A 109,703-nucleotide genomic window follows, 5' to 3' on the forward strand; every position below is an offset into this window, starting at 1 on the left:
GACCTTGTTCATGTAGACGACCATGTGCGGGATGCCGACCTGGCGACCCAGCAGGATGTGCTCGCGCGTCTGCGGCATCGGGCCGTCGGCGGCGTTCACGACCAGGATCGCGCCGTCCATCTGCGCCGCCCCGGTGATCATGTTCTTGACGTAGTCCGCGTGGCCCGGGCAGTCGACGTGCGCATAGTGACGCGACTCGGTCTCGTACTCCACATGCGCCGTCGAGATCGTGATCCCGCGCGCCTTCTCCTCGGGTGCGCCGTCGATCTGGTCATACGCCTTGAAGTCGCCAAAATACTTCGTGATCGCCGCCGTCAGCGTCGTCTTCCCGTGGTCAACATGGCCAATCGTGCCAATGTTAACATGCGGCTTGTTACGCTCAAACTTTGCCTTCGCCATGATGGATCCCTGACTTGAAAAGTGGGACCCGGAAAGGCCCCTGTATTGCATCGCGGGCCGTCTAACGGGATGGGGGCCGCTTGGCAAGACCGCAAGGCCGCCATGATCCCGATGTCATCGGGGCGTCAGGTCGGCAGGCCGAAAACCTCGGGGGTGCGCAGCATCCACGCCTGAACCTTGCGCGCCATGTTGCGCGCCAGGGTGACCATCTGCTCGTCCGCCGTCTTCATCAGGCCGGACCCCAGAAACAGGGTGTCCGCGCCCTCGAATGTGGTGATCTGCTCGGGGCCCGAGATCTTTTCCTGCGGCTCGGCTGTCCAGAGGTTCGCCGACACCACGAGAATCGACTTGGGCGTCAGAACCACGGGAATACCCGGCGGCGCCAGGGCATATCCATCGATGTTCAGCGCGATGATGTAATCCTTGCCGCCCGAGTACCGCCCGAAGCGGCGTTCGATCTCGGCGTTCATCACGCGCTTCCAGTCTTCGGTCGATGCATCGCGCGTCGGCGGGATCTTCTTGGCGTTCTCGGCGACCGTGATGGCGAGGGCGAGCTGGAAATCCCCCATCTCCCGCTGCTCTTCCCCAAGCGGGTCGGGCACGGCGCAGCCCGCCAGACCGGCCATGCCGCCAAGCGAAAGACCTGCAAAAGCCCTGCGGCTGAACGTTTCGTGCATCGTCATTCCCCTGCCCTTGTCCCTTGATCGGTGCTAGCCGCCCCCTTTGCGAAGGGCAAGTCTAGCCGCAGATATCCCGCAGCGCCTGCCAATCCTTGGGCGTCAGGGCGGGCTGGCCGATATCCGGATCGCCCACGCCCGCCGACGCCTCGATCCGGGCGGCAAGCTGCGGATGGCTCGAGAAATGGGCCACCAGCCCTTCGGCCTCGCCCCAGACGTCGCGGGCCCTCTCGAAAAACGAGCCCAAAGCCGATGGCGGCAGGCCCGTCGCGGTCAGTTGCCCATGGGCGAAATCGTCCGCCCGCGTCTCTGCCCCGCGTGAATAGTTCGAGGTAAGCGCCTGACCCGCCACGCCCGTCAGGATCCCACCGCCCGTCAGATCCCCGATCAGCACGGCGAGAACCGCCTGACTGCTGGCCGATTGCAGGGTATGCCGGACCGGATCGTCGTGGACCACATGGCCGAGTTCATGGGCCAGCACGGCGGCGACCTCTTCGGGGGATTCGGCAAGCTGAATCAGCGAATTGAAGAACGTGATCCGTCCGCCAGCGACCGCGAAGGCGTTGAGGACGGGGTTCGCCCGGTCATCCAGAACGACGACCTGCAAGGGATAGGGCAGATCGACATCCGCGCTGACCCGGTCGACCATGCGGTCGAGCGCGGCCTGCCCCTCGGGGTTTGTGCATTCTTCAAGGGTGCCGAACGGGCCACCGAATGCCTCTCGCAGAAGCTGGTAGTGCTCTTCTCCCATGGCCACTTCGGCCGTGGGGTTCATGAAGCGCGCCAGCACGGCTGCCATCGCGGGCAACACCGCGAAGATCAGCGCCGACAGCATCGCCGCCCCCGCAAGGGATACCAGGATCGCACGTGGCCAGAGACGTGGGGCGTTGAGCGGTCGGTTCAGGCCCCGACCCAGACTCTCCATGAGGTCCAGTCCGGCATCGTCCGACACAACCACCCGCGATCCGCTGGCAAGCGAGATGCCATAGGACTGTGCCCGCCCCGGCGCCTGATCGGGAAGCTGGCGGATGGCATCGACAGGCCAGGCAAACGCCGTGCCGTCGGGCAGATCGATCCGAAGACTGTGCCCCTTGTAGTCGCTTTCGAACGTCAGGCGGACCCGTTGCTTCAGGGCCCGGTCGCCATCAAAGAAATCGCCGTAGACCGGGACTGCATCGGACCCAAAATCGCTCATATTCCCGACCCCATGTCGAACAGGTTCGCAAAGCCATCCGCATCCGCCATATGGGCCGCCTCGCCGCGCTGGATCATGTGGATGTCCCCGGCCCCAAAGACGTCGAGCGTTCCGGCAACGTGGCGGAAGAGCGGAAACGTCACCATCGCGATGCCAAGGGCACCCCGAAGGACAAAGAACGTCAGGTAGAACAGCGCGAGGGCCAGCGCGATGAGATAGGGCGACGCATCCTCGAGTCGGCTCCAGTCGATCTGCGATGCCGTGCCCGCCGCGAAGGCCCCGGTTGCGATGGCCAGACCGATCACCGTCGCCACAAGCAGGACGCCTGTCAGCAGCCAGCCAAGAAGGTGGATCAGGATGACGACGCTGGTCCGGGGATTCACGCGAAGCGCGATCCCGTCGCCGCAGCGCAAGCCGGACGCAAGGATACGGAACGAGACGACGCGCCAGTTGATCCACGCCCAGACAAGGAAAAGCGCTGTGCAGAAAATTCCGATTGAGGCCGCATCATACCCGGCTTCGGCCAGAGCGATGAACAGGATGGTGCCGTAGAGCCCGGCGAGGACGAGGCCGAAGGGCGCGTATAGGTCTCGAACCTGCGCGACGAAGCCGAAACGCTGATCGCCGAAGAACGTCCGCTCGGCCCGGTACCGCCAGAGCCGATGCGCCCGCAGGGGCACGAGAATGCCCAACGTCAGGACCGAGGCCAGGGACCAGCCGACCGCCCGCACCGCATATCCCGCCGCCCCCGGCTCCATCGAGAATGCAATGCCGCGCCAGCGGGTGTGATTGAGCAGGTACCTCTGGCCGCGGTACTTGGCGAACCAATAGACCGGCAAGAGCAGGGCAAAAGCGGCAAATGTCCCCGGACCGGGCGAGCCCGCGAGGTTCAGTGATGCAAAGATCAGAACCATCACCACAAGGCCCAGATAGATCGCGACGATCACGGCGGCGATCACGAAGCCCATCAGCTTTTCGAGGGGCCGTCCGGCATATTCGAACGGAGCGCCGCCCACCCGGAGCGAAGACCAGATCCAGCGGCGGATCCGTGTGCGCCCCCAGAAGCTGTAGAGACCCAACGTGAGCACGGTCAGCGCGGTCGTCTTGAACACCAGCGCCAGGAGGTGCCCCCGCCCGCCGTCCATCTGCGCCGTCAGTGTGTCATTGGTCGCCATCCGTCAGGCAAAGCGGTTGTCACGCGGGAAACCGCGTGGGGCCATGCGACCCGCCTGTGCGCGTTGTCCCAACCATTCGGTCAGGTCCGTCTCATGGCGCGTCCGCCCGCCGCCATCGGGCCACTTCAAGCCGTCGGCAAAGGTCAGAACGGTCACATCGCTCAAGCCGCCGTCCTTGAACTTCTGCAGGCGCACACCCTTGCCGCGTGGCATTTCAGGCAGGTCGGCCAGCGGGAAGACCAGCATCTTTCGATTGTCTCCGACGCAAGCCACGTGGTCGCCCTCGGCCACCACGGGCCGCAGGGCGGACACGCCCGGCTTGACGTTCAGCACCTGTTTTCCGGCCCGTTTGGAGGCGATCAGCTCGTCCTCGGGCACGACGAACCCGTCGCCCGCAGAGGATGCGAGCAGGAGCTTGCGCCCCGGCGTATGGATCAGGATGTCGACGATATCGGTCTCGTTCGGCAGGTCGATCATCAGGCGCAGAGGCTCGCCCATGCCACGTCCGCCAGGCAGGTTCGAGGCCTGCACCGTGAAGGCGCGTCCATCGCTGCCCCAGACGACCAGCTTGTCCGTCGTCTCGGCGTGGAACAGGAATGCGGGGCCGTCGCCGTCCTTGAACTTAAGCTCCTTGTCGAGCGGCTGATGCCCCGACAAGGCCCGGACCCACCCCATTTTGGAGCAGACGACGGTGATCGGCTCCCGCTCGATCATCGCTTCCAGCGGGACTTCGGCGATTTCGACCGCTTCCGCAAAGGACGTGCGACGGCGCCCCAGATCGGTGGCCTTGCCGAACTGCTTGCGCACTTCGCGCAATTCATCCGCGATGGTCTTCCACTGCAGCTCATCGGTCTGCAGCAGATCGTCGAGGCCCGCACGCTCCTCCATCAGCGCGTCCCGCTCTTTCAGAAGCGCCATCTCTTCCAAACGCCGCAAGGCCCGCAGGCGCATGTTCAGGATCGCCTCGGCCTGAACTTCGGTCAGGCTGTGCTCGCGCTTGGACGGCAGGGGCGAGCGATAGTCGCTCTCGTCCTTGGCCCGCGCCGCGGGTTCGCCCCAGGGTTCGAACATCAGCGCCTCTTTGGGGGCATCGTCATAGCGGATGATGTCGATGACCCGGTCGAGGTTCAGATAGGCGATGATGAAGCCTTCGAGCACCTCGAGCCGCCGGTCGATCTGCTCCACCCGGTGTTTCGAGCGGCGCAGCAGCACGTCACGACGATGGTCGAGGAATGCCTGCAGAACTTCGCGCAGGCTGCAGACCTTGGGCGTGACCCCGTCGATCAGCACATTCATGTTGAGCGAGAAGCGCACCTCCAGTTCGGACACGCGGTAAAGCGTCGCCATCAAGGTCTCGGGGTCGACGTTGCGCGATTTCGGCTCCAGCACGATGCGGATGTCGTCGGCACTTTCGTCGCGCACATCGGCCAGGATCGGCACACGCTTGGTCTGGATCAGCTCGGCCAGCTTCTCGATCAGCTTGCCCTTCTGCACCTGGTACGGAATCTCGGTGACGATGATCTGCCATTGCCCCTTGCCCAGATCCTCCTGCTCCCACCTTGCCCGCAAACGGAAGGCGCCCCGCCCGGTTCGATAGGTTTCGAGGATCGACTCGCGCGGCTCGACGATGATGCCGCCCGTCGGAAAGTCGGGACCGGGCACATGATCCAGAAGCGTCTCGTCGCGCGCATTCGGGGATTTGATCAGATGCAGGCAGGCCGCGATCAGTTCGTCCATATTGTGCGGCGGGATGTTCGTCGCCATGCCGACGGCGATACCGGCCGCGCCATTGGCCAGCAGGTTCGGATAGGCGGCGGGCAACACAACAGGCTCCTGCAAGCGCCCGTCATAGTTGTCCCGGAAATCGACTGCGTTCTCGTCCAGGCCAACCAGCAACGCTTCGGCCGCGGCGGTCATGCGTGCTTCGGTATAACGGCTGGCGGCGGGGTTATCGCCGTCGATGTTGCCGAAGTTGCCTTGCCCGTCGACCAGCGGATAACGCACCGCGAAATCCTGGGCGAGGCGCGCCATCGCGTCATAGATCGCCGTATCGCCGTGGGGATGGAAATCGCCCATCGTGTCGCCGGAGATCTTCGCGGACTTCAGGAACCCGCCCGTCGATGACAGCCGAAGCCGCCGCATGGCATAGAGAATCCGCCGATGAACCGGCTTCAGACCGTCCCGCGCATCGGGCAAGGCCCGATGCATGATCGTGGACAATGCGTAGGTAAGATAGCGATCGCCGATGGCGACGCGCAGCGGCTCCGACGCGATTCCCGGCGTGTTCTTGTCCACATCTTCGGTGTCGTCATGGTCATTCATGCCAGATGATGTATCCAGCAGGTCCCCGCGACACAAGCAGCACAGTCGCCGCAGAAAGCGATTGCCGCCTTTGGAATCTGTTGAAAATGTGTTAACCCACTGACATTGAATGCCCGCTGCCATGGGCTCTTTTACCGTTCGTAATTGTGTCTCTTCTTGGGGAGGGAAGATCTGCCGCCATGATTAAATTGACTTTCACGCTCGCGGCCGCGCTGTACGCCGGCTTCGTGATCTGGGGCCAACCCGAAACATCGACGTCCATTGCCGCCGTTGACTCCGCCCCTGCGGGCAGCAACGCAGATTTTCTTGCGCCCGTGGTTCTGAACCGCAACGCGCAACCCGCACAGGTTACGCGTTCTGCCGTCGGCGATGGCGGTGTCCCCGACGCCTCCGTGATCGCCGCGTCCGCCCCCGAGCCGACGTCGGGAAGTGGCCCGCGCCTCATCGGTGAACCCGTTGTCGTCAATCTGATCGAGCCCGCCGCGCCGGTCGTCGTCACCGCCCCGCAGGATGTCGACCCGGACCGGCTGTTCCGGGTCACGGGATCGCGGGTGAACATGCGTTCGGGGCCGTCGACATCGAACCGCGTCGTCGACAGCCTGCCCGGCGGAACCCTGGCGGAAGCCATCAGCGAAGAGACCGACGGCTGGATCGAAATCCGGGACACGGCCACCGGCAAGACCGGGTTCATGTCGGTCCGCTTCCTGGAACCGGCCTAAACGGCAACAGCGTTTTCCAGTCGAACGGGTGTCGTCATCGCGGCACCCGTTTTCTTTTGTCGGGGCGCCTGCTAACGCCTGAGGCATGACACGATCCATCCTCATCACCGGATGCTCGACCGGCATCGGCCACCACGCTGCCCACGCCCTCAGGGCGCGCGGCTGGACCGTGTTTGCCGCCTGCCGCAGGGCCGAGGATTGCGCGCGGCTGACCGACGAAGGGTTGATGTCGCCCCTCATCGACTACGAGGAGCCCGAGACGATCATCACCGGTCTGACGGATGTGCTCGAGGCCACCGGCGGCTCTCTCGATGCGCTTTTCAACAACGGGGCATATGCCATCCCGGGGTTGGTTGAAGACCTGCCCACGGCCGCCCTGCGCCAGACGTTCGAGGCCAATTTCTTTGGCTGGCACGAACTCACGCGTCAGGTCATCCCCGTGATGCGGGCGGCGGGTCATGGCCGGATCGTCCAGAATTCCAGTGTCCTGGGCTTTGCCGCCGCCCCCTGGCGCGGGGCCTACAACGCGACCAAATTCGCGCTCGAAGGCCTTACGGACACTTTGCGGATCGAGATGCGTGGCACCGGAATCGACATCATCCTGATCGAGCCGGGCCCGATCACATCACGGTTCCGGGCCAACGCCCGGCGCCAGTTCGAACATTGGATCGATTGGACATCCTCGGCCCGGCGCGCCGACTACGAGAAGGTGATCGACCGCCTCAATCAGGACAGCACCGCCCGGTTCGAACTGCCGCCGGACGCCGTGACCAAGGCGTTGATCCACGCGCTCGATGCCCCGCGACCCAAGGCCCGCTACCGCGTGACGGTCCCGACCACCCTGGCGATGGTGACGAAACGTCTGCTGCCGACGTGGCTGATGGACAAAATCGTGTCGAATTCCTGAACCGACGCCTTATGTGGCCCGTCAAAGACTTGTACTGAAAGGCATCCGATGCGTGACGATCCCCTCTTTTATGTCGTGGCAGGTGCCTGTCTTGTCGTTCTGGTCATCTTGCTGTTCGGCATCGGCGGTTTCGCCAAAGGCGGCGAATTCAACAAGAAGCACGCCAACAAGATCATGCGCATGCGCCTGATCGCGCAGCTTGTCGCGGTGATCCTGCTGGTCGGGTTCGTCTGGATCAGATCGAAAGGATAGAGCCATGGTCGTATTATCGAAAATCTACACGCGGACCGGCGATGCCGGCACGACGGCCCTCGGGGACGGCACGCGGGTGCCCAAGACCTCGGCCCGGGTCGAGGCCTATGGCACCGTGGACGAGGCCAATTGCACGATCGGCATGGCGCGCCTGCATGCCGAAGGCGACATGGACAAGCAGCTGGCGATGATCCAGAACGACCTCTTCGACCTCGGCGCGGACCTGTGCCGCCCCGGCATGGACCGCGACGGCGAGGCGGAGTACCCCCCGCTGCGTCTTGCGGCGGCCCAGGTGGATCGGCTTGAGGCAGAGATCGACGCCATGAACGCCGCGCTGGAACCGCTTCGCAGTTTCGTCTTGCCAGGCGGGTCGGCCCTGGCCGCGCATCTGCATCTGTGTCGGACCGTGACCCGCCGCGCCGAACGCCTGTCGGTGGAGCTTGCCGGTCAGGAAGACGTGAACCCCGCCGCGGTGAAATACCTCAATCGGTTGTCGGACTGGTTCTTCGTCGCGTCGCGCATCGCCAATGATGACGGACGCGCCGATGTCCTGTGGGTTCCGGGGGCCAATCGCTGACCCAGAAACGGTGCGTCACAACGCGTCAACCGGTCGTTTTCGGTCTGTGCCCGACACTATCCTTACGGTAACACCAGCCAAAGGCTGCTGCAGGAGGAGACCGCCATGAAGGTGCTCGTACCCGTCAAACGGGTCATCGATTACAACGTCAAGGTTCGCGTCAAGGCGGACGGGACCGGCGTTGATCTGGCCAACGTCAAGATGTCCATGAATCCCTTCGACGAGATCGCCGTCGAAGAGGCCATTCGCCTGAAAGAGGCGGGAACGGCAACCGAAGTTGTCGCCGTGTCGATAGGCGTCAAGCAGTCGCAGGAAACGCTGCGCACCGCGCTGGCCATGGGTGCCGACCGCGCCATCCTGATCGTCGCCGCCGATGACGTTCACAATGATATCGAGCCGCTGGCCGTGGCCAAGTTGCTCAAGGCGGTGATCGACGAAGAGCAGCCGGGCCTCGTGCTTGCGGGCAAGCAGGCCATCGACAACGACATGAACGCGACGGGTCAGATGCTTTCTGCCCTTCTCGGCTGGTCGCAGGCAACCTTCGCCTCGGAAATCAAGGTCGAGGGCGACAGCGCGGTCGTGACGCGTGAAGTGGACGGGGGTCTGCAGACGATCAAGGTCAAGATGCCCGCCATCGTGACGGTCGACCTGCGCCTGAACGAGCCGCGCTATGCCTCGCTGCCGAACATCATGAAGGCCAAGAAAAAGCCTCTCGATGAAAAAACCGCCGCCGACTACGACGTCGATGTCACGCCCCGTCTGGCCATCGTTAAGACGACCGAGCCTGCGACGCGCAAGGCAGGCGAGATGGTCGGATCGGTCGATGAACTGGTATCGAAACTCAAAGAAGCGGGGGCTGTGTGATGACTGTTCTTCTGTTGGCCGAAGTGTCCGAAGGCGCGCTGGCGATCGATGCCGTCGCCAAGACCGTGTCGGCGGTGAAATCCCTGGGCGACGTGCATGTCCTGGTGGCCGGCAAGGGCGGCGATGAGGCCGCTGCCACCGCCGCGACACTGGACGGCGTGACCAAGGTGCTCTTTGCACCCGACCATGCGCTGTGTCATGGCATGGCGGAACCGACTGCGGCGCTGATCGTGTCGCTGGCGGGCGACTATTCCCACATCGCCGCACCCTCGACCGCCTTCGCCAAATCGGTGATGCCCCGTGCGGCCGCGATGCTGGACGTGATGGTCATTTCCGAAGTCATCGGCGTCGTCGACGCGGACACCTTCGAGCGCCCGATCTATGCGGGCAACGCCATCCAGACGGTGAAATCTTCGGATGCCACCAAGGTGATGACCGTCCGCACGGCGACGTTCGACGCGGTCGGGACCGGTGGCAGCGCTCCGGTCGAAGAGGTCGCGCTGAGCGACACCGCAGGTCTGAGCGAATGGGTCGAAGACAAGGTCGCGGCCTCGGATCGTCCCGACCTGACCTCTGCCGGCGTTGTGGTTTCGGGCGGTCGCGGCGTCGGGTCCGAAGAGGACTTCGCCTTGATCGAAAAGCTGGCCGACAAGCTCGGCGCCGCCGTCGGCGCATCGCGGGCGGCCGTCGACTCGGGCTATGCGCCCAACGACTGGCAGGTGGGCCAGACCGGCAAGGTCGTGGCGCCGGATCTTTATGTCGCGGTCGGCATTTCGGGTGCGATCCAGCATCTGGCCGGCATGAAGGACTCCAAGATCATCGTCGCAATCAACAAGGACGAGGAAGCGCCGATCTTCCAGGTCGCCGACTATGGCCTGGTCGCGGACCTGTTCACCGCTGTTCCGGAACTGATCGAAAAAATCTGATCGCGGGACATTCGGCAACGAACCAGGCGTCCGGATTTTGGGCGCCTTTTTCGTTGCGCGGTCAGGCCGCCAATCCGTTCGACCGGCGCACAGCCTTGGCGAGCGCCTCGGCGACACGCGCATGGCCTTCGGGTGTCAGCATCTGACCCGCGGCATCGCGTTCCTTCTCGGGGAAGGTCATCTCATCCAGGCTGGCGTCGGACATCGTATCGCTGACATCGCATTGGACGACACGGTCAATAGAGCCCTCAAGCTCCTGCAACATGTCGATGGTCACAAACAGCGGCTCCGGCCCCAGGCCCCGGTCGTTGTTGTTCTCGATCATCAGCAGGACGCGTTTGCCCGGTATCCGCGAAAACAACAGGCGCATGCGCGCGACCCAGGCCTTCTGCAACTCGGCCTCGACCTTGGCGAAGCGTCCGGGAGACCGGGCCTTGAGACTGGAGAGCATATGTCTCGTGAAAGAGAAATCGCTGAAATCCACGTCGCGGAACAGCTGCGTCATCTGGCTCGATTGCTTGAGGAACCGGTCGTTGCGACGCGGATGAACGGTGTAGTAGCGGTTCGACATGTTGTGCGCGCCCATGGCCTGCACCACGACCGTTTCCGCGTTTGCAAGAACGCGCAGCACACCGTCATCGAGAACGAAGGCATCGAGGCCACCGTTCAGAATGCCCAGATTGACCACGCGGCGCCCGGTTCGTTCCGCAAGCTGGTCCGTGAACGGATCATCCACATATTTGCCATAGACTTCGGAGCCGCCAACGACGGCGGTGTAGGGCCCGTCCAGCGACACGCGCGGCCCCCGAAACTGAATACGGGACGTGTCATACCGGCAAGGGTAATACTTTAATCCTTCCGCGGGGTCCGGCTGGGTCATTTTGAGAGAGTCCGTGCGATTCGGTCGTCGCCACAAAATTCGCAGGTGCCCCTTACCGAATGGTTGACCCCCCCATTCGTTGAAAATTGTCCGGGGCACGCGGCCGCTTGCCCCGCCCCCTCCCCCTGCTATGGTCCGGCCGACACACGGAGAGATCGGCATGGACATCAAACGCATTGGCATCGTCGGCGCAGGGCAGATGGGCAACGGGATCGCCCATGTCTGCGCCCTTGCGGGCTATGACGTCCTTCTGAGCGACGTGCGGGACGAGGCGCTCTCCGAAGCGCTGACCCAGATCGGTCGGAACATGGACCGCCAGGTCAGCCGCGAGAAAATCAGCCAATCGGACCGCGACGAGGCGATGGAGCGGATTGGTACGACGCTGAAACTGACGGATCTCGGCCCGACCGACCTGATCATCGAAGCCGCGACCGAACGCGAAGACATCAAGAACGCCATCTTCGCCGAACTGGTGCCCGTCTTGAAACCCGAGACGATCCTGACGTCGAACACCTCGTCGATCTCGATCACGCGCCTTGCCAGTCGCACGGACAGGCCGGAACGCTTCATGGGCTTCCATTTCATGAACCCGGTTCCGATCATGCAACTGGTCGAACTCATCCGCGGGATTGCCACGAACGAAGACACCTATAACGCCTGCCAGAGCGTTGTGACCCGCCTCGACAAGACCTCCGCCACGGCCGAGGACTTCCCGGCCTTCATCGTCAACCGGATCCTGATGCCGATGATCAACGAGGCGGTCTATACGCTCTATGAAGGGGTCGGAACCGTCACATCGATCGACACGTCCATGAAATTGGGCGCGAACCATCCCATGGGCCCGCTGGAGCTGGCGGACTTCATCGGTCTCGATACCTGCCTTGCGATCATGAACGTCCTGCATGACGGGCTCGCCGATACCAAATATCGCCCCTGCCCCCTGCTGACGAAATACGTCGAAGCGGGATGGTTGGGTCGCAAGACGAACCGCGGCTTTTATGACTACCGGGGCGATACCCCGACGCCGACCCGCTGATCCAGGCCCAGGGTCAAAGCCCGCAGCCATTCCATGAATTGCGTCGGCGTTTCGGCGCGCCGAGCCAGATCTCGCGGGGATAGAGGCGTTCGCACCGTCGGAGATTGCGGCCGGTTGAGCGCATGAACCACCTCATGCAGCAAAAGCCCCTGTCGAAGCGTCGCGGACAGCCGGTTCGCGATCTGGTAGGCGCGCGAATTCTCACCCTGGAAATGCACCGGCAGAACCGACGCGCCGCTGCGCCGGATCATCTTGGCCGTGAACGAATGCCAGGGCTTCTCGACCGCCGGACCGAACGCGGTATCAGAGGCGGCGACGGACCCCGCCGGGAAAACGACGATGGCCCCGCCCCCCGACAGGTAATCCATCGCGGCCTGCCGCATTTCCAGGTTCTTCTCGCGTGCGTCCGCTTCGTGAGGAAAGGGCACGGGGATCATGAAATCGGCAATCTCCGGCACGCCCGTCAGCAAACTGCGCGTGAGGATCTTGTAGTCGGTACGAACCTGCCCAATCAGGGCCGCAAGGACCATGCCATCGACAAGTCCGTGGGGATGATTTGCCACCACGACCAGCGGCCCCTTGGCCGGAATACGGGCGATCTGTTCGGACGGCGTCTGTACCGTGATGCCCATCACGCGCAAGGCATGGGTGAAGAACGCCTGTCCGGTCTCGACCCCCTCCTTCTCGAACCTTCGGATCAACTGCAACAAACGCGGCTTGCCCGTCAGCCATTCGACAAGACGGATGGTGTTCGCCTGAACCGGGTTGGTGAAGGTTCCGGCATAACTCAACTTGCCACGGTCATAGGGTGTATAAGCCGACGCCGGATCGGTCCGCGCCATCTTCCCGAAGGAGATGTCGCTCACATGCCTTCCCCGAAGAAGTCCGCGACCAGCGCCTCCAGCGCCTCCATCAGGGGTTCGGCGTCGGCGCCCGATGTCTCGACCTCGATCTGGCTGCCGCGCGCTGCGGCCAGCATCAGCAACCCCATGATCGAATCTCCGGCGGCTTCCATGCCGTCCTTGCGGACCTTGGCAGAAGCGTCGAATGTCTCGACGGTTTCGACGAACTTGGCCGAGGCACGCGCGTGCAGGCCCTTTTCGTTGACGATCTGCATTTTCCGTGTCGGCATCCGTATCCCCCTGCCCCGCCCCCTTCGTCAGGCGGCCGGACCCTGTGCGACATCCATGTAGCGGGTTCCGGCGTCCTTGGCCAAGGTCAAGGCGTCGCGCAGTGGTTTGCGTCGGGATCGTGCCAATTTGATCAAGGCGGGCAGATTCGCACCATAGAAGATGACGCGATCATCGGGCCGACAGGCGCACAGCGACAGGTTAGATGGCGAGCCGCCGAAAATATCGGTGACGATCACCACGCCATCGCCCGCATCCACGGCATCGGCCGCGGCGCAGATCTCGGCTTCCTTTCCGGGTCGATCACAGGCGGCGGCCACGGAAACCGCAAGCAGCCCCTCTTGCGGGCCGATCACGTGTTCGACCGCGCGCCGGTACTCTTCGGCAAGCCCACCATGGGCGACGATTACAATGCCGATCATGCGGCGCCTTCCCCTGTGGCCGTGTCCCCCGGCCCCTTGGCGATCGTTTCCGCACTGCGGCGATCGAGTTCCCGATGACGTTTAGACACCTGCCACCCTTCCTCAGCAAGGGTTTCCGCCAGCATTTCCGTGACGGCAACAGAGCGGTGTCGTCCACCCGTGCACCCAAGCCCGATAGCCAGATGCGCGCGCCCCTCCTCGCGGTAGGCGGGCAAAAGCGAAACGATCAGGCCGCTGACCCGGTCGTAGAAGTCCCCGAACCGGGGGTCGCCGACGATGTACGCACGGACCGCCGCGTCCATCCCTGTTCCGGCCCGCAGGTCCGGTACCCAATGGGGGTTGGCTAGGAAGCGGACATCGAACACCATGTCAAGACCACGCGGCACGCCCCTCTTGAAGCTGAACGACTGGATCGACACCGCCAACTGGCGCGCATCGCGTCCGAACCAGCGGAGCACCTCGTCTTTGAGATCGTGAACCGTCATCGCAGTTGTATCAATAACGACATCGGCGTGGTCGGCCACCGAGCCGATAATCGAGAGTTCACGCGTGACACCCGTTTCCGCGTCTTCAGAAGGCGCCAGGGGGTGCCGACGCCGAGTTTCCGAAAACCGCGCCACAAGGGCGTCCCGGGCGCAGTCGAGATAGAGCAATCTGGCCAGCATCGCTGGATCGGAGCGCAGTTTCGCCGCAAGCGAGATCAGCGCATCGACGCTGAAATCCCGGTTCCGGATGTCGATCCCCAAAGCCAGAGGACGATCCGTTCCCGCCTCAAGCAAACGGGCCACCATTGAGAGCGGGAGGTTGTCGATCACCTCGTAGCCGGCATCTTCGAGCACGTGAATCGCAGTTGTCCGCCCGGCCCCGGAGGGACCGGTCACAAGGATCAGGTCGGTGGCGTCGACCGAGGACGTCATGAAACCTCCGGTTGCGGTAGCGCGTAGATAATAGCTGACCGCGGCAGGAGTAGGGCCGCCGGTACGATTGTCGCGGGGTCGTGAACGCGGGTCATTCTGCCCGCATCCAAATCAGGATCTTTGCCGCAAGATCCGCAGTTGTCGGATGTCGGACAAAAGGCACTTTGCCGCCCTCTGGCCCCCATGTCTCACCTTCGGGAAGTCGCGGACCTGATGCCCCGAGCAATACCGCCAGAGCGAGTGGGGCGCTCCCGACAACCGGCGTCGCAGCGATGCCAAAGCCCCGTAATTCCATCGCTTCCGGTGCGCCTTCGGGGCGCAAACAAGTGGTCCCTCGGGCCGTCGGCTCCAACACCACAAGGTCGTCCGAGATCAGTCTACCCCCATGGGCGATCAGCTGTGCCGCAAGACCGCTTTTTCCTGCACCCGTCGGCCCGAGTAGAAGAACCGCGCGTTGCCCAAGGACAACCGCGGTGCCGTGCACACAAAATCGACCATCGGGCAACGGAGACATCTGGGGAATATCCGTCGCAGTTGGCATCGGCCCGGATCAGACCGGAAGGCCGACGACGAACCGCGCGCCCAGGGGCTCCGATGTGATATCCATGTCGGTCGGGCGGATGTTCTCGGCCCAGATGACGCCGCCATGCGCCTCGACGATCTGCTTGGAGATCGCCAGACCAAGGCCCGAATGGTTGCCGAACTGCTTTTCGGGACGTTCCGAATAGAAGCGGTTGAAGACCTTCGTCAGCGCAGCCTCGGGGATACCGGGCCCGGTATCCTCCACCACGACGAGGACGCGATTGTCGCGGCGCCGCAGCCAGACGCGGACGGCGTCGCCTTCTTCGCAAAAGGACATGGCGTTCGTGATCAGGTTCACGAAAACCTGCGCCAGACGCGCCTCGAGCCCCATGATGACGATGGGCTCCTTGGGAAGATCGGTGATGAATTCGATATCCTGAAGCTCCGCCTCCTGGCCATGATAGACCGCCAGGTTGGAGATCATCTTGACCAAATCGAACGGCTCCTCCTCCTCCTTGACGAGCTCGCTGTCGAGTCGGGAGGCGTTCGAGATATCGGAAACGAGGCGATCAAGCCGACGAACGTCATGTTCAATAACTTCGAGAAGGCGCGTGCGCTGATCGTCATTCTTTGCCAGGCGCATGGTCCCCACGGCCGAGCGCAGCGACGCCAGAGGATTCTTGATTTCATGCGCCACGTCGGCCGCGAACTGTTCGTTCGAGTCGATGCGATCATAGAGCGCCGCAACCATTCCACGCAGCGCGCCCGAAAGGCGGCCAATCTCGTCCGGGCGAGCCGTCAGGTCAGGGATACGGACGCGTTGCGGCGACATCTTGCGGGCATGCTTGTCCCGCCCCAGTTCGGCGGCGGCCGACAGGTCGGACAGCGGATTGGCGATCGTCGATGCCAGAACAAGGCTCAGCCCGATCGACACCAGAAGGGCGATGACGAACATCTGCAAAAGTTGTTCCCGCTCGACCCGGACAAGCGCGTCGATCTCGCCCGCGCGGGTCGTCACGGCAATCGTCCCCATGGCAAGCCCGTCCAAGGTGATGGGCGTCGCCACGGTGAAAAGTTTGCCATCTCCGCCATTGTAGCCGCGGATCGACGTGCCGTTCGCTCCCGTCTCGGCAACCAATGCGGTCGCCACTTCGACGGGCGTCGGCATCTCGGCGCTGGAGCGGGTGAAGATCGACGAAGCCACTTCCCAGACGGAATTGAGGGCAGACGTGATGATCGTGGTCTTCTGATTGGCTTCGCTCAGGCCCGCGACCTGGGCCGAAGCCAAATCTCCGGTCGCATTCGCGATCAGAGAGCCTGCGACATCGAAGACATGCACCTCGACGCCGCGCGGCAATTCTATGCTGTTGAGCAACGCGGGCACGTTCACGCCGTCGCCTGCCGCAAGGCTGACCGGGGCGCCGGAGGGCAGCGACGCCTCGAAGACGTCCGCGATCAACAGGGCCTCGGTGACCAGACCCTGTTCGCGCTGAACCAACAAACTGTCGCGCGACGGGTTCAGGAAGAGAACGCCGACGACGAGCAGCAGAATCGCCAGCAAATTGAACAGGATGATCTTCCGCGCCAACGGCGACCGATCCAGCGAAAAGAAACCCCGCCGAGCGCGTGCCGCGGCCAGCTCGGTCTCGCCACTGGATACCGGACGCTCCCAATCCTCGCCAAGAACGACTTCGCCCTCGCGCGCAGGCTTGCTGCGGCGAAAGCGACTGCGCTTGGGCGCATCGGAGACAACATCCATATCGGTCACGGAAGCCATACTAGCCCCGCTTATTCTTCGTTGTAACGGTAGCCGATGCCATAAAGCGTCTCGATCGCCGAAAACTCAGGGTCGGCGGAGCGCATTTTCTTGCGCAGACGCTTGATGTGGGAGTCAATGGTCCGGTCGTCGACATAGACCTGGTCGTCATAGGCGACGTCCATCAACTGATCGCGGGATTTCACGAAACCGGGACGCTGTGCCAGCGCCTGAAGCAGCAGGAACTCGGTCACGGTCAGGGTGACGTCACGCCCATTCCACTTCACCGCATGGCGCAGCGGATCCATCGACAGATTGCCGCGAACCATGACCTGCGTGTCTTCGGGTGTTTCCGTCTCGTCGGAGGCAATGGCCTCCTGCCGACGCAGGATCGCGCGAATACGCTCGACCAGCAGACGCTGACTGAACGGTTTGCGAACATAGTCGTCCGCGCCCATGCGAAGGCCCAGAACCTCGTCGATCTCGTCATCCTTGGATGTCAGGAAGATCACCGGAACGGACGATTTCTGCCGGACACGCTGCAACAGGTCCATGCCATCCATGCGTGGCATCTTGATATCGAACACCCCGAGGTCGGGCATCTGCCGACTGAACGCGTCGAGGGCGGACTGCCCGTCATTGTAGGTTTCAACCTCGAAGCCTTCTGCCTCAAGAGTCATAGATACTGACGTCAGGATGTTCCTGTCGTCATCGACCAGCGCGATACGCGACATGCCAATGTCCTCTGATTGCCTGCTTTACTGCCGTATTTTTTCTTACCGTCCACGAAAAACCCCACAAAGATCAACCGAAATCGCCCATCGGGTGATTCGCTGACCAGACTGTGGCCCCCTTGCCATTAAGGCCAAGTTAAATCCGGTGGCACTTCGGCCACATGATTGCGCTATCGGCTGAGGCTGGTGGCGCTAACGCCCTCTGCCCCCGCCGGGTCTGGAGTGCTACGGAGGACCTACGGGAGGCCCAAGCTGTTTGTCATTTTCGGCAAATGGCTCGACACATGAGGTTTTCCGATAGTCAGGAGCAAGACAATGACCCACCGCGTAAACCCCGCGCAGACGCTGGAGACCCAAGGCATCACGGGACTCGGGCGGGTCTATTACAACTTGCTCGAACCCGCGATCATCCAGGAGGCGCTGGCCCGCAACGAAGGCACCCTGGGTCAGGGCGGATCGTTCCTCGTGACCACCGGAAAATTCACTGGCCGGTCCCCCAAGGACAAGCACATCGTGCGCAGCGCCACGACCGAAGGCACGATCTGGTGGGACAACAACGCGCCCATGTCGCCCGAAGGATATGACCGTCTGAAGGCCGATATGCTGTCCCATATGAAGGGCCGCGACTATTTCGTGCAGGATCTTTTCGGCGGCGCGGACCCGGCCCACAGGCTGGACGTGCGCGTGATCACCGAGCTGGCCTGGCACAATCTCTTCATCCGCCATCTGCTGCGCAGGCCGGACGCATCGGAGCTCGAAAGCTTCGTGCCCGAATTCACCATCATCAACTGCCCCGCGTTCAAGGCAGACCCTTCCCGGCACGATTGCCGGTCAGAAGTGGTGATCGCGTTGAACCTCGACACCAAGGAAATCCTGATCGGGGGCACCGAATATGCAGGCGAGAACAAGAAGTCCGTGTTCACGCTTCTGAACTACCTGCTGCCCGAAAAGGGCGTGATGCCGATGCATTGCTCGGCCAACCACGCGCTTGACGACCCGGCGGATGCCGCCGTGTTTTTCGGCCTGTCGGGCACCGGAAAGACCACGCTTTCGGCCGCGCCCGACCGCACATTGATCGGGGACGATGAGCACGGCTGGTCCGAAAAGGGCATCTTCAACTTCGAAGGCGGCTGCTATGCTAAGACCATCAACCTGAGCGCGGCGGCAGAGCCCGAAATCTTTGCCACCACCAAGAAATTCGCCACCGTAATCGAGAATATGGTCTTTGATCCCGACACGCTGGAGCTGGACTTCGAGAACGACAGCCTGACGGCGAACATGCGCTGCGCATATCCGCTCGAATACATCTCCAATGCGTCGGCAACTGCGCTAGGCGGGCATCCGAAGAACGTCGTGATGCTGACCTGCGATGCCTTCGGCGTTCTGCCGCCGATCGCACGGCTGACGCCGGCGCAGGCGATGTATCACTTCCTGTCAGGCTTCACCTCCAAGGTGGCCGGCACCGAGCGCGGCGTGACCGAGCCGGAGCCGACGTTCTCCACCTGCTTCGGCGCGCCCTTCATGCCGCGCAGGCCCGAGGTCTATGGCAACCTGCTGCGCCAGAAGATCGCGCAGTTCGGGTCCGACTGCTGGCTGGTCAACACCGGGTGGACGGGGGGCGCCTATGGAACCGGCTCCCGCATGCCGATCCGTGCGACGCGTGCGCTGTTGACGGCGGCGCTCAACGGGTCGCTCGCCAAGGGTGAATTCCGCCGCGATCCGAATTTCGGCTTCGACGTCCCGGTGTCGTGTGAAGGGGTGGCGGACATCCTGCTCGACCCGCGCCGCACCTGGGCGGAACCCTCCGCCTATGATGCGCAGGCCAAGAAGCTGGTGGACATGTTCGTCGCGAACTTCGACAAATACGCCGATCACATCGACGAGGACGTGAAAGCGTGCGCAATCGGCTGACAGCCCTGACGTTCTGCCTCGCCCTTCTGGGCGGGGCCTTTCCGGTTTTCGCGCAAGTTCAGTTGGTCGAAACAGGGATCATCTGCCCCGATACCCGCGAAGGGCGCCTGATCGATGCCCCCGGAACCGAAGCCGGTTTCGTGCGCGTTCTCGACGGTCTGGACTTCGACATGCCGGGCCGGATTGTACCGCTGGTGCCCGATCTGGCGTTCGGGATCCGTGTGCGGCTCAAGGACGACGTGCCCCGAGACGTGACCATGATCACGCGGCATCCGCCGATGGGCGCGAATGGCGTGACCGAGCAGGTTCACATCTCGACGCTTCCGGCAGATGACACCTATATTCGCGTCTACTCCTTCGATTTCGATTACGAGATGTTGCCGGGCGTGTGGACGCTTGCCGTGGCCGACGGAGATGATCTGCTGCTCTCGGTCGATTTTGAAGTGGTCGAAGCCTATGATCCGCGGATCGACAACATCTGCGGATTCTTGCTGCAAAGCTGAGCCGTGCTTCGCTATCCGGCACGTCCGTGTTGCGGCAGAGAGCCGCGGAAGCCTGAACATTGCGTTCAGCGTTCTTGACCCCTCTGCCGCGAGAGTGCAGGACATCGCATCGGGAATTCCGGTCTGTTGAAGGATGTCATGCTGCGTTCTGTTGTTTTTGCCGCTGTTGTTGGCCTCGCCGCTGCAACGTCCGCTCAGGCCAAGGTCCGACTGGTCGAAGCCGGGATCATTTGCCCGCGCGAAAGCACCGGCGCGCTGATCGACGCCCCCGGAACCGAGGCGGGGTTCATCCGCCGCATCGACGAAGGCCTGACCTTCGACCTGCCCGACCGGACCGTGCCGACGCTCGACAACCTCAGCTTCGGATTTCGCACGGCGCTGAAGCCCGGTGTGGGATCGCAGGCCGTCACCGTCGTCGTGACGCATCCCCCCATGGGCGAGCGCGGCGTCATTCGCGAGGAATGGGACGACGTGATCGAGGCCGGAAGCCAGAGCCTGAACCTCTTCACCTTCGAATTGCCCTACGAGAAAGTGCCCGGTGCCTGGGTCTTCTCGATCGAGATCGATGGCGAACCCGTGGTCAGCGTTCCGTTCGAAGTGACCGAGGTGAACAATCGCGGCCGGATCGAACAGGCCTGCTTCCAGTTCCTGTCCTGAACGTCAGCCAAGCAGGCCTTTTCGGATCAGGTTGACCCCGGCGACGATCAGCACCAGCAAGGTCACTTTCTTGAACAGGTCCTGATCCATCCGGTCCTGCAAACGAAATCCGATGGCCATGCCGATCAAGGCCGGTGGCAGCAGAGCCGCCGAGAACCAGAACGTCTCGGAATTCAGGATGCCCGACCGCAGGTGCGCCAGCACCAGAATGATGGACCCTGCGCCATAGATCACCCCCTGAACCACCATCTGCCGCGCCTTCGGCGTCTCGATGGCCAGCAGATAGAGCACCGTCGTCGGCCCCCAGGTGCCCGCCAGACCGCCCAGGATGCCCGATACAAGACCGATCCCCCATTCCGCGACGACCCGGCGCGACGGCGGAATCGTCAGGCGCAGGCCCATGAGCTGGACCAGCGACAGACCGACCACGGGAATGCCGAGGATGAAATAGAACCACTGTCGCGGAATCTGCATGACGAGCTGCGCGGCAAGAAAGATGGCAACCATCACGATCAGCAAATAGCGCCAATGCAGCCGCGCCGCATCGCGCGCAGGCCCCCACCCTTGCCGCGTGACTTGCCATCCGTTCGTGGCCAGCACCGAGACGAGGATGCCCGCCAGTGACAATCGCGGGTCCAGAAAGCTCGACAGTCCGGAAATCATGATGAGCGGCAGGGCAAAACCGACCGACCCCTTCACCACACCGGCGAACAGGGCAATCGTCAGGGCCAGGCCCCAGTCGAAGGCAGATAAGACTTCCATGCTCCTCCCTACGATGCCGCGTGATGCGACACCAGCGACCCGGTTGGGTCAGATTATTCACTTGATACCCCCTGTTTGTGGAATTAAGTTACGCTGCAACTGCACAAAAAATGTCGCCGCTCTGGAGAGTTCCCATGCCCCATGATGGTCAACCCATGTCCGACGCGACATCCCGCGCAGATGCAATCCTGCCGGACCTGCTTTCGCTGACGAATGACGCTGCAACTGCAGTCGAAGCCCTTTTCGAAAAGGCCCGTGGCAGTGTTTCGGTCCGCGTGAAGATCGACGGCAAGATCGATGCCGACCTTCTGGAACAGGAACAGACTGCAACCCATGGCCTCGCCTGGCTCGCGACCTATTCACAGGCCCTTCGGCAGATGCAGCAATGGGCCGACCGTATGGACGCCGAAGGACGGTTCGGAGAACTCGAGACCCTGCTGCACCAGATCGCCTTCGGGGAATACCTCTGGCAGATCTACGGCGGCTTGCCGATGTCCCAGGGCGAGATCCTGCGCCCACAGGACATGGGGCTGAGCCAGGACGATCAGCGTGACATGATGATCCCGGCGGTCATGACGCTGTGCAATGGCGGCAACACGCAGGCCGCCCGGACCCGGCTTGTCGCCCTGATGCGGGATGGCACGGCCAACGCCACCTTCGGCGCCACCGGACTGAACGAAGAACTGGAAATGATCCGCGATCAGTTTCGCCGCTGGTCCACCGACAAGGTGGTGCCCTTCGCCCATGAATGGCACCTCAAGGACGAGTTGATCCCGATGGCGATCATCGACGAGATGGCCGAGATGGGTGTCTTTGGCCTGACCATTCCCGAAGAATTCGGCGGCCTGGGGATGCCCAAGGCCGCGATGTGCGTCGTGTCCGAGGAATTGTCGCGCGGCTATATCGGCGTGGGCTCCCTCGGGACCCGGTCGGAAATCGCGGCGGAGCTGATCCTCTGCGGAGGCACCGACGCGCAGAAGGAAAAGTGGCTGCCCCGCCTCGCCTCGGGCGAGACGCTGCCGACCGCCGTCTTCACCGAACCCAACACCGGGTCCGACCTCGGCTCCTTGCGGACCAAGGGGGTCAAGGGCGATGACGGCAACTGGACGCTCAACGGCAACAAGACCTGGATCACCCATGCGGCCCGCACCCACATGATGACCGTTCTGGCGCGCACGATCCCGGGCACCGACGACTATCGCGGACTATCCATGTTCCTGGCCGAAAAGACCCCCGGCACCGACGAAGCCCCCTGGCAGGATCCGGGCATCTCGGGCGGCGAGATCGAGGTTCTCGGCTATCGCGGCATGAAGGAATACACCGTCAATTTCGACGACTTCAAAGTCGATGGCGACAATCTTCTGGGGCACGCCGAAGGTCAGGGCTTCAAGCAGCTGATGCAGACCTTCGAGAGTGCCCGCATCCAGACCGCCGCCCGGGCCATCGGTGTGGCGCAGGCGGCGCTCGACGCCGCACTGGCCTATGCCGAGACGCGCAACCAGTTTGGCAAACCGCTGATCGCCTTTCCGCGCGTTGCCAACAAACTGGCGATGATGGCCGTCGACATCATGGTCACCCGGCAGCTCACATATTTTTCCGCCGCCGAGAAGGACGCCGACCGGCGTTGCGACCTGGAGGCGGGGATGGCCAAGCTGCTCGGCGCGCGCACGGCCTGGGCTGCTGCCGACAACGGGTTGCAGATCCACGGTGGCAACGGCTTTGCTCTCGAATATCCGATCAGCCGCCTTCTCTGCGACGCGCGGATCCTCAACATCTTCGAGGGTGCCGCCGAGATCCAAGCGCAGGTCATCGCGCGACGCCTGCTTTCCTGACCAGGATTGCCCCCCTTTCCTCGCTGCCGCAAACAGGCGAAGACGGGGGATGAACCTGCGCGCGCTTCCCCTGATCCTGCTGTTGCTCGCCGCGTGCCGCGCGGACGAGACGATCTCCGGCTATGCCGACCCCCAAACGCTCTGGGCCCTGCAGGAGCTGGACGGCCAGCCTTTCACGGCCCGCGCCACGCTTCAGTTTCCGTCCGAGGGCAAGGTCGCCGGGCGTGCCCCCTGCAACAGCTTCGGGGCCGTCCAGTCGGTCCCGCTTCCCTGGATCGAGATCACGGCGATCCGCGCCACCCGTTCCATATGCCCCGAGATCGAGGCGGAACAGCGCTATCTGGCCGCGCTTCAGGCGATGACCTTGGCCGAAGTCGCGGGCGACGTTCTGATCCTGCACAATAATGCGGGGCGCGAAATGGTATTCCGGGCCGACTAGCGCTCGCGCCGCAGGGCGTCCAGAAGACGGGTCCGGGCTGCGGGCAAGGGCCGCTCCCCCAAGGCAGGGGCGACCTTCTCGGTCAGGAAATGGCCCGTGATTTCCAGCGCCGCGATGACACCGTCCAACGTGGGCATCCCTCCCAGAAGCAGGTCCGGCATCGGCAGAAGCCGCGAAGCCCACTCCCCCGCCGCCGTTCGACTAACCGCACGCCCGGTGCGCGGCGACACATAGGCCAGGTCGTTCGCCCCCCCGCCTGCCGCGCATTCCGTCAGGTCCAGCCCGAAACCGGCCACGTCCAGCAGAGACAATTCCCAGAAAACATAATCGTGCAACCACCCTTCCCCGTCAGCCAGGGCATCGAACAAGCCTTCTGTCCGGGGCTGGAAATCGGGCAAGGACTCGCGCTGTGGCAGGATGAAGGAACAGAGCGCCGCCGCCGAGGTCAGGGCCGACAGGCGGAGCGGATCCGACAGCAGAAGCGCCGACCGCGCGCGCTGCAATTCCGCCGTCCAGGTGCCCATATGGCTGTCGAGCCGCGCGCGCCACGTCACGTCCAGCTGGTTCCCCGGTTGCAGCATCGGCGCCTTCTTGCGGGACACACCGCCATGCACGACGCCCAGATGCCGCCCGTGTTCGCGGGTGAAGACCTCCAGGATGACCGATGTCTCGCCATGGGCGCGCGCGGCGAGGACAATCCCTTCGTCGCGCCATTCGATCACGCCAGCCCCTCCTGATCCAGAAGGTGCCGCCCGGCGCGGTCCTCGACCTCCAGAACCCAAAGGTCCGGGTCAAAGCCGGATTGCCGGGCGATGGCCGCATCGCAATCAGACTCGGCCCCTTCGGTCAGAACGATCCAGGCGCGATCCCCGGTCATCAGGTCAAAGCTGCGCTGAAACACCTGCGCGCGCCCGTCGAGGGTATTGAGCTTGATCAGGACGGCCCCGCCCGTGTCGTCGCCGTGCCGCACCACGAAGCAGGGGATATCGAACAGTTCCAGCCGCTTGCGGTACGCGGCGACCCAAAAGGAGGCCGTCAGCCTGCTCAAGAATTGCCGTCCTTGAAGTCCAGCCCCATGGCGTCGAACCGCTCGGCATCGTCAAGCCAGCCGGGCCGGACCTTCACCTGCAGGAACAGATGGACGCGACGTTCCAGGAAGGTTTCCAGATCCTTGCGCGCAGCCTGACCGACCGCCTTGGTCGTCTCGCCCTTCTTGCCCAAAACGATGCCCTTGTGACCGTCGCGGAGCACATAGATGATCTGATCGATCCGGACGGACCCGTCCTCGCGTTCCTCCCAACCTTCGGTTTCCACGGTCAGCTGGTAGGGCAGTTCCTGATGCAGGCGCAGGGTCAGCTTTTCGCGCGTCACTTCGGCGGCAATCATGCGCAGGGGCAGGTCGGCGATCTGATCCTCGGGGTAAAGCCAGGGCCCCTCGGGCAGGCGTCCCGCCAGATCGGCCTTCAGGTCCGCGACGCCGTGACCCTTTTCGGCGGAAATCAGGAACGTGCCGTTAAATGCGAACCGCTTGTTGAGCTTTTCGGTTAGCGCCAGCAGCACTTCGGCCTGAACCCGGTCGATCTTGTTGATGGCCAGCAGCACCGGCTGACCGGGCCGGCGCCGTTCCTCCAGCGCGGTCAGGATCGTCTCGACCCCTTCGGTCAGACCGCGCGTCGCCTCGATCAGCAGGACGACGATATCGGCATCGGCGGCTCCGCCCCAGGCGGCGGCGACCATGGCGCGGTCAAGGCGGCGCTTGGGTTGAAACAGGCCTGGCGTGTCCACGAAGACCAGCTGTGCCGCGCCCTCCATCGCCACGCCCCGGATGCGCGCCCGGGTCGTCTGGACCTTGTGCGTCACGATCGACACCTTGGCCCCGACCATGCGGTTCAGGAGCGTGGATTTCCCGGCATTCGGCTCACCGATCAGGGCGACGAAGCCCGCGCGCGTCGTTTCGTCAGTCATTACTAACCTTTCTCAGCAGGGCCTCGGCTGCTGCCTGTTCGGCCGCCCGTTTGGACGGTGCCTGGCCCTCGCCGGACCTGCCATCCTCCAGGCGTGCCACAATCCGGAAGACCGGCGCATGATCCGGGCCGCTGCGGTCCATGACCTCATAGCTCGGCGGCTGCATCCGGCGGGCCTGCGCCCATTCCTGAAGCGTCGTCTTGGGGTCGCGGGCGTCTTCCTCGACTTCCTCGATCCGCGCACCCCAAAGCCGCAGGATCATCGCCCTGGCTGCCTCCAGCCCCGCGTCACGGTAGACGGCGGCGATCAGCGCCTCCATCGCATCCCCGAGCAACGCCTGTTTGCGCCGCCCGCCGGTGACCTGTTCCGACTTGCCAAGCTTTAGCACCGCGCCGATGTCGATCTCCCGGGCAACGTCGGCACAGGTTTCCTTGCGCACGAGGGCGTTGAAGCGGGGGGCCAGCTTGCCTTCGACGGCGGTCTTGTCGCTCGCCATCAACGCTTCGGCCACCACGAGGCCCAGGATCCGGTCGCCCAGAAACTCCAGCCGCTGATTGTCGGGCCGCGTATCGGACGCGATGGAGCTGTGCGTCATCGCCCGGACCAGAAGATCAGGCCGCGCGAAGCTGTGCCCGATCCGCGCCTGGAACGCGACCAGTTCGCGCGACAGCTTCATCGCGGTATCGTCCGGATCGTCGCCGTCAAATGATCTTCTCGAAGAAGCGATCCGACCGCCACGTCCAGAAGTAGAGCATCCGCGACCCCGCAGAGGAAAAGATGACCCGGTCGGCGCGACCGATCAAGTTCTCGTAGGGGACGAACCCGACACCGCCGACCGACCGGGGGAAGCGGCTGTCGCGCGAATTGTCGCGGTTGTCGCCGACAAAGAAATACTGGCCTTCGGGCACTGTGAATACGGGCGTCGTGTCCACCGGCGACGCGCCGATGTTCAGGATGGAATGGGGCCGCTCGCCGCCGGGGAAGGTCTCGATGAACCGCTGCTTGATGCAGTCGCCGCCTTCGCCCACGACGCCTTCGTTGTTGCCGCAGGCGGGGGTGATCTGTTGCGGACCCTGGGGCTCGCGGACTTCGACGAAATCGGTGACGGCCACCTGTTCCGACGGCTCGCCGTTCAGATAGAGCACCCCGTCGCGCATCTGCACGGTGTCACCGGGCAGACCGACAAGGCGCTTGATGAAATCGGTGCCGTTGACCGGGTGGCGGAAGACGATGACGTCGCCGCGCTCCGGCTCCGACCCGAGAATGCGCCCCGAGAACGGGCACATCGAGAAGGGGCACGAATGGCGCGAATAGCCATAGGCCATCTTGTTGACGAACAGGAAATCCCCGATCAGCAACGTGTCTTTCATCGACCCCGAGGGGATCCAGAACGGTTGAAAGAACAGGGTGCGGAAAATCCCCGCGATCACGAGGGCCCAGAAGACGGTCTTGACCGTTTCCATGAACCCTTCCTTCTTTTCGCTTCTCGCGGCCATGTCGTCTCGTCCTCAAACTGGTTGCGCTTCCCTGCCCCTTGCCCCCGAACGTGTCAACAGCGGCCGCCAGGTCAGGCAGGGGTCAGGCTGGTCTCAGTCGCGGGGCCGCGCCTCGATCACGACGAAGGCCTGCGCCCAGGGGTGATCGTCGGTCAGCGAGACATGGATCGTGGCCTCGTGCCCCTCGGGGGTCATCTGTGCCAGCCGCTCCGCGGCCCAGCCCGTCACGGCCATCACCGGCTGGCCGGTGTGAAGGTTCGTCACAGCCATGTCCTTCCACGAGATCCCCATGCGCAACCCGGTGCCAAGCGCCTTGGAGCAAGCTTCCTTGGCGGCCCAGCGCTTGGCATAGGTCGACGCTTCGCCGCCTTCGACCTTGTCGCGATGCGCGGCCTTGCGCTGTTCCCGCTCGGTAAACACGCGGTCGCGGAAGCGGTCGCCGAACTTGTCGATCACACCCTGGATCCGCTCGATATTGGCGAGGTCGGTGCCGATCCCCAGGATCATCGCAGCAATCCCTGACGGATCAGACCCAGACCTGCCGCGGCAAAGAGCGCCGCCACAACGCCGTCGATCCAGACCGCCGCGCGGGCATAGGCCCTGCGCACCGGGCCCCGCGACAGAAGGAGCGCCCATCCCAGGTAGTTGCAAAGCCCGATCACGGCGCAAAATGCCGTGGCGAGGGTCACGAACCCGGGCCCCGCCTCGGGTCCAAGTCCCATGGACAGCGCCGCAAGCCAGGCGAAAACCGCCTTCGGGTTCGACAGGTTGAGCAGAAGGCCCGTCCGGAACGGCCGGACCGGCGACGGCGCAGCGGCCACCGCGCGGGGCCCAAGGGCCGCGCGAGCGCTGCGCGAGGCCAACCAGCAGAGATAGGCCCCGCCCAAAAGCCGAAGCGCGGTCAGCGCCACCTCCGAGCCGGCCAGCAGCGCGCCGAACCCCAGACACGCAATCACGCCCCAGACCGCAAGGCCCAGGGCCAAACCTGCCGCCATGCGCAATGCTGGCCCAATCCCGTGCGACATCGCCACGACGCTTACCGCCAGATTGGCGGGCCCCGGCGCGACCGCGACCAACGAAAAGGCGGCGAGAACCGCAATCATGGAACGCTCACCTGACCCGTCGCGCGATTGATCGTGAAGGCAATCACCAGCGCCTCCCCCTCGGGAGAGGTGCCCGGCACCGAAACGGTCAGCCCGCGCGCCGGATCATAGGCCGCTTCGGCCCGGGCCAGGGAAATCCCCCCGAACCCGACATCGGCCCCAAGGGAGACGAGACGACATTCCAGAAACTGCTCCTCGGGGTCGGGATAGAGAACCATGATATGAAAGGCGGCGGCGGCGGGTTCCTCGGTATCGAGGCCGACAAGCCGGATTGCACCATTCGCGAATGTGCGCGTCGGGTCCGACCAGTCGACGTTGCGCGCATTCGCCTGCCAGCCATCGCAGTCGCCCACGGTCTGGGCCATGGCGGGCCCGGCACCAAGCGTCAGCCCCGCGACCAGAAAAAGAACCCTCATGTCAAGCTTTCCCGGGCCAGATCCATCAGGCGGCGCATTTCACCCAAGGCTTCGGGCATGCCACGAAAGACGGATTCCCCGATCAGGAAATGCCCGATGTTAAGCTCCACGATCTGTGGAATGGCGGCAATCGGGGCGACGGAATCATACGTGATGCCGTGACCGGCATGGACCTCCAGGCCCAGATCGGCCGCCTGTCGTGCCGCCGCGGTGATCCGGACGAGTTCATCGGCGGCGATAGCCATCTCGTCATTGGCGACCGCATCGCAATAGGCGCCGACGTGCAACTCGATGATATCGGCACCCACACGGGCCGCGGCCTCGATTTGGGCGGGAACCGACGCGATGAAGAGCGAGATGCGCGCGCCCATGTCCTGAAGCGGCGCGATATAGGTCTTCAGGTGGTTGGCGTCCCCGGCGACCTCGAGGCCGCCTTCCGTCGTCCGCTCTTCCCGGCGTTCCGGCACTAGGCAGACGGCATGGGGCCGGGTGGCGAGGGCGATGCGCTGCATCTCCTCGGTCGCGGCCATTTCGAAGTTTAGGGGAATGGAGATCGCGGCCTTGATCGCTTCCATGTCCGCATCGCGGATGTGGCGGCGATCTTCGCGCAGATGCGCCGTGATCCCGTCCGCGCCCGCCGCTTCGGCCATCAGGGCGGCGCGCACCGGATCGGGGTTGTCGCCACCCCGCGCGTTTCGAATTGTGGCGACGTGGTCGATGTTGACGCCCAGCCTGAGCTTATCCATTGAACTCTCCCTTCGACTTGTGCCGATCCGCCTTCTTTTCCGCCTTCTCCAGCGCACGGGCCGCCGCTTTACGCCGGATTTCCTCCAGCTTTTTCTTGAGCCGTCCACGCCGACGCTTCTGATAGGCTTCGATCAGCGGAAGGCTGATGGTGTAGGCCGCGATGCCAGTGAAGATACCGGGGATCATCCCACCGACAAGCCACGGGAGGAAGACGTCGTTCCAGAAGATCGCGGTCGCGGTCCAGTCGACGGATTGCCCCGTCAGAGCGTACCAGGAGTTCCAGAACAGATCCTCGCCTGCCCGGAAAAACTTTCCGAACAATCCTTCGTCCACTTCGCCGCGCATCTCGGTGCCCAGCATGAAGTGACCGAGGTTGAGCGATACGACCGCAATCGGGACATAGGTCAGCGGGTTGCCGAAGAACGTCCCCAACAGGGCAGCCATGACATTGCCGCGCATGACGTAGGCGACAAGAGCGGCCACCACGAAATGCAGACCGTAGAACGGCGTGAATGTCGTGAAGACGCCGGCAAAAATGCCCCGGCTGATCTTGCGCGGGGTATCCGGAAGCCGACGCAGCCTGTGCTTGACGTAGAGCGCCGCGCGGCCCCATCCGCCTTTCGGCCAAACCGCCTGAAGAATGGCCTGCCATATCGGCAGGCGGTCACGACGCTTGAACATCCCGGCCCCTCAGACCGGCACAGGAGGCGGCGGCGCAACCTGCGATACCTGGTCCCGGTGGCGCGCGATCCGTGCGACGTCATCGTCGGTATCCGTCGCCATGATGAGGGCGTGCAGATGTTCCCGGTCGCGCACATCGACATCGATGAGCACCCGAAAGAAATCCGGCTTGCGGTCGATGAACCTCAGGTCCGAGATATTCGCATTCTGCTCGGCAATCAGCGTGCAGATACGGCCCAGAACACCCGGCGCATTGGAGATGGTCAGATCCAGCGTCACGGCGTTGCGCGGCGCATGGTGGCCCGGCGACCAGTGCAGATCGATCCAGCGGTCGGGCTGATCCTCGAACTCGACCATCCGGGGGCAATCGATTGCATGAATGGTGACCCCGCGTCCCTTGTTGGAGATGCCGACGATGCGTTCCCCGGGCACCGGTTGGCAACAGGTCGCGCGATCATAATGCGCCTTCGGGTCCAGCCCGACAATCGCACTCTCGGCCGGGACATCGGGGAAAGGCGGAGCATGGGCCACTTCGGGCCAGAGCGTCGCCACCACGGTGCGAGAGCTGATCTCGGACGACCCGATGGCCGCCAGCAGGGAATCCGGCCCCTCTTGCCCCAGGGCCTTGGCCGCGGTTTCCATCGCCTTGTCGGTCAGCCGCTTGCCCACCTGGGCAAAGGCCGCGCGGGCCAGTTCGCGGCCCAGACGGACGTGACCCGTGCGCCGTTCCGCCTTGAGCGCGCGGCGGATCGACGCCTTGGCCCGGCCCGTGGTCGCGATATCGATCCAAGTTGCCTGGGGCGTCTGCGCCTCGGCGGTGACGACCTCGACCGACTGGCCGTTGCGCAGCCGCGTCCAGAGCGGCACGCGCATTCCGTCGACCTTGGCCGCGACGGTGCGGTGCCCGATCCGCGTGTGGATCGCATAGGCGAAGTCGATGGGCGTCGCCCCCTTGGGCAGCTTGATGACATCGCCCTTGGGCGTGAAACAGAACACCTGATCGGTATACATCTCGAGCTTGACGGCTTCGAGGAATTCATCGTGATCCTGCGCCTCTTCCAGGCGTTCGTTCATCGTCCGAAGCCAGACGGCGGGATCGACGGCAAAGGGATTTTCGGCCCGCACGCCGTCGCGGTACGACCAGTGGGCCGCCACGCCGCGCTCGGCCACTTCGTGCATCTCCTGGGTGCGGATCTGAACCTCGACCCGCTTGCCGTCGCGCCCCGACACCGTCGTGTGGATCGACCGATAGCCGTTCGACTTGGGCTGGCTGATGTAGTCCTTGAAGCGGCCCGGCACCGACCGCCACCGCTGATGGATCACGCCGAGACTGCGGTAACATTCCGCCTCGGTCCCCACGATGATGCGGAACCCGTAGATGTCGGACAGACGACTGAACCCGATCGCCTTTTCCTCCATCTTGCGCCAGATGCTGAACGGACGCTTCGCACGGCCCATCACGGTCGCCGGAATTTCGGCGCGGGCCATCTCGGTCTCGATATCGTCGGTGATCCGGCGGATCATGTCGCCGGCCTCGCGCTGGAGGGTAACGAACCGGCGCAGGATCGAGGTCCGCGCCTCGGAGTTGATGACCGCAAAGCAGAGGTCTTCCAACTCCTCGCGCATCCACTGCATCCCCATGCGTCCGGCGAGCGGCGCATAGATCTCCATGGTCTCGTGGGCTTTCTGGATCTGCTTGTGCGGCGCCATGTGACGGATCGTGCGCATGTTGTGCAGCCGGTCGGTCAGCTTGACCAGGATCACCCGCAGGTCGCGGGACATGGCCATGAACAATTTGCGGAAGTTCTCGGCCTGCTTGGTCTCGGACGACGTCAGTTCAAGATTGGTCAGCTTGGTGACACCGTCGACCATCTCGGCGATTTCGGTGCCGAACCGCCGTTCGATCTCGGCAAAGGTCGACCGTGTGTCCTCGATGGTATCGTGCAGTAGTGCGGTGATGATCGTCGCATCGTCCAGCCGCTGTTCCGTCAACAGGCAGGCGACTTCGACGGGATGGGTGAAATAGGGCTCACCCGACCGACGGATCTGGCCTTCGTGCATTTCCGCCGCATAGGCATAGGCTGCACGGATCAGGGCCGCATCCGTCCGGGGGTTATAGGCGCGTACGAGCGCGATCAGGTCATCGACTTTGATCATGGGACCTGAGTCATCCCGACGCGCCTCCCGGAGGGTCAGGGTTGGCCCTGCGCCTCCATCAATGCACGGAGCAGCTTTTCTTCGGACATGTCGTCCTGCACCGGGGCGTCTTTCTCGACACCCATCAGCAAGGCCATGGAGTCCTCTTCGGGCTCGTCGACCTCGATCTGCGTCTGGTTCGATTCGATCAGACGCTCGCGCAGGTCGTCGGCGCCTTGCGTTTCGTCCGCGATCTCGCGCAGGGCCACAACCGGGTTCTTGTCGTTGTCACGATCAACGGTCACAGGGCTGCCCGTGGCGATTTCACGAGCGCGATGCGCCGCGAGCATCACCAGATCGAACCGGTTGGGAACCTTGTCGACGCAATCTTCGACTGTCACGCGAGCCATGGAGCGCACCTTTGTCAGGGGGTCAGAACGGCCTACTTAAGGGCGAAGGTTTGTATTGACAACCCCATCAACCGGCCCAACCGGCCTGATTTCGCGACGTCGCGCCCCGCTCAGGGTGGCGGCCATGGCGGCCACACTGCGCCCCGTGACTGGGTGGCGCCACCGCGGCGCGATCTCGGCCAGCGGGACCAGCACGAAGGCCCGGTCCTGCAGGCGCGGATGCGGCAAGATCAGCTGGCCGGGGGCTTCGGCGATCTGGCGATCTGCGGGAAGGTCGATCCAGTGCCGAACGACCCTTGCATCGGGCCGCACGAGCCCCCCCGACCCCAAAAGGTCGAGGTCGAGCGTCCGCGCGCCCCACCGCTCCCGGCGGACCCGTCCGAACCGCGCCTCGATTCCGTGCAGCCGGGCCAAAAACAGGGCAGATGGCATCGGCGACACGACCAGAGCGGCGGCATTCACGAAATCCGGACCAGACCCCGGCGGCCAGGCTGGCGTGCGAAACAGCCGCGAAACAACCCCGATGCGCCCCGGCAAACACCTCAGAACGCGGGCAATTTGCCGCGCATTAGCCATGACGTTCAGTCGAGAATTGGAACCGAGGGCCACAAGATGTAACGTCACTTGGAGGATTCCGTTATTGCATACAGGTATCCTCCCTATATTTAGACGTTCGCACCGAAAAGCCGACTTCCCGGAGTTTCACCCAGACTCCCTTGCCCGGGAACCGCTTTTCCGAAAGGATTTGACTATGTTTTACCGCGATGAGCGCCTCGCGCTCTTCATCGATGGCTCGAACCTCTATGCGGCCGCCAAAGCGCTTTCGTTCGATATCGACTACAAGCTGCTACGCCAGGAATTCGTTCGTCGCGGCAAACTTCTGCGCGCCTTCTACTACACCGCCCTGCTCGAGTCGGAGGAATACTCCCCGATCCGGCCGCTCGTGGACTGGCTCCAGTACAATGGCTTCACCATGGTGACGAAGCCCGCCAAGGAATTTACCGACAGCCAGGGCCGCCGCAAGGTCAAGGGCAACATGGATATCGAGCTGACGGTGGATGCGCTGGAAACGGCCGAGAACGTCGATCACATCGTCCTGTTTTCCGGCGACGGCGATTTCCGCCCGCTGGTGGCCGCGTTGCAGCGCAAGGGCGTGCGCGTCTCGGTCTGCTCCACGATCCGCAGTCAGCCGCCGATGATCGCCGACGATCTGCGCCGCCAGTGCGACAACTTCATCGAGCTGGACGAGCTGCGCGATGTCATCGGTCGCCCCCCGCGCGAAATGACGCAGCCGCCCGACTTCGCCGCCAACAGCTGACCCATCAAGCTTTGGGCGGTCTCGGGCGGAATGCCGGAAGCCGCCAGCCGAAGCGGATCGACCCGGCCCGCAGCGCGAAGGTCACCCCGGCGCAGCAGGCCAGCGGCAGAACGCCGCCCCCGGCCATTTCGCGCGCCAGGATCGCCGCCGCACCCCCCATCAGGGCGGCTGTGACGTAAAGCTCTCCCTGTTTCAGGACGAGCGGCACCTCCCCCACCACCACATCGCGCATCAACCCGCCCATGCAGCCGGTGACGATGCCCATGACGACCTGCACCCAGATCGGCTGTCCCAGCCCGTGCGCCACCGCGACGCCCGCCGTGACCGCAACCGACAGCGCCGCCGCATCCAGCCAGACGATCCAGGCCATGCGCGACTCCACCAGATGATGGGTGAAGAAGACGATCATCGAAACCGCGGCGGCCACGGCCACAGGCAGCGGATCACCGATCCAGAACACGGGATCACGGCCCAACAGCAGATCGCGCACCGTGCCGCCCCCGACCGCCGTCAGGCACGCGACAAAGATGAAGCCGACCGGATCAAGCTGCGCCCGCGCCGCGACCAGCGCCCCGGTCATCGCAAAGATCAGGACCGCGATGAGGTCGAGGGTCAGGGGAACCGTCATTTCAAGACTTTCAGAACACGGACATACCGCGGATCGAAGCCCGACGTGTCGCCAGCGGGGTCGTGCCAGAAGAACGCGAAGTCATGGCCGCCGTCATCGCTGCAACGGTGATCCCATCGGTCGGGCAACTGGTCTGCGGTGACCGCCACAAGATGCCAGACCTCGCCCGGTTGCACGGTCGTACAGCGCCCGAACAGCTGCGGATCACGGCCCTCTACTCCGGCTTCTTCCTGCAATTCGCGCAGGGCCGCCGCCTCTGGCGTCTCTCCGGGTTCGATACCGCCCTTGACCAGTTGCAACCCGGCCAGCGGATGGCGAAACGCCAGAACCCGCCCACCCTGCCGCAGGATCGGACAGGCCACCTGACGGGTCATGGGCAAGCCGACACATGCGCGGCGAAGACGGGCGATGACAGCACGTTCGTCACCCCTTCGCGGGCTTGAACGGCGCCATCCCGGCGCGCGCCAGTTCGTCGGCCCGTTCATTCTCGGGGTGGCCCGCGTGGCCCTTGACCCATTCCCAGGTCACGTCATGGCGCGCCGCCGCCTCGTCGAGCCTGCGCCACAGATCCTCGTTCTTGACCGGTTTGCGCGTCGACGTCTTCCAGCCGTTGCGTTTCCAGCCGTGCAGCCAGGCGGTGATGCCGCCTTTGACATAGGCGCTGTCCGTGACCACGGTCAGCTTGGACGGACGCTCCAGGGCTTCAAGGGCGTTGATCGCGGCCAGCATCTCCATCCGGTTGTTGGTCGTCTCGGCTTCGCCGCCCTTCAGCTCCCGCTCCTTGACGACAATTTCGCCCTGCCGCGCGATGAGCAGCGCGCCCCAGCCCCCCGGCCCCGGGTTCCCGCTGCAGGCGCCGTCGGTATAGGCAAACAAGTCAGGCATGTTCCGTCTTTCCGGCTTTTCGGATATCGCGCGATCTCATGGGCGGCCTACAAGGCAAGCGGCAGCAGGCAGATCACGACGCCCGACGTCAGGATGATCCGGAGTTTCATCCACCAGCGTGGCGCAAGGCCCTGTTGCCAGAACAGCCAGTCGAGTCCCAAAAGACCCACGAAACCCGCGATCAACGCGACCGCCGCCGCCGTCGACCCGCCGCCCGTCATGAAGAACGCCCAGAGTGCGGGCAGGACCGACAGAGCATAGCCGGTCACCGCCACCTGCCCCTCGGCCTTGGTGGCAAAGCCCCAGAGCACGCCGGACATGAAGCTGAGGATGACCGCCCCGTAAAACAGACCCACGTAAGGCCCGATGAAGCGCGGCCCGACCAAGGCGACCGTCTGCAAGGCCGCCGTGGGCGACCAGAGCGTGACGAGGCCCCAGACGAATGGCAGCAATCCGGCAAGGCCGAGGACGAGGGCGGCGCGGGGAATGGGTGCATCGAACATATGGGTCAGATGCCATGCCCCCTGGCGACGGGAAACCCCTCAATCGCGTCAGGCGCGCTCCAGCGCCAATCGGCCCGCAAGTGCGGCAAAGACGGCGGCGAAACTGCGGTTGAGCCAGGCCATGGCACGCTGACTTCCCAGAAGGCGATCACGGAACGCGCCCGCAAAGAGGCCATAGACGAGAAATACGCCGAAGGTCATCGCCATGAAGACCACGCCCAGCCCCATCATCTCGACGGTCACGCGCGCCGGATCGCCCGACAGGAACGGCGGCAGCAAGGCCAGAAAGAAGATCGACAGTTTGGGGTTCAGGACGTTGATGAGCATGCCTCGCCAGGCCACACGCGCCAGAGATTCGTCCCGCGTCTCGGCCGGCTTGACCGCAAGGGCCCCGGTCTGGCGCAGAGCGCCCCAGGCCATCCACAGAAGATAGGCGACCCCGGCGAACTTCACGATGTTGAACAGGAGGGCCGAGGTATGCAGGACGGCGGCGACACCGAGGATTGCGGCGGCCAATGCCGGCACGATCCCGAAGGTGCAACCGACCGCTGCCGCCACGGCGGACCTTCGGCCGCGGCCCAGACCCATGGCCAGCGTATAGACGACGCCCGTGCCCGGCGCGATGACGACCACGAAGGCGGTCAGAAGGAATTGAACGGTTATCATGAAATGACCCTGCCTCCCCCTGTTTGACATGGCAAGGCAGGATCGGTCACGTCAGAGATCTGCCGGGACGTCGACGAGGACAGCCGGGGCATGGGGCAACGTCGGGATGATCGCCGTCACGATCAGCGCGGCGGCAAGAAGGCTGGCAGGTATGGCAAGAGTATAGTGCATGCAAAGGCTCCTTGGGTTGAGGGCGCGGCCGGAACCGCGATTTCCTCAACACTACCCAAGTGCAGCCGGAATGGCTTTGCACAAACGTTCACAGACGCACGATCAACAGGGAAGGAATATTTGATGTGCGACTACGCAGGTTCACGCAGGACTCTCGGCACCTTGAATTCCACATTCTCCTCGGCGGTCACGACCATCTCGACGGTCACGGCGTAGCGTTCCGAAAAAGCCGCCACGACTTCGTCGATCAGGACCTCGGGCGCGCTGGCCCCCGCCGTGATGCCGACCGTGGTGATGCCCTCCAGCGCGCGCCAATCGATCTGCGTCGCCCGTTCCACCAGTTGCGAATACCTGCAACCCGCCCGCGATCCGACCTCGACCAGCCGCTTGGAGTTCGACGAATTGGGCGCGCCGACCACCAGGATGGCGTCGCATTTGGGGGCCATGGCCTTCACCGCCTCTTGGCGGTTGGTCGTGGCATAGCAGATGTCTTCCTTGTGGGGCCCGACGATCGCCGGAAAGCGCGCCTTGAGCGCGGCGACCACGTCGGCAGTGTCGTCCACCGACAGGGTCGTCTGGGTGATGAAGGCAAGACGGTTCGGGTCGCGCGGCGCCAGATGCGCCACATCGGCGGCCGTCTCGACCAGCAGGACCTCGCCCGGTGGCAGCTGGCCCATGGTGCCGATGGTCTCCGGATGCCCCTCGTGCCCGATCATCACCATCTGATGCCCGGCCTCGTGATGGCGCGCCGCCTCGATATGGACCTTGCTGACCAGCGGACAGGTGGCATCGACGAACAGCATCTCGCGCCGGGCGGCTTCGGCCGGAACCGCCTTGGGCACGCCATGGGCCGAAAAGATCACGGGCCGGCCCGGCGGACATTCGTCCAGCTCTTCGACAAACACCGCGCCCTTGTCGCGCAGGCCGTCCACGACGAACTTGTTGTGCACGATCTCGTGGCGCACGTAGACGGGCGCCCCCCATTTTTCCAGCGCCATCTCGACGATCTTGATGGCGCGGTCGACACCGGCACAGAACCCCCGGGGGGCGGCAAGATAGAGCGTCAGGGGCGGCTTGGTCATGGGGCGGATCTCCTTGCCGGAAACCTAGGGATGCGGGGACCCGGCGTCCAGACCGCGACGCGCGGCTATTTGCGCCAATGGGTCGGCACGATCACCAGGGCCCCGACCGAGGCCAGGATGGCGTTGAGGCCCGACGACCGGAAGCCGAGGCCGAACATCAGCGTCACGAAATAGAACAGGAATGCCCCGCCCACGCAGATAATGATGCTCGGAAGAATGCCGTTGTGGGTGAAGTTAATCCGCTCGGACGCATAGCCGACGATGCCTGCGATCACGACCGTCCCGATCAGAGTGGGAAACATCTCAGCCCTCCAGCAGGTCGCCCGGGGCAAGCCGGGCGCCGTTGCGAAATTCGGTGCCGGTCATCACGCCCTTGCCTGCCGGTTGCACCTCCAGAAGGTCCAGGAGGCCGTCGCCGGTCGCGAGGGTCAGGCCCGCCGCGTCGACCACTTCGCCCGCGGGCCCCGCCCCGTCGCGCGCGCGGGCGCGCAGCAGCTTCAGGCGCTGGCCGCCGCGTTCGACGAAGGCACCGGGAAAGGGCGACAGGCCGTTGATCTGACGGGCCAGCGTGACGGCGGGCCAGGACAGGTCGATGCGCGCCTCGGACTTGTCGATCTTGGCGGCATAGGTCACGCCATCCTCGGACTGCCCCACGGGTGACAGGCGGTCGATCTGGGCCACGGCCTGTGCCGCCAGCCGTGCGCCCATCCCCGACAGCCGGTCATGCAGGTCGCCCGTCGTCTCATCGGCGGCAATCTGGGTCGCCTCGCGCAGAAGGACGGGCCCGGTGTCCAGCCCGGCCTCCATCTGCATGATGCAGACGCCGGTCTGCGCATCGCCTGCCATGACCGCCCGGTGGATCGGCGCCGCCCCCCGCCAGCGCGGCAACAGGGACGCATGCACATTGATGCAGCCCTTGCCGGGCGCATCGAGCACCGCCTGCGGCAAAAGCAATCCATAGGCCACGACCACCGCGATCTCGGCACCGATGGCGGCAAAGTCGGCCTGTGCCTCGGGCGTCTTGAGCGTGGTGGGGGTGTGGACTGTCAACCCAAGCGCCTCGGCCCGGGCCTGAACCGCCGAAGGGCGCGGTTTCTTGCCGCGACCGGCGGGGCGGGGGGGCTGCGAATAGACGGCGGCGATCTCGTGCCCCGCATCGACCAGCGCGTCGAGGACCGGAACCGAGAATTCCGGCGTTCCCATGAAGATCACGCGCATTTGGCCGCCTTCCGGACCAGCATGTCCCGTTTCAGCTTGGACAGGTGGTGAATGAACAGCTTGCCGTCCAGATGGTCGATCTGATGCTGCACGGACGTGGCCCGGAGCAGCACGAAATCCTCTTCGCGCGCGACGCCGTCCTGGTCGAGGAACCCGACCGTGACGGCGCGGGGCCGCGATATCCTGGCCGAGACGCCGGGCAGATTGGGCGAGGCTTCGTCGTGCGCGCGCAGCTCCACGCTGGCGTGCAGGACCACCGGATTCGCCAGATAGGTGATCCCCTGCCCGTCGCCCGCATCGACGATGGCCAGCCGTTCCATCACGCCGATCTGCGGCGCGGCCAGGCCGACGCCGGGCATGGCGCGCATCGCGGCCTCCATCTCGGACCAGATGGCGCGGATCCGGTCGGTGACCTCGGCCACCGGGTCGGCGGCGGTCCGAAGCCGGACGTCGGGCCAGCGCAGGAACGGGCGCGGCGTTCCGGTGAAGGCGGGCAGCGTCATTCGGCCACCGGATGGTCGAGGATCAGGCGGCCGTCCAGATGGTCCATCTCGTGACAGACACAGGCCGCGGCGAAGCCGGTGAAGGTCTCGGTCCGCCGACCGGATGCGGCATCGAAGGCCAGCGTGACCTCTGCCGGGCGCGCGACACGGCGCGGCGTGTTCGGGATGCTCAGGCACCCCTCCTCGTTTACCTGCTGGCCGTCTTGGGCAATGATCTCGGGGTTCACGAAGACGCGCGGATCAGGCAGCCCTTCCTTCCAGCTGCAATCGGTCACGAAGAGGCGCAGCGAAATGCCCACCTGCGGCGCGGCCAGACCGCGACCGGGGGCATTGTACATCGTGTCGAGCATGTCGCGGGCCAGGTCCGTCACATCGGTCGTCACCGGATCACAGATCGCCCGCAGGATCGGCGCCGGATATTCGACGATCGGCCGGATCACACGGGCCGCCCGTCAGTCACGGGCCATCTCGCGCTTGAGCTTCTGCATCTTGCGGGTGATGAGCTGGCGTTTCATCGGCCCAAGGTAGTCGATGAACAGCTTGCCCTCCAGGTGGTCGATCTCGTGCTGCACGCAGGTCGCCCAGAGGCCCGCCATGTCTTCGGACTGCTCGGCCCCGTTGCGGTCGATCCAGCGGACGGTGACTTCGGCGGGGCGGGTGACTTCTCCATATTGCTCGGGGATCGAAAGGCAGCCTTCCTCGTAAGTGTTCACCGCGTCGGATCGGGCGATCACCTCGGGGTTGAACATGATGAGGGGGCGCGGCGCTTCCCCTTCGCCCTTGACGCAGTCGATGACGATCAGGCGGTCCAGGATGCCGACCTGCGGCGCGGCCAGCCCGATGCCGGGTGCATCATACATCGTCTCGAGCATGTCATCGGCCAGCGCGCGCAAATCATCGGACAGGTCGGCCACGGGTTTGGCCACCTGTTTCAGGCGCGGGTCGGGGTGGATCAGAATGGGTCGTTTCATCGCGGCTGCATCTAGTCCGGGATGCGCAACCTTGCAACCGCCGTGCGCACGGCTAGGGTTCGCGCCAAAGGAGAACGCCATGACCGCCCATGACCCCCGTTTCGACCCCATCATCGACCGCCGGGGGAGCCATTGCGTCAAATGGGACATGATGGAGCAGCTCTACGGCGTCCCCGCCGAAGATGGCCTCGCAATGTGGGTGGCCGACATGGACTTCCGCCCGCCCGCCTGCGTGACGCAGGCCGTGCAGGATCAGCTGGATCACGGGATCATCGGCTATTTCGGCAACGACACTTCTTATCGGGACGCGATCCGCTGGTGGATGCAGGAACGCCACGGCTGGTCGGTGGATGCCGAGGCGATCTTTACCACCCATGGCCTGGTCAACGGCACCGCGCTCTGCGTCGATACCTGGACCGCGCCCGGCGACGGCGTCGTGCTGTTCACGCCCGTCTATCACGCCTTCGCCAAGGTCATCAAAGGCAACGACCGCCGCGTGGTGGAATGCGAGATGGCCTTTGACGGCACGCGCTATACCACCGACTTCGACGCCTGGGATGCCGTGGTCGAGCGGGAGGGGGCGAAGATGATGATCCTCTGCTCGCCCCACAATCCAAATGGCCGCGTCTGGACCAAGGCCGAGTTGGAGGGCTTTGCCGCCTTCGCCAAGCGCCACGACCTGATCCTGGTGTCGGACGAGATTCACCACGACCTGGTCTATCCCGGACAGACCCATATCCCGATGGCCAACATCCCCGGCGTCGAGGACCGGCTGGTGATGATGACCGCCACCACCAAGACCTTCAACATCGCGGGCAGCCATTCGGGCAACGTCATCGTCCACGACGACAAGCTGCGCGCCCAGTTCGCCAAGAAGATGGGCGCGCTCGGCCTGTCGCCCAATTCCTTCGGCCTTTTCATGGCAACGGCGGCCTATTCGCCCGAGGGCGCGGCCTGGGTCGATGACCTGATGGTCTACCTCGATGGCAACCGGAAGCTTTTCGATGCGGGCATCGATGCGATCCCCGGCCTGAAGTCCGTCGCACTGGAGGCGACCTATCTCAGCTGGGTGGATTTCGATGCCACTGGGATGACCCGCGAGGAATTCACCAACCGTGTCGAAAAGGGTGCGCGCATCGCCGTCAATCACGGCCCGACCTTCGGCAAGGGCGGCGACAGCTTCCTGCGGTTCAACATCGCAACCCCCCGTGCCAATGTCGAAGACGCCGTGGCGCGGATGCAGGCGGCTTTCTCCGACTTGCAATAAGGGCGCGCCCCGCGACAACGCGAAGTGATTGGACGCGGCACGGAACAGGCGGCATCCTTGTCCCATGCAGCATCTGTTCCGCCTGTTCGCCATTGTCCTTTGCGCCCTGTCCTCCCCTGTGCTTGCGCAGGAGCAGGAGGTCGACCTCGAACTCGTCCTGATGGTCGATGTGTCCCGCTCCATGACCGAGCGGGAACTTGAGATCCAGCGGCGTGGCTATGCCGAGGCGCTGCGTTCGGACGACGTCTTCGAGGCGATCCAGGCCGGTCTTCTGCAAAACGTGGCGCTCACCTACATCGAATGGGCGGGGTCGCAGGAAATCATCGTCGACTGGCGGCTGATCTCCAGCCGTGCCGATCTCGATGCCTTTGCCGACCGGCTGACCTCGCGGTTGGACCCGACGCTGCGACGAACCTCCATCTCGGGCGCCCTGGCCTACGGGGCCAGCCGGATCGCGTCGAACGACTTTCGCGGCCTGCGGCAGGTGATCGACATCTCGGGCGACGGGCCGAACAATCAGGGCGTGGGCGTCGCCGCCGCGCGCGATGCGGTTTTGGCACAGGGCATCGTGATCAACGGGCTGCCGCTCATGACACAGGAAGGGATCGGGCAGGCCTGGCACCTCGATCAGCTCGACGTCTATTACCAAAACTGCGTCATCGGCGGGCCCGGCGCCTTCGTGATCCCGGTGGTGGACTGGGCGGATTTCGCCGAAGCGGTCCGGCGCAAACTGGTGCTGGAGATCGCGGCCCGGCCGTCGGACGGCCTGCTGGTGCCTGCGCAGGCAAGGGCGCGCGATCCAAGGGATTGTTTCATCGGCGAAAAGATCTGGGAGGAACGACGCCGGATCTGGGGCGAACCCTAAGGAAACACCAACCAATCCGGGATGTCAGGGATGGTACCACCGCCCCGGCTCGAACGGGGGACCTCCTGATCCACAATCAGGCGCTCTAACCAACTGAGCTACGGCGGCACGCGGGGGCGGTTTAGCGCCCCTTCCGGACCAGCGCAAGCCGGTCAGACGATCAAAGCCGCAACTCCCAGGTCTGTTCCTGCGTGGCCTGCCCAAAGGCCGTCACCGGGACCTGCGCCAGCAAGGCAAAGCCGTTGCGCGCATAAAGCCGACCCGCCGCGCGGTGGCTTTCGTGGGTCCACAGAACCAGCCGACTGGCTCCGTTGGCGCGGGCATGGCCGATCACCGCGTCCAGCAGACGCTGCGCCAGCCCGGTGCCGCGCATCGCGGGCTCCACCAGAAACATCCGCAGCTTGGCCACCTCGGGTTCAGGCCAGACACAAAAGACAGAGCCGTGCCGCTTGCCATCGGCATCGACCGCGATCCAGGCGCGGTCGTTCGGGCCCCGGTTGGCGATGAAATCGGCCAGGATACCGGCAACCAGCGCCTCGAACGCGGGGCCATAGCCTTCGTCCTGCCAGTAAAGCTCTCCGTGGCGCATCAGGACCCAGCCGGCATCGCCTGCTTCCAGATCGCGGAGTGTGATGCTATCGGCCATGGCACGGAACCTTGCGCGGCCAACCCGCGAAGTCTAGAGGGGCGACATGGGTATCAACGACGCATCCGACACCGAAGCCAACCTCCAGATCGGGCCGACCGATCAGGGGATGGTCCGCATTTTCGTCGAAAGCCGGGGCATCGAGGTGCCGATGGATTTCGAGCCGGAAGAAGCGATCGAGATCGCCGAGGAAATCCGCGCTGCGGCGATCATGCTCGGTGCCAAGGGCTGACCGACCCGGGTCAGCCGTCGACCGACAGCCCCAACATCGGATCCCGTGCGATCTGAAGCCGCGAAGCGGCGGCGCGCGCGAACCGCAGCGTCAGGGCCTTGCGCCGTGCCGCCGCGAGGGGTGTCACATTCGGCATCCGTACGACCTCGGCTCCGAACCCGTCGGCGATGATCAGCCCCGTCTCGGGCGGCAGCAGGTCGACGGGGAACGCCGTGTCCACGGCCCAGAAGTAGCGGTCCGACCATTCGAGATAGCCCTGCCACTTCGCATCAGAGGTGAAATCGACCCGGCTCGACTTGCATTCCACGATCCAGAATTCCCCCTTGGGGCCAAGCGCCATCACGTCGAGCCGTTTGCCCCGCTCGGGCGTGAACTCCTCCAGACAGGTGAAATCGTGGTCGCGCAGATGGCGGGCAACGCCGCGCGCCAGGATCTGGCCGGGTAGAAGGGTCTCCGTCATGGCCTGAAGGTGAATGAAAGGTGAACAAAAGTCCAGCCGCTTTCGCCACGCGGCCCCTTGCCGCGACCATCGCCGAAGCCTATCTGATGAGGTGGCGGTGCTTCTGTCCTTCTTGTCACCCGGACATAATTCCAGTGGCCTTAAGCAATTCCGAGGGAGCTGGCTCTGTCGCGGCCCTGGCCGAGTTATCTGGCGCCCACCTGTACATACAGGTCCTCGGGAATACATGTTCGACGGTTGCGACGGTTCACCGCCACCGACACGCCCGGGCCAATGGTCCGGGCGTTCGTCATTCGCCCCAGAACGCCTGCGCCCGCGCCGCCAGTGACGCAGGCTCGGTCAGGGGTGTCAAATGCCCCTGACCCAAGTCCTCGACCGAGGCGGAAAGACGCGCCGAAAGGCCCGCCGCGATCTGCCCCACGATGGGCGGCGGCGCATGGCGCGTCAGGATCAGGCAGGGCACCGACAGGGCCGGCAGGCGGTCGAGCACGCCGTGCACGTCATCCAGGATCGACGGCTCGCAGGCCCGGATCAGGTGGATGCGCGCGGCGATATAGGCCTGCGCCCGGTCCGACATGGCGGCGAAGGGACGACCGTCACCCCACAGATCGTGAAAGAACGCCGCCGCGCCCACCCTGTCGTCCGCGTCGAGAAAACGCGCGAAGGGCGCCATTTCGGCGGTGTGGGCCAGCCGGTCGGCCGGGTCGGCCGCCGCGAACATCACCGGCTCAAACAGGATCAATGACCGCACCCGCGCCGGATGATCGGCCAGCAGGCGCAGGGCGAGGCAGCCGCCAAAGCTGTGGCCGATGACATCGACGGGCGCATCGGGCAGGGCGGCAAGGACATCGGCCAGCGCCTGCGTCTGGAAATCGACCTGCCTGTCCCAATCCGCCGCCGCCCCATGGCCAGGCAGATCGGGGCAGATAAGCCGCCGCCCGGGCAAGGCCGCCTGCACGCCCCGCCACGCCGCCCCGGACGCCAGACCGCAGTGCAACGCCAGAACGTCCCGCGACGCGGTCATGTCCGTATCACAGCGCGCCCAGATGGCGATCCAGATCGTCGAGCCGGTCCTGGCCCCAGAAGCGTTCGTCCCCGACGATGAAGAACGGCGCACCGAAGGCGCCGGCGGCAACCGCATCCTCGAGGTTGCGGGCATAGGTTTCTGCCCCCTCCATCATCCCCGAGTTCACCAGCGACCGGTCGAACCCCGCCGCCGCAAGGCAATCGGCAATGACATCGTCTTCGGCGATGTTGCGCTCCTCGGCCCAACAGGCGCGGGTCAACCCGGCGATCAGCTGTGCCACATCGCCCGACCCGTCCCGGATCGCCGCGATTATCGCATAGGACGAAGGCGCGGGGTTGGTGGGCCAGAACGCCGGTTGCAGATTGATCGGTATGTCGAGTTTGGCCGCCGTGCGGCGTATTTCCTGCAAACGCCAGATCTTGCGATTTTCGTGCCGGTCCCCGGGCGGTGTGCCTCCGGTCCGTGCAAACAGTCCCATGATGTCGATGGGTTTGTAGGTCAGCGTCGCGCCGTGCCTGGCCGCGATCTCTGCCGGGCGGGTGCCGCACATGTAGGTGTAGGGGGAAATGGTCGCGAAATAATAGTCGATGTTCATGCACGCGCTCCGGGTTGGCCGTCGCCTCAGGGGTAGCGGGCGGCCCGCGCGGGCGCAACGGCAGGTCACGCAAGCCACCTCGCGGCTTTCGCGGGCGCGGGGCGGGTGCTAGTCCGACGCATCCGCTCTGCGGGACGATTCGAGAGGACCCATGATGCCAAGCCCCGATCCCAAGCTCATCTCCGGGAATGGAAACCGCCCTCTGGCCAAGGCCATCGCCCGCCGCATGTCGATGCATCGGGGCATGCAGATCGGTCTGGTCGATGCCCGTGTCGAACGCTTCAACGATCAGGAAATCTTTGTAGAAGTCTTCGAGAACGTGCGCGGCGAAGACATGTTCATAATCCAGTCGACGTCGAACCCGGCCAATGACAACCTGATGGAACTTCTCATCATTTCGGACGCGCTGCGCCGGTCGTCCGCCAGCCGCATCACCGCCGTCATCCCCTATTTCGGCTATGCCCGCCAGGATCGCCGCACCAAGGCGCGCACGCCGATCTCGGCCAAGCTGGTCGCGAACCTGATCGCCAATTCCGGGATCGAGCGGGTCCTGACGATGGATCTGCACGCCGCACAGATCCAGGGCTTCTTCGATATTCCCGTCGATAACCTCTATGCCTCGCCGATCTTCGCGCTCGACATCATGCATTATTTCAAGGGCGGGATGGATGACGTCATGGTTGTCTCGCCCGATGTGGGCGGTGTGGCCCGCGCGCGCGAATTGGCGCAGCGGATCAAGGCCCCCCTGTCCATCGTCGACAAGCGCCGCGAAAAAGTCGGCGAAGTGGCCGAGATGACCGTCATCGGCGACGTCACCGGCAAGACGTGCATCATCGTCGACGACATCTGTGACACGGCCGGAACCCTGTGCAAGGCCGCCGAAGTCCTGATCGGGGCGGGCGCGACCGAGGTTCATGCCTATATCACCCATGGCGTCCTGTCCGGCCCGGCGGTCGAGCGGATCACCAATTCCAAACTGAAATCGCTGGTCATCACCGACTCCATCCCCCCGACCGAGGCGATCAAGGCCTGCAAGAACATCCGGATCGTGCCAACGGCTCCGATGTTCACCCAGGCGATCCTGAACATCTGGAACGGCACATCGGTCTCGTCGCTTTTCGATACCGCGACGCTGGAGCCGATCTATGAGCCGCTCTATCCCGGGCTCGACTTCCAATAGGAAACTGGCGCGCGCGGACCCGAGCCGCTAGGACGGCGCATGTCCTTTGAAATCTTCCTGATGGCCCCCCCGGGGCTGGAGCCAATGCTGGCCGACGAGGCGGTGGCGGCGGGCTTTCCTGCGCCGACCGTTCTGCCCGGCGGCGTCACGTTTCAGGGCGATTGGCCCGATGTCTGGCGCGCGAACCTGACCTTGCGCGGCGCGGGCCGGGTGCTGGCGCGCATCGGGTCGTTCCGGGCGTTTCACCTCGCTCAGCTCGACAAGCGGGCGCGCAAGTTTCCCTGGGCCGACATCCTGCGCGCCGATGTGCCCGTCCGGGTCGAGGTGGCGACGAACCGCAAGTCCAAGATCTATCACGCGGGCGCGGCACAACAGCGGATCGAGACGGCCATCACCGAAGAACTCGGCTGCCCCGTGGCCGACGATGCACCCGTCGCGATCAAGGCGCGGATCGACGACAATCTGGTCGTGCTCAGCATCGACACCTCGGGCGACAGCCTGCACAAGCGCGGCAACAAGACCGCCGTCGGCAAGGCCCCCCTGCGCGAGACGATGGCGGCGCTGTTCCTGCGCCAATGCGGCTATCGCGGGACCGAGCCGGTGCTGGACCCGATGTGCGGGTCGGGCACCTTCGTGATCGAAGCGGCGGAAATCGCGGCGGGCCTGCTGCCGGGCCGCAGCCGCAGCTTTGCCTTCGAGCATCTGGCGACCTTCGACCCCGAAGCCTGGGCCGACATGCGGGACGTCGCCCCCCCTGCCCCGCCCGCCTTTCGGTTTCACGGGTCCGACCGGGATGCAGGCGCCTTCGCCGCCGCGCGCGCCAATGCCGAACGCGCGGGCATCGACGCGCTCGTCGACTTCCAGAAATCCGCCGTCAGCGACATTGCCCCGCCCGACGGCCCGCCCGGCCTTGTCATCGTCAACCCGCCCTATGGCACGCGCATCGGGACCAAGAAGCCGCTCTACGGCCTCCATGCCGCCCTTGGCGCGGCATTGATCGAGCGGTTCGCGGGCTGGCGGGTTGGCATCGTCACCACGCAAGCCGACCTGGCCCAGGCCACCGGCCTGCCGCTGGACCCGCCCGGCCCTTTCGTGCCGCATGGCGGGCTCAAGGTGCGGCTGCATCAGACCGGACCCCTGAAAGGACGCTGACCCATGCGCGATCTCGATGGCCTGCTGGTGGTCTCTGTCGAACAGGCGGTCGCGGCGCCCTATGCCTCGGGCAAGCTCGCCGATGCGGGCGCGCGGGTCATCAAGGTGGAGCGGCCCGAAGGCGATTTCGCGCGCGGCTATGACGATCTGGTCCAGGGCCAAAGCGCCTATTTCGTCTGGCTGAACCGCGGCAAGCAGTCGGTCTGCCTCGACCTGAAAGACCCCGCCGACAAGGCGGTGCTGACGGCGATGCTGGCCCGCGCGGATGTCTTCATCCAGAACCTGATCCCCGGCGCGCTCGACCGGATGGGACTTGGCATCGACGTCCTGCGCGCCCGGCATCCCGCCCTGATCACCTGCTCCATCTCTGGTTACGGCAGCACGGGGCCTATGGCGGATCAAAAGGCCTACGATCTGCTCATTCAGGCCGAAAGCGGGTTGTCGGCTATCAATGGCACGCCCGAGGGTCCGGCCCGGGTCGGCGTTTCGGTCTGCGATATCGCCGCCGGGATGACCGCCTACCAGGCGATCCTTCAGGCCCTGATCGGACGTTGGCGCACCGGGCAGGGTCGCGCCATCGATGTGTCGCTGTTCCACGCGATGGCCGACTGGATGAACGTGCCCTACCTGCAATATCGCTACGGAGGCCGCAAACCCGACCGCCTGGGCCTGAACCATCCGACGATTGCGCCCTATGGTGTTTTCGTCTGCGGCGATGGCAAGGCGATCCTGATTTCGATCCAGAACGAACGGGAGTGGGCACGGCTTTGCGCGATGGTGCTGGATGCGCCCGACCTGGCGCTGGCCGAGGGCTTTGCGAGCAATTCGCAACGCGTCGCCAACCGCGATGTGATCGACGGCAAGGTGGCGGCGGCCTTTGCCCCCCTGCCCCGCGATGCGGTGATCGCCCGGCTTCGGGCGGCGGACATCGCCTTCGGGCGGCTGACGGATATGGACGACCTGCTGGCCCATCCGGCCAACACGCTGATTTCCGTGCAGACCGAGGGGGGCGAGATCGAATTGCTGGCCCCCGGCGCGGTCATCGCCGGTGAGACGCCGACCTATGGCCCCGTGCCCGCAAAGGGCGCGCAAACCGAGGACATCCTGCGGGAGTTCGGGCCGGTCGCACCCAAGGCCTGACGCAGGCGTCGGACTGGCCCGCCCGCCAAAGCGGACGAGCCAGCGGGCTTACTTGCCCCAGATCGCTCTGTAGGCTTCGCGGTAGGGGCTGTCGGGGTCGAAGGAATTGCTGTCGCCCAGTTTCGCCAGACCTTCCTGCGTCACCAGCGCGGGCGAGGTGATGTAGCCCGAGCAGGCCTCGCCCTGAACGGCGCGGTTCAACTCGTCCACCAACTGCCACCCCTGAAGGTTCAGCGGCTCGGCCACGGTGATGGCCTGGTACTGCGCCGCGCGGATCCGCTGGAACGCGGCTTCCGACCCGTCGCCTGCCGATCCGGCCAGCGGCGCGCCGTCGCCCGGGATACCGGCTGCCGCGAGTGCGGGGCCCATGAAGTCGAAATAGAGGTCGTTGATCGCCAGCGCATGGGTCCAGCTGTCGCCGTACTTCTGGAGCAGGCTGGTGGTCAGCGGGCCCATCCGGCTGGAGGTGTCGGCAATCGGGGTGTCGACATATTCCAGAACGGTGCCGCCCATCGCTTCGATGGTCTCCTTGATGCGGTCGGCCTTGTCGATGGCGATCTGGTAGGTGCTGTCGGTGAAGATCACCACGCCCACATTGTCGCCGCCATCGGCCATGGCCCATTCCGCCGCGACTTCGGACACGGTCATCGCGTCGGTCGAGACGTTCGCGAAGATTCCGCCGGGCGCGTCACAGCCGATCTTGGGCCCCGAATGCCAGGCGACCATCGGGATGTTGGCCGCAACCACACCTTCGAGCGCGGCTTGCTGCTCGACCGCATCGAAGCCGTTGATGACGATGCCGTCCGGCTGGAGGGCCATCGCCTGACCGATCGCAGCGGTCCGCCCCTGGATCGAGCCGCCGCCGTCAAGGACGCGCACGTCCCAACCGATGGCCGCCGCGGCCTCTTCGACGCCGTTCGTGACGCCCAGGATGCCGCCGTTCTTCAGGTCTGCCGCAAGGACGACGATCGACTTGCCCTCGGCGGCCGCAGGGCCGGTGGTCGGCCCGTCGAATGCGGTCTGCGCCAATGCGGGCAGGCTCAGCCCGGCCAGCACGCCGCCGACCAGCACGGTGTTCAAAAAGGTTCGCTTCTTCATGGTTCATCCTCCCTTGGATGGTTTGTCGTCAGCGCTTCTCGGCGCCTTTCCGACGTTGCGCGTAGCCTGCGATGCCGATGGCGATCAGCAGGGTGACACCGTTGAACAGCGGCTCGACCCAGAACGAGCCGCCGAATTGTTGAATGCCCGAGATGCCGACCGCCAGGATGGCGACACCCACGATGGTGCCCCAGACGTTAACGCGGCCCGGCTTGATGGTCGTCGACCCGAGGAATGCGCCTACAAGTGCGGGCAACAGGAATTCGAGCCCGACCGACGCCTGACCGATCCGCAGCTTTGAGGCGAGGATGACCCCGGCCAGCGCCGTGATCGTGCCGGAGCAGAGGAACGCGCCGATGACATACTTCCGCGTCGGAATGCCGTTCAGCTGCGCCGCCCGCTGGTTCGCCCCGATGGCATAGAGGTACCGGCCCACGGGCGTGTATTCGAGGATGACCCACATCGCGACCGTGATGGCCAGAACATAGAACCCGGTGATGGGCAGGCCGCCCACGAAGGTGCCGTTGATCGCAAGGAACCCGTCGGGCAGCACGCCCACCATCTGACGCCCGCCCGTATGCCAGAGTGCCAGCGCATAGAGCACCGTCCCGGTCCCGAGGGTCGCGATGAAGCTGTCGATCTTGGCGACCTCGACCAGAAGCCCGTTCAGGAACCCCGAGAGCGCCCCCAGGATCAGGACAATCGCCACCGCCAGCGGCCAGGGCAGGCCATAGATCGTCTGCAAACTGATGGCGAGGATGTGCCACAGCACGATCCCGTAGCCGACGGTCAGGTCGATCCGCCCCGCTGCCATCGGGATCATGGCCCCAAGGGACAGAAGCGCGATGATGGCCTTGTCCGACACGATGGCCCGGACATTGAGCATGGTCGGGAAGGTGTTCGGCAGCAGGACCGAGAACAGCCCGATCAACAGGACCGTCAGGATCACGAGGCCGTAGACCGGCAAGAACCGCGCGACGCGCCGTCCGAACGACAGGCCCTTCAGGTCGGCCTTGGTGGGTTCGAGCGCGCTCGATTCAAGCGATTGCATGTGTGTCGTCCTTCTGGCGCGCGACATTCCCGGCGGAAGCGGTCTGGATCAGGTTCTCGGTGGTCAGGCGGGTGCCGCTCAATTCATCGACGATGGCCCCCTGGCTGAACACGATGGCACGGTGGCAGATCGTGGCGATCTCCTCGAAGTCGGTGGAGACGACGATGATCCCCACCCCCTCGGCCAGCGCACGGTTCAAAAGGGCATAGATCTCTGCCTTGGCCCCCACATCGACACCGGCGGTCGGGTCTTCGCAGATCAGGAGCTTGCGCTTGGTGGCAAGCCATCGCCCCAGGACAACCTTCTGCTGGTTGCCGCCCGACAGCGCCTCGATCGCGAGGGTCGGCTCGTTCGGCGACAGGCCCAGTTCGGCGCCGATGATGCTTGCCCGTTCCGCTTCGACGCGCGGGGACAGGATGTCGAGGATCCTGCGTCCGATACTGGCCGGATTGAGGAAGGTGTTTTCCCGGATGGTCAGGTTCATCGCGACGGATTCCTCGGTGCGATCCTTGGCGACAAGGCCGATCCCCGCCTCAAGGGCCTTCTGCGGCGTCGACAGATCCGGAACGGCCCCTTTCAATTCGACCTTCCCCGCAAAGGGTTTGAGGCCGAACAGCGCCCGGCTGATCGCCTCATGACCCGCGCCGCGCAACCCGACCAGGCCCACGATCTCATTCTCGACCAGATCGAAATCGAGCGGCCCGACGCCCCCGGCCCGGAACCCGTGGAGCGACAGGATACGGGCGCCGGGGGCCGCCGTGCTCTTGACGGTTTCGCGGGTCTTGCGACCGACGATCTTCTGGACCAGTTCCTCGGGCGTGGTGTGGGCGATGTCGCGCATGCCGACCATGACGCCGTCGCGCAATACCGTCACGCGGTCGGCAATCTGGAAAATCTCGTCCAGGCGGTGGCTGACATAGATCATGCCGACGCCGCGTTCGCGCAGGGGACGCAGCGCCCGAAAGAGGCGCTCCACCTCATCGGCGGGAAGCGAGGCGGTCGGCTCGTCCAGGACAAGAAACTCGCTGTCCACCGCCAGGGCGCGCGCGATGGCGACCAGCGATTTCTCGGTCCGCGACAGGTTCTCGACCCGCGTCGTGGGATCAAAGTCGCAATCGACCTTCCTGAGCGCTTCCATGGCAAAGGCCTCGACCTTGCCCCATTGAATGATGCCCGTCCGGCGCGCGAATCCGAGCGCCAGAGCGATGTTCTCGGCCACGGTCATCCATTCGATCAGTCCCAGGTCCTGATGGATGAATGCCACTTTCTGACGCTCGCCAAATCCGGCGGGGCGATGTTGATAGGGTGTCCCGTCGATCAGGACGCGTCCGCCATCGGGTTGGTGAATGCCGCCCAAAACCTTGATCAGGGTCGATTTCCCGGCGCCGTTTTCCCCAAGAAGGGCAACGATCTCGCCCCGGCCCACGGACATGGACACGTCGCGCAGCGCATAGGTGCCGCCGAAATGCTTGTCGATGCCGTCGAAAAACAGACCCGATTGCAGGTTCTGCATGGCCATCCCCCCAGACGCCGCGGCTCAACCCTCCCGTTGAGTTACCCGTAACGTACTGCTATTCTCTGGCGAAGTCCGCGCACGAGTCAAGATTTAAGTTACCGGTAACGCAAAAACGCAGATATGGCCGATAAATCCAGCAAAACCAATAAGGTGAGCCTGTCACAGGTGGCCAAGGCGGCCGGCGTCTCCAAGATGACGGCAAGCCGCGTCCTGCGCGGTGACGGCGGCTATTCCGAAAAGACCCGCGCCCTTGTCATGCAGAAGGTCGACAAGCTCGGCTATCTGCCGAATCGACTGGCCTCGGTCTTTGCAGGTGACCAGATTTCGACCTTCGTCGGCGTCTCGATACCGGACCTCGGGAACGAGATTTTCGCGCAGGTTCTGGAAGGGATCGACCGCAAACTGGGCGCGTTCGGCCACCAGACGGTTCTGGGCCTGACGCAGCACACCCCCGAGGAAGAGGAAAACTGGATCCGCACCGTTTTGTCGTGGCAGCCCGCCGGCCTGATCCTCACGGGCCGGTCCCATGCGCCCCGCGCCATCGAGATGTTGCGCAACGCCGCCATCCCCATCGTCGAGATATGGGACCTGAACTCCAGCCCCCTCGACATGAGCGTCGGCATCAACCACTTCGACGCGGGCTTCGACATGGGCCGCTATCTGGTCGGATGCGGCTATCGCAACATCGCCTATGTGGGCACGTCCCATGACACGGCGAACGCCGCCACGACGCGCCTGGCCGGGTTCACCAAGGCGGTCGAAGGCGGCGGGGGGCGCGTCACGCGCCACCTCTGCCTGCACGACACGGCCGCCTATTACCCGGGCTTTTACGGGACCGAACAATTGCTCGCCTCGACCACCGATGTCGAATGCATCTTCTATCAGAACGACGCGATGGCCTTCGGCGGGATGCAGTATTGCACGGCCAACGGGATGGATGTGCCGGGCGACATCGGCATCGCGGGTTGGGGCAACCTGCCTATCGCCTCGGTCATGCCCAAGCGCCTGACATCGATGCATGTGCCCCACCTGAAACTGGGCCAGGTCGCCGCCGAAATGATGCTGGCCCGCCTGTCGGGCGAACCCGTCGTCAACTATCGCGACATCGGCTTCAAGCTGATCCCCGGCAGCACGGTCAAAAACGTGATGGCGCGCGGCTAGGTTCGTCTGGCCGGTCGGCTTCACCTGCGGCGTCGGCCGACGGATCAGGAAGCATTTGAACCCTCGCCCTCGTTGACTTGTTGCAGCGAACTCTTTGCGTCCGATCAAAGGGGCGCGTCACACAATGCCGACCCAGACCGGACATCCACTGCCGGGCCTTCGATTAACCCGCGCGGTCGACATGACCGATCGTTCTCCCTGTTCGAACGGCCCCTGCGGCTTTCGTTGGACAAACCCCTAGCCAACCCAAGGTCTTGTGGATGGTGGCGGCAACGTCGATGCTGCGCGCATGGCGACAGAAATCGAGTTCTCCTCAGCGGCGCTAACCCCTACGGCGCGGCGACACATTCGGGTGTTTCAGATACACCAGTTCCTTGACCGTTTTGCGATGGGACTGACGGTTGCCGTCGTTGCTCTGGCGTTGACTGACAGAGGTATGGACCTTTTCCAGATCTCGCTGCTTTTCGGGGTCTACGCGCTCACCACCCTGACGATGGAGCTGCCTTTCGGCGGTTTGGCCGACAGTGTCGGACGCAAACCGGTCTTTCTGTTGGCAATCGTCGCCAGCTTGATTTCGCTCGCGCTCTTCCTGTCGACCAGCGATTTCCATGTTCTCGCACTCTCATTCGCATTCATCGGCTTCGGACGCGCGCTTCGGTCGGGCACGCTTGACGCATGGTTTGTCGAAACCTTCAAAGCCGAAGCCCCGGATGTCGATGTGCAGCCCGCCCTCGCCAAGGCGCAATGGGCCAATGCCGTGGGGTTGGCCGTCGGTGCGGTTGTGGGCGGTGTTCTACCCGATGTTCTCGGTGCCGGGGCGGAAAGGATCGGCTTCAGCATCTACGACGTGTCCTATGCGGCAAGCTTTGCTGTGATGCTGGGCGTGTTCGTCTTCACGATGTCGTCCATCGTCGAAACGCCACGTCCGAAGAACGGCAACGCCCTCAGGCAAGGGTTCGCAAGCGTCCCCACGGTGATACGGGACGCGAGCCTTCTCGCCCTGAAACATCCTGTCCTGGCGATGCTTCTGGCCTCGCTGGCCTTCTTTTTGATGGCCACCAACCCGGTCGAGGTCATCTGGCCGACCCACGCAAAACCCATGTTGGACGAAGGCTATGCAAACACGGTGATCGGTGTCGTGACAGCGATCTATTTCTTTGCCATCGCCTTCGGGGCATCCTTGTCTCCGCTTGTCAGCCGCATTTTCAAGCGGCGGCACGCCATGACGCTGGCAGCGACATTCGCAGGCTTGGCGGGCGCTCAGATCGCCTTGGCGTTGCAAGGCGGAATCGTCGGCTTCGTGGCGGTTTTCACCCTGTATTCCGTGATCCTTGGTGTCAGCGAAACGCCAGCCAGCGCCATTCTGCATCGCTGCGTGGGCGACCACCAACGGTCGACCATGCTGTCGCTGAGATCATTGATCCAACAGTTGGGGGCCGCACTCGGTCTGGTAATCGCCGGAGCCGTCGCCGACGCATATTCCACACCAATCGCCTGGATTGTGGGGGCGGCATTTCTTCTGATGGCAGTGATGCTGACCTTGATGCTGGTCAGACAACAGGCCGCAGAAGCCGAATAGCTGACGTCCAACAAGAGGGTGTCGAATGCCATGCGGAACCGACCCTGTGCGCCGGCCCTTCTGAGTAGCGTTGGGAAGCCGTGCCAAGCAACCCCACCTCAAATGCCAGGCATCTCGGACCCAAACCGCACCGTCACTGCGGAACGCGCGGGGGTCCGGAGAGCGGACGAAGCGCCATTTCGCTGCAGTTGCGCCAATGGCCGGTTCATGCGAATCGACTGCGCAGTTAGGTCTTGGGGGAAGCGTATTGATCTCAGGAATTGGGCGACGTCGAAGGTTTAATGGCCAGTACCGCCAAGACAGCTAAGCCGATATCTCCAACCTTCTCAAGGAGGGGCCGTGGCGAATAAAAAGGCATTTCTGTTGTTGACGGGTACTGCCGTTCTTGGCGGCTTTTTCCTCGCGGTGATAGGAGATCTCGGTGATGAACCCAAAAGCCCAATCGCATGGCTGCAGTATCCTTTGCTGCTTTTCTTGGCATGGGGCGCCTTGACCACGCCTGTCGACGCGCAAATCAAGGCCAGGTTTATTCCATTTGTCTTCCTGTCCTGGCTCTTGGGGATGTCGGTCGAATTGACACTCACTGTGGACGGGTCCGGCATCGGTGGTGTTCATCCAGACACGGTAGCTTCATTTATTCTTGCACAAGGGGACTATATCCCACTCGGAATTCTTGTCTGGGCATTTCATCGTTGGATGGGGTGCCTGATGTACGAGTGCGCTTGGGTAGTGACCGGTATCGCCCTGACAGAAGGTTTGGTCTTCACAGGGAGTGTGACAGCGTCGATTTCTTCGGGATCGTTTATTGGAGCACTCATTGTGACCTGTTATCTGATCGCCCTCTATATGGTATATCTTTTGCTGCCATTCCGGCTGTGTGGCGTGGGTCTTGAAAAGGTGACGACGACCAAGTCCATATTGCTACTGGTTCTTGCGGGATTTGTATCTGCATTTGTGGTCAGGTCGTTCTGGGGTTTGATCTATAGCCCACTAATATCGACTATTTTTGATCTTCCATTGGCTTGAGCCTATGTCGTCAGAGCCTCCGTTCGATTGCCTTGCAGCATCAAACAAATTGGACTCGAAGCTGCCGTTTTTTGCGCCAGCCGCCCGGCGCAAACGGCCCTTGCCCCGTACCGCACGCGATTTGGGTCGGTTACCTGACACAAACGTCGGTCTTGCTTGGCATCTGACAAAGGGGAAATGGCGCGCTGGGGAGGATTCGAACCCCCGACCCCTTGATTCGTAGTCAAGTACTCTATCCAACTGAGCTACCAGCGCACTACGGCTCGCGGGATAGACCCGGTGCGCCGTGTACGCAAGGGGGTAATCCGCTGAAATGCGAGAACGGCGGCGGGACGATGCGGAGGGCCGTGCTCAGGCGGCGTCCAGTTCCCGCGGCAGGACCAGACAGAACACCGTGCCCTCCGGCCCCGTCTTTTCCAACTCCAGGGTGCCGCCATGGCCGCGCACCAACTCTTGCGCGATGGCGAGGCCGAGGCCGGTGCCGCCCTTGCGCACATTGCCCTGGAACGCCTGAAACAGGTTCTCCTGCGCCTTGGGCGGAAGACCCGGGCCGGTATCCGTCACGCGAATGTGCCAGCCCGTATCGTCCTCTCCGGCAGACACGGTGATCGTGCCGGGCTGTGCCGCGGTCTCCATCGCCTGACGGGCGTTGCGGATCAGGTTGCCGACGACGCGGTGCAACTGATCGGGGTCCATCCGGATCGAGAGACCGGGAGGCGCGTCATGGACGATACGGACCAGCTCCGGGTCGACGGCCAATTGTTCGCCCTCGCAAAGCTCCTGAAAGAAGGCATCGGCGGACACCATCTGAAGCGCGGGGGGCGCTTCCTCGGCGCGGCCGAAGGCCAGCGTGCCCTCGGTCAGGCTGACGGCACGGGTCAGCGATTTGACGATCTTCGGGGCGATGCGCTTGACCGTCGGGTCGTCCACCATCTCGAGCCGGTCCCCAAGCAGGGTCGCGGTGGTCAGGATATTGCGCAGATCGTGGCTGACCTTGGCGACGGCACTGCCCAATTGGGCCAGGCGCTCCTTCTGGCGCAGGGATTGCGTCAGCTGCGTCTCGAGGTCGCGCAGCGTCATCTCGGCCTCGCGCAGCTCGCGCACGGAGGAGCGCGGCTCGATCACCCGGCGCGCGTCTTCGGGGGCCTCCGCATAGCGGCGCATCTGGCGGACCAGCGCCTTGATGGGGGTTACCATCAGGCGGCGCACGGCCAGGAACAGAAATGCAGAGGTCAGGACCGAGATCACCAGGCTGAGCCAGAGGATCGTGATGCCGTAGTCGACCATCGCCATGTGCAGGTCGCCAGTGTCGATGGCCGCCTCGATCTGCGTACCGCCACCGCGCGCGGGTTCGGCGATGACCCGGATGATCTCGGGCGTGGGGGTGACGAAGCGGGTCAGCGCATCGCGGATCAGCACGAATGTGGAAGGGTCGCGCAGGTCCACCGTCCGGGTCACCGGGCCGGGCAGGTCCGACGACAGCACCAGTTGGCGCAGGGAGTCGCGGCGCAGCACGACGTTGAGCACGCCCGCATTCTCCAGCAGTTCCACCTCCAGTTCGTCGTCGATCATGTCACCCGTCCCCAGCAGGGCGAGCGAGGCGATCTGGGCCCGTTCCATCCGGTCGGTGAGGTAATCGAGGCGAAAGCGCGCGATCGACGGCACGAAGATCAGCACTTCGGCCAGCATCACGAAGATGACCGTCAGGATGAGGAAACGGCCGGAAAGGGTCTTGAGCATCGGGTGTCCGGTCGGGAATGCGTTGCGGGCAGTCTAGCGCCCCGACCGCCGCTTGGCGACCGGGGCAGCGGCGTGTCAGGGAAGGTAGCGTTGCACGAGGCCCACGACCTTCTTGACGGTCGGGTTTTCGAACAGGCGCGGGACGTAGTACTGGCCCGCCGCCCGCTTGGAGATCTCGCCAAGCGTCGGATAGGGCGCCACCATGGCGGCGACGGCCCCGATCTTGAGCTTGTTGGCAATGACCAGTGCCCAGAGACCGATGAGTTCGCCCGCCTGTTCGCCCACGATGGACGCGCCGATGGGGCGTCCCTTGACCACCATCACCTTGATCAGGCCCTTGGTCTTGCCCTCGGCGATGGCGCGGTCGTTCTCGTGGAACGGGAAGCGCAGCACTTCCAGCGCGCGGCCGTGTCTTTCGCGGGCCTGCGCCTCGGTCAGGCCGACCTGGGCCAGTTCCGGCTGGGTATAGGTGGCCCAGGGGATGTGATCCTCGCGCGCCTTGGCGGGCAGGCCGAACAGGATGGGGCGGATCACGGTTGCGCCGTGATAGCCTGCCACATGGGTGAACTGGAATCCGCCCGCCACGTCGCCGATGGCATAGACCCGGCGGTTGGTGGTTCGCAGGTCGGGGCCGACCTTGATCGCGCGGTCATGTTCGATCCCGGCGGCATCGAGGTTCAGCCGGTCGATGTTGGCCTTGCGCCCGACCGCCATCAAAAGGTGCGAGCCGGTGAAATCGCCGTTGTCGGTGTGAACGGTGATCGTCTTGCCCTTGCCCGAGATGCGTTGCGCCTTGGCGCCCTCGACGATCTCCACGCCTTCGGCGCGCAGGGTGTCCAGAACGATGGCCGCCATTTCGGGGTCGTCCTTGCCCATGGCCTTGGCGCCCTCGATCACGGTGACCTTGCATCCGAGCCGGACATGGGCCTGCGCCATCTCCATCCCGATGGGGCCGCCGCCGACGATGACCAGGTGGTCGGGCTTTTCCATCAGGTCGAAGATCGTCTCGTTGGTGTGGACGGTCACCGTGTCGATGCCGTCGATGGGCGGCACCAGAGGCGAAGAACCGGTGGCGATGACGATGCGGCGCGCGGTGATGCGATAACTGCCCGCGACCACGGTGTCCTTGTCGGCGAAGGCGCCGTATTCGCGGATGACACGGACGCCCAGACCTTCGAACCGTTCCTGGCTGTCGACAGGAGCGATCGTGTCGATCACCTTGTGGACATGCTGCTTGGCGGCGGCAAAATCGACCTTGGGCGAGACCGGGCTCACCCCGTATTTTTCGCCGCTGCGCATGGCCTGGGCCTGCTTGCCCGCCGCGATCAGCGCCTTGGACGGCACGCAACCGAAGTTGAGGCAATCGCCGCCCATCTTGTGCCCTTCCAGAAGGGTCACATCGGCGCCCATCTGGCTGGCTCCGGCGGCGAAGGACAGGCCCCCGGACCCGGCCCCGATGACCAGCACGTCTGTCTTGATCTCTTCCATGGCACGGTCCTCGGTTCTGAGCATTTCTTTGGGTGTGTTGAGCATGTTCATCGGATCAGCCCTTGGCCCGGAACTTCTTGATCGCGATCGGCAGCACCGCCAGAAGCGCCAGCCCCAGGATCGGGCCGAGGATATGCGGCTCGAAGATGATGCCGAAATTCGGCGTTTCGCCCCGGGCAAAGACCTCGCCCAGACCGGCACCGACCCACGTATAGACCAGGCCGCCCGGCAGGATGCCGAAGAACGTCGTCAGCACGTATTTCGGCAGCTTCACCCCGACGAAGGCCGGGATCAGGTTGGCCACGAAGAACGGCACGGCGGGGACAAGGCGCATGATGAGCAGATAAGACGTCTCGTCCTCGCGGATGCCGTCCTTGATCCTTTTGACCGTTCCGCCCGAGGCATCCATCCGCGCCGCCAGCCGGTCGCCCAGCCCGTACTTGGCGGCAAGGAAGATCAGCGTGGCACCGACCGTCGCCGCAGCGGCGTTGAAGAAGACGCCCGGGAACAGGCCGAAGAGGAACCCGCCCGTCAGCGTCGCCACGGCGGCCCCGGGCAGCGAGAATGTGACGATGGCGATATAGGCGGCCACGAAGACCAGCACCGTCAGCAGGTAATTCGCATCGCGGAAGGCCAACAGCGCCTCGCGGTTGGCGGCCAGCGTCTCGAAATTCAGGTAGTCGCGTAACAGGAACGACCCGGCAACGGCGGCGGCGGCGATAAGGGCCAGCGGAAGATAGCGGGCCAACGCGGATTTCTGCGGAGTGTCGGGCATGGGATGATCGGTCATCGTTTTGGGCTCTCTTGTCCAGTGGGCCGCCGAACGGCAGGGCGTCGGGGGCGGGAGAATATCATATGTTGAGCCGACACATGACCGGGGATGATGGTTCCCGATAGCCCACCTCACGGTCACGTCAGCGCCCGTGTGCCAGCGCCAGCGCAACACCCCTGAATGTTACAACGGCTGTCATCCGCAGGGGCCGAACTGTAACAGGAGACAGGGCACCGCAACGGCAATGCGATTCCCGCTCGGTGGGCGTTGACAGCCCAGACCACACCGCCTAGACGGCGGCTTCCAGATTTGCCCGGTCGTTGATTCATCCCGAGTCCGGCCCTGAACACCGGAGAGAAGGCCATGAAACGTACCTTCCAGCCCTCGAACCTCGTCCGCAAGCGGCGTCATGGGTTCCGCGCACGCATGGCCACCAAGGCCGGCCGCCGGATCCTGAACGCTCGCCGTGCCCGCGGTCGCAAGGTCCTGTCGGCGTAAGCCACTTGACGGACGACGCCATTTCGACGCCGGAGGCCGAAGGGTCTCCGGCGTCTTTGCGTGTTCTGAGGAAGCGGTCGCAGTTCCTGGCCCTGAACCGGCAGATTCGCGTGTCCGCCAAGTCCTTCATGCTTCAGGCCCGCGACCGGGACGACGACGACCCGACCATCGGCGTCGGCTTCACCTGTTCCAAGAAGGTCGGCAACGCCGTGGCGCGCAACCGGGCCAAGCGGCGACTGCGCGAGGCGACGCGGCTAGTCCTGCCCGACCTGGGCCGGGCCGGATGGGACTATGCCCTGATCGGCTGGCAGGACAGCACCGCCGACCGCCCGTTTGCCGACCTCCTCGGGGATCTGCGCGATGCCCTTGCGAAGGCGCATGCTCCGGGCCGTCGCCCGAACCCCGCGCCTGCCTCCCCGCCGCGCAGGCGTTGACCCGATGACCCCCCTCGCCCGCATCCTCTCCTGGCCGGTCCATGCCTACCGCGCGGTCTTCTCGCCCCATGTCGGCCACAACTGCCGCTATCATCCGACCTGTTCCGCCTATGCGCTGGAGGCGTTGGCCCGGCATGGCGGGATCAAGGGCGGCTGGCTCGCCCTGCGCCGGATTGCGCGCTGCAACCCCTGGGGTGGGTCCGGTATCGACAATGTGCCGGACTGACACGCTTCGCCGCCGATCCCCGATCCCGGCCAAGAATCGCTTTGCTGCCCCTACGTCATCGTGTATCCGAACCCTGTCGCCACATCAGCCAGAGGGAGGGGACGCATGATCATCGCATACGTACGCCTTTCCAGGGTGACCCCGCGACGCCCGGTATCGGGTATCTGCGCCGCCTGGCGCGCCTGATCCGTCGCCGTCCCTGACGGCCTTTCCAAACTGTCCTGACCCTCTCGCGTGCTGACCCATCGGGTCGGTGGTGTCCGCGGTCCTCCAATTCCATTTCCCCAGACAAGAGGCCCCGCAGGTGCGGGGACAGATCCATGAATGCATTGCCCCTGCGTCCCGGCCCCACTCAACCCGATGCGATCGACGTCGCCATTCGCACCCATGGCGCGTTGCGCGTCCTGCTGGCGGCGATGGTCGCCTTGCTGCGCCCCCGTGTCCGCCCGCCCGACAGGCGGTCCCTGGACGTCCCCGACTATCTGCGCCGTGATCTCGGCCTGGACGCAGCAACCCCGCGCCTGCCGTCGGAGCGGGGGCGCCTGCCACCGCCCCGAGGGCCCTTCAGCCTGAAATAGTCGGCGCGCGTCCGGTTTCCCCCGGGCGCGAAACCCTCTATCACCCGGGCAAATCCTTGCCCGGAGGCCGCCATGCTCGACGATGCCGACGACGACATCCACCCGCTGTTCGCGGGCGCGCCCAAGACCACCGAATTCCGCAAGCTGCGCAAACGGATCATCCGCGAAACGCGCGAGGCGCTGGACCGCTATGGCATGGTCAACCGCGGCGACCGTTGGCTTGTCTGCCTGTCGGGCGGCAAGGACAGCTATACCCTGCTGGCCGCGCTGACCGAGTTGCAGTGGCGCGGCGTCCTGCCGGTGGACATCCTGGCCTGCAACCTGGATCAGGGACAGCCGAATTTTCCGGCGACTGTCCTGCCCGCGTTTCTGGAAAAAATGGGCGTTCCGCACCGTATCGAATACCGCGACACCTATTCCATCGTGAAGGACAAGGTGCCCGCCGGGCGCACCTATTGCGCGCTGTGTTCGCGGCTGCGTCGGGGCAATCTCTACCGCATCGCGCGCGAGGAGGGATGCTCTGCCGTCGTTCTGGGCCACCACCGCGACGACATCCTCGAGACGTTCTTTCTCAATCTCTTCCACGGCGGCAAGATCGCCACGATGCCGCCCAAGCTGCGCAACGACGAAGGCGACCTGATGGTCCTGCGCCCCCTCGCCCATGTGGCCGAGGCGGATTGCGAGCGATTCGCCCGGGACATGGGGTATCCGATTATTCCCTGCGATCTCTGCGGCTCCCAGGACGGGCTGCAACGACAGGCGATCAAGTCGCTTCTCGACGGTTGGGAAGCCAAGGCGCCCGGGCGTCGTGGCAAGATGTTTTCCGCCCTCATGCAGGTTCGCCCGTCCCATTTGCTCGACCCCACGCTCTTCGATTTCGCGGGGCTGATGCCGGTGCCACCGGTTGATCCGGACAATTCGACGGAAATCCCGGCCCTTCGTTAAGGTCCCGGTCATTCTCGTGGGATAGCCCTCCGTGACGAATATTTCGGAGGGTTCCATGTCAGACGGGCGCAGCCTCAAATTGACCACGCGGGAACGGCTGTCCCGTTGGATCGCACGAATCGACTGGCTGCTTGTCTTTCCAATCGCTGCCGCCGCCGCCTGGAGCTTCGGGGAAAACGCCGTCGCCATGGTGCTGACGGTCGTGCTGCCGATCTGCCTGCTGCTGGACGGGCGCGGATCGCGTCGACGCGAAAACCTGCTGATGGAATTTGCCAGCGGTCAGCCGCTGGCGCGCACCTCGATCCAGAAAATCGTGGATGATGTGCTCGAGGATTGCGCGCGCCGCCAACGCTCGACGGCCGTGATGCACTTCCAGATCGACGGGTTGCACGTCGCCGACGGCGATTGGGACGCGGATTCCCAGGATGCCATCATGGATCGCCTGATCCAGCGGATGAGCACGGCCTTGCGCGGCCAGGATGCCATCATGCGCACCGGCAGCGACGGCGTGATCATCGTGCTGGCCCCGACCCGCAGGGTCGACCTCGACACGATCATGAATGTCGTCGACCGGGTGCAATCTGCGGTCGCCGAGCCGGTCTCGCTCGACGGACGGACGGTGCGCGTCTCCTGTTGTGCCGGCATCTGCAGCGAGGCTATGTCGCCCAGCCGCAGCGGAAGCGCCATGCTCGCCGCCGCCGATTGCGCCATGCGGATCGCGCGGCGACAGGGGGATGACGCCGTCCGGGTCTTTACCGCCGACATGCAGGCCCGGGTTGAAACCGACCACCGTCTGTCGATCCAGATCGACGATGCCCTTGATGCGGGCCAGATCCGTCCGTGGTTCCAGCCTCAGATCGATGCCCGCAGCGGCAAGCTCGCGGGCTTCGAGGCCCTTGCCCGCTGGCACCATCCGGATCTCGGCGTTCTGGCCCCGGGGCAATTCCTGGCCTCGATCCATGCCGCCGGACGCGGCGCCGACCTTGGTGACCAGGTGCTCAAGGCCACGCTCGAAGCTCTGATCGAATGGGATCGCACCGGCATCGAAGTGCCTTGCGTCGGTGTGAACTTCTCGCTCGACCAGCTGATGGATCCGCGCCTGGCCGAACGGGTGATCTGGCAGCTCGACCGCCACGACATCGCCCCGAACCGCATCGCCATCGAAATCCTTGAGACCGTGACGCTGCGCGACGGCGACGAGACCATCATGCGAAACCTGCGCGCGCTCCGCGACGCGGGCTTCCGGCTCGACCTTGATGATTTCGGGACCGGTGCCGCGTCCATCGCCCATATCGCCCGCTTCGGCGTTCATCGCATCAAGATCGACCGCAGTTTCGTCAGCGGCATCGACAGCGACCCTGCGCAACGCGAAATCGTCGCCGCGATCCTTGGTCTGGCAGAACGCCTGGGCATCGACACGTTGGCCGAGGGCGTCGAGACGCCGGAGCAACAGGCCACGCTCACCGCCATGGGCTGCCCGCATTTGCAGGGCTACGGAATTGCTCGACCCATGCCCTTTGCCGACACGATCCCCTGGGCCCTGTCGCGCCCCATTGCCGCAGACCTGTCCCTGCGCACGATGCAGCCGCGCGGACGGGCCTGACGTCCGACAGACGCCCCGACGATGATCCTGGCCCGTTGCTGTCCCCGCAAGTGCCCGGTTTGACGGCCGAGATTTCACCGTCGCCGATTTGTTCCGCGCGCGACCCCGGCATGCGCCGGACGGCCCGGCGGTCAAGGCAAACACTCCCCAACCCCGCCGCAAACGGTGAATCGCCTTGACCTTCCCGGGTCAGGTCTGTTGAACGGCGCGCAATTCCCCCCGGCGCGTGACAGGTCTTCGATGGACGATCAAAACAAGAACCTAATCCTTGCCACCGTGCTCAGCGCGCTGGTCATGCTGGTCTGGCTCGTCCTGTTTCCAAGCCCCCCCGCCGAAACCGTCACACCCGATACAACAGCCCCCACCGCCGAGGTCGCGCCCGGCGCCGCCATCCCGCCGGCCGCCGGTGTGCCGGGTGCGGCCGTGCCAACGGGCGTGGCCGTCACGCCCGAGGAAAGCCGTGCCACGGCCATGGCCTCCTCGGTTCGCGTGCCGGTTGAAACCCCGCGCCTGACAGGATCGATCTCCCTCACCGGGGGCCGGATCGACGACATATCGCTCAAGGATTACCGCGAGACGCTGGACGACGACGCGCCGATCGTCACGCTGCTCTCGCCGACAGGTGCCCCGAACCCCTTCTATGCGCTGCACGGCTGGGTTCCCGCAGGCACCCTGGCCGCCGAAGCCGTTCCGACGGCCCAGACGGTCTGGAGCGCCCCCGCCGATGCCTCCCTCACCCCCGACAGCCCCCTCACGCTGACCTGGGACAACGGCGCGGGGCTCGTGTTCCGCCGTGTGATCTCGGTGGACGCCGATTTCATGTTCACGGTCAACCAGAGCGTTGAAAATACCACTGGCGAAAGCGTGTCGCTGGCCCCCTACGGCCTGATCGCGCGCCATGGCGAGCCCGACACCTCGGGCTTTTTCATCTCGCACGAGGGGATCACGGTTCGCGCCGACGGCATCCTGACCGAAATCGATTATGACGAAGTGGTCGACTATGAGGTGAACGCGCTGGAGGCCGGACGGGTCGAGAAGTTCGTGGTCGAAAACCAGGGCTGGATCGGCTTTGCAGACCAGTACTGGATGGCGAGCCTCATTCCCGCCGCGGGAACGGCCTATAGCAGTGTCGTCAAATACGTCGACGGTCGCGACATCTATCAGACCGAAACGCGCCTGCCCGCCATCACGGTGGCACCCGGGGCGACGGCCACGTCGGAAAGCCGCCTGTTCGCCGGAGCCAAGGAATGGGAAACCCTGCGCGCCTATCAGAACGAAGAAGGCGTCGAGGGGTTCGTGGACTCCATCGACTGGGGCATCTTCTTTTTCCTGACCAAGCCGATCTTTGCCGCGCTGCACTGGTTCAACGCGATCATCGGCAACATGGGCATCGCGATCATCCTTTTGACGTTGACGATCAAGGCGATCCTGTTCCCGCTGGCCTACAAATCCTACGTCTCCATGGCCCGGATGAAAGAGCTTCAGCCCGAGATGGAGAAACTGAAGGAGAAGGCGGGCGATGACCGCCAGAAACTTCAGGTCGGGATGATGGAGCTTTACAAGAAGAACAAGGTGAACCCGGCGGCGGGCTGTCTGCCGATCCTGCTTCAGATTCCGATCTTCTTCAGCCTCTACAAGGTGATCTTCGTCACGATCGAACTGCGGCACGCGGCCTTCTTCGGCCCCTTCCAGGACCTGAGCGCGCCCGACCCGACCTCGATCATGAACCTGTTCGGCCTGTTGCCCTTCGCCGCCCCCGACCCCGGCAGCGTCCTGGCACTGGTGTTCATCGGGATCCTGCCGATCCTTCTGGGCATCTCCATGTGGTTCCAGCAAAAGCTGAACCCGGCCCCGACCGACCCAACCCAGGCGATGATCTTCGCCTATCTGCCGTGGGTCTTCATGTTCATGCTGGGCGGCTTCGCGAGCGGTCTGGTGGTCTACTGGATCGCCAACAACACGATCACCTTCGTGCAGCAGTACACGATCATGCTCTCGCATGGGTCCAAGCCCGACCTGTTCGGCAATATCAAGTCGAGCTTCAACAAGAAGAAGTCTGGCCCGGCCAATGATGCCAAGGCTCCATCCAAGGCGCCGGCCAAGAAGAAATGAACCTCGCCTCGATCTGGCGACATCCGATCAAGGCCATCGGGCGGGAGGCCATGACAGAGGTCCAAATGGACCGGTCTCGGTGCCTTCCGCTCGACCGACACTGGGCCGTGACCCACGAAAACACGCGGGACACCGGCCCGGGGTGGGCGAAAAAGGCCAACTTCCTGCGCGGGGTCAGCGGGCCGCAACTCATGGCGGTGACGGCAGAGATGGCGGGCGACGGGGCATCTGTGGTTCTGCGCCATCCCGAGCGGCCCGACCTTTGGGTTAAGCCCGATGCGGATGGGGATGAGCTGATTGCGTGGCTCGATCCGCTCTGGCCCGGCGACCTGCCCCGTCCGACGGGGGTCGCGCGGTGCGACACCGGCTTCACCGACATCCCCGACCCGTGGATTTCGATCCAGAACCACGCAAGCCACCGAGCGGTGGAGCAACGGATCGGCCAGCCGTTGTCGATCCACCGCTGGCGCGGCAACCTCTGGATCGATGACATGGATGTCTGGCACGAGTTCGACCTGATCGGGCGCAGGCTACGCATCGGCCAGGCAGAGCTTCTGATCCAGCAACGGATCACCCGCTGCAAGGCGACGATGGCCAACCCCGACACCGGCCTGCGCGATGCGGACACGCTTGCCGCCCTGCGCAGTTGGGATCATCAGGATTTCGGCGTATATGCCGAAGTGGTGACCGGCGGCGTCATCCGCACCGGCGACTCCGTGGAGATCCTATGAACGTCCTGCCCTTCCCCGAAGCCGAAGCCCCCGACCCCGAATCCGAGGAGCGTGGCCGCAAGCTGTTCGCGACCGGCGGAGAGTTCCTCAAGGGCGTCGTCGCCATGTCCGGCATGCCGCCCTCGGATCGGACCGAGGTCTGCTTTGCCGGGCGGTCGAACGTGGGCAAGTCGACGCTGATCAACGCGCTGACCGGGCGCAAGGCGCTGGCCCGCGCGTCCAACACGCCGGGCCGCACGCAGGAAATCAACTTCTTCACCCTCGCCGACAGCCATTACCTCGTGGACCTGCCCGGCTATGGCTATGCCAACGCGCCCGTGGCCGTCGTCGCCAAGTGGCAGGCGTTGCTCAAGGCCTATCTGTCCGGCCGCCCGTCATTGCGCCGTGCCTTCGTGCTGATCGATGCGCGCCACGGGGTAAAGGCAGTGGACGAGGAGATCATGACCCTGCTCGACCGCTCCGCCGTCCCGTTCCAGACCGTCCTGACCAAGGCCGACAAGGTCAAGGAAGAGGCGCGCGAGGAGTCCCTCGACCGGACGCGCGCCGCCTTGGCCCGCCACCCCGCCGCCTATCCCGAACTGATCGTGACAAGTTCGGAAAAGGGTTGGGGCATCCCGACCCTCCGTTCCGCCATCTGCGACATCGCCTGAACCGGGTGGCATTCCGTCACCGCTTGGGCGACGATCGCTGAACCACAATCGAGACAGCCATGAAGATCAGAGAAGACATGAACCGCGACAACGCCGCCATCGCCCGCACGCTGAACGAAGCGCTTCCCTATCTGCGTCGTTATGACGATGCGATCGTCGTCATCAAGCTCGGCGGTCACGCCATGGGCAGCGACGAGGGCATGGCCAGTTTCGCCCGCGACGTCGTCCTGATGCGGACGGTCGGCATCAACCCGGTCGTGGTCCACGGCGGCGGGCCGATGATCAACCAGTTGCTGGAACGTCTGGGGGTGAAATCGGAATTCGTGCGCGGCAAGCGCGTCACGGACGCCGAAACCATGAGCGTGGTCGAAATGGTTCTGGCCGGCGAGGTGAACAAGCGGATCGTGCAGGCCATCAATTCAGCCGGCGGGCGGGCCGTGGGCCTGACGGGCAAGGACACCGACATGATCGTCTGCACCCAGACGGACCCGGAGCTGGGCTTCGTCGGCACGCCCTCGGAAATCGACCCGCGTCTTCTGGAAAGCCTGCTGCGGGACGAGATGATCCCCGTTCTGGCCCCCATCGGCACGGGCGAGAATGACGAGACGTTCAACATCAACGGCGACACCTGTGCCGGGGCCATCGCCGGGGCGCTCAAGGCCGACCGCCTGCTGCTGCTGACGGATGTGGCGGGGGTCAAGGATGCCTCGGGCGAGGTTGTGACGGCGCTTTCGGCCAAGACGGTGCGCGAATTGACGGAACAGGGCGTGATCGCGGGCGGCATGATCCCCAAGACCGAGACCGCGCTGGAAGCACTCGAAGCCGGGGTGCGCGCCGTGGTCATCCTTGACGGGCGCGTGCCCAATGCCGTGCTTCTGGAGCTCTTCACCAGTCACGGCGCCGGCAGCCTGATCCGCAAGGAATGAATGCCCGGGTCGGGGCCATCGCGCCCCGGCCCGCTCAGCTTTCGACGCGTTTGCGGATGCGGCGGACCACCCACCAGACCCCGGCCACGACCGGCACGACCGCCAATGCCGAGATCATTTCCTTGGACACGTCGAAGCGCGCGCCGAGCGGATAGAAGATCGCCGAGACGAGGCCGAGCGCGTAATAACTGATCGCGACCACCGACAGCCCTTCGACCGTCCGTTGCAGGCGCAGTTGCGTCGCTGCCCGCTCATCCATGGATTTCAACAGGCGGGCGTTCTGTTCTGACCGGTCGACGTTGACCCGCGTCGACAGCAAGTCGCCCGCCCGTTTCGCCCGTTCGGCCAGCGCCTCCATCCGGGCCTGGACCGACCGGCAGGTGCGCATCGCCGGATCGAAGCGGCGCATCATGAATTCGAGGAACGTCTGCCGCCCCCCGAACCGTTCCTCGCGCAGGACCGAGATCCGCTGCTGGACCAGCGCCTCATAGGCCTCCATTGCGCCGAACCGGAAGGACGACCGCGCCAGCATCGTCTCCAGGTCGGACCCGATCGTCAGCAGGCCTTCCAGTGTTTCCTCGGTCTGGGCCTGCCCCTCGCGGAGCGCGCCGACCAGCTCCGAAAGCTCGGTGTCCATCTTGCCAAGGTCGCCCGACAATTTGCGTGCCCGCGGCAGGGCCAGCATGGCCATCGTCTTGTAGGTCTCGATCTCGCAAAGCCGCTGGACGATCCGGCCCACGCGCCGCTCGCCGGTCGTGTCCTTGACGAAGGCGGCAAAGCGGATGTGCCCGTTGGTATCGATGCGGAAATCCGACGCGATCGTCGCGCTGTCGTCCAGCACGCGGCTGACGGCCAGACTTTCGGGCACGAACCAATCATCCAGACGCGTGTTGATTTCCTCCGGCGTCGCCGCGCCCTCCACCCGCAATAGGGCGGAGGTCAGCCGAACACCCGGCGCATCGGCCAGCCAATCTTCGGGAAAGACATCGAACATCGCGCCATCGAACGGGCGATCCGCCACGCCGTCCGAAAACAGGGTGTAGGTCACGAATTCCGTGTGGCTCTCCCACTTCAGGCGGTGCTTGCCCAATTGGCCGAAGAAATGCGTGGCCCCGGGGGCGGGATGGCTGGCCCCGAAACGATCCAGCAGCGCCTCCAGGTGCGCACGGTCCGCAGACCGGTCGCGGTTGGCGGCATCCGTTTCGCGCTTGATGGCGATGAAGGCCGCACGGCACGGCGCGCTCAGGGCCGGAAAGGGCCGCGCGTGCAGTTCATTGGCAAGCTCGTAACGGCGGGGATGATCGCGCAACATCGCAGGCTCCTGTTTGGGCACAGGCGCTTACATAGGTCGCGGATGTGCAATTGCCCCTCGGCGGTATACCGACGCATGGCGGCTTTCGTGTCACGCCCCCGGGCCTCAGTATTCGCCGCCCGAGATCTGGATCGCCTGCCCGTTCACGCTGCGCGCCGCATCCGAGCACAGCCAGAGCGCCGCGCCCGCCACCTCCTCGGGGTCGATCAGCTTGCGATGCGGGTTCTGGCCGACCATCACGCCCTGCGCATCCGCCTGCGACATGCCGGTCCGCGCCATGATCCGCGCGGTGTTTTCCGTGACGATGTCGGTGTCGACATAGCCAGGACACAGGGCGTTGAAGGTCACGCCGCGGCCCAGGTTGTCCGCCGCCAGCCCCCGGATCAGGCCGATCATGCCATGTTTGGACGCGGTATAGGCCGACGCTCCCTTGAGCCCCTTCAGGCCCGCGATCGACGCCACGGCGATGACCCGACCCCAGTCTTCCATGCCCGGAACACAGGCCCGGATAGTGTGAAACGCCCCGTCGAGGTTCGTCGCCATGATCCGCCGCCACAGCTGCGCGTCGGTCTTGGCCAGCGATGCACCCTCGGCGATGCCGGCATTTGCCACGCAGATCTGCACCGGACCGTGGCGCGCCCGTGCCTTCGCCACACCGGCGAGAACCGATGCCTCGTCCGTCACATCCATCGTCACCGCCAGCGCCCCCTCCACACCGGCAAGGGCTGCGGCGCGGCGCCCCGTGACCGTCACGCGCGCGCCCTCGGCCATCAGGGCCACGGCAATCGCGCGCCCGATCCCGGTGCCGCCGCCGGTGACCAAGGCATGGCGTCCATCAAGTTTCCCCAACGTAATTTCCTTCCACGCAATTAAAAGTCGCGGGCTTGCCCATTGCCTTGAGCATCTTTCGCGCCACAGATAAGAGGCGACACTGCCATAGGCTTGGGGAGACATTGCAATGAAGATCGGCGCACCGAAAGAGGTTCACGACGGCGAAGCCCGTGTTGCCATCACGCCCGAAAGCGCGGGCCATCTTCAAAAGCTCGGCCATGAGGTGTTCATCGAGGCCGGTGCCGGCATGTTGGCCGGGTTCACCGATGACGCCTATCGCGCCGCCGGCGTCGAGGTGATGAAGACCGCCGCCACGCTCTTCAAGATGGTCGATGTCGTCGCCAAGGTGCGCCCGCCCACCCCGGACGAGGCCAAGAAACTGACCAAGGGTCAGACGATCATCTCGTTCTTCTACCCCGCGTCGAACGAAAAGCTGATGGATCTGGTCAAATCCAAGGGCGCCACGGCCATCGCAATGGACATGGTCCCCCGCATCTCCCGCGCGCAGAAGATGGACGCGCTGTCGTCCATGGCGAACATCGCGGGTTACCGCGCCGTGATCGAGGCGGGCAACAACTTCGGGCGTTTCTTCACCGGCCAAGTGACGGCGGCAGGCAAGGTGCCCCCGGCCAAGGTTCTGGTGATCGGTGCGGGCGTCGCGGGTCTGGCGGCCATCGGTACCTCCACGTCGCTCGGGGCGATCACCTATGCTTTCGACGTGCGCCCCGAAGTGGCCGAGCAGATCGAAAGCATGGGAGCGGAATTCGTCTTCCTCGAGTTCGACGCCTCCGAATTGCCCGACGGGGCCGCGACCGGCGGCTATGCCCCGCCGTCCTCGCCCGAATTTCAGGCCAAGCAGCTGGCCAAGTTCCGCGAAATCGCGCCCGACATCGATATCGTCATCTGTACCGCGCTGATCCCGAACCGCGCCGCGCCGGTTCTGTGGACCAAGGACATGGTCGAGGCGATGAAGCCCGGATCGGTCATCGTCGATCTGGCCGCCGAACGCGGCGGCAACTGCGAATTGACCAAGGTCGACGAAAAGGTCGTGTCGTCCAACGGCGTGACGATCATCGGCTATACCGACTTCCCCAGCCGTATGGCGACGCAATCCTCCACGCTCTACGGCAACAACATCCGCCACATGATGGCCGACCTGACTCCCGGCAAGGACGGCGCGGTCGTGCACAACATGGAAGACGACGTGATCCGAGGCGCCACCGTCACCCACGAGGGCGAGATCACCTGGCCGCCCCCGCCGCCCAAGGTGGCGGCCATCGCGGTCCAGAAGAAAGAGAAGCCCAAGGAGCTGACGGCCGAGGAAAAGCGCGCGAACGAAATCGCCGCCTTCAAGGCCCAGACCAAGAACCAGGTGACCCTGCTGGCGGCGGGTGGCGCGCTGCTGCTCCTCGTCGGGCTCTATGCGCCCGCCAGCTTCATGCAGCACTTCATCGTCTTCGTCCTGTCGGTCTTCATCGGCTTCCAGGTCATATGGAACGTGTCGCATTCGCTCCATACGCCGCTGATGGCGATCACGAACGCGATTTCGTCGATCATCATCCTGGGCGCGCTCATGCAGATCGGATCGGGGTCGTTCCTCGTGATCCTGCTGGCGGCGCTGTCCGTCTTCATGGCCGGGATCAACATCTTCGGCGGCTTCCTCGTGACACGGCGCATGCTCGCCATGTTCCAGAAATCATAAGGAGGGCCGGGACATGGAATTCGGATTCACCACCGCGGCCTACGTCGTCGCCGCCGTTCTCTTCATCCTGTCGCTCGGCGGTCTGTCGGGTCAGGAAAGCGCCAAGCGCGCCGTCTGGTACGGCATCGCGGGCATGGCGCTCGCCGTCTGCGCCACGCTGATCGGGCCCGGTGCGGGCCTTTGGCTTCTGTCCATCGTGCTGATCGCGCTTGGCGGGGTCATCGGCTACCAACTGGCCACCAAGGTCCAGATGACCCAGATGCCCGAGCTTGTCGCCGCCATGCACAGCCTCGTGGGTCTGGCCGCCGTCTTCGTCGGCTTCATCGCCCATTTCGAAATGGTGCGCGTGGCCGGGATGATCGCCCAGGGCGCGGACCTGTCCGAACTGGGCACCTTCGCCGCGCTCATCGCCAAGAAAACCACGGTCGAGCTGAACATCCTGCGGGTCGAACTGTTCCTCGGCATCTTCATCGGCGCCGTGACCTTCACCGGCTCGGTCATCGCCTACGGCAAACTGGCGGGCAAGGTCGACACGGCCGCCACCAAGCTGCCCGGCGGTCACATGCTGAACGCGGCGGCGGCGGGTGTCTCGCTTCTGGCGCTGATCTGGTACTTCAACACCGGCGGGTTCTTCCCGCTCTTCCTGATGACACTGGCCGCGCTCTTCATCGGCTACCACCTCATCATGGGGATCGGCGGGGCGGACATGCCCGTCGTCGTCTCGATGCTCAATTCCTACTCGGGGTGGGCCGCGGCCGCGATTGGTTTCAGCCTCGGAAATGATCTCCTGATCGTCGTCGGCGCGCTGGTCGGCTCCTCGGGGGCGATCCTGTCGTACATCATGTGCAAGGCGATGAACCGGTCCTTCGTGTCGGTCATCCTGGGCGGCTTCGGCGGCCCGGCAGGTGAGCAGATGGCCGTCGAGGGCGAACAGGTGGCCATCGACGCCGACGGCGTCGCCACCGCACTGAACGAGGCGGACAGCGTCATCATCATCCCCGGTTACGGCATGGCCGTGGCCCAGGCGCAGCAGGCCGTCTCCGAACTGGTCCGCAAACTGCGCGCCAGGGGCAAGAACGTGCGCTTCGCCATCCACCCGGTCGCGGGCCGCCTGCCCGGCCACATGAACGTGCTGCTGGCCGAGGCCAAGGTGCCCTATGACATCGTGCTGGAGATGGACGAGATCAATGACGACTTCCCGGACACGGACGTGGCCATCGTCATCGGCTCCAACGACATCGTGAACCCCGCCGCCCAGGACGACCCCAACAGCCCCATCGCCGGCATGCCGGTTCTGGAATGCTGGAAGGCCAAGCAGGTCTTCGTGTCCAAACGCGGTCAGGGAACCGGCTATTCCGGCATCGAGAACCCGCTCTTCTTCAAGGAAAACACCCGGATGTTCTACGGCGACGCCAAGGCCTCCCTGGATGCGCTGTTGCCCAAGATCGACTGATCCACCTGAGTTATGATGTGACCAAGGGCCGCCCCCACCCGGGCGGCCCTTGACATTTCCGCGCTTTGATCCACTTTGCAAATCATTCTCATTTGCAGGAAACCGGGATGCGCAGCTACTTCGCTCTAGCCTTGGCACTTGTCTTCGCCACCGACGTTCAGGCGCAGGACAGGCTCAAAGTCGTCACCACCTTCACCGTGATCGCCGACATGGCGCAGAACGTCGCGGGGGACGCCGCCGACGTGGTGTCGGTGACGCGGCCCGGAGCCGAGATCCACGGCTATTCCCCCACACCCGGCGACCTGCGCGGGGCCATCGACGCCGACCTGATCCTCTGGAACGGCCTCAACCTGGAGCTTTGGTTCGAGCAGTTCCTGCGCAACCTGGGCGACATCCCCGCCGTCACGGTGAGCGACGGGATCACGCCCATTCCGATTGCCGAAGGCGCCTACGAGGGTCGCGCCAACCCCCATGCCTGGATCGGGGCGGATGCCGCGATGATCTATGTCGACAACATCCGCGACGCCCTGTCGGCGGCCGACCCGGCCAATGCCGCGACCTATGCGGCCAATGCCGAAAGCTACAAGGCGCAGATTTCGGCGGTTCTCGACCCGCTGCGCGCACGCCTGGCCGACATTCCCGAAGACGATCGCTGGCTTGTGACCTGCGAAGGCGCGTTCAGCTATCTGGCCCGCGATCTGGACCTGCGGGAGTTGTACCTCTGGCCGATGAACGCCGATGCCGTCGGCACGCCGCAACAGGTGCGCCGGGTCATCGACACGGTCCGTGAACACGATATTCCGGTCGTCTTCTGCGAAAGCACCGTCAACACCGACCCCGCCCGCCAGATCGCCCGCGAAACCGGCGCGGCCTACGGCGGGGAACTCTATGTCGACAGCCTGTCCGAAGCGGATGGCCCCGTCCCGACCTATCTCGACCTGTTGCGCGTCACCGCCGAGACGGTGGTGAATGGCCTGACGGCGGCGCGGTAGGCGACATGCTCAACAACACCAACGACGGCGGCGGGATCGATGCGACGGGGGTGACGGTCACCTATCGCAACGGCCACACCGCCCTGCGCGATGCCACCTTCCACATCCCGCGCGGCACGGTCACGGCCCTGGTCGGAGTCAATGGCGCGGGCAAATCCACCCTGTTCAAGGCCATCATGGGCTTCGTCCCGGCGTCGCGCGGGGACATCAAGCTGATGGGCCGGTCGGTCCGCGAAGCCCTCAAACAGAACGTCGTCGCCTATGTCCCGCAATCCGAGGAGGTCGACTGGGCCTTCCCCGTCCTCGTCGAAGACGTGGTGATGATGGGCCGCTACGGCCATATGGGACTGCTGCGCCGTCCCCGCGCCGCCGATCATGCCGCCGTGGCCGAGGCCCTGGCCCGCGTCGGCATGTCCGACTATCGCCACCGCCAGATCGGGGAATTGTCGGGCGGTCAGCGCAAGCGCGTCTTCCTGGCCCGCGCCCTGGCTCAGGACGGGCGCGTGATCCTGCTCGATGAGCCCTTCACCGGCGTCGACGTGAAGACCGAGGAGCAGATCATCGCCCTCCTGCGCGAAATGCGCGACGAAGGCCGCGTGATGCTGGTCTCGACCCACAACCTCGGCTCTGTGCCGGAATTCTGTGACCGCACCGTCCTGGTAAAGGGCACGGTTCTGGCCTATGGGCCCACGCCCGAAATCTTCACCCGCGAAAACCTCGAGGCGGCCTTCGGCGGGGTTCTGCGCCACTTCACCCTGGGCGGCTCCGACCTGCACCACGACGACGACAGCGATACCCGCGAGGTCAGGATCATCACCGACGACGAACGCCCCTTCGTCCTTTACGGCGAAAAGCGCGAGACGGACGACGATGCTTGATCCCTTCACCTACCCGTTCATGGTGAATGCGATGTGGGTGTCGGCGCTGGTCGGGGGGGTCTGTGCCTTCCTGTCCTGCTATCTGATGCTCAAGGGCTGGTCTCTCATTGGCGATGCCCTGTCCCATTCGGTCGTGCCGGGCGTGGCCGGGGCCTACCTTCTGGGGTTGCCCTTCGCCTTCGGGGCGTTCCTGTCGGGGGGCCTTGCCGCGCTTGCGATGCTCGTGCTGACCGAACGCAGCGGGCTCAAGTCGGATGTCATCATCGGCATCATCTTCACGTCCTTCTTCGGACTGGGCCTCTTCATGGTCTCGCTCAATCCGATCTCGGTCTCGGTCCAGACGATCACGATGGGGAACATCCTGGCCATCACGCCCGAGGACACGCTGCAACTGGCGCTGATCGGCTTCGTGTCGCTGGCCGTCCTGCTGGCCAAGTGGAAGGACCTGATGGTCACCTTCTTCGACGAAAACCACGCGCGCACCATCGGGTTGAAGCCCGACCTGCTCAAGCTCGTGTTCTTCACACTGCTGTCGGCCTGCGTCGTTGCGGCGATGCAGACAGTCGGCGCCTTTCTGGTGATCGCGATGGTCGTGACGCCGGGGGCCACGGCCTATCTGCTGGTCGACCGGTTCCCGCGCCTGCTGATGCTGTCGGTCGCCATCGGGTCGGGCACGTCCTTCGTCGGGGCCTACCTCAGCTTCTTCGCCAACGGCGCGACGGGCGGCATCATCGTTGCACTCCAGACGGCTATTTTTCTTGTGGCGTTCATTTTCGCGCCCAAGCACGGCCTGTTGGCCAGCCGCAGACGCGCACGGACGGCGGCACCATGATCGAGACTCTGCTTCTGCCGTTCCAATTTCCGTTCATGCAGAACGCCTTCCTGATCTCGCTCATCGTGGCCCCGGCGGCGGCGTTGCTGTCGTGTTTCCTGGTCCTGAAGGGATGGGCCCTGATGGGCGATGCCGTCAGCCATGCGATCCTGCCGGGGGTGGTCATCGCCTATCTCTGGGGCCTGCCGCTGATCGTCGGGGCCTTTGCAGCGGGAATGGGATGTGCCCTGCTGACCGGGTATCTGTCGGAAAACTCCCGCATCAAGCGCGACACCGTCATGGGCGTGGTCTTTTCGGGGATGTTCGCGGTCGGGCTGATCCTTTTCGTGGCGTTCCCAACCGATGCCCACCTCGACCATATCCTGTTCGGGAACATGTTGGGCGTCGGCGGCGACGACATCGTGACGGCCCTCGCCATCTCGGTGCCCGTGGCGCTCATCCTCGCGATAAAATGGCGCGACCTGTTGCTCCACGCGTTCGATCCCGCGCAGGCGCAGGCATCGGGCCTCAACACGCAACTTCTGCATTACGGATTGCTCACGATCCTGTCGCTGACGGTGGTCGCGGTGCTCAGCTCCGTGGGCCTGATCCTTGCCGTTGCCCTTCTGGTGACTCCGGGGGCGGTGGCCTTCCTGCTGACACGCAGCTTCGGCTGGATGCTCATCACGGCTGTGGTCGTCTGCCTTGGCGGCATGATCGGCGGCGTCTACGCCAGCTTCTGGCTCAACAGCGCGCCTGCCCCGACGGTCGTTCTGATGCTTTCCGCGGCCTTCCTAGCCGCCTTCGCCCGCCGCCGCTGGCAGATCGCGCGGACCTCGGCCTGAACGAAAAAGGCCGCCCCGAAGGGCGGCCATTACTCGTTAACAGAATTGGATTACATCGAAAGGATGGCTTCGATGTCCTGTGCGTCCGTGCTGCCGTTCGACGACGTCGCAAGGAAATACAGTTCGGCCACCTGTGCGTCGGTCAGGGTCGAGGCGTCGACTTCAAAGCCTTCACTCGTGAGGAAATTCTGAACCGAGGTGACGATCGAATTCTCGCCTTCGTAGACCATGAAGTCACCTTCGACGGCCGCAGCGCGGCGGGTCTCGACGGCTGCCGACATCGGGCTTTCGTCGGCCAGCACGGCTTCGATGCGGTTGCGCTTCGTGCTTCCGTCGTCGGTGGAGGTTGAGGCGAGATAGATCTCGATGACTTGCTGGTCGTTCAGCTGCTCGATGGTGTAATCGGAGTATTCGGTCTCCAGCACCTGCTCGACTTCCGCCACGATGGTCGGCGATACGCCGGTATAAGCGAAGGCCGATGTGGCGGTCAGAGTGGCAGCGGCGATAATTCCAAAGCGGGTCATGTGTGTTCCTTTCAGTCTCTCAGAGAAGAGCGCTGTCGTTTGCGTCTTCGATGCAGAAAGAATGCGCGGACCCGCCCAAAGGTTGCCGAAATTTGGAAAATTTAATTCGGGAACCAAAGGGGGATCACGCGCGTTGCCAGCGCCCCCAAAATGCCCGGACGAAATCCGCCGACCGCAGGGTCACAGGAACTTGGCGTAATCGCTGGCCAGAAGGTGCCGCGGCGCCTCGTCTTCCTCGATCTCGGCAAAGCGACCGATGCGTTCGCGGAACCAATTGTCGGTGTCGTCGTCGTTGACGGTGCTGACCTCTCCGATCAACACATCGCCCCCCTCGCCCCAGAAGGCATGCCAGTCGCCCGGCATCAGCGTCACGCTCTCACCCGGCGCTAGGCGCAGAACCTCGCCCGGCGCAAAGTCCCGCCGGATGCCGTCACAGAACACAGTCCCCCCGGCCCCGGCATCAAAGGAGCCGTCCGCCGCCGAGCCGAACATCTCGATGGCGAGCGTCGCACCCCCCCGGTTGATGATATCCTCGGCCTTGAGCCAGTGGCGGTGCATCGGGCTCAGCTGATCGTGGCGCGAGATCATGATCTTTTCGGCATAGCACATACCGCCGCCCCGCTTCAGATCGGCCTGCCGGCCGTTGCGCGTGGTGAACAGGAACAGCCCCATCTCCCGGAACCGGCCCTGGCCGTAGTCGGTGATGTCCCACCCGAACTTGCCGTCGATCAGGGGCTGGATGTCGCCGCGCCGCGCCCGCATCTGGTCGGGCGTCCAATAGGCGAAGGGCGGCAGGACGTAGCCGAAAGACCGGATGAATTCGTCCGCCGCCGCCATGATGTCGTTGATCTCGGATCGTTTCATCGACGCCCCCCTGTCGGAGTAGTGCCGCGCCGTCGCCGGGAAATCCAGTCCGTCATCCCTGCGCGGACCCGATGTCAAGAAGCCTTCAGCACACCGCGCGCGATCTGATCGGCCTCGATGCTCTCGAACAGCGCCTTGAAGTTGCCCTCCCCAAAGCCGTCGTCGCCCTTGCGCTGGATGAACTCGAAAAAGATCGGGCCGATGCAGGTCTTCGAGAAGATCTGCAACAGGATGCGGGTCTCGCCGCCGCCCACCACGCCCTCGCCGTCGATCAGGATGCCATGCGCTTCCATCCGGTCCAGCGGCTCCTGATGGTCGGTCACGCGGTCGCGGCTCAACTCGTAATAGGTCGCGGGCGGCTTCGGCATGAAGGTCACGCCATTGGCCGCAATCGCATCGACGGCCGCATAGATGTCCTTGGCGCCCACGGCGATGTGCTGGATCCCCTCACCCTTGTAGCGCTTGAGGTATTCGACGATCTGCCCGGTCTCGCCCCGATCCTCGTTGATCGGGATGCGGATGCGACCGCAGGGTGAGGTCAGCGCCCGGCTCAGCAGGCCCGAATGCTTGCCCTGAATGTCGAAGAACCGGATTTCGCGGAAGTTGAACAGATCGCCGTAAAAGCGGAACCAGACATCCATGTTCCCCTTGTGCACGTTATGCGTCAGGTGATCGAGGTAGTGGAAGCCCACGCCCTCGGGATGGGCCTGCCCGATCCAGTCGAACTCCGCATTGTAGGGCGAGGCGTCGCGATACTGGTCAATGAAATAGATCAGGCTGCCGCCGATCCCGACGATGGCGGGCACATCCATCGCCTTGCCCGGGCCGTCATAGGCCGTGGCCCCCTTCGACACCGCATGGCGGAATGCATGCTGCGCGTCGGCGACACGCCACCCCATCGACGGCGCACAGGGGCCATGTTCGGCGACAAATTCCATGGCGTGGCTGCCGGGTTCGGCGTTGATCAAATAGGTGATGTCGCCCTGCTGCCAGACCTCGATGGCCTTGGTGCGGTGCGTGGCCACATGGGCATAGCCCTGACGTGTGAACAGCGCGCGCAGGGCGTCGGGGTCCTCGTGGGCGAACTCGACGAATTCGAACCCGTCGGTTCCCGCCGGATTGGCCTCGGTGATTTCGGCATAGGGGGCGTGATGCGGGAAGGGACCCATGGCTGACTCCTGTCTGTTATTCTCCCCTTTTCGCATGAGATCGCCGCAGGACGTGCGCAAATCCGGCCTGTCGGCAAGGCCGGATGCGCGCAGACGGCATTCATGCTATTAATCACGCAACGAACCCGCATGGACTCAAAGATGCTCGACGATATTGACCGCAAACTTCTCCATTTGCTCCAGACCGACGCAAGCCAGACGTCCGAGGCGCTCAGCCAGCGCCTCCACCTCTCGGCCAGCCAGATCAGCCGCAGGCGTGCCCGGCTGGAGGTGTCCGGCGTGATCCGCGCGACCGTCGCGCGGCTCGATCCGGCGAAACTCGATCTCGATGTGCAGGCCTTCGTGCAGGTGGAAATGGCCAGCCAGTCTCCCGACGTGGCCCGGGCCTTCCTGCGCCTGCTCACGGACGAACCGCGGGTGACCTCGGTCTGGACGCTGACGGGTCAGGCCGACTACCTGCTGCGCGTGTGGTGCGCGGACCTGGCACAGCTCAACGACCTGATCCACCGCGTCCTGTTGCCCCATCCCGCCGTCGCCCGCGTCCAGAGCCAGATCGTCATGGATCAACCCAAACGCGACGCCCCCCTGCCGGTCTAGGTCTTGGTTCGGTCGTCGCCCATCAGCACGGTTGTGGGGCGGCATCAAACCCGGCTAGACCGAACGGCATGGAGTCCTTTCTGTTTCAAGCAGCTATCTATCTGGCGGCGGCCGCGCTCTGCGTGCCGCTGGCGGTCCGGTTCGGCCTCGGCTCGGTCCTGGGGTACCTGGTCGCGGGCGTCCTGATCGGGCCCATCACTGGCCTCGTGGGGTCCGAGACGGAAAGCCTTCAGCATTTCGCCGAATTCGGCGTGGTCATGATGCTGTTCCTCATCGGTCTGGAACTGGAGCCGAAGGCGCTTTGGGACATGCGGCGGCGCTTGTTGGGCCTGGGCTTTGGTCAGGTTGTGCTGACCGTCGGGGTCGTCATGGCGGCCGCGATGTTCTTCGGCTTCGCCTGGCAACCGGCCCTGGGCATCGGCATGATCTTTGCGCTCAGCTCCACCGCCATCGTCATGCAGACGCTCGAGGAGAAGGACCTGACCTCCACCCGGGGCGGCAGATCGGCGTTTTCGGTTCTGCTGGCGCAGGACATCGTCGTGATCCCGATGCTGGCGATCATGCCGCTGCTGGCCGTCGGCTCCATGACCGGCAATGCCGGGTCCGGCGGCGACGGCCACGGCGGCGAAGCGGCCCCGATGGGCGACGGCGAAAGCGCGCGGATGGTGGCCGAGGTCACCACCTGGGTCAGCAGCCTGCCCGGTTGGGGCGCGGCGCTCGCCACGGTCGGGGCGGTGGCGATCGTGATCCTGGGCGGGCACTATCTGACGCGGCCGATGTTCCGCTTTGCCGGACATGCCCGTCTGCGCGAGATGCATACCGTCGTCTCGCTACTCTTCGTGATCGGCGTCGCCGTGCTGATGTCGCTGGTGGGCCTGTCGCCCGCGCTTGGCACGTTCCTGGCCGGTGTGGTGCTGGCCAACTCGGAATTCCGGCACGAACTCGAGGCCGATATCCAGCCGTTCAAGGGCCTGCTTCTGGGCCTGTTCTTCATCACCGTCGGCGCCGGGATCGACTTCGGCACCCTCGCCGGCGCACCATTCGTCGTGCTGGCCATCGTGGTCAGCCTGATGGTCGCCAAGGGTGTGATCCTTTATCTGTTGGCGGTCTTCGCGCGGCTGAAGGGGCGGGATCGCGTGCTCTTCACGCTGAGCCTGGCGCAGGCGGGCGAATTCGGTTTCGTCCTGTCGTCGGTCGCCTTGCAGGACGGGGTCATCGCGCAGGAAGTATCGGACATCCTGCTGCTGTCGATTGCTCTGTCGATGCTGCTGACGCCGCTTCTCTTCATCGCCTACGAACGGATTTCCGCGCACAAGAGCGTGGACGACGCCGAGCAGGACGACGACATCGACGAACAGGCCGAGGTCATCATCGCCGGTGTCGGGCGCTTCGGCCAGGTCGTGCACCGCATGTTGCAGGGTGCGGGCCTGCGGTCGGTCGTTCTGGACCGGGACATGGACACCATCCAGTTGCTGCGCAAATTCGGGATCAAGACCTATCTGGGCGATCCGACCCGGCCCGAACTTCTGGAGGCGGCGGGGATCTCGAAGGCGAAGGTCATCGTCGTGGCGCTCGACAACAAGACCGACGCGATCCGTCTGGTCCGCATGGCCAAGGAAGCGAACCCCGACATCCACGTCGTCGCCCGCGCCTATGACCGGGTCCATGTCTATGAGCTGTATCGCGCGGGGGCCGATCAGATCGTGCGGGAAATGTTCGACTCGAGCCTGCGTGCGGGGCGTTATGTGCTGGAACAGATGGGCTGGTCCGAGACCGACGCCTATGAAGCGCGCGACGCGTTCTTCCGGCATGACCGTCAGGCGATGCTGGAATTGGCCAAGCTTTGGGAGCCGGGTGTCCCGATCACAGACAACTCTGCCTATGCCGAAAAGGCGCGCGAGTTCAGCAAGGGGCTGGAGAACGCCCTGCTGACGCGCTTTGGCGAGGATGCGGAGGCCGCCGAGGCGGCCAAGCAAGCAAACCGTTCCGACGACGACAAATCCGAGGCGTCATAATCGGGGTGTCAGGGTTACCCGTGGGTAACCCTTTCTGATATATTAATAAAATGGGGAAACGCGCGCTGCCCCGCAGTCAGAGGCCCTTGGCCTGATAGCTGGCCGCAATTCGCCCGATGGAGACGATGAAGCCCGCAGTGCGCAGGTCGGTGACATCGTCACGGGCGTGCCAGACCTCCCGCATGGCGCCGTAAGCCGCACGCATCGTGTCGTCGAGACCCGAGCGCACCAGTTCCAGCTCGCCCGCGCCGCGCAGGTAGTTCGACTTGAAATCGTCCGACAGCTTCCACGGCACCGCCGTGTTGGCCGACAGGCGCTCCAACTCGTCCACCAGAGCCTGGTGACGGGCTTCCTCGGCCCGGCGCTCCATGCGGCCGAAACGGATGTGCGACAGGTTCTTGACCCATTCGAAATAGCTGACCGTGACGCCGCCCGCGTTGGCATAGAGGTCGGGGATGATGACGCAGCCCCGTTCCGCAAGAATGTCATTGGCCTGCGACGTGACCGGGCCATTCGCCGCCTCGATGATGAGGGGGGCCTTGATGGCCTTGGCGTTGCCTTCGTGGATGACCCCTTCGAGCGCGGCGGGGATCAGGATGTCGCACTCCGCCTCGAGCAGCTTGTTGCCGTCGGCCTCATAGGTGGCGCCGGGGAAGTTCTTTACCCCGCCGGTCTCGACGATGTGGGCGCGCAGGGCGTCGATATCGAGGCCGCTGTCCAACATGACCGCACCGTCCCGCTCGATCACCGCGATGACCTTGGAGCCGTCTTCCTGGCTGAGGAACTTGGCGGCATGAAAGCCCACGTTGCCGAGGCCCTGCACCACGATCCGTTTGCCGTCGAGCGTGCCGGTCAGGCCCGCGGCGGCCTTGTCTTCGGGGTGGCGGAAGAATTCGCGCAGGGCGTATTGCACACCCCGTCCCGTCGCCTCGACCCGGCCCGCGATACCGCCCGCGTTCAGCGGCTTGCCGGTGACGCAGGCGCGGCCGTTGATGTCGGTGGTGTTCATGCGCTGATATTGATCGGAGATCCACGCCATCTCCCGCTCGCCCGTGCCCATGTCGGGGGCGGGCACGTTCTGGGCCGGGTTGATCAGGTCGCGCTTGATAAGCTCATAGGCGAACCGGCGGGTGATCAGCTCAAGCTCATGCGGGTCCCACTGGGTCGGATCGATGCAGAGACCGCCCTTGGAGCCGCCGAACGGCGTCTCGACCAGGGCACATTTGTAAGTCATCAGAGCAGCCAGCGCCTCGACCTCGTCCTGATGGACGGCGAGGGAGTAGCGGATGCCGCCCTTCACGGGCTCCATGTGTTCGGAGTGAACCGAACGGTACCCGGTGAAGGTGTGGATGGACCCCCGAAGGCGGACGCCGAACCGCACCGTATAGGTCGCGTTGCAGACCCGGATCTTTTCGACCAGGCCGGGGCGCAGGTCCATCAAGGCGACGGCCTTGTCGTACATCGCGTTGACCGAGGCGCTGAAACCGCCGTGTTGTTGAGCCATTTTCCAATTTCCTCCCTTAGGTGCGCCAATTCCAAGAGGGCGCACCCCGGAAGGTATCTGCCCCGTTTGGAAACGACGCAACCAAGAACAGGGAAGTGTTTAAATTGGCTGAACAATGCCTTTTTTTTACCCTAATCCTGCCTGCCGGACACCGCGTTCGCGATTGATAAAAATTGCGACGACTCACCAGTCGGGGAGTCCGAATCCGTTTTTGAGAGAGTGATGTCTGCCATGTCATGCCGCCCAGGAATTAAAACCCACCGAGGCCAATTGGCCAGCTCCGTCTCATCGTTCCACACGAAGGAAGACGGAAGCCTTACAATTTTCGGCCTTATCATGTTCTTCTTGATGATGGTCGGCGCGGGCGTCGCGCTGGACATCATGCGAGCCGAAGTCGCGCGAACCGATCTGCAGAATGCGGTCGACCGCGCGGTGCTGTCCGCCGCTTCCAAGAAGCAGACCCGCGACGCCGAGACGGTGGTCAAGGACTTCGTCCGCGCCGCTGGCCTAGACCCGGATACGGTGTCGGTCGATTCATACGACGACGGCTCCCTGCGCCGGGTCTCCATCGCGAGCGAGAGCCGGACCAACAGTCTGTTCCTCGATCTTCTGGGCGTCGACGAGCTGGTGCAGCCGATCTCGAGCGAGGCCCGCGAGGTGCGCACCGAACTGGAGCTGTCGCTCGTCCTCGACATCTCGGGATCCATGGGCGGCGCAAAGATCAACTCGCTGCGGTCCGCCGCATCGTCCTTCGTCGACGAACTCTTGGACGGTCGCGAGGACCTGACCAGCATCTCGCTGGTCCCCTACAACGACCGCGTGAACGCAGGCTCGGTTGTGGCGAATGTCTTCAATCTGACCGACGAGCACACGCTGTCGAACTGCGTCGTCTTCTCGGACGCGGAATTCCAGCGTCTCGATCAGCCGGACGGCACCGAGTTGCAGCGGATGGGTCACTTCGACTTCCGCACCAGCTACAACGACGGCAATCCGGCCGGCCTTGTGACCAACCCCAACTGCGTGACCGGCGAATACGGCGCGATCGTGCCATGGTCCAATGACGTCACCCTGCTCCAGAACCGCATCGCGGGCCTGGGCGCCAGCCATTGGACCGCGATGGACCTGGGCGTGAAGTGGGGCACCCTGCTGCTCGACCCGTCGTCGCGCGACGAGCTGCTGACGATGAACACCTCGGCCGATGTCCCCGATGAGCTGCGCGTCGACTCTGAATTCCTGGGTCGGCCGGCAGACTATCGTCAGGCCGGCACCGACAAGGTTCTGGTCGTGATGACCGACGGCGTGAACACCACCCAGTGGGACCTCAAGCCGTCGCGCAAGAGCGGACCTTCGGCCATCTATGTCGAGCGTGTCTGCGTCGGCAACTGCACCGACCTGCCGGATGTGGCCGCGGGCGAAGCGCCCAATGGCAATACCTTCGGTGCGAAGGGTCTGGGCTGCGGCACGCGGACGGTCGCGACCGCCGAGTTCTATGACCAGTGCCGGGCACAGTTCGACGACGACGTCGATGGCAATTGGGAAATCCGCTATTCGGTCTATTCCCCGGCCCGTCCGAACTCGAACAAGTTCTGGCGCGATGCGACCAACTCCTGGGCCAACAGCCCGCAGGGTGGCAACAACGCCGTGCGCCTCGACTGGGCGGAAGTCTTCGGCTCGATCTCGATGAGCACCTTGGCCAACGAGATCATGGCCGGCTCGCACTACGATACCCGGGTCGATTACTTCTACTCCTGGGAATCAACCCACGGTCAGTCGCGCGCGGACAACAACCTGTCCAACATCTGCGCAAGGGCCCGGGCGCAGGGTGTGGTGATCTTCACCATCGCCTTCCAGGCTCCGCAGGCCGGACAGGACGCGATGCGCGACTGCGCGGGGGCAGGCAACCAGTCGAAGTACTTCGATGTGGCCGGCCTCGACATCGAAACCGCCTTCGACGACATCCTGGCTTCGGTCACCCGTCTGAGGTTGTCGCAGTGACCCGGCCCCTTCCCTTCCCGCGTCCGGGCCGGACTTCCGTGATGTCCCGGATCTGGTCCCGCCTGACGGCGGCAATCCTGGGGCGGCTCGACGCCGCCCTGGGCCTGCCCCGGGCCGCGCGCGAAGCGGGGGGGCTCACGGTCGAATTCGTCATCCTGCTGCCCGCCTTCCTGATGGTCTTCATCTCGTCGTTCGAGGCAAGCATCTTCCTGACGCGCCAGATCATGATCGAACGCGCCGTGGATATCGCCGTCCGCGAAATCCGGCTCGACTCCAACAGCACCGTGACCCAGGGCCAGTTGCGCCGGAAAATCTGCCAGCACGTGCGGGTCGTGAGCAATTGCGAACTGGACCTGCTGGTGGAGCTGACGGAAATCAGCCCGACCAACTATGCGGTGCCCACGTCGGACACGCCTTGCGTAAACCGCCTGACATCCGTCGTGCCGCCGCCCGACTACGTCGAGAACCGTGCCGGCCGGATGATCATGCTGCGGGCTTGTTACTCGGCCGAACCGCAGCTGCCGTTCACGACGATGACGACCAATACACTCTACCGGACCAACACCCTCGGCTCCTATCTGGTGGCCGACAATGAGGATGGCTCGATCCGGACCGTCACATCGACCATCTTCGTGGTCGAAAGCAACTAAGGAACGATTGACATGAAATTCCCGTTCCGGTTCCGCCTGCGCCCCACGCCCAAAACCCGCTTCGACCGCGACGAGCGTGGTTCGATGTCGATCGAGACGGTTCTGACGCTGCCGCTGATGATCCTGATGTTCATCATTGGCTACCAGTATTTCGACGCCTACCGCCGTGAAGTCGCGATCACCAAGGCAAGCTATGCCGTCGCGGACCTGCTGTCGCGGCGCCAGGACCTGGTGACGCCGTTCGATCTGGAAGGTCTGACCACGGTGTTCGAGACGCTGACCTTCTCGACCGACGAACGCACCTACATGCGGTTCAGCGAAGTGCGCCGCGAGGCCGGCGGCGGCCTTAAGGTCATCTGGTCCTATGCCACCGACGAACAGCTGGCGCTGAACGACCTGCGGGTGCAGGCCTATCTGAGCAAGATCCCCCGACTTGCCGTCAACGAACGCATCCTTCTGGTCGAAAGCTTCACCTACGACAGCCCGCGCTTCGGCACGACGTTCAATCAGTTGATCCAGTCCCGTTCCGAAACCGATGCGGCCGGCAACCCGCGCTTCACCGTCGGGCTCGAGGACCGCATCATCAGCAACATCGTCCCGATCAGCGCGCGCTACGATGCCCGGATCGCCTTTGCCCCGGAAGGCGAGGAAGGCGATGACGTGACGGTCAACAACACCGATTGCGACGACGAAATCGTGCCGGTGGATGGCGAGGAACTGGTCGGCGCGGGCAATTGCACCGACTGATGCCGCGCCCTTGTGCCGACGCCTGACCGACGACCTCGCCCAACCGGCGGGGTCTTTCGCTTATGGCGGGTCGCCCCCTCTCGACTCTGGCTGCTGGCGCCCCGATATTGTGGCGATGCGCCTGCCCGACAGTTTCCTCGACGACCTCCGCAACCGGCTGAGCCTTTCGGCTGTGGTCGCGCGCAAGGTGACGTGGGACATGAAGAAGACCAATCAGGCCAAGGGCGATTGGTGGGCCCCCTGCCCCTTCCATCAGGAAAAATCGGCCAGCTTCCATGTCGATGACCGGAAGGGGTTCTATTACTGCTTCGGCTGTCAGGCGAAGGGCAACGTGTTCGGCTTCGTGCAGGAAACCGAGAACGTGGGCTTCATGGAAGCGGTGGAGATCCTGGCGCGCGAGGCCGGGATGCCCATGCCCGCCCGCGACCCCCGCGCCGCCGAAAAGTCCGACCATCGCAGCAAGCTGGCCGAGGTGGCCGAGATGGCGGCCAAGTGGTTCCGCCTGCAACTGTCGACCGGGGCCGCCTCGGCCGCGCGCGACTATCTGGACCGACGTGGCCTGACGCCCGCCACGCTGGAGCGGTTCGAGATCGGCTTTGCGCCGGATGCCTCGGACGCCCTGCTGCGGGCGCTGACCGACAAGGGCATCGCGTTCGACCTGATCGAAGGGGCGGGTCTGGCCGTGCCGCCCGAGGACGGGCGCGCCGCGCGCGACCGCTTCATCCACCGCATCATCTTTCCGATCCGCGACGGGCGCGGGCGCTGCATCGGGTTCGGCGGGCGGGCGATGAACCCCAACGCCAAGGCCAAGTATCTGAATTCGCCCGAGACGGCGCTCTTCGACAAGGGGTCGAACCTCTACAACCTGGGGCCCGCGCGGACGGCTGCGGGCAAGGGTCAGCCGCTTGTGGTGGCCGAGGGCTATATGGATGTCATCGCGCTCCACCAGGCCGGATTCGAGGCGGCAGTCGCCCCGCTTGGCACCGCCGTGACCGAACGACAGCTGGCGCTCCTCTGGCGGATCACGCCCGAACCGTTGATCGCGCTTGACGGTGATGCGGCGGGTCAGAGGGCCGGTTTGCGCGTCGCCGATCTTGCCCTGCCGCTGATGGAGGCGGGACAGGCGCTGCGATTCGCGATCCTGCCCGAAGGACAGGACCCCGACGACCTGATCCGCGCCAAGGGGCCGCAGGCGATGCAGGACATCCTGGACGACGCCCGCCCGATGATTTCCCTGCTCTGGCAGCGCGAGGTGGCCGGGAAATCCTTCGACAGCCCCGAGCGGCGCGCCATGCTGGACCGGACTCTGCGCGAGGTGTTGCGGCGCATCAGGGACCCGTTCCTCCGGCGTCATTACGGCGACGAAATCGCGCGGCTGCGCGGTGATCTCTTCGGCGTCGCCCCGCGCGACATGGCCCCGCAGAATAGCGGGCGCGGCGATCGTCCGTGGACCCCGAACTGGACCCCGGGCCGCAAATGGCAGCCACCTCCGCAGGCAACGGCGACCGCGCGCGGGTCCGCCCTGGCCTCGGGCAACGCGAACCCCGACGCGATGCTGGAACAGGTCGCGCTGGCCGGGCTGATCGTCCACCCCGCCCTTCTGTCCGAGTTCACGCCGGATCTGGAGGCAGCGAACTGGTCGCGCGACGATCACGCCGAAATCGCGGGCATTCTGCTGGCTTCGGAAACGGGTATAGACCTGCGCGACAAAGTGGCGGCCCGGATCGGGGAAGAAGACCTTGAAACCCTTCTTGGTCAGGGCCATCTCCGAGTCTCGCCTGTGTTGCGGTCCGAGGATGGGGCACGGCGCTGCGTGCGCGACGCGCTGAACAAACTGGCGGCGCGCCGAGGTGCCGATCGCGAGCGGCGGGAGGCGATGGAGGATTTCGCGGATGATACCGCCGACGAAGCTGTGATGTGGCGGCTTGCCGAAGCGACGCGCCGCAGGGATGCCGCGGCCCGCAGCGGCGGTTCCGACGACGACGGCCCCGGCGATGACGATGCGGCGGACAAGGATTACCTGCAGGGCCTTCTGGACACGAAGGTCTGGGAAAAGACGAAGAAAAAGTGATTCGGGGTGCGGCCCCCGGCGATTCGCGTTAGTGATTCGCAATCAGACCATGAAGAATCACTCCCCTGAACGGAGCGCGGCGATGGCCAAGGACACGGACGACGACCAGAAGCAGGACAATGACGGCGATCACTCGCTCGATATGAGCCAGGCTGCCGTCAAACGGATGATCGCCGAAGCGCGGACCCGGGGCTATATCACCTACGACCAGCTCAACGAAGTGCTGCCGCCCGAACAGGTGTCGTCCGAACAGATCGAAGACGTAATGTCGATGCTGTCCGAAATGGGCATCAACATCATCGAGGCCGAAGAGGCCGAGGAAGACGACGACAAGGCCACCGGCTCCACCGCGGTCGTCGACGCGTCCAAGAAGGGCGGCGATGTCGCCACGACCGAGGGCACGGCCGAAAAGCTGGACCGCACCGATGACCCCGTGCGCATGTACCTGCGCGAGATGGGATCGGTCGAACTGCTCAGCCGCGAGGGCGAGATCGCCATCGCCAAGCGGATCGAGGCCGGCCGCAACACGATGATCCTGGGCCTGTGCGAAAGCCCGCTGACCTTCCAGGCGATCACCATCTGGCGCGACGAACTTCTGTCCGAAGACATCCTTCTGCGTGACGTCATCGATCTGGAAACCACCTTCGGGGACCAGTTGGGTGAAGACGGTGAAGCGCCGGTCGTGGGCGCGACCGCCCCGGCCAACGACAACAAGGCGGACGCCAAGCCCGAGCTGGACGCCGACGGTAACCCGATCTCCAACGCCGACGACGAGGACGAGGACGAGGACGAAGGCGCGAACATGTCGCTGGCCGCGATGGAGGCCGCGCTGAAACCGCGAGTCCTCGAGACGCTGGACCGGATCGCCGACGACTACGCCCATCTGGCCGAGATGCAGGACCTTCGGATCAGCGCGACGCTGAACGAGGACGGCAGCTTTTCGTCGACCGAGGAAACCACCTATCAGACCCTGCGCTCCGAGATCGTCGAACTGGTGAATTCGCTTCACCTGCACAACAACCGGATCGAGGCCCTGATCGATCAGCTCTACGGCATCAACCGCCGCATCATGTCCATCGACAGCGGAATGGTGAAGCTGGCCGACCAGGCCCGGATCAACCGCCGCGACTTCATCGAGGAATATCGCGGTCACGAGCTTGACCCCGGCTGGGTCGACCGTATGGCCGAAAAGACCGGGCGCGGCTGGCAGGCCCTGTTCGAGCGGTCGCGCGACAAGGTCGAGGAATTGCGCGCGGACATGGCGCAGGTCGGCCAATACGTCGGCGTCGACATCAACGAATTCCGCCGCATCGTGAACCAGGTCCAGAAGGGCGAAAAGGAAGCCCGTCAGGCCAAGAAGGAAATGGTCGAGGCGAACCTGCGTCTCGTGATTTCCATCGCCAAGAAATACACCAACCGCGGCCTTCAGTTCCTGGATCTGATCCAGGAGGGCAACATCGGCCTGATGAAAGCCGTCGACAAGTTCGAGTATCGGCGCGGCTACAAGTTCTCGACCTATGCGACCTGGTGGATCCGTCAGGCGATCACCCGGTCCATCGCCGACCAGGCCCGCACGATCCGCATCCCCGTCCACATGATCGAGACCATCAACAAGCTGGTCCGGACCGGCCGCCAGATGCTGCACGAGATCGGCCGCGAACCCACGCCGGAGGAACTGGCCGCCAAGTTGCAGATGCCGCTGGAAAAGGTCCGCAAGGTGATGAAGATCGCCAAGGAGCCGATTTCGCTCGAGACGCCCATCGGCGACGAGGAAGACAGCCAGCTTGGCGACTTCATCGAGGACAAGAATGCCGTCCTGCCGCTGGATTCCGCCATTCAGGAGAACCTGAAGGAAACCACGACCCGCGTTCTGGCCTCGCTCACCCCGCGCGAGGAACGCGTGCTGCGCATGCGCTTCGGCATCGGAATGAACACCGACCACACGCTGGAAGAAGTCGGCCAGCAGTTCTCGGTGACCCGCGAACGCATCCGTCAGATCGAAGCGAAGGCGCTGCGCAAGCTCAAACACCCGAGCCGGTCTCGCAAGCTGCGGTCGTTCCTCGACCAATAGGCGCAGGTCCCGGGACGCGCGTTCTGATCCACTCAAAAGGGCTCGACCAAAGCGGACGAGCCCTTTTTCGTCGAACCGGGTCGCGCCGCCGCTCCCTTGCCGTCGAGCGCCAGTCCGCTACCCTGTCGCCCAACAGAGAGGATCGCCCATGGATTTCCTGAAGAAACTCTTCGGCGGGCTCGGCCCTGCCGCCGCACCCCCCGAGACGCCCGCGACAGAGACCTACAACGGCTTCACCATAAGCGCCGCCCCGATGGACGCGGGCGGCGAATTCCGGATTGCCGCCACCATCGAAAAGGACGGCAAGGTCCACAACCTGATCCGCGCCGACACGCTGCGCGACCGCACCGCCGCGACCGAGGCATCGATGGCCAAGGCCCGGCAGGTAATCGACGAACAGGGCGACCGCCTCTTCGGCTGACCTTCTCTGCTTTCGAAATACTCCACGGGGGGTCCGGGGGTGTGAAACCCCCGGCCCGCCCTCAGGTCTTGCGCCAGAATTTGGAGATGTTGTCGATGGTTTCCAGCGGGTCCGTGATCCCACGGGCCGTCCGAAAGTCTTCAACGGCCTTCGCGCAGGGCGCCAAAGCATAATCGTCGATGATACAAAAGCCACCGACACTCAACTTGTCGTAGAGCGATTCCAGCGCCTGGATCGTGGAGCTGTACATATCCCCGTCGAGCCGCAGAATGGCCAGCTGATCGATCGGCGCATCGGGCAAGGTGTCCTCGAAAAAGCCCTTCAAGAACACCACCTGCTCGTCGAGCAGGCCATAGCGGCGGAAATTCTCGCGCACCTGCTCCTCGGAGACGGCGAGAAAACCGTATCGATGATGCTTGTCACCTGCGTCTGCGGGGTATTTTCCCTCTTCCGGCGGGGGCAATCCCTCGAAACTGTCGGCAACGAAGACGCGGCGGTCGGTGACGTCATGCGCCTTCAAGATGCCGCGCATCAGGATGCAGGAGCCACCGCGCCACACGCCGGTCTCGATGAAATCGCCGGGCACGCCCTCTGCGATGACGGTCCGGACGCAGGCATCGATGTTGTCGAGCCGTTTCATCCCGACCATCGTATCGGCATAGCCAGGCCAGGCTTCGCCCCCCTCGCGCGCCTCGGCCGACAGCCGACGATCGATCCCGATCACGAGGCCGCGGCCCGCGAAGATCTTCGTCACGCCTGCGATCACTGCTTCGGCTAATGGTCCCTTGCGCCGCCGGAAGGCACCATATGGCGCGGGCGGCTCGGGCCAGAGCGAGAAGGAGAGCGTCTTCTTGAGGAGCGAGATGTAGAGATCCGTCGACGTCTCCATGGGGTATCCTTCGCGGCTGCTGTCGAAGGCCCAAGTATTGGGAATGGGCGCGACTGTCAAAGCGGCGCCCATGCCACGGGGTCAATCCTCCAGAATGAAGGTCACCATCATGTTGACCTGATAGTGGTCGACCTTGCCGTCCTTCACGCGGACGTATTGCTCCTTGACCCAGGCGCTGGTCACGTTGCGCAGGGTGTCGTTGGCGCGCTTGATCCCTTCGGCGACGGCGTCGTCGAAACTGGTGGTCGAGGTTGCGGAAATCTCGGTAACGCGGGCTACGGACATGATGTTCTCCCTTTGCATTGAACAGGGCAAGCCTGCGCGGTCGGGCCAAGGGGGTCAATTGCGCAGCCGCAGCATGAGCGGACTGCGACAGTCGCGTCCCTTGGCGGCGGCCGCGACGCAGGGTAGGTCGAGGCATGCGATACCTGCATGATCTTTCGCCGTCGACGCGGGCGGCCCTGGGCGACCGGGACGTCATTGTCTTCGACGGTGTCTGCGTGCTCTGTTCGGGATTCTTCCGCTTCGTCCTGCGCCATGACCGGGCAGAACGCTTCCACTTCGTCACGGCCCAGTCGGATTTGGGTCAGGCGATGTACCGCGACCTTGACCTGCCGACAGATGATTTCGAGACGAACCTTGTCATCACCGATGGCCGGATTCACGAGAGGCTCGACGCCTTTGCCGCCGCCATGCGCGCCCTTGGCGGGATCTGGTCGGTGGCGGGTCTGGTGCGGGGTCTGCCCGCCTGGGCCAAGGATCCGGTCTATCACCTGATCGCGCGCAACCGCTATCGCATCTTCGGGCGCACGGAGACCTGCCTGCTGCCCGCGCCCGGCGTCCGCGCGCGGTTTCTCGACCTGGACCGCGCGGCGTGACGCAGACGGTCTTCACCATCCAGACTCGTGGCCCCGGCCTGACGGAGTTCACCGATCAGGTGGCGGCGTGGCTGCCGCCGAAGTCGGGGCTTCTGACGCTGTTCATCCGCCACACCTCCGCCAGCCTTCTGATCCAGGAGAACGCCGACCCCGAGGTGCGCACCGACCTTACGGCCTTCCTGCACCGGCTTGTCCCGCCGACGACAGACCCGTCGATGCGCTATCTGACGCATACCTACGAGGGGCCCGACGACATGCCCGGTCACATCAAGGCAATGCTGCTGCCGACGTCACTGCAGATCCCGGTGACGGCGGGCCGCATGGCCCTGGGCACATGGCAAGGGCTCTATGTGGTCGAGCATCGCGACCGCCCCCATAGCCGAGAGGTGGTGGCGCATCTGGCCGCCGACGGCTGAACTGCGGCACGGATGCGATGCGGGCAAAGGTTAATCGCCCCCGATGCCCCGCCCCCCTTGCCACACCAGTTCTGGGGCGGCACAGTGACCGCGCACCAAGGACTGGACCTTGCCGCCAGATGGCGGGTCCACAGCCCGGAGAGACCACATGCGCTGCCCCTTCTGCGGAAATGTCGATACGCAGGTTAAAGATTCCCGCCCCGCCGAAGACCATGTCGCCATCCGCAGGCGCCGGTTCTGTCCGTCCTGCGGCGGGCGGTTCACGACCTATGAACGGGTGCAGCTGCGCGACCTCGTGGTTATCAAGACCAACGGCAAGCGCGAGGAATTCGACCGCGACAAGCTTGAACGGTCCATCCGCATCTCGATGCAGAAGCGCCCGATCGAGCCGGAGCGGATCGATCAAATGATCTCGGGCATCGTCCGTCGGCTGGAGTCCATGGGCGAGACCGACATCCCCTCCAAGCAGATCGGCGAGATCGTGATGGAAAGCCTGGCCCGGATCGACACCGTGGCCTACGTCCGCTTTGCCAGCGTCTACAAGAACTTCCAGGCGGCCGACGATTTCGAGGATTTCGTCCACGAGTTGCGGCCCCCCACCCCCGACTCGTGACTCCCCCTGATCCGCGCTTCATGGCGGCGGCCCTTGGGCTGGCCGCCCGTGGTCTGGGGCGCGTCTGGCCGAACCCTGCTGTTGGCTGCGTCATCGAACGGGACGGCATCGTTCTGGGGCGCGGACGCACCGCCAATGGCGGACGGCCCCATGCCGAAACGCTGGCGCTGGCCCAGGCCGGCACCGCCGCGCGGGGGGCGACGGCCTATGTCACGCTGGAACCCTGCGCCCACCACGGGCTGACGCCGCCTTGCGCCGACGCTCTGGTCGCCGCGGGTCTGGCGCGGGTCGTGATCGCCCGGCGCGACCCCGATCCCAGGGTCGACGGCGGCGGCATCGCGCTGTTGCGCGCCGCCGGGGTCGACGTGGTCGAGGGGGTTCTGGCCGACCGGGCCACCGAGCTTCAGGCGGGGTTCATCAGCCGGGTGACACGGGGCCGCCCGCTGGTCACGCTGAAGCTGGCCACGACGCTGGACGGCCGGATCGCCACCGCCAGCGGCGAAAGCCAATGGATCACCGGCCCTGCCGCGCGCACCCATGTCCACGCCATGCGCGCAATCCACGACGCCATTCTGGTGGGCGCGGGCACCGCGCGCGCGGATGACCCCAGTCTCACCGTGCGGGGCATGGGGGACGTGCCGCAACCCGTGCGGATCACGATCTCGCGCCATTTGAACCTGCCGCTCGACAGCAATCTGACGCGGGGCGGCGGCGGGCCAGTCTGGATGCTTCATGCGGAGGGTACGTCGCAGGCGGCCTGCGATGCGATGAGTGCGCGCGGCGTTGCGCTCGTGCCCTGCCCCACCGGCCCGGGTGGCCAGGTTGACCTGGCCGAGGCCTTGCAGATTCTTGGTCAGCGCGGACTTACGCGACTTTATTGCGAGGGGGGCGGCACGCTTGCCGCGGCGCTTCTGTCGGCGGCTCTGGTGGACCGCCTCGATTGCTATACCGCCGGGGCGGCAATCGGCGCCGAAGGCACGCCAAGCCTTGGGGCCATGGGCCTGGCCGCGTTGGCCGAGGCGCCGCGCCTCAGGCTGGTGGACATCCGGACCCTTGGCCCGGACATCCTGCACCGATGGGCGGCGGACTGACGCCCGCCGACCCGGGTCGCGTCAGACTTCGGCGGCGATCTTGTCGGCCAGGTCGGTGCGTTCCCAGCTGAACCCACCGTCCTCGTCCGGTGCACGACCGAAATGGCCATAGGCCGCCGTGCGCTGATAGATCGGCTTGTTGAGGCCCAGATGCGTGCGGATGCCGCGCGGCGTCAGGTCCATCACCCGGTCCAGCGCGCGTTCGATGGCCGAGGCCTTGACCTCGCCCGTCCCGTGGGTGTCCACATAGATCGACAGCGGCTTGGCCACGCCGATGGCATAGGACAATTGCAGGGTGCAGCGCGACGCGAGGCCGGCCGCCACGACGTTCTTGGCCAGGTAGCGCGCGGCATAGGCCGCCGAGCGGTCCACCTTGGTCGGATCCTTGCCCGAGAAAGCACCGCCACCATGCGGGGCCGCGCCGCCATAGGTGTCGACGATGATCTTGCGCCCGGTCAGGCCCGCGTCGCCATCAGGGCCACCGATGACGAACTTGCCGGTCGGATTGACGTGCCAGACTGTGTTGGCGGACAGCCAGCCATCGGGCAGGACCTCGGTGATATAGGGTTCGACCACGGCGCGGACATCGGCGCTGGTCATGGCCTCGTCCAGATGCTGCGTCGAGAGGACGATCGACGACACGCCAACGGGCCGTCCGTCTTCATAGGTCACGGTCAGCTGCGACTTGGCGTCCGGGCCGAGCGTCGGTTCGGTGCCGTTCTTGCGCACTTCGGCCAGACGGCGAAGGATTGCGTGGGCATATTGGATGGGCGCGGGCATCAGCGCCTCGGTCTCGGTGCAGGCATAGCCGAACATGATGCCCTGATCGCCGGCCCCCTCTTCCTTTTCGTTGGACGCGTTCACGCCCTGGGCGATATGGGCCGATTGTTCGTGCAGAAGGTTCGTGATCTCGACCGTCTCGTGGTGGAACTTGTCCTGCTCATAGCCGATGTCGCGGATGCACTCGCGGGCGATCTGGTCGATCTTGCCCATGTAATCCTTGAGCTTGTCCTGATCGGAGAGGCCGACTTCGCCCCCGATGACGACGCGGTTGGTGGTGGCGAAGGTTTCGGCGGCGACCCGGGCCTCGGGCTCTTCGGAAAGGAAGGCGTCGAGAACGGCGTCCGAAATGCGGTCACAGACCTTGTCGGGATGGCCTTCGGACACGGACTCCGACGTGAAGGAATAGGTCTTGCGATTGCTCATGGGGATGCTCCGATGTGATATGTCCCGCCGTCAGGAAGCCGTTGGCGAGGTTGGCCTTGGCTAGGGGGCTTTTGGGGTGGGTTCAACCACAATCGCGCGGTGCCGCCACGACAGGGCGATCCCGAGCAGCAGCAGGACAATCAGCGCCGCCCAGTCCCCGGTTTTCTGGTAGAGGGGTGCGGCCAGCGCGGGCGGCAGGGCCGCGTCCAGATGTCCGTGAACGCCCATCGGTAGGGATTGCAGCACCTGCCCCCGCGCGTCGATCACCGCCGATATTCCGGTGTTCGCCGCACGCATTAGCGGCAACCCGCTTTCGGCCGCACGCAGGCGGGCGAGGGCAAGATGCTGCTGCGGCCCGATGCCGGTCCCGAACCAGGCGTCGTTCGTCAGATGCAGGATGACCCGGGGCCGGTCGGTGGCGCGCAGCAATTGCGGAAAGATCGCCTCGTAACAGATGAGCGGCAGGACCGGACCGATCCCGGGCATGTCGAGCAGGACGGGGCCGTCGCCGGGTTGATAGCCACCGGCAAGCTGCGCGGAAAGCGGCCCCAGGCCCACGGCGTCGAAGAACGCGGGAAAGGGCAGGAATTCCCCGAAAGGCACCAGGCGATGCTTGTCATAGATCGCCGCCACCTCGCCCGCGTCACCCGTCAGCAGGACAGAGGTATTGCGCGGGCGGCGGTCGTCGCCATAGCGCTGCGCCCCGATCAGGACGGGCACGCCCCCGGCGGCGGACGACAGGATCGGGCGCAGATCGTCGGCATAGCGCAGCAGCTCCGGCAGGGCCGTCTCGGGCCAGAGCACAGCGGCGGGGTCGGGACCCGTGGGAGCGGCAGCCGTCTCTGCCAGTCCTTGCCGCCAGAAGGTCCCCATCCACGCGGCGTCCCATTTCAGGTGCTGCGGTGCATTGGGTTGGATCAGGCGGATCACCGGCGCGTCGGCAGCGGCCTGCGGCGCGGGCGACAACGACAGGCCAAGGCCGAAGGGCACGGCCCAGAGGGCGACGCCCAAAGCCACGACCGCCGGACGCCGCGACGCGATCAGCCCCGCGCCCAGAAGGACGGCAAGGCCAAGGCCATGCGCGCCGATCAGACTGGCGGCGGGCAAGGCGGGGGAGGCGATCAGGATGTGACCCGGCAAGGCCCAGGGAAAGCCCGACAGGATGTAGGAACGGAGAAGTTCGCCCCCGGCGATGGCCACCGCAATGCCGACCGCGCCGCCAAGCCAGCGTCGACCGGCCCATGCGGCTACGGCCCAGAACAGCCCGAAGCCGAAGGCCACCCCGGCCAGCGCAATCGGCGCAAGCCAGGCGGTCACGGCGGCATCGATCAGGAACGGTTCGGTGATCCAGATGAGGGCCAGGCCGAAATGCGCCGCCCCGAACGCCATGCCTGCCCGGAAGGGTCGCGGGCTGCGCGCCAAGGCATCCAGCCCCACGACCCAGGCCACCAAGGCAAGCGGCCAAAGGCCCCAGGGCGCCTGCCCAAGGGCCACCAGACCGCCGGCCAGCGGCGGCACAAGAAGGCGCAAGGCTCGCAAGGATCAGGCCGCTTGCGGCATCCGCAGGCGCAGACGTTTGATCCGGCGCGGATCCGCGTCGACGACTTCGATCTCGGCCCCCGAGGGATGGGGGATCACCTCGCCACGCTCGGGCACGCGCCCGGCCAGCATGAAGACCAGACCGCCCAGGGTGTCGATCTCTTCCTCGTCCTCGGCCTCGACCAGGCGGAAGCCGATCTCCTGCTGGAAATCGTCAATCGGGGTGCGGGCAAGGGCCAGATAGCAGCCGGTTTTTTCCTGCCGCCAGAACTTGCCCTCTTCCTGATCGTGCTCGTCCGCGATTTCGCCGATGACCTGTTCGATCAGGTCTTCGAGCGTCACCAGACCGTCGACCCCGCCGTATTCGTCGATGACCAGCGCCATGTGGATCCGCTGCGTCTGCATCTTGGTGAGCAGCACGCCGATGGGCATCGACGGCGGCGCATAGATGAGCTTGCGCAGGAGCGGCAAGATCTCGAACGGTTTGTCGCGGTCGCCGTTGAACCCGTGGTTCAGGGCCAAGTCCTTGAGGTGGATCATGCCAAGCGGCGCGTCCAGCGTCCCCTCGAACACCGGCAGGCGCGAGTTGCCGCTTTCGCGGAACCGCTGCACCAGATCGGGCAGCGAGATGTCACTTGGCACGGCCACGACTTCGGCGCGCGGGATCAGCACGTCGTCCAGCCGCTTGAGCCGCAGGTTGAGGAGACCGGGCATCGACGTGGCCAGAGGCGCATCGTCGGTCGTGGGTTCGGTATCGGGCATGAACCCACCGAAAACCCGGGAGAAGAATCCGGGACGCGGCCCTATGCCTGCGTCCGAAAAGCTGTTTTCGTCCGGCGCGCGTTGCGCGGCCGTAGACGATCCGTCGTTGTCCATCGGACCCGGGGGCCCTCCTATCGCTATGTCGGTTGTGTCAGGCCGAACCCGACCCTTCGTCCATAGCAGATAGGTAGGGGTCCGAAAATCCCAAAGCCGTGACAATGCGAACTTCAAGCGCTTCCATGCGCATGGCCTCCTCTTCGTCGATATGATCGTGCCCCAAAAGGTGCAGCGTCGCATGCACCAGAAGGTGAATCACATGGGCGTCGAAGGGCTTGCCCTGCTCTGCCGCCTCGCGGGCGCAGGTGTCGAAGGCGATGGCGATATCGCCCAGTTCGGTGTCGTCCGGCGGGGTGTCCGGGTCACGCTCCTCCGAGGGCCAGGACAGGACGTTCGTCGGCTGCGGCTTGCCCCGGAAATCGGCGTTCAGCGTGGCGATGCGGGCATCGTCGCAGCCCAGAACCGCCACTTCCAACGACCCCGTCAGCCCCGAGGCCACCAGCGCCGCAGGCACAGCAACCTGAGCCAGTCTTTCCAGATCGGACCAGCGCGCGTCCTCGACGATGACGTCAACGTCGTAAGGGTGGGATTGGTCGGAGTCGGGCATGGGGTTTGGGCCAACGCAGAGGAACCTCGCTCAGGTGCCCCTGCCGGATGCCCGCGTCAAGAGCCCCGTCAAAACCGGCGCGAACAGGGGGATTTCCGGCGAAACCGCCGTCATGTTGCCCATTCCTGGGGCAGGAGGTCGGGACGCAAGCGCGAGGATTGGCACGATGGATTGGCTCGCCAGCATTGTTTTCAACGTCTAGCAAACGTTCCTCGTGAAGTTTCTGCTCTCCCCCGTCCATGTCCTGCCCAGCCTGGTGATCGCTATCGGCGTCTGGGTCTGGCGGGGCAAACCGGATGGGGTTCTGCGCTTTATCTTCCCCAAGGAACTCTACCTGCATCCCTCCACGCTGGTGGACATCAAACTGGCGCTGTTCAACTTGCTCGTCTTCGCCACCGGCCTATTCGATGCGCTCTTCTTCGCGCCCTTCGTGACAATCGCGGCGCTCGACATGATGACCAACCTCGCGGGCGGGCAGATGACGGATGAAACGGGTCTCTGGCGCGGGGTGCTGGCAGCAGCGCTCCTGTTTCCGACGCAGGATTTCTGCCGCTTCTGGAACCATTATCTCCACCATGAGACGCGGGTCCTCTGGCCGTTTCACGCCGTACACCCTTCGGCCGAAGTGATGACGCCCATCACTGTCCTGCGCGCACACCCCGCCTATTCCAGTCTGCAGGCATTTCTGATTTCGGCGCTGGTCGGGTTGATGCAGGCGATTGTCCTCATTGTCCTTGGTGGTCGTATCGAACCTTGGGTGGTCTACGCGGTGGCGGGCGCGTTCAATACCTACGTCTTCTTTAACGGGCATCTGCGGCACAGTCACATCTGACTCAGCTATGGGCGGGTCATGGAGCATATCCTGATTTCCCCGGCGCAACATCAGCTCCACCACTCCTCGGACCCGCGCCATCATGACAAGAACTACGGCGAAGTCTTCGCGATCTGGGACTTGATGTTCGGGACGCTTTTCGTGCCCGATGGGCCGGAAAAGCTGACCTTCGGAATTGCGGATGGCGATGGCGTGCGGATCGAGCAGCCCCCTGTGGGCCTCAAATCCGCAATCATCGGCCCCTTTGTCGAGGTTTGGGAAGAGCTGATGTCCGGGACGTCCCGTGACCCGGCCTTGCGAGAGACCAAGCGCGACGTGGACGCCTGAAACAGCGGCTCATTCCACCATGAACCCCCAGCCGTCGGGCAACCAGCCGAACCGCAGTGCCGCCTCGGTGCAGCGCCGTTCGACCGCGTGGATCGCGTCGGGGTTCAGCGGCATGGTCGCGGTCTGCACCTCGATCGTTTCCGCGTTGTCCTCGTCGTCGGGATCGGCGTCCTCGTCGGGGGGGTAATGCTCCACCTCGAAGCCGTTGTCTTCGAGCCAGCCCATGAATTCCACGGCGTCTGCGTTCGTGCCGGGGATGAATTGCAGGTCCACGCGCGCCTCGGCCGGCAGCTCGTGCGCCAACGACAGCTCTTCCCAGATCGCCTCGGTCCGCGCCTTCTGGGCCTCGAAATCGAAGGTCACGGTTTGCGCTCCGTCAGGCGCGCGGCCTCGCGGCGGGCGTCGTCCGCCTCGTAGGCAGTGATGATCTTGGCGACCAGCGGATGGCGGACCACATCGGTCGCCGTGAAATAGTTGAAGCTGATCCCGTCCACCCCGTGCAGGATATGCTCTGCGTCGCGCAGACCCGAATGCACACCGCGCGGCAGGTCCACCTGGCTGCGGTCGCCGGTGATGGCCATGCGGCTGCCGCGTCCCAGACGGGTCAGAAACATCTTCATCTGCATCGTGGTGGCGTTCTGCGCCTCGTCCAGGATGACGAAGGCGTTGGACAGGGTCCGACCCCGCATGAAGGCCAGTGGTGCGATTTCGACGCGCTTCTCCTCGCGCAGCTTGGCCAGCTGCTTGCCCGGCAGGAAATCGTTGAGCGCATCGTAAAGCGGCTGCATGTAGGGGTCGATCTTGTCGTCCTGCGTGCCCGGCAGGAAGCCCAGCTTTTCGCCCGCCTCGACCGCGGGCCGCGTCAGGATGATGCGGTCCACGTCGCCCGAGATGAACTTGGACACCGCCACGGCGACGGCGATATAGGTCTTGCCCGTGCCCGCAGGCCCGATGCCGAAGGTCAGCTCGTTCTCCAGAAGTGCGCGGGTATAGGCCTTCTGCGCCTCGGTCCGGGGTTCCATCGTTTTCTTGCGGGTGCGGATTTCCAGGGCGGGACCGGGGAACATTTCGGTCTGGTCGCCCGATTGCGCATCGCCGCCGTCGTCGCGCAGGCGGATCAGCGCGTCGATGGCGGCCATGTCCACCTGCTTGCCCGCCTCGAGCCGCGCATAGAGGGCGCCCAGAACGCGCTCGGCCTCGGCCACCGCTTCGCCATGCACCATGAGCGCGTTGCCCCGGTGCACGATCTGGACCCCCATGAGTTGCTCGATCTGCGCCAGATGCGCTCCGTTGGGGCCGACGAGGTCGATCATCAGGCGGTTGTCGGGAAAGTCGAGCTGGACGGCGATCGTTGCCCCGTCGGCGATGTCGGTATTGGGCGAAATGGGCAATCAGGCCTCCTGCGGGCGGGATGGGGTCACGTTGGCCCGAAGCGACAGGCCCTGCAACCCAAATGGGGCTGACGGTCCGACAGTCACGTGGATTTGCCGCCATGCGCAATCGCTTGGCCCGGGTTCAGAGAATCATCTGGTCAGAGCCGCTGCAAAATGTGGCAAAGGCCGACGCGGTGTGCGCCACAAATGCCACAAATCATTCCCGCGAAATGGTCGCATCCCGTTTTCCGGCCAACAACGTGGCCACCCGGCAGGGCCCCGCGACGAAAACGCACCATTAATAGAGGTTAACAAAACGATAACACACTAGATCTTGTGGTTCCGGACCCACCCGCAACAATGCACCGCGCCACGATCAATCGTTTCCAAACACGGGAATATCAACGACATAGACTTCACATCGGCGCATCTGACGCTACGATATATCGAGAACGATCATCGTTTTTGACGGGTGTTGTTCCGTTCCTCTGCCGGGGACACGACATCCATTTCTGTAGGGGGAAATTATGAAGTCTATTGTGTACGCCGCAATCACGGCCACGGTGGCCGCGCTGGCCACAACCGCCGCCACTGCCGACCATCGCATCCATCCCGCCGCCCAGCCGATCACCATCACGGTCAGCTGCGCGCGCTACATCAGCAAGCAGGTCATCTGGGATCGCCCGATGCCCATCTTCCTCGATGGTCTGATCACGGCGGGCTACACGCCCGAACGCGCCGAGAGCATTGGCAACCGGATCTGCCGCGACGAGGCCTTTGTCGGCAACATGGAGGGCGCCGGCGCGCGGATGCAGCAATACCTGCGCGACAACCCGCCCGCCCGTCGCTGACCGACCGGCCGAAGCCAACAGGAACGCCGCCCCGACCGGGCGGCGTTTTTCGTCTGTGACCTCAGACCAGCACGCCTTCGAGGGAATTGGTCTTGGCAGTGATGATGCGCACCCGCGCCACCTGCCCCAGCAAGGCATCCGGCGCCTCGGCATGAACGGCCTGAAGATAGTCTGACTTGCCGATCAACTGCCCGGGCTTGCGGCCCGCCTTCTCGAACAGGACAGTCGTCTCGCGACCGACCATGGCGTCCTGCGTGGCGTGCTGTTGCGCGGTGATGAGGGCCTGCAGGCGGTGCAGCCGCGCGACGGCGACGTCCTGCGGCACGTCCTCGCGCTCGGCGGCGGGCGTGCCCGGACGGGCGGAGTAACGGAAGGAATAGGCGGCCGCATAGCCGGTGTCGCGCACGATCTGCATCGTCGCCTCGAAGTCTTCCTCCGTCTCGCCGGGGAAGCCGACAATGAAATCCCCGGACAGCGCGAGGTCGGGCCGCACGGCGCGCAGTCGCCCGATAATGTCGAGGTAGCTGGCCGCCGTATGCTTGCGGTTCATTGCCTTCAGAATTCGGTCGCTGCCCGATTGGACCGGCAGATGCAGATAGGGCATCAGCTTGGCACAGTCGCCATGGGCCGCGATCAGGTCATCGGTCATGTCGTTCGGGTGGCTGGTCGTAAAGCGGATGCGGGCCAGCCCGTCCATGTCGTTGAGCGCCCAGATCAGATCGGCCAGCGACCAGGTCCGCCCGTCCGGTCCGACCCCGTGATAGGCGTTGACGTTCTGCCCAAGCAGCGTGATTTCCCGCACCCCGCGATCGACCAGAGCCCGCGCCTCGGCCAGAAGGCGGTCGACCGGGCGGCTGACCTCTGCCCCGCGGGTATAGGGCACGACGCAGAAGGCGCAGAACTTGTCGCAGCCCTCCTGCACCGTCAGAAAGGCCGTGGGCCGGGCGGCGCTGCGCAACTTGGGCAGGTGGTCGAACTTGTCCTCCTCGGGCATGTCCGTATCCAGCGCCTTTTCCCCCGCATTCACCCGCGCCATCATCGCCGGCAGCCGGTGATAGGTCTGCGGCCCGACGACCAGATCCACGAGCGGTTGCCGGGCCATGATCTCGGCCCCTTCGGCCTGCGCCACGCAGCCCGCGACCCCGACCTTCAGGTCCGGCTTGGCATCGCGTAGGGGTTTCAGGCGACCCAGGTCGGAATAGACCTTCTCGGCCGCTTTCTCCCGGATGTGGCAGGTGTTGAGGAGGATCAGATCGGCCTCTTCGGGGCTGTCGGTCATCTCATAGCCCGCATCCCCCAGTGCCTCGGACGACAGCGCCTCGGCCATGCGTTCGCTGTCATAGACATTCATCTGACAGCCGTAGGTCTTGATGTGCAGCTTCTTCGGCGTGGTCATGGCCTGCCCCCCGGGGTCGATCTGAGTTGCGCCCATACCGCAGCGCCGCTGCGCAGGCAACGCGGGCCCGCTGTTGCGACGGTCGCCGCTTTGAGGGAAGGTGCGGCGCAGGCAGGCGATGGGCGGCACATGGACTTCACCTCACCAGAGGATCTGACGGCGCGGGCGGGACGTCTGGGGGCGGCCCCGACGCTGATGATCCTCTGCGAGGATGATTGCGAGGTGGAGGGAACCTTGCGCCACCACATCGACGCAGGATTCGGCAGCATCGTGCTGGCCGTGCCGCCGGGTGTGATTGTGCCGGGCACCCTGCCTGAGGGTGTTCACCGCCTGACGCTGGACAAGCGGCCAGAAGATATGGCCACGACCTGCGTCAACGCGCTGATCGCGGCGCGGCCGGCGGGGGCCTGGACGGGCTATGCCTACAACGCCGAATACCTGTTCCATCCCTTCGCCGAGACGCGCCGCATCGGCGAGGCGCTGTCCTTCTGCACCGAGGAGCGGCGCGACGCGATCCTGACCTTTGTCGTCGACCTCTACTCCGAGGAACTTCTGGCCGGCACGAACGGCGTCGACCCGGACCGCGCCTGGATGGACGAGGCGGGCTATTTCGCATTGGCAAGGTGGGACGAGACGGAGGGCGAGGCGCTGGACCGCCAGCTCGATTTCTTCGGCGGCCTGCGCTGGCGGTTCGAGGAGCATATCCCCTGGACCCGCCGCCGCATCGACCGCGTGGCCCTGTTCCGTGCCAAGCCGGGCCTGCGTCTGTTGCCCGACCACCGCCTGTCGGAGGAGGAGATGAACACCTACGCCTGCCCCTGGCATCATTCGCTGACCGCCTGCCTCGCGTCGTTCCGCGCCGCCAAGGCGCTGGCGACCAACCCGGGCAGCCGAGCGGCAATCAAGGGCTTCAAATGGGACGGCTCCATCCCCTTCGAATGGCGGTCGCAGCAATTGATGGACCTCGGGTTGATGGAACCCGGGCAATGGTTCTGAGGGAAGCCTCAGTCTCTGGAACGGGCGGGCGGACGGAGATTCTGTGAGGGCCGCGCATCACCTCGACCGCCTGCTCGGCGGTATCTCAAGCGGGCAGATCGAAACCGCGCGCCGGGCGCGGCGCGACCTTCTCATGCTTGGTGACAGGGCGATGGCCGCGATCCTCTACCGATTGGCGACACCCGCTTGGCAGGACAACCCTCAGGGGCCCCGCGCTCGGTATCTTTCGGTCATGCTCATGCTTCTGCAGGAATTGGATCGGGATGCGTTTTCGGCAAGAGGTCGCGCGTCTTTTGGCAACTGACCTGCACCCGGATCACCGCAACACGGTCGAAACCCTGTCCCGTCAGAACAGTCGCGCGCCGGCGTGCCGGATCAACGGAAGGATACCGGTCTTCATCTCGGAGGGTATCGCAGACAGGGACGCGGTCGCCGGGCACATACAGACATGGAGCCAAACACCCGGCCTCTGTCTGCCGGCGATCTCCCGAATCCAGATCGTGCCGGAAGATCCCGGTTTGGTCGAAATCGGGACCCGGACCCTGGTTTTCCCCGAGATTGTCTTGATCTGGCCAAGTGACCGCTCACGCGGCTTGCGTCGATGGTTCCGCGGTCTGACGGCCGAGACGTGGTTCTATTGGAACGTCCGTATTCAGGAGCTTGCCTATAGCGACGGCGGGCCGACCCCCGAGCAGAGGGATGAAGCCCAGCGCTACGCTCGAAGGATGATGGCCAGATCGCGACCCATGATGGGGCGCATCGCCCGCGTCTTGGCTCGGCCGGTCGTTGTGATCATGCGGTATCCGGTGAAGGCCGCCCTCAAATGGCAACTTGCCCGAATGACGAAACGTTGAGAGCTGCACGCAAAGGCTTGCCTCATGATGAATGGCCTGGGGGACAGGATCGTGTCGGTGATCCTGCGCGGATCGCTTGCGCGGGGGTTCGCCAACCCGGCCGACATCGACCTGATGATCGTGCTGCGTGATCCCAGGGAGCGGTCGCCTGTTCTGCCAACGCTGCCGATCCTGCAACTGCCCATCGAGATCGGCGTCCTCTGAGAAGACCACTTCATCGCATCCCCGGAAGGACGGCATCACCGGTTCCTGCTGGCCCATTGCGGCTGGACCCTGGCCGGAACGGATCTGCTCCGGCAGTTGGAACCGTCCCATCTCGGCGCGGTCGCGATCTGACATCTGCGCGGGCTGCTCCGATGGTGGCCAGCGTGTCCGCTGAATTGGTCCGGCGCGCTCGCGGAAAGGCGGATCATCCGCCAATGGCTTGCCACGCGGATGATCCGGGCGCTGTCGGAGGGGGAAATGGTCCGGCGGCGGGTCTATAGCCGGGCCATCTGGCCCTGCCTCAGGCTCGCGACTTTGGCGTGGCCGGGACATGAAACCGACCTGACCCGCATCGCAGGGCAGGCAATCCAACCGGACGGAGCCTTCGCGACATTGCGAGACATGACCCGAACAGCGGCGCCGCTTCTCGAACGGGCGGCGTGGCGGCATCTCGGAAGACCGGTGACCCTTCGAAGCCTCGGATAACACAACAAAACGCGCGCCCCCGTTTCCGAGGGCGCGCTGCTCCTTCAACCGAAGGCACAGTCTTGGGGACGGTTATGCCTCGACGGTCTTGGAGGTTCCTTCGATAGCCTTCGACTCGGCGTTGCGGGCCGGGGCGATCTCGATCCGGCGGGGCTTGAGCGCTTCGGGCACCTGCCGCTCCAGTTCGATGTGCAGCATGCCATCGGCGTGGGACGCGCCGGTCACATGAACATGGTCGGCCAGCTGGAACGACTTCTCGAAAGCGCGCGTGGCAATGCCACGATGCAGGAACGTCCGGCTTTCGTCGGTGTCGGCCTTGCGTGCGGTAATGACGAGTTGCCCGTCCCGCGCCTCGACGTTCAGCTCATCGGCGGTGAACCCGGCGACGGCGATGGAGATGCGGTATTCGGTCTCGCCCAGCTTTTCGATGTTGTAGGGCGGATAGGTCGTGGCCGTGTCGGCGGTCAGCGCCCGGTCCAGAAGGTTGGCCATCCGGTCGAAGCCGACGGTGGCACGGTAGAGCGGTGTGAAATCATAAGCTCGCATTGGGTGCATCCTCTTGAAAGCGATACTGTTTGCGTGGCCCCCTCCGGTTGGTGGACAAGGGCCGGTCTGGTCATCGGACCCTGTTCAGGCATCCGATGAACCAGAGTTGGGAATGCGAACGCGCCGGTTCAAGGGGTCGCGCGGCGAAGGGTTTCAGGCCCCCCGACCCGTCGCCTCTTGCAAGGCGTCGATGCGCTTGGACGCCTCGGCCTTGGTCAGGTCGGCATCGAAGGGTTCGCCCGCTTCTTCGCTCAGGGTCTTGAGATAGCTGGCTTGTGCGCCCGTCATCGCCTCGTCGCCGGTGGTCCAGTCGTCCGGGTCCTTGGCGGCATTGCCGGGGGCGTCCTGCTTCGGGGTGTCGGTAATCTTGTCCATGGGAACTCCTGTTGTCGATGTTCCCCCAACGTTCCGCGCCGGATCAGGTTCCGTCGGCAGGCTGGATCAGGTCCCAGCGGGTACCCCAGGGGTCGCGCCAGACGGCGACGGTGCCATAGGGTTCGACGCGGGGGGCCTCCTCGAAGACGCCACCGGCACCCGTGATCCGGGCGGCATCGGCGGCAAAATCTTCCGAATGCAGGAAAAGCCCGACCCGACCCGCGAATTGGTCGCCAATCACGGCGCTCTGGTCCGGGGATGCGGCCTGCGCCAGCACCAGCTCGGTCGCGCCCGCGCGCACCGTGACCCAGCGTTTGTGCCCCTGGTCGATGTCGTTGGTCAGCGCGAACCCGATGGACGTGAAAAAGGCGATGGCCCGGTCGTAGTCGTCGACCACATAGGCGACCGCCGCCACGCGCATCAGGTGCGGACGCCCGAAAAGCGGGCGGCCCAATCCTCGCGCTGCTCATCCGTGATCTTGGCAAAGAGCACATCCGGCACCACGAAGGCATGTCCGGCGGGAAGTGCCGTCAGCGCCGCCTCCATATCGGTGGGCCAACTGTCGTCGTCGGTCTGCATCCCCGCAAGCATCGCCTCGGCAGCATCGGGAATGAAGGGGCGCGACAGGACGGCATAGACCCGGATCAGGTTCAGGGCCAGCCGGACCTGCGCCGCCGCCCGCTCCGGATCGTCCTTGAAGACGGACCAGGGCGCGGCCTCCTGCAGGTATTCGTTGCCCGCGACCCAGATGGCGCGCAGTTCGGCGGCGGCCTTGCGAATTTCGATGTTGTCCATGTGGGTCTGATAGGCGGCCAGACCGTCGGACAGGCGTCCGATCAGGA

At 64.7% G+C, this 109,703-nt stretch carries 121 protein-coding genes, 2 tRNA genes, 1 pseudogene and 1 riboswitch (1 of these 125 running past the window's edge); of the genes and pseudogenes, 55 read left to right on the top strand and 69 right to left on the bottom strand.

Annotation, left to right across the window (positions count from 1 at the left end):
* The 5 genes from BM002_RS06850 to BM002_RS06870 all read right to left on the bottom strand — a co-directional run.
* On the bottom strand, window positions 1–399 hold a 399-nt coding region (locus BM002_RS06850; protein WP_139212302.1), incomplete at its 3' end, for a GTP-binding protein.
* 125 nt (window positions 400–524) lie between these two features.
* Window positions 525–1,082 carry a hypothetical protein gene (locus tag BM002_RS06855; RefSeq protein ID WP_139212303.1) on the bottom strand — a complete coding sequence of 186 codons (558 nt, stop codon included), beginning with the start codon at window positions 1,080–1,082 and terminating at the stop codon, window positions 525–527.
* 55 nt (window positions 1,083–1,137) lie between these two features.
* Window positions 1,138–2,271, bottom strand: a complete 1,134-nt coding sequence (locus tag BM002_RS06860; protein ID WP_092778915.1) for a M48 family metallopeptidase — start codon at window positions 2,269–2,271, stop codon at window positions 1,138–1,140.
* Window positions 2,268–3,446, bottom strand: a complete 1,179-nt coding sequence (locus tag BM002_RS06865) for a DUF898 family protein (protein ID WP_092778917.1) — start codon at window positions 3,444–3,446, stop codon at window positions 2,268–2,270. Before BM002_RS06865 ends, BM002_RS06860 begins: the two co-directional genes overlap by 4 nt.
* A gap of 3 nt (window positions 3,447–3,449) precedes the next feature.
* Window positions 3,450–5,768: a DNA topoisomerase IV subunit A gene (locus tag BM002_RS06870; protein WP_092778919.1), complete on the bottom strand. Its 2,319-nt coding sequence runs from the start codon at window positions 5,766–5,768 to the stop codon at window positions 3,450–3,452.
* 179 nt (window positions 5,769–5,947) lie between these two features.
* Here BM002_RS06870 and BM002_RS06875 point away from each other — a divergent pair, with 179 nt between their 5' ends.
* The 6 genes from BM002_RS06875 to BM002_RS06900 all read left to right on the top strand — a co-directional run bounded on the left by BM002_RS06875 (window position 5,948) and on the right by BM002_RS06900 (window position 10,013).
* Window positions 5,948–6,487: an SH3 domain-containing protein gene (locus BM002_RS06875; protein WP_092778921.1), complete on the top strand. Its 540-nt coding sequence runs from the start codon at window positions 5,948–5,950 to the stop codon at window positions 6,485–6,487.
* Between the two features lie 85 nt (window positions 6,488–6,572).
* Window positions 6,573–7,394 (top strand): SDR family oxidoreductase, encoded by an 822-nt coding sequence (locus tag BM002_RS06880; protein WP_092778923.1) that lies wholly within the window; start codon window positions 6,573–6,575, stop codon window positions 7,392–7,394.
* A gap of 48 nt (window positions 7,395–7,442) precedes the next feature.
* Window positions 7,443–7,646, top strand: a complete 204-nt coding sequence (locus BM002_RS06885; protein WP_092778925.1) for a twin transmembrane helix small protein — start codon at window positions 7,443–7,445, stop codon at window positions 7,644–7,646.
* Window positions 7,647–7,650: 4 nt separating this feature from the next.
* Window positions 7,651–8,223 (top strand): cob(I)yrinic acid a,c-diamide adenosyltransferase, encoded by a 573-nt coding sequence (locus BM002_RS06890; RefSeq protein WP_092778927.1) that lies wholly within the window; start codon window positions 7,651–7,653, stop codon window positions 8,221–8,223.
* 105 nt (window positions 8,224–8,328) lie between these two features.
* On the top strand, window positions 8,329–9,087 hold the full coding sequence (locus tag BM002_RS06895; protein WP_092778929.1) for an electron transfer flavoprotein subunit beta/FixA family protein: 759 nt from the start codon (window positions 8,329–8,331) through the stop codon (window positions 9,085–9,087).
* A complete protein-coding gene (locus BM002_RS06900; RefSeq protein WP_092778931.1) occupies window positions 9,087–10,013 on the top strand; it encodes an electron transfer flavoprotein subunit alpha/FixB family protein in 927 nt (308 codons plus the stop codon). The genes BM002_RS06895 and BM002_RS06900 overlap by 1 nt, the downstream gene beginning before the upstream one ends.
* 61 nt (window positions 10,014–10,074) lie before the next feature.
* Here the strand turns inward: BM002_RS06900 and BM002_RS06905 are convergent, their stop codons facing one another.
* On the bottom strand, window positions 10,075–10,893 hold the full coding sequence (locus BM002_RS06905) for a DUF6473 family protein (RefSeq protein WP_139212304.1): 819 nt from the start codon (window positions 10,891–10,893) through the stop codon (window positions 10,075–10,077).
* A gap of 160 nt (window positions 10,894–11,053) precedes the next feature.
* Here BM002_RS06905 and BM002_RS06910 point away from each other — a divergent pair, with 160 nt between their 5' ends.
* The gene (locus tag BM002_RS06910) at window positions 11,054–11,929 is read left to right on the top strand and encodes a 3-hydroxybutyryl-CoA dehydrogenase (protein WP_092780392.1); all 876 of its coding nucleotides are present in this window, start codon (window positions 11,054–11,056) and stop codon (window positions 11,927–11,929) included.
* On the opposite strand, the gene BM002_RS06915 is transcribed toward BM002_RS06910, so the two are convergent.
* The 7 genes from BM002_RS06915 to BM002_RS06945 all read right to left on the bottom strand — a co-directional run bounded on the left by BM002_RS06915 (window position 11,896) and on the right by BM002_RS06945 (window position 17,410).
* Window positions 11,896–12,771 (bottom strand): lysophospholipid acyltransferase family protein, encoded by an 876-nt coding sequence (locus BM002_RS06915; RefSeq protein WP_092780395.1) that lies wholly within the window; start codon window positions 12,769–12,771, stop codon window positions 11,896–11,898. The two genes, BM002_RS06910 and BM002_RS06915, sit on opposite strands and share 34 nt — an antisense overlap.
* A gap of 20 nt (window positions 12,772–12,791) precedes the next feature.
* Window positions 12,792–13,061 carry an HPr family phosphocarrier protein gene (locus tag BM002_RS06920; protein ID WP_092778935.1) on the bottom strand — a complete coding sequence of 90 codons (270 nt, stop codon included), beginning with the start codon at window positions 13,059–13,061 and terminating at the stop codon, window positions 12,792–12,794.
* Window positions 13,062–13,088: 27 nt separating this feature from the next.
* The gene (locus tag BM002_RS06925) at window positions 13,089–13,481 is read right to left on the bottom strand and encodes a PTS sugar transporter subunit IIA (protein WP_092778937.1); all 393 of its coding nucleotides are present in this window, start codon (window positions 13,479–13,481) and stop codon (window positions 13,089–13,091) included.
* Window positions 13,478–14,398 (bottom strand): RNase adapter RapZ, encoded by a 921-nt coding sequence (gene rapZ, locus BM002_RS06930; protein ID WP_092778939.1) that lies wholly within the window; start codon window positions 14,396–14,398, stop codon window positions 13,478–13,480. Before rapZ ends, BM002_RS06925 begins: the two co-directional genes overlap by 4 nt.
* 91 nt (window positions 14,399–14,489) lie before the next feature.
* Entirely contained in the window at window positions 14,490–14,939 is a 450-nt protein-coding gene (locus BM002_RS06935) for an HPr kinase/phosphorylase (RefSeq protein ID WP_342707302.1), read from the bottom strand.
* 9 nt (window positions 14,940–14,948) lie between these two features.
* Complete coding sequence (locus BM002_RS06940; protein WP_092778943.1) at window positions 14,949–16,697, bottom strand: sensor N-terminal transmembrane domain-containing protein; 1,749 nt, start codon at window positions 16,695–16,697, stop codon at window positions 14,949–14,951.
* Between the two features lie 11 nt (window positions 16,698–16,708).
* The gene (locus BM002_RS06945) at window positions 16,709–17,410 is read right to left on the bottom strand and encodes a response regulator transcription factor (protein ID WP_092778945.1); all 702 of its coding nucleotides are present in this window, start codon (window positions 17,408–17,410) and stop codon (window positions 16,709–16,711) included.
* Window positions 17,411–17,725: 315 nt separating this feature from the next.
* Here BM002_RS06945 and BM002_RS06950 point away from each other — a divergent pair, with 315 nt between their 5' ends.
* The 3 genes from BM002_RS06950 to BM002_RS06960 all read left to right on the top strand — a co-directional run bounded on the left by BM002_RS06950 (window position 17,726) and on the right by BM002_RS06960 (window position 20,481).
* Entirely contained in the window at window positions 17,726–19,321 is a 1,596-nt protein-coding gene (locus BM002_RS06950) for a phosphoenolpyruvate carboxykinase (protein ID WP_092778947.1), read from the top strand.
* Window positions 19,306–19,824: a DUF3859 domain-containing protein gene (locus BM002_RS06955; protein ID WP_175484828.1), complete on the top strand. Its 519-nt coding sequence runs from the start codon at window positions 19,306–19,308 to the stop codon at window positions 19,822–19,824. The genes BM002_RS06950 and BM002_RS06955 overlap by 16 nt, the downstream gene beginning before the upstream one ends.
* A gap of 138 nt (window positions 19,825–19,962) precedes the next feature.
* A complete protein-coding gene (locus tag BM002_RS06960) occupies window positions 19,963–20,481 on the top strand; it encodes a DUF3859 domain-containing protein (protein ID WP_092778951.1) in 519 nt (172 codons plus the stop codon).
* Window positions 20,482–20,484: 3 nt separating this feature from the next.
* Here BM002_RS06960 and BM002_RS06965 read toward each other — a convergent pair whose 3' ends face one another.
* Window positions 20,485–21,243 carry a sulfite exporter TauE/SafE family protein gene (locus BM002_RS06965; RefSeq protein WP_092778953.1) on the bottom strand — a complete coding sequence of 253 codons (759 nt, stop codon included), beginning with the start codon at window positions 21,241–21,243 and terminating at the stop codon, window positions 20,485–20,487.
* A gap of 134 nt (window positions 21,244–21,377) precedes the next feature.
* Between BM002_RS06965 and BM002_RS06970 the strand changes: the two genes are divergently transcribed.
* A complete protein-coding gene (locus BM002_RS06970) occupies window positions 21,378–23,075 on the top strand; it encodes an acyl-CoA dehydrogenase family protein (protein ID WP_092778955.1) in 1,698 nt (565 codons plus the stop codon).
* A 49-nt stretch (window positions 23,076–23,124) separates the two neighbouring features.
* Window positions 23,125–23,514 (top strand): META domain-containing protein, encoded by a 390-nt coding sequence (locus BM002_RS06975; protein WP_092778957.1) that lies wholly within the window; start codon window positions 23,125–23,127, stop codon window positions 23,512–23,514.
* Here BM002_RS06975 and recO read toward each other — a convergent pair.
* The 13 genes from recO to folK all read right to left on the bottom strand — a co-directional run bounded on the left by recO (window position 23,511) and on the right by folK (window position 33,092).
* Entirely contained in the window at window positions 23,511–24,233 is a 723-nt protein-coding gene (recO, locus tag BM002_RS06980) for a DNA repair protein RecO (protein WP_092780398.1), read from the bottom strand. The genes BM002_RS06975 and recO overlap by 4 nt on opposite strands.
* Complete coding sequence (locus BM002_RS06985; protein ID WP_092778959.1) at window positions 24,233–24,562, bottom strand: DUF1491 family protein; 330 nt, start codon at window positions 24,560–24,562, stop codon at window positions 24,233–24,235. Before BM002_RS06985 ends, recO begins: the two co-directional genes overlap by 1 nt.
* Window positions 24,559–25,479, bottom strand: a complete 921-nt coding sequence (gene era / locus BM002_RS06990; RefSeq protein ID WP_092778961.1) for a GTPase Era — start codon at window positions 25,477–25,479, stop codon at window positions 24,559–24,561. Before era ends, BM002_RS06985 begins: the two co-directional genes overlap by 4 nt.
* Window positions 25,472–26,155 carry a ribonuclease III gene (gene rnc, locus BM002_RS06995; RefSeq protein WP_092778963.1) on the bottom strand — a complete coding sequence of 228 codons (684 nt, stop codon included), beginning with the start codon at window positions 26,153–26,155 and terminating at the stop codon, window positions 25,472–25,474. Before rnc ends, era begins: the two co-directional genes overlap by 8 nt.
* A gap of 25 nt (window positions 26,156–26,180) precedes the next feature.
* Window positions 26,181–26,975, bottom strand: a complete 795-nt coding sequence (lepB, locus tag BM002_RS07000; protein ID WP_092778965.1) for a signal peptidase I — start codon at window positions 26,973–26,975, stop codon at window positions 26,181–26,183.
* A 93-nt stretch (window positions 26,976–27,068) separates the two neighbouring features.
* Complete coding sequence (acpS, locus tag BM002_RS07005) at window positions 27,069–27,482, bottom strand: holo-ACP synthase (protein ID WP_092778967.1); 414 nt, start codon at window positions 27,480–27,482, stop codon at window positions 27,069–27,071.
* Window positions 27,479–28,078 (bottom strand): LysE family translocator, encoded by a 600-nt coding sequence (locus BM002_RS07010; protein ID WP_092778969.1) that lies wholly within the window; start codon window positions 28,076–28,078, stop codon window positions 27,479–27,481. The genes acpS and BM002_RS07010 overlap by 4 nt, the downstream gene beginning before the upstream one ends.
* Entirely contained in the window at window positions 28,075–28,494 is a 420-nt protein-coding gene (locus BM002_RS07015) for a hypothetical protein (RefSeq protein WP_092778971.1), read from the bottom strand. The genes BM002_RS07010 and BM002_RS07015 overlap by 4 nt, the downstream gene beginning before the upstream one ends.
* Window positions 28,491–29,240 carry a pyridoxine 5'-phosphate synthase gene (locus BM002_RS07020; RefSeq protein WP_092778973.1) on the bottom strand — a complete coding sequence of 250 codons (750 nt, stop codon included), beginning with the start codon at window positions 29,238–29,240 and terminating at the stop codon, window positions 28,491–28,493. The genes BM002_RS07015 and BM002_RS07020 overlap by 4 nt, the downstream gene beginning before the upstream one ends.
* Window positions 29,233–29,922 (bottom strand): DUF2062 domain-containing protein, encoded by a 690-nt coding sequence (locus BM002_RS07025; protein ID WP_092778975.1) that lies wholly within the window; start codon window positions 29,920–29,922, stop codon window positions 29,233–29,235. The genes BM002_RS07020 and BM002_RS07025 overlap by 8 nt, the downstream gene beginning before the upstream one ends.
* A 9-nt stretch (window positions 29,923–29,931) precedes the next feature.
* Window positions 29,932–32,079, bottom strand: a complete 2,148-nt coding sequence (locus BM002_RS07030) for a RelA/SpoT family protein (RefSeq protein WP_092778977.1) — start codon at window positions 32,077–32,079, stop codon at window positions 29,932–29,934.
* A 35-nt stretch (window positions 32,080–32,114) separates the two neighbouring features.
* The gene (gene rpoZ, locus BM002_RS07035) at window positions 32,115–32,468 is read right to left on the bottom strand and encodes a DNA-directed RNA polymerase subunit omega (RefSeq protein WP_092778979.1); all 354 of its coding nucleotides are present in this window, start codon (window positions 32,466–32,468) and stop codon (window positions 32,115–32,117) included.
* 36 nt (window positions 32,469–32,504) lie between these two features.
* Entirely contained in the window at window positions 32,505–33,092 is a 588-nt protein-coding gene (gene folK / locus BM002_RS07040; protein ID WP_342707303.1) for a 2-amino-4-hydroxy-6-hydroxymethyldihydropteridine diphosphokinase, read from the bottom strand.
* A gap of 127 nt (window positions 33,093–33,219) precedes the next feature.
* Between folK and BM002_RS07045 the strand changes: the two genes are divergently transcribed.
* Window positions 33,220–33,786, top strand: coding sequence for a LabA-like NYN domain-containing protein (locus BM002_RS07045; protein WP_092778983.1), 567 nt, complete (start codon window positions 33,220–33,222; stop codon window positions 33,784–33,786).
* A gap of 4 nt (window positions 33,787–33,790) precedes the next feature.
* Here the strand turns inward: BM002_RS07045 and BM002_RS07050 are convergent, their stop codons facing one another.
* From BM002_RS07050 to def (BM002_RS07100), 11 genes are all read right to left on the bottom strand, one after another.
* Complete coding sequence (locus BM002_RS07050) at window positions 33,791–34,414, bottom strand: trimeric intracellular cation channel family protein (protein WP_092778985.1); 624 nt, start codon at window positions 34,412–34,414, stop codon at window positions 33,791–33,793.
* Window positions 34,411–34,788, bottom strand: coding sequence for an NUDIX hydrolase (locus BM002_RS07055; RefSeq protein ID WP_217641159.1), 378 nt, complete (start codon window positions 34,786–34,788; stop codon window positions 34,411–34,413). Before BM002_RS07055 ends, BM002_RS07050 begins: the two co-directional genes overlap by 4 nt.
* A gap of 49 nt (window positions 34,789–34,837) precedes the next feature.
* The gene (gene rnhA / locus BM002_RS07060) at window positions 34,838–35,299 is read right to left on the bottom strand and encodes a ribonuclease HI (protein ID WP_092778989.1); all 462 of its coding nucleotides are present in this window, start codon (window positions 35,297–35,299) and stop codon (window positions 34,838–34,840) included.
* Between the two features lie 47 nt (window positions 35,300–35,346).
* On the bottom strand, window positions 35,347–35,802 hold the full coding sequence (locus BM002_RS07065; RefSeq protein ID WP_092778991.1) for a DUF3429 domain-containing protein: 456 nt from the start codon (window positions 35,800–35,802) through the stop codon (window positions 35,347–35,349).
* A gap of 48 nt (window positions 35,803–35,850) precedes the next feature.
* Window positions 35,851–36,468, bottom strand: coding sequence for a LysE family translocator (locus tag BM002_RS07070; RefSeq protein ID WP_092778993.1), 618 nt, complete (start codon window positions 36,466–36,468; stop codon window positions 35,851–35,853).
* A gap of 302 nt (window positions 36,469–36,770) precedes the next feature.
* The gene (gene ispH / locus BM002_RS07075; protein ID WP_092778995.1) at window positions 36,771–37,721 is read right to left on the bottom strand and encodes a 4-hydroxy-3-methylbut-2-enyl diphosphate reductase; all 951 of its coding nucleotides are present in this window, start codon (window positions 37,719–37,721) and stop codon (window positions 36,771–36,773) included.
* Window positions 37,722–37,786: 65 nt separating this feature from the next.
* Complete coding sequence (locus BM002_RS07080; protein ID WP_092778997.1) at window positions 37,787–38,023, bottom strand: hypothetical protein; 237 nt, start codon at window positions 38,021–38,023, stop codon at window positions 37,787–37,789.
* 1 nt (window position 38,024) lies between these two features.
* Window positions 38,025–38,939: a methionyl-tRNA formyltransferase gene (fmt, locus tag BM002_RS07085; RefSeq protein ID WP_092778999.1), complete on the bottom strand. Its 915-nt coding sequence runs from the start codon at window positions 38,937–38,939 to the stop codon at window positions 38,025–38,027.
* Window positions 38,930–39,442 (bottom strand): peptide deformylase, encoded by a 513-nt coding sequence (gene def, locus BM002_RS07090; RefSeq protein ID WP_092779001.1) that lies wholly within the window; start codon window positions 39,440–39,442, stop codon window positions 38,930–38,932. Before def (BM002_RS07090) ends, fmt begins: the two co-directional genes overlap by 10 nt.
* Window positions 39,439–39,882, bottom strand: coding sequence for a peptide deformylase (def, locus tag BM002_RS07095; RefSeq protein ID WP_092779003.1), 444 nt, complete (start codon window positions 39,880–39,882; stop codon window positions 39,439–39,441). The genes def (BM002_RS07090) and def (BM002_RS07095) overlap by 4 nt, the downstream gene beginning before the upstream one ends.
* Window positions 39,883–39,894: 12 nt before the next feature.
* On the bottom strand, window positions 39,895–40,413 hold the full coding sequence (def, locus tag BM002_RS07100) for a peptide deformylase (protein ID WP_092779005.1): 519 nt from the start codon (window positions 40,411–40,413) through the stop codon (window positions 39,895–39,897).
* 79 nt (window positions 40,414–40,492) lie between these two features.
* Here def (BM002_RS07100) and BM002_RS07105 point away from each other — a divergent pair, with 79 nt between their 5' ends.
* Together BM002_RS07105 and BM002_RS07110 are read left to right on the top strand one after the other, a co-directional pair.
* The gene (locus tag BM002_RS07105; protein ID WP_092779007.1) at window positions 40,493–41,680 is read left to right on the top strand and encodes a MalY/PatB family protein; all 1,188 of its coding nucleotides are present in this window, start codon (window positions 40,493–40,495) and stop codon (window positions 41,678–41,680) included.
* 64 nt (window positions 41,681–41,744) lie between these two features.
* Window positions 41,745–42,545 carry a DUF1194 domain-containing protein gene (locus BM002_RS07110; protein WP_092779009.1) on the top strand — a complete coding sequence of 267 codons (801 nt, stop codon included), beginning with the start codon at window positions 41,745–41,747 and terminating at the stop codon, window positions 42,543–42,545.
* 31 nt (window positions 42,546–42,576) lie between these two features.
* Here the strand turns inward: BM002_RS07110 and BM002_RS07115 are convergent.
* A tRNA-His gene (locus BM002_RS07115) sits at window positions 42,577–42,653 on the bottom strand.
* 52 nt (window positions 42,654–42,705) lie between these two features.
* A complete protein-coding gene (locus BM002_RS07120) occupies window positions 42,706–43,191 on the bottom strand; it encodes a GNAT family N-acetyltransferase (protein WP_092779011.1) in 486 nt (161 codons plus the stop codon).
* A 46-nt stretch (window positions 43,192–43,237) separates the two neighbouring features.
* On the opposite strand from BM002_RS07120, the gene BM002_RS07125 reads away from it, so the two are divergent.
* Window positions 43,238–43,423: a DUF6324 family protein gene (locus BM002_RS07125; protein WP_092779013.1), complete on the top strand. Its 186-nt coding sequence runs from the start codon at window positions 43,238–43,240 to the stop codon at window positions 43,421–43,423.
* Between the two features lie 10 nt (window positions 43,424–43,433).
* Here BM002_RS07125 and BM002_RS07130 read toward each other — a convergent pair whose 3' ends face one another.
* From BM002_RS07130 to BM002_RS07140, 3 genes are all read right to left on the bottom strand, one after another.
* Window positions 43,434–43,883: an MmcB family DNA repair protein gene (locus BM002_RS07130; protein ID WP_092779015.1), complete on the bottom strand. Its 450-nt coding sequence runs from the start codon at window positions 43,881–43,883 to the stop codon at window positions 43,434–43,436.
* Between the two features lie 289 nt (window positions 43,884–44,172).
* A complete protein-coding gene (locus BM002_RS07135) occupies window positions 44,173–44,907 on the bottom strand; it encodes an alpha/beta fold hydrolase (protein WP_175484829.1) in 735 nt (244 codons plus the stop codon).
* Between the two features lie 7 nt (window positions 44,908–44,914).
* Complete coding sequence (locus tag BM002_RS07140) at window positions 44,915–45,505, bottom strand: 2-hydroxychromene-2-carboxylate isomerase (protein WP_092779019.1); 591 nt, start codon at window positions 45,503–45,505, stop codon at window positions 44,915–44,917.
* Window positions 45,506–45,656: 151 nt separating this feature from the next.
* On the opposite strand from BM002_RS07140, the gene BM002_RS07145 reads away from it, so the two are divergent.
* Genes BM002_RS07145 through BM002_RS07155 form a run of 3 tightly spaced genes read left to right on the top strand, consistent with a single transcriptional unit; the run spans window position 45,657 to window position 48,977 of the window.
* Complete coding sequence (locus BM002_RS07145) at window positions 45,657–46,685, top strand: ribose-phosphate pyrophosphokinase (protein WP_425431831.1); 1,029 nt, start codon at window positions 45,657–45,659, stop codon at window positions 46,683–46,685.
* Between the two features lie 39 nt (window positions 46,686–46,724).
* Window positions 46,725–47,837, top strand: coding sequence for a THUMP domain-containing class I SAM-dependent RNA methyltransferase (locus BM002_RS07150; protein ID WP_092779021.1), 1,113 nt, complete (start codon window positions 46,725–46,727; stop codon window positions 47,835–47,837).
* A 3-nt stretch (window positions 47,838–47,840) separates the two neighbouring features.
* A complete protein-coding gene (locus BM002_RS07155; protein ID WP_092779023.1) occupies window positions 47,841–48,977 on the top strand; it encodes a CaiB/BaiF CoA transferase family protein in 1,137 nt (378 codons plus the stop codon).
* Between the two features lie 48 nt (window positions 48,978–49,025).
* Here BM002_RS07155 and BM002_RS07160 read toward each other — a convergent pair whose 3' ends face one another.
* The 3 genes from BM002_RS07160 to BM002_RS07170 are packed head-to-tail and all read right to left on the bottom strand — an operon-like array spanning window position 49,026 to window position 52,639.
* Entirely contained in the window at window positions 49,026–50,075 is a 1,050-nt protein-coding gene (locus BM002_RS07160; RefSeq protein WP_092779025.1) for a substrate-binding domain-containing protein, read from the bottom strand.
* A gap of 28 nt (window positions 50,076–50,103) precedes the next feature.
* Window positions 50,104–51,126 (bottom strand): ABC transporter permease, encoded by a 1,023-nt coding sequence (locus BM002_RS07165; protein ID WP_092779027.1) that lies wholly within the window; start codon window positions 51,124–51,126, stop codon window positions 50,104–50,106.
* Entirely contained in the window at window positions 51,113–52,639 is a 1,527-nt protein-coding gene (locus BM002_RS07170) for a sugar ABC transporter ATP-binding protein (protein WP_092780404.1), read from the bottom strand. Before BM002_RS07170 ends, BM002_RS07165 begins: the two co-directional genes overlap by 14 nt.
* A gap of 153 nt (window positions 52,640–52,792) precedes the next feature.
* On the opposite strand from BM002_RS07170, the gene BM002_RS07175 reads away from it, so the two are divergent.
* The 3 genes from BM002_RS07175 to BM002_RS07185 all read left to right on the top strand — a co-directional run bounded on the left by BM002_RS07175 (window position 52,793) and on the right by BM002_RS07185 (window position 56,408).
* Entirely contained in the window at window positions 52,793–53,803 is a 1,011-nt protein-coding gene (locus BM002_RS07175; protein WP_245749164.1) for a LacI family DNA-binding transcriptional regulator, read from the top strand.
* A 289-nt stretch (window positions 53,804–54,092) separates the two neighbouring features.
* On the top strand, window positions 54,093–55,382 hold the full coding sequence (locus BM002_RS07180; protein ID WP_092780407.1) for an MFS transporter: 1,290 nt from the start codon (window positions 54,093–54,095) through the stop codon (window positions 55,380–55,382).
* Window positions 55,383–55,721: 339 nt separating this feature from the next.
* A complete protein-coding gene (locus tag BM002_RS07185; RefSeq protein ID WP_139212305.1) occupies window positions 55,722–56,408 on the top strand; it encodes a hypothetical protein in 687 nt (228 codons plus the stop codon).
* A 178-nt stretch (window positions 56,409–56,586) separates the two neighbouring features.
* On the opposite strand, the gene BM002_RS07190 is transcribed toward BM002_RS07185, so the two are convergent.
* The 4 genes from BM002_RS07190 to BM002_RS07205 form a co-directional block, all read right to left on the bottom strand.
* Window positions 56,587–56,663 (bottom strand) — tRNA-Arg (locus BM002_RS07190).
* A 96-nt stretch (window positions 56,664–56,759) separates the two neighbouring features.
* Window positions 56,760–58,148 carry a sensor histidine kinase gene (locus BM002_RS07195; RefSeq protein WP_092779033.1) on the bottom strand — a complete coding sequence of 463 codons (1,389 nt, stop codon included), beginning with the start codon at window positions 58,146–58,148 and terminating at the stop codon, window positions 56,760–56,762.
* 75 nt (window positions 58,149–58,223) lie between these two features.
* Complete coding sequence (locus BM002_RS07200; protein ID WP_092780410.1) at window positions 58,224–59,636, bottom strand: dihydrolipoyl dehydrogenase family protein; 1,413 nt, start codon at window positions 59,634–59,636, stop codon at window positions 58,224–58,226.
* Between the two features lie 55 nt (window positions 59,637–59,691).
* Window positions 59,692–60,426, bottom strand: coding sequence for a TVP38/TMEM64 family protein (locus BM002_RS07205; RefSeq protein ID WP_092779035.1), 735 nt, complete (start codon window positions 60,424–60,426; stop codon window positions 59,692–59,694).
* Window positions 60,427–60,771: 345 nt separating this feature from the next.
* Here BM002_RS07205 and rpmH point away from each other — a divergent pair, with 345 nt between their 5' ends.
* The 10 genes from rpmH to argB all read left to right on the top strand — a co-directional run bounded on the left by rpmH (window position 60,772) and on the right by argB (window position 69,111).
* Entirely contained in the window at window positions 60,772–60,906 is a 135-nt protein-coding gene (gene rpmH / locus BM002_RS07210) for a 50S ribosomal protein L34 (RefSeq protein ID WP_092760861.1), read from the top strand.
* Window positions 60,907–60,962: 56 nt separating this feature from the next.
* Entirely contained in the window at window positions 60,963–61,340 is a 378-nt protein-coding gene (rnpA, locus tag BM002_RS07215; protein WP_425431832.1) for a ribonuclease P protein component, read from the top strand.
* 4 nt (window positions 61,341–61,344) lie between these two features.
* Window positions 61,345–61,566 carry a membrane protein insertion efficiency factor YidD gene (gene yidD, locus BM002_RS07220; RefSeq protein ID WP_092779039.1) on the top strand — a complete coding sequence of 74 codons (222 nt, stop codon included), beginning with the start codon at window positions 61,345–61,347 and terminating at the stop codon, window positions 61,564–61,566.
* 320 nt (window positions 61,567–61,886) lie between these two features.
* Window positions 61,887–62,144, top strand: a complete 258-nt coding sequence (locus tag BM002_RS07225; protein ID WP_092779041.1) for a hypothetical protein — start codon at window positions 61,887–61,889, stop codon at window positions 62,142–62,144.
* Window positions 62,145–62,216: 72 nt separating this feature from the next.
* Window positions 62,217–63,089 carry a tRNA 2-thiocytidine(32) synthetase TtcA gene (ttcA, locus tag BM002_RS07230; protein WP_092779043.1) on the top strand — a complete coding sequence of 291 codons (873 nt, stop codon included), beginning with the start codon at window positions 62,217–62,219 and terminating at the stop codon, window positions 63,087–63,089.
* Between the two features lie 55 nt (window positions 63,090–63,144).
* Entirely contained in the window at window positions 63,145–64,692 is a 1,548-nt protein-coding gene (locus tag BM002_RS07235; RefSeq protein ID WP_092779045.1) for a putative bifunctional diguanylate cyclase/phosphodiesterase, read from the top strand.
* Between the two features lie 240 nt (window positions 64,693–64,932).
* Entirely contained in the window at window positions 64,933–66,804 is a 1,872-nt protein-coding gene (yidC, locus tag BM002_RS07240) for a membrane protein insertase YidC (protein ID WP_092779047.1), read from the top strand.
* Window positions 66,801–67,535, top strand: coding sequence for an MOSC domain-containing protein (locus BM002_RS07245; protein ID WP_092779049.1), 735 nt, complete (start codon window positions 66,801–66,803; stop codon window positions 67,533–67,535). The genes yidC and BM002_RS07245 overlap by 4 nt, the downstream gene beginning before the upstream one ends.
* Window positions 67,532–68,185: a ribosome biogenesis GTP-binding protein YihA/YsxC gene (yihA, locus tag BM002_RS07250; RefSeq protein ID WP_092779051.1), complete on the top strand. Its 654-nt coding sequence runs from the start codon at window positions 67,532–67,534 to the stop codon at window positions 68,183–68,185. The genes BM002_RS07245 and yihA overlap by 4 nt, the downstream gene beginning before the upstream one ends.
* 59 nt (window positions 68,186–68,244) lie before the next feature.
* The gene (argB, locus tag BM002_RS07255) at window positions 68,245–69,111 is read left to right on the top strand and encodes an acetylglutamate kinase (RefSeq protein WP_092779053.1); all 867 of its coding nucleotides are present in this window, start codon (window positions 68,245–68,247) and stop codon (window positions 69,109–69,111) included.
* 34 nt (window positions 69,112–69,145) lie between these two features.
* On the opposite strand, the gene BM002_RS07260 is transcribed toward argB, so the two are convergent.
* A complete protein-coding gene (locus BM002_RS07260; RefSeq protein WP_092779055.1) occupies window positions 69,146–70,423 on the bottom strand; it encodes a DUF3422 family protein in 1,278 nt (425 codons plus the stop codon).
* A 105-nt stretch (window positions 70,424–70,528) separates the two neighbouring features.
* On the bottom strand, window positions 70,529–71,272 hold the full coding sequence (locus BM002_RS07265) for an SDR family NAD(P)-dependent oxidoreductase (protein ID WP_245749166.1): 744 nt from the start codon (window positions 71,270–71,272) through the stop codon (window positions 70,529–70,531).
* Window positions 71,273–71,381: 109 nt separating this feature from the next.
* On the opposite strand from BM002_RS07265, the gene BM002_RS07270 reads away from it, so the two are divergent.
* The 6 genes from BM002_RS07270 (at window position 71,382) to BM002_RS07295 (ending at window position 77,935) form a co-directional block, all read left to right on the top strand.
* On the top strand, window positions 71,382–72,956 hold the full coding sequence (locus BM002_RS07270; RefSeq protein ID WP_092779059.1) for a Re/Si-specific NAD(P)(+) transhydrogenase subunit alpha: 1,575 nt from the start codon (window positions 71,382–71,384) through the stop codon (window positions 72,954–72,956).
* A gap of 13 nt (window positions 72,957–72,969) precedes the next feature.
* Window positions 72,970–74,409 carry an NAD(P)(+) transhydrogenase (Re/Si-specific) subunit beta gene (locus BM002_RS07275; protein ID WP_092779061.1) on the top strand — a complete coding sequence of 480 codons (1,440 nt, stop codon included), beginning with the start codon at window positions 72,970–72,972 and terminating at the stop codon, window positions 74,407–74,409.
* A gap of 107 nt (window positions 74,410–74,516) precedes the next feature.
* Window positions 74,517–75,401 (top strand): metal ABC transporter substrate-binding protein, encoded by an 885-nt coding sequence (locus BM002_RS07280; RefSeq protein WP_092780413.1) that lies wholly within the window; start codon window positions 74,517–74,519, stop codon window positions 75,399–75,401.
* A 5-nt stretch (window positions 75,402–75,406) separates the two neighbouring features.
* Window positions 75,407–76,279 carry a manganese/iron ABC transporter ATP-binding protein gene (locus BM002_RS07285; protein ID WP_092779063.1) on the top strand — a complete coding sequence of 291 codons (873 nt, stop codon included), beginning with the start codon at window positions 75,407–75,409 and terminating at the stop codon, window positions 76,277–76,279.
* A complete protein-coding gene (locus BM002_RS07290) occupies window positions 76,272–77,111 on the top strand; it encodes a metal ABC transporter permease (RefSeq protein WP_092779065.1) in 840 nt (279 codons plus the stop codon). The genes BM002_RS07285 and BM002_RS07290 overlap by 8 nt, the downstream gene beginning before the upstream one ends.
* Complete coding sequence (locus tag BM002_RS07295; RefSeq protein ID WP_092779067.1) at window positions 77,108–77,935, top strand: metal ABC transporter permease; 828 nt, start codon at window positions 77,108–77,110, stop codon at window positions 77,933–77,935. The genes BM002_RS07290 and BM002_RS07295 overlap by 4 nt, the downstream gene beginning before the upstream one ends.
* Window positions 77,936–77,985: 50 nt before the next feature.
* On the opposite strand, the gene BM002_RS07300 is transcribed toward BM002_RS07295, so the two are convergent.
* The 3 genes from BM002_RS07300 to hppD all read right to left on the bottom strand — a co-directional run bounded on the left by BM002_RS07300 (window position 77,986) and on the right by hppD (window position 80,492).
* Window positions 77,986–78,459, bottom strand: a complete 474-nt coding sequence (locus BM002_RS07300) for a hypothetical protein (RefSeq protein ID WP_092779069.1) — start codon at window positions 78,457–78,459, stop codon at window positions 77,986–77,988.
* A 180-nt stretch (window positions 78,460–78,639) separates the two neighbouring features.
* Entirely contained in the window at window positions 78,640–79,323 is a 684-nt protein-coding gene (locus BM002_RS07305) for a D-lyxose/D-mannose family sugar isomerase (protein WP_092779071.1), read from the bottom strand.
* Window positions 79,324–79,397: 74 nt separating this feature from the next.
* Window positions 79,398–80,492 (bottom strand): 4-hydroxyphenylpyruvate dioxygenase, encoded by a 1,095-nt coding sequence (hppD, locus tag BM002_RS07310; protein ID WP_092779073.1) that lies wholly within the window; start codon window positions 80,490–80,492, stop codon window positions 79,398–79,400.
* A gap of 141 nt (window positions 80,493–80,633) precedes the next feature.
* On the opposite strand from hppD, the gene BM002_RS07315 reads away from it, so the two are divergent.
* Together BM002_RS07315 and BM002_RS07320 are read left to right on the top strand one after the other, a co-directional pair.
* On the top strand, window positions 80,634–81,089 hold the full coding sequence (locus tag BM002_RS07315) for an Lrp/AsnC family transcriptional regulator (RefSeq protein ID WP_092780416.1): 456 nt from the start codon (window positions 80,634–80,636) through the stop codon (window positions 81,087–81,089).
* A 68-nt stretch (window positions 81,090–81,157) separates the two neighbouring features.
* The gene (locus BM002_RS07320) at window positions 81,158–83,104 is read left to right on the top strand and encodes a cation:proton antiporter domain-containing protein (RefSeq protein ID WP_092779075.1); all 1,947 of its coding nucleotides are present in this window, start codon (window positions 81,158–81,160) and stop codon (window positions 83,102–83,104) included.
* A gap of 76 nt (window positions 83,105–83,180) precedes the next feature.
* Here BM002_RS07320 and BM002_RS07325 read toward each other — a convergent pair whose 3' ends face one another.
* The gene (locus BM002_RS07325) at window positions 83,181–84,608 is read right to left on the bottom strand and encodes a Glu/Leu/Phe/Val family dehydrogenase (protein WP_245749167.1); all 1,428 of its coding nucleotides are present in this window, start codon (window positions 84,606–84,608) and stop codon (window positions 83,181–83,183) included.
* 231 nt (window positions 84,609–84,839) lie between these two features.
* On the opposite strand from BM002_RS07325, the gene BM002_RS19430 reads away from it, so the two are divergent.
* The 6 genes from BM002_RS19430 (at window position 84,840) to BM002_RS07355 (ending at window position 92,563) form a co-directional block, all read left to right on the top strand.
* Complete coding sequence (locus tag BM002_RS19430) at window positions 84,840–86,603, top strand: Tad domain-containing protein (RefSeq protein ID WP_281243809.1); 1,764 nt, start codon at window positions 84,840–84,842, stop codon at window positions 86,601–86,603.
* 41 nt (window positions 86,604–86,644) lie between these two features.
* Window positions 86,645–87,253, top strand: coding sequence for a TadE/TadG family type IV pilus assembly protein (locus BM002_RS07335; protein ID WP_092779079.1), 609 nt, complete (start codon window positions 86,645–86,647; stop codon window positions 87,251–87,253).
* 12 nt (window positions 87,254–87,265) lie between these two features.
* On the top strand, window positions 87,266–88,000 hold the full coding sequence (locus BM002_RS07340; RefSeq protein WP_092779081.1) for a TadE/TadG family type IV pilus assembly protein: 735 nt from the start codon (window positions 87,266–87,268) through the stop codon (window positions 87,998–88,000).
* A gap of 115 nt (window positions 88,001–88,115) precedes the next feature.
* Complete coding sequence (dnaG, locus tag BM002_RS07345) at window positions 88,116–90,071, top strand: DNA primase (RefSeq protein WP_092779083.1); 1,956 nt, start codon at window positions 88,116–88,118, stop codon at window positions 90,069–90,071.
* 82 nt (window positions 90,072–90,153) lie between these two features.
* Entirely contained in the window at window positions 90,154–92,142 is a 1,989-nt protein-coding gene (rpoD, locus tag BM002_RS07350; protein ID WP_092779085.1) for an RNA polymerase sigma factor RpoD, read from the top strand.
* Between the two features lie 148 nt (window positions 92,143–92,290).
* Window positions 92,291–92,563, top strand: coding sequence for an HlyU family transcriptional regulator (locus tag BM002_RS07355; protein ID WP_092779087.1), 273 nt, complete (start codon window positions 92,291–92,293; stop codon window positions 92,561–92,563).
* Between the two features lie 61 nt (window positions 92,564–92,624).
* Here the strand turns inward: BM002_RS07355 and BM002_RS07360 are convergent, their stop codons facing one another.
* Window positions 92,625–93,524: a TylF/MycF family methyltransferase gene (locus tag BM002_RS07360; protein ID WP_217641160.1), complete on the bottom strand. Its 900-nt coding sequence runs from the start codon at window positions 93,522–93,524 to the stop codon at window positions 92,625–92,627.
* Between the two features lie 9 nt (window positions 93,525–93,533).
* Entirely contained in the window at window positions 93,534–93,737 is a 204-nt protein-coding gene (locus tag BM002_RS07365; RefSeq protein WP_092780425.1) for a dodecin family protein, read from the bottom strand.
* A gap of 134 nt (window positions 93,738–93,871) precedes the next feature.
* Between BM002_RS07365 and BM002_RS07370 the strand changes: the two genes are divergently transcribed.
* From BM002_RS07370 to ribD, 4 genes are all read left to right on the top strand, one after another.
* Window positions 93,872–94,330 carry a thiol-disulfide oxidoreductase DCC family protein gene (locus BM002_RS07370; protein WP_092779089.1) on the top strand — a complete coding sequence of 153 codons (459 nt, stop codon included), beginning with the start codon at window positions 93,872–93,874 and terminating at the stop codon, window positions 94,328–94,330.
* Complete coding sequence (locus BM002_RS07375; protein WP_092779091.1) at window positions 94,327–94,746, top strand: secondary thiamine-phosphate synthase enzyme YjbQ; 420 nt, start codon at window positions 94,327–94,329, stop codon at window positions 94,744–94,746. The genes BM002_RS07370 and BM002_RS07375 overlap by 4 nt, the downstream gene beginning before the upstream one ends.
* A gap of 148 nt (window positions 94,747–94,894) precedes the next feature.
* Window positions 94,895–95,359 (top strand): transcriptional regulator NrdR, encoded by a 465-nt coding sequence (nrdR, locus tag BM002_RS07380; RefSeq protein WP_092779093.1) that lies wholly within the window; start codon window positions 94,895–94,897, stop codon window positions 95,357–95,359.
* Window positions 95,356–96,450, top strand: a complete 1,095-nt coding sequence (gene ribD, locus BM002_RS07385) for a bifunctional diaminohydroxyphosphoribosylaminopyrimidine deaminase/5-amino-6-(5-phosphoribosylamino)uracil reductase RibD (RefSeq protein ID WP_245749168.1) — start codon at window positions 95,356–95,358, stop codon at window positions 96,448–96,450. The genes nrdR and ribD overlap by 4 nt, the downstream gene beginning before the upstream one ends.
* Window positions 96,451–96,471: 21 nt before the next feature.
* Here the strand turns inward: ribD and metK are convergent, their stop codons facing one another.
* The 4 genes from metK to ybeY form a co-directional block, all read right to left on the bottom strand.
* Entirely contained in the window at window positions 96,472–97,656 is a 1,185-nt protein-coding gene (metK, locus tag BM002_RS07390; protein ID WP_092779097.1) for a methionine adenosyltransferase, read from the bottom strand.
* A gap of 5 nt (window positions 97,657–97,661) precedes the next feature.
* A riboswitch (SAM-SAH riboswitch) is annotated at window positions 97,662–97,709 on the bottom strand.
* A 7-nt stretch (window positions 97,710–97,716) separates the two neighbouring features.
* Window positions 97,717–99,186 carry an apolipoprotein N-acyltransferase gene (gene lnt, locus BM002_RS07395; RefSeq protein WP_092779099.1) on the bottom strand — a complete coding sequence of 490 codons (1,470 nt, stop codon included), beginning with the start codon at window positions 99,184–99,186 and terminating at the stop codon, window positions 97,717–97,719.
* 12 nt (window positions 99,187–99,198) lie between these two features.
* Window positions 99,199–100,071: a hemolysin family protein gene (locus BM002_RS07400; protein WP_092779101.1), complete on the bottom strand. Its 873-nt coding sequence runs from the start codon at window positions 100,069–100,071 to the stop codon at window positions 99,199–99,201.
* A gap of 37 nt (window positions 100,072–100,108) precedes the next feature.
* Window positions 100,109–100,621, bottom strand: coding sequence for an rRNA maturation RNase YbeY (gene ybeY, locus BM002_RS07405; protein WP_092779103.1), 513 nt, complete (start codon window positions 100,619–100,621; stop codon window positions 100,109–100,111).
* 454 nt (window positions 100,622–101,075) lie between these two features.
* On the opposite strand from ybeY, the pseudogene BM002_RS19515 reads away from it, so the two are divergent.
* Window positions 101,076–101,780, top strand: a pseudogene (locus BM002_RS19515) (sterol desaturase family protein).
* A gap of 9 nt (window positions 101,781–101,789) precedes the next feature.
* On the opposite strand, the gene BM002_RS07425 reads toward BM002_RS19515, so the two are convergent.
* Both BM002_RS07425 and BM002_RS07430 read right to left on the bottom strand, forming a co-directional pair.
* Window positions 101,790–102,143, bottom strand: coding sequence for a ribonuclease E inhibitor RraB (locus BM002_RS07425; protein ID WP_092779111.1), 354 nt, complete (start codon window positions 102,141–102,143; stop codon window positions 101,790–101,792).
* Window positions 102,140–103,093 carry a PhoH family protein gene (locus tag BM002_RS07430; protein WP_092780428.1) on the bottom strand — a complete coding sequence of 318 codons (954 nt, stop codon included), beginning with the start codon at window positions 103,091–103,093 and terminating at the stop codon, window positions 102,140–102,142. The genes BM002_RS07425 and BM002_RS07430 overlap by 4 nt, the downstream gene beginning before the upstream one ends.
* Window positions 103,094–103,680: 587 nt before the next feature.
* Here BM002_RS07430 and BM002_RS07440 point away from each other — a divergent pair.
* Complete coding sequence (locus BM002_RS07440) at window positions 103,681–104,004, top strand: hypothetical protein (RefSeq protein ID WP_139212306.1); 324 nt, start codon at window positions 103,681–103,683, stop codon at window positions 104,002–104,004.
* Between the two features lie 61 nt (window positions 104,005–104,065).
* Here BM002_RS07440 and miaB read toward each other — a convergent pair whose 3' ends face one another.
* A complete protein-coding gene (miaB, locus tag BM002_RS07445) occupies window positions 104,066–105,400 on the bottom strand; it encodes a tRNA (N6-isopentenyl adenosine(37)-C2)-methylthiotransferase MiaB (protein ID WP_092780431.1) in 1,335 nt (444 codons plus the stop codon).
* Window positions 105,401–105,529: 129 nt separating this feature from the next.
* On the opposite strand from miaB, the gene BM002_RS07450 reads away from it, so the two are divergent.
* The 3 genes from BM002_RS07450 (at window position 105,530) to BM002_RS07465 (ending at window position 107,454) form a co-directional block, all read left to right on the top strand.
* Window positions 105,530–106,396, top strand: coding sequence for a hypothetical protein (locus tag BM002_RS07450; RefSeq protein WP_092779117.1), 867 nt, complete (start codon window positions 105,530–105,532; stop codon window positions 106,394–106,396).
* A gap of 263 nt (window positions 106,397–106,659) precedes the next feature.
* The gene (locus BM002_RS07460) at window positions 106,660–107,250 is read left to right on the top strand and encodes a hypothetical protein (protein ID WP_139212307.1); all 591 of its coding nucleotides are present in this window, start codon (window positions 106,660–106,662) and stop codon (window positions 107,248–107,250) included.
* 24 nt (window positions 107,251–107,274) lie between these two features.
* Window positions 107,275–107,454 (top strand): nucleotidyltransferase domain-containing protein, encoded by a 180-nt coding sequence (locus BM002_RS07465; protein ID WP_092779123.1) that lies wholly within the window; start codon window positions 107,275–107,277, stop codon window positions 107,452–107,454.
* Between the two features lie 558 nt (window positions 107,455–108,012).
* Here the strand turns inward: BM002_RS07465 and BM002_RS07475 are convergent.
* The 4 genes from BM002_RS07475 to metG all read right to left on the bottom strand — a co-directional run.
* On the bottom strand, window positions 108,013–108,486 hold the full coding sequence (locus BM002_RS07475; protein ID WP_092779127.1) for an Hsp20 family protein: 474 nt from the start codon (window positions 108,484–108,486) through the stop codon (window positions 108,013–108,015).
* A 153-nt stretch (window positions 108,487–108,639) separates the two neighbouring features.
* On the bottom strand, window positions 108,640–108,861 hold the full coding sequence (locus tag BM002_RS07480) for a DUF3072 domain-containing protein (RefSeq protein WP_092779129.1): 222 nt from the start codon (window positions 108,859–108,861) through the stop codon (window positions 108,640–108,642).
* 43 nt (window positions 108,862–108,904) lie between these two features.
* Window positions 108,905–109,282 (bottom strand): VOC family protein, encoded by a 378-nt coding sequence (locus BM002_RS07485; protein ID WP_425431851.1) that lies wholly within the window; start codon window positions 109,280–109,282, stop codon window positions 108,905–108,907.
* Window positions 109,282–109,703, bottom strand: the end of a protein-coding gene (metG, locus tag BM002_RS07490) for a methionine--tRNA ligase (protein WP_092779131.1). The gene runs 1,297 nt beyond the window's last position; only the last 422 of its 1,719 coding nucleotides appear in the window; the start codon falls outside the window, past its right edge; its stop codon occupies window positions 109,282–109,284. Before metG ends, BM002_RS07485 begins: the two co-directional genes overlap by 1 nt.

Origin of the sequence: Jannaschia pohangensis (genome assembly GCF_900113875.1) — a bacterium.
GTDB classification, from domain to species: Bacteria; Pseudomonadota; Alphaproteobacteria; order Rhodobacterales; family Rhodobacteraceae; genus Jannaschia; species Jannaschia pohangensis.

Excerpts from the sequence above, each read along its gene's own strand:
- BM002_RS06855 (WP_139212303.1), bottom strand. The coding sequence starts at position 1,082 with ATGACGATGCACGAAACGTTCAGCCGCAGGGCTTTTGCAGGTCTTTCG.
- BM002_RS06860 (WP_092778915.1), bottom strand. The coding sequence starts at position 2,271 with ATGAGCGATTTTGGGTCCGATGCAGTCCCGGTCTACGGCGATTTCTTT.
- BM002_RS06865 (WP_092778917.1), bottom strand. The coding sequence starts at position 3,446 with ATGGCGACCAATGACACACTGACGGCGCAGATGGACGGCGGGCGGGGG.
- BM002_RS06870 (WP_092778919.1), bottom strand. The coding sequence starts at position 5,768 with ATGAATGACCATGACGACACCGAAGATGTGGACAAGAACACGCCGGGA.
- BM002_RS06875 (WP_092778921.1), top strand. The coding sequence starts at position 5,948 with ATGATTAAATTGACTTTCACGCTCGCGGCCGCGCTGTACGCCGGCTTC.
- BM002_RS06880 (WP_092778923.1), top strand. The coding sequence starts at position 6,573 with ATGACACGATCCATCCTCATCACCGGATGCTCGACCGGCATCGGCCAC.
- BM002_RS06885 (WP_092778925.1), top strand. The coding sequence starts at position 7,443 with ATGCGTGACGATCCCCTCTTTTATGTCGTGGCAGGTGCCTGTCTTGTC.
- BM002_RS06890 (WP_092778927.1), top strand. The coding sequence starts at position 7,651 with ATGGTCGTATTATCGAAAATCTACACGCGGACCGGCGATGCCGGCACG.
- BM002_RS06895 (WP_092778929.1), top strand. The coding sequence starts at position 8,329 with ATGAAGGTGCTCGTACCCGTCAAACGGGTCATCGATTACAACGTCAAG.
- BM002_RS06900 (WP_092778931.1), top strand. The coding sequence starts at position 9,087 with ATGACTGTTCTTCTGTTGGCCGAAGTGTCCGAAGGCGCGCTGGCGATC.
- BM002_RS06905 (WP_139212304.1), bottom strand. The coding sequence starts at position 10,893 with ATGACCCAGCCGGACCCCGCGGAAGGATTAAAGTATTACCCTTGCCGG.
- BM002_RS06910 (WP_092780392.1), top strand. The coding sequence starts at position 11,054 with ATGGACATCAAACGCATTGGCATCGTCGGCGCAGGGCAGATGGGCAAC.
- BM002_RS06915 (WP_092780395.1), bottom strand. The coding sequence starts at position 12,771 with ATGGCGCGGACCGATCCGGCGTCGGCTTATACACCCTATGACCGTGGC.
- BM002_RS06920 (WP_092778935.1), bottom strand. The coding sequence starts at position 13,061 with ATGCCGACACGGAAAATGCAGATCGTCAACGAAAAGGGCCTGCACGCG.
- BM002_RS06925 (WP_092778937.1), bottom strand. The coding sequence starts at position 13,481 with ATGATCGGCATTGTAATCGTCGCCCATGGTGGGCTTGCCGAAGAGTAC.
- rapZ (WP_092778939.1), bottom strand. The coding sequence starts at position 14,398 with ATGACGTCCTCGGTCGACGCCACCGACCTGATCCTTGTGACCGGTCCC.
- BM002_RS06935 (WP_342707302.1), bottom strand. The coding sequence starts at position 14,939 with ATGCCAACTGCGACGGATATTCCCCAGATGTCTCCGTTGCCCGATGGT.
- BM002_RS06940 (WP_092778943.1), bottom strand. The coding sequence starts at position 16,697 with ATGGCTTCCGTGACCGATATGGATGTTGTCTCCGATGCGCCCAAGCGC.
- BM002_RS06945 (WP_092778945.1), bottom strand. The coding sequence starts at position 17,410 with ATGTCGCGTATCGCGCTGGTCGATGACGACAGGAACATCCTGACGTCA.
- BM002_RS06950 (WP_092778947.1), top strand. The coding sequence starts at position 17,726 with ATGACCCACCGCGTAAACCCCGCGCAGACGCTGGAGACCCAAGGCATC.
- BM002_RS06960 (WP_092778951.1), top strand. The coding sequence starts at position 19,963 with ATGCTGCGTTCTGTTGTTTTTGCCGCTGTTGTTGGCCTCGCCGCTGCA.
- BM002_RS06965 (WP_092778953.1), bottom strand. The coding sequence starts at position 21,243 with ATGGAAGTCTTATCTGCCTTCGACTGGGGCCTGGCCCTGACGATTGCC.
- BM002_RS06970 (WP_092778955.1), top strand. The coding sequence starts at position 21,378 with ATGCCCCATGATGGTCAACCCATGTCCGACGCGACATCCCGCGCAGAT.
- BM002_RS06975 (WP_092778957.1), top strand. The coding sequence starts at position 23,125 with ATGAACCTGCGCGCGCTTCCCCTGATCCTGCTGTTGCTCGCCGCGTGC.
- era (WP_092778961.1), bottom strand. The coding sequence starts at position 25,479 with ATGACTGACGAAACGACGCGCGCGGGCTTCGTCGCCCTGATCGGTGAG.
- rnc (WP_092778963.1), bottom strand. The coding sequence starts at position 26,155 with ATGAAGCTGTCGCGCGAACTGGTCGCGTTCCAGGCGCGGATCGGGCAC.
- lepB (WP_092778965.1), bottom strand. The coding sequence starts at position 26,975 with ATGGCCGCGAGAAGCGAAAAGAAGGAAGGGTTCATGGAAACGGTCAAG.
- acpS (WP_092778967.1), bottom strand. The coding sequence starts at position 27,482 with ATGATCCTGGGGATCGGCACCGACCTCGCCAATATCGAGCGGATCCAG.
- BM002_RS07010 (WP_092778969.1), bottom strand. The coding sequence starts at position 28,078 with ATGATTGCGGTTCTCGCCGCCTTTTCGTTGGTCGCGGTCGCGCCGGGG.
- BM002_RS07015 (WP_092778971.1), bottom strand. The coding sequence starts at position 28,494 with ATGAGGGTTCTTTTTCTGGTCGCGGGGCTGACGCTTGGTGCCGGGCCC.
- BM002_RS07020 (WP_092778973.1), bottom strand. The coding sequence starts at position 29,240 with ATGGATAAGCTCAGGCTGGGCGTCAACATCGACCACGTCGCCACAATT.
- BM002_RS07025 (WP_092778975.1), bottom strand. The coding sequence starts at position 29,922 with ATGTTCAAGCGTCGTGACCGCCTGCCGATATGGCAGGCCATTCTTCAG.
- BM002_RS07030 (WP_092778977.1), bottom strand. The coding sequence starts at position 32,079 with ATGATCAAAGTCGATGACCTGATCGCGCTCGTACGCGCCTATAACCCC.
- rpoZ (WP_092778979.1), bottom strand. The coding sequence starts at position 32,468 with ATGGCTCGCGTGACAGTCGAAGATTGCGTCGACAAGGTTCCCAACCGG.
- BM002_RS07045 (WP_092778983.1), top strand. The coding sequence starts at position 33,220 with ATGTTTTACCGCGATGAGCGCCTCGCGCTCTTCATCGATGGCTCGAAC.
- BM002_RS07050 (WP_092778985.1), bottom strand. The coding sequence starts at position 34,414 with ATGACGGTTCCCCTGACCCTCGACCTCATCGCGGTCCTGATCTTTGCG.
- BM002_RS07055 (WP_217641159.1), bottom strand. The coding sequence starts at position 34,788 with ATGACCCGTCAGGTGGCCTGTCCGATCCTGCGGCAGGGTGGGCGGGTT.
- rnhA (WP_092778989.1), bottom strand. The coding sequence starts at position 35,299 with ATGCCTGACTTGTTTGCCTATACCGACGGCGCCTGCAGCGGGAACCCG.
- BM002_RS07065 (WP_092778991.1), bottom strand. The coding sequence starts at position 35,802 with ATGTTCGATGCACCCATTCCCCGCGCCGCCCTCGTCCTCGGCCTTGCC.
- BM002_RS07070 (WP_092778993.1), bottom strand. The coding sequence starts at position 36,468 with ATGATAACCGTTCAATTCCTTCTGACCGCCTTCGTGGTCGTCATCGCG.
- ispH (WP_092778995.1), bottom strand. The coding sequence starts at position 37,721 with ATGACCAAGCCGCCCCTGACGCTCTATCTTGCCGCCCCCCGGGGGTTC.
- BM002_RS07080 (WP_092778997.1), bottom strand. The coding sequence starts at position 38,023 with ATGTTTCCCACTCTGATCGGGACGGTCGTGATCGCAGGCATCGTCGGC.
- fmt (WP_092778999.1), bottom strand. The coding sequence starts at position 38,939 with ATGCGCGTGATCTTCATGGGAACGCCGGAATTCTCGGTTCCGGTCCTC.
- def (WP_092779001.1), bottom strand. The coding sequence starts at position 39,442 with ATGACGCTGCCCGCCTTCACCGGAACGCCGCGCCCGTTCCTGCGCTGG.
- def (WP_092779005.1), bottom strand. The coding sequence starts at position 40,413 with ATGAAACGACCCATTCTGATCCACCCCGACCCGCGCCTGAAACAGGTG.
- BM002_RS07105 (WP_092779007.1), top strand. The coding sequence starts at position 40,493 with ATGACCGCCCATGACCCCCGTTTCGACCCCATCATCGACCGCCGGGGG.
- BM002_RS07110 (WP_092779009.1), top strand. The coding sequence starts at position 41,745 with ATGCAGCATCTGTTCCGCCTGTTCGCCATTGTCCTTTGCGCCCTGTCC.
- BM002_RS07120 (WP_092779011.1), bottom strand. The coding sequence starts at position 43,191 with ATGGCCGATAGCATCACACTCCGCGATCTGGAAGCAGGCGATGCCGGC.
- BM002_RS07125 (WP_092779013.1), top strand. The coding sequence starts at position 43,238 with ATGGGTATCAACGACGCATCCGACACCGAAGCCAACCTCCAGATCGGG.
- BM002_RS07130 (WP_092779015.1), bottom strand. The coding sequence starts at position 43,883 with ATGACGGAGACCCTTCTACCCGGCCAGATCCTGGCGCGCGGCGTTGCC.
- BM002_RS07135 (WP_175484829.1), bottom strand. The coding sequence starts at position 44,907 with ATGACCGCGTCGCGGGACGTTCTGGCGTTGCACTGCGGTCTGGCGTCC.
- BM002_RS07140 (WP_092779019.1), bottom strand. The coding sequence starts at position 45,505 with ATGAACATCGACTATTATTTCGCGACCATTTCCCCCTACACCTACATG.
- BM002_RS07145 (WP_425431831.1), top strand. The coding sequence starts at position 45,657 with ATGATGCCAAGCCCCGATCCCAAGCTCATCTCCGGGAATGGAAACCGC.
- BM002_RS07150 (WP_092779021.1), top strand. The coding sequence starts at position 46,725 with ATGTCCTTTGAAATCTTCCTGATGGCCCCCCCGGGGCTGGAGCCAATG.
- BM002_RS07155 (WP_092779023.1), top strand. The coding sequence starts at position 47,841 with ATGCGCGATCTCGATGGCCTGCTGGTGGTCTCTGTCGAACAGGCGGTC.
- BM002_RS07160 (WP_092779025.1), bottom strand. The coding sequence starts at position 50,075 with ATGAAGAAGCGAACCTTTTTGAACACCGTGCTGGTCGGCGGCGTGCTG.
- BM002_RS07165 (WP_092779027.1), bottom strand. The coding sequence starts at position 51,126 with ATGCAATCGCTTGAATCGAGCGCGCTCGAACCCACCAAGGCCGACCTG.
- BM002_RS07170 (WP_092780404.1), bottom strand. The coding sequence starts at position 52,639 with ATGCAGAACCTGCAATCGGGTCTGTTTTTCGACGGCATCGACAAGCAT.
- BM002_RS07180 (WP_092780407.1), top strand. The coding sequence starts at position 54,093 with ATGGCGACAGAAATCGAGTTCTCCTCAGCGGCGCTAACCCCTACGGCG.
- BM002_RS07195 (WP_092779033.1), bottom strand. The coding sequence starts at position 58,148 with ATGCTCAAGACCCTTTCCGGCCGTTTCCTCATCCTGACGGTCATCTTC.
- BM002_RS07200 (WP_092780410.1), bottom strand. The coding sequence starts at position 59,636 with ATGGAAGAGATCAAGACAGACGTGCTGGTCATCGGGGCCGGGTCCGGG.
- BM002_RS07205 (WP_092779035.1), bottom strand. The coding sequence starts at position 60,426 with ATGACCGATCATCCCATGCCCGACACTCCGCAGAAATCCGCGTTGGCC.
- rpmH (WP_092760861.1), top strand. The coding sequence starts at position 60,772 with ATGAAACGTACCTTCCAGCCCTCGAACCTCGTCCGCAAGCGGCGTCAT.
- yidD (WP_092779039.1), top strand. The coding sequence starts at position 61,345 with ATGACCCCCCTCGCCCGCATCCTCTCCTGGCCGGTCCATGCCTACCGC.
- BM002_RS07225 (WP_092779041.1), top strand. The coding sequence starts at position 61,887 with ATGAATGCATTGCCCCTGCGTCCCGGCCCCACTCAACCCGATGCGATC.
- ttcA (WP_092779043.1), top strand. The coding sequence starts at position 62,217 with ATGCTCGACGATGCCGACGACGACATCCACCCGCTGTTCGCGGGCGCG.
- BM002_RS07235 (WP_092779045.1), top strand. The coding sequence starts at position 63,145 with ATGTCAGACGGGCGCAGCCTCAAATTGACCACGCGGGAACGGCTGTCC.
- yidC (WP_092779047.1), top strand. The coding sequence starts at position 64,933 with ATGGACGATCAAAACAAGAACCTAATCCTTGCCACCGTGCTCAGCGCG.
- BM002_RS07245 (WP_092779049.1), top strand. The coding sequence starts at position 66,801 with ATGAACCTCGCCTCGATCTGGCGACATCCGATCAAGGCCATCGGGCGG.
- yihA (WP_092779051.1), top strand. The coding sequence starts at position 67,532 with ATGAACGTCCTGCCCTTCCCCGAAGCCGAAGCCCCCGACCCCGAATCC.
- argB (WP_092779053.1), top strand. The coding sequence starts at position 68,245 with ATGAAGATCAGAGAAGACATGAACCGCGACAACGCCGCCATCGCCCGC.
- BM002_RS07260 (WP_092779055.1), bottom strand. The coding sequence starts at position 70,423 with ATGTTGCGCGATCATCCCCGCCGTTACGAGCTTGCCAATGAACTGCAC.
- BM002_RS07270 (WP_092779059.1), top strand. The coding sequence starts at position 71,382 with ATGAAGATCGGCGCACCGAAAGAGGTTCACGACGGCGAAGCCCGTGTT.
- BM002_RS07275 (WP_092779061.1), top strand. The coding sequence starts at position 72,970 with ATGGAATTCGGATTCACCACCGCGGCCTACGTCGTCGCCGCCGTTCTC.
- BM002_RS07280 (WP_092780413.1), top strand. The coding sequence starts at position 74,517 with ATGCGCAGCTACTTCGCTCTAGCCTTGGCACTTGTCTTCGCCACCGAC.
- BM002_RS07285 (WP_092779063.1), top strand. The coding sequence starts at position 75,407 with ATGCTCAACAACACCAACGACGGCGGCGGGATCGATGCGACGGGGGTG.
- BM002_RS07290 (WP_092779065.1), top strand. The coding sequence starts at position 76,272 with ATGCTTGATCCCTTCACCTACCCGTTCATGGTGAATGCGATGTGGGTG.
- BM002_RS07295 (WP_092779067.1), top strand. The coding sequence starts at position 77,108 with ATGATCGAGACTCTGCTTCTGCCGTTCCAATTTCCGTTCATGCAGAAC.
- BM002_RS07300 (WP_092779069.1), bottom strand. The coding sequence starts at position 78,459 with ATGACCCGCTTTGGAATTATCGCCGCTGCCACTCTGACCGCCACATCG.
- BM002_RS07305 (WP_092779071.1), bottom strand. The coding sequence starts at position 79,323 with ATGAAACGATCCGAGATCAACGACATCATGGCGGCGGCGGACGAATTC.
- hppD (WP_092779073.1), bottom strand. The coding sequence starts at position 80,492 with ATGGGTCCCTTCCCGCATCACGCCCCCTATGCCGAAATCACCGAGGCC.
- BM002_RS07315 (WP_092780416.1), top strand. The coding sequence starts at position 80,634 with ATGCTCGACGATATTGACCGCAAACTTCTCCATTTGCTCCAGACCGAC.
- BM002_RS07320 (WP_092779075.1), top strand. The coding sequence starts at position 81,158 with ATGGAGTCCTTTCTGTTTCAAGCAGCTATCTATCTGGCGGCGGCCGCG.
- BM002_RS07325 (WP_245749167.1), bottom strand. The coding sequence starts at position 84,608 with ATGGCTCAACAACACGGCGGTTTCAGCGCCTCGGTCAACGCGATGTAC.
- BM002_RS19430 (WP_281243809.1), top strand. The coding sequence starts at position 84,840 with ATGTCATGCCGCCCAGGAATTAAAACCCACCGAGGCCAATTGGCCAGC.
- BM002_RS07335 (WP_092779079.1), top strand. The coding sequence starts at position 86,645 with ATGTCCCGGATCTGGTCCCGCCTGACGGCGGCAATCCTGGGGCGGCTC.
- BM002_RS07340 (WP_092779081.1), top strand. The coding sequence starts at position 87,266 with ATGAAATTCCCGTTCCGGTTCCGCCTGCGCCCCACGCCCAAAACCCGC.
- dnaG (WP_092779083.1), top strand. The coding sequence starts at position 88,116 with ATGCGCCTGCCCGACAGTTTCCTCGACGACCTCCGCAACCGGCTGAGC.
- rpoD (WP_092779085.1), top strand. The coding sequence starts at position 90,154 with ATGGCCAAGGACACGGACGACGACCAGAAGCAGGACAATGACGGCGAT.
- BM002_RS07355 (WP_092779087.1), top strand. The coding sequence starts at position 92,291 with ATGGATTTCCTGAAGAAACTCTTCGGCGGGCTCGGCCCTGCCGCCGCA.
- BM002_RS07360 (WP_217641160.1), bottom strand. The coding sequence starts at position 93,524 with ATGGGCGCCGCTTTGACAGTCGCGCCCATTCCCAATACTTGGGCCTTC.
- BM002_RS07365 (WP_092780425.1), bottom strand. The coding sequence starts at position 93,737 with ATGTCCGTAGCCCGCGTTACCGAGATTTCCGCAACCTCGACCACCAGT.
- BM002_RS07370 (WP_092779089.1), top strand. The coding sequence starts at position 93,872 with ATGCGATACCTGCATGATCTTTCGCCGTCGACGCGGGCGGCCCTGGGC.
- nrdR (WP_092779093.1), top strand. The coding sequence starts at position 94,895 with ATGCGCTGCCCCTTCTGCGGAAATGTCGATACGCAGGTTAAAGATTCC.
- metK (WP_092779097.1), bottom strand. The coding sequence starts at position 97,656 with ATGAGCAATCGCAAGACCTATTCCTTCACGTCGGAGTCCGTGTCCGAA.
- BM002_RS07400 (WP_092779101.1), bottom strand. The coding sequence starts at position 100,071 with ATGGACAACGACGGATCGTCTACGGCCGCGCAACGCGCGCCGGACGAA.
- ybeY (WP_092779103.1), bottom strand. The coding sequence starts at position 100,621 with ATGCCCGACTCCGACCAATCCCACCCTTACGACGTTGACGTCATCGTC.
- BM002_RS07430 (WP_092780428.1), bottom strand. The coding sequence starts at position 103,093 with ATGATCGACCTCGTCGGCCCCAACGGAGCGCATCTGGCGCAGATCGAG.
- BM002_RS07440 (WP_139212306.1), top strand. The coding sequence starts at position 103,681 with ATGAAGTCTATTGTGTACGCCGCAATCACGGCCACGGTGGCCGCGCTG.
- miaB (WP_092780431.1), bottom strand. The coding sequence starts at position 105,400 with ATGACCACGCCGAAGAAGCTGCACATCAAGACCTACGGCTGTCAGATG.
- BM002_RS07450 (WP_092779117.1), top strand. The coding sequence starts at position 105,530 with ATGGACTTCACCTCACCAGAGGATCTGACGGCGCGGGCGGGACGTCTG.
- BM002_RS07460 (WP_139212307.1), top strand. The coding sequence starts at position 106,660 with ATGCGTTTTCGGCAAGAGGTCGCGCGTCTTTTGGCAACTGACCTGCAC.
- BM002_RS07465 (WP_092779123.1), top strand. The coding sequence starts at position 107,275 with ATGATGAATGGCCTGGGGGACAGGATCGTGTCGGTGATCCTGCGCGGA.
- BM002_RS07475 (WP_092779127.1), bottom strand. The coding sequence starts at position 108,486 with ATGCGAGCTTATGATTTCACACCGCTCTACCGTGCCACCGTCGGCTTC.
- BM002_RS07480 (WP_092779129.1), bottom strand. The coding sequence starts at position 108,861 with ATGGACAAGATTACCGACACCCCGAAGCAGGACGCCCCCGGCAATGCC.
- BM002_RS07485 (WP_425431851.1), bottom strand. The coding sequence starts at position 109,282 with ATGCGCGTGGCGGCGGTCGCCTATGTGGTCGACGACTACGACCGGGCC.